A 115,343-nucleotide genomic window follows, 5' to 3' on the forward strand; every position below is an offset into this window, starting at 1 on the left:
GTGATGGACTCTGTCCTTTTTGATGTACGTAAAGCGACTGGAAAATCGGTTACTCGTAAACAACTTAAAAACCTTGAATACGTCAAACAATTCTCACAAAATAGCCGCGCTCGCATCAAGATCGAGGAAGTTATTGAAAATCAGTCGTATAAATTTCGAACATCTACCACAAAAAATGATTATGTCGTCCATTATCAAATTAAAGCGTTAGATGATAAAACCTGCGAAGTACGTTATACGGAACAAATGCAATCATATGGGATGCTACAAAAATTGAATGATATGATTTTAGGAACGATGTTGATGTATTTTAAAAAACGTCGCTTCAAAAAAATGTTAGTAATGATCGAAGAAACATACTAGTAAAAAACTAATTGTGGCAAGAAGCAGTTGATTCAGCTAAATAGTGATTTATTGAAATAACATTTTTATTTTGATAAAGTGACTATGGTTGGATCACTGAACTTGACACAATTTTTTATTGTTTTTGATGGAAGGGGTAACAAAAATGGCAAATGAAGTAAAAGAACTTGGTGTTGCTTATCAAGAAGCGATGTTTGAACTAGCAACCTATGCATTTAATGCGCAGGATACACCTGCAAGACGTGAACGATTCAAACTGATCGTTGAAAATTCATGGAATTATGGTTTTTTTGACGAGGAAGAGCAACTCACTAGCCAAGTAATGGCGACGCCTTTTTCTGTTGAATTTTATGGGCAACAGTATTTAATGGCAGGAATCGGTTATGTAGCATCTTATCCTGAAGCTAGGGGACAAGGCGGGATCAATCAAATCATGGAAAAAATCTTAAAAGATTGCCGTGAAAGAAAAGTAAGTCTTTCTTATCTTGCTCCATTTTCTTACCCATTTTATCGTCGTTACGGTTATGAGCAATTGTTTGATAAAATCAATTATCAATTGGATAGTCGAGATGTACCGAACGTGAAAAAGACGGCTGGCAAAATGAAACGAGTGACTTTTGAACAAGCAAAAGAAGTCATAGAAATGATTTATAAACAAATGCCAGCAAATCAACGTGGTGGATTAAGTAGAGAAGACTGGTGGTATACTTATAAGTTTAAGCAAAAGACAGATAATCATTATGCGCTGTATTACGATGAATCTGGTCAAGCAGCGGGATATGTGGTTTACAAGTTAACGGCACCAACATTTGTAGTAGTCGAATGGGGCTATTTGAGTCATGAAGCCTTTCAAGGATTAGTGAGGTTTGTTAGTTCCCATAGTGGGGCGTTTGCTTCTTTTGACTATGCTTGTGGTTATTCAGGTAGTGATCAAAATTATTTGCTTAAAAATCCTTTTGCACAAATGACGATCACGCCATATATGATGGGCAGAATTGTTGATCTTGAGTTGTTTTTGAAAGACTATCCTTTCAAAAAACAAGCGCTCACTTTTGCTTTAGAGGTAACAGAAGATCCTTACGCACAGTGGAATGAAGGGATCTTTGAGATCACTGTATCAAATGCAGGGGTGAAAATTGAAAAAGTAACAGAAACAAAATTACCAACCATCAGTGGCACCATTCAACGCATGACTCAATTATTAATGGGGTATCGTCAGATGGAAGACCTTGTTTTTTACAATCACATCCAATTGTCAACTGAAGCTCTATTAGAAATGGCGCCATGCTTTCCAAGTCAGCAACCTATTCTAAATGATTATTTTTAAAATGAACGTAAAATGTTTGTTGTTTAACACATATAACGCCCTCCAAGGTTTTCGACGAATTCTTGGAGGGCGTTATCGTATAAAAAGCTATTTTGAAATTTTTTCGATATCATTCTGAAAATCAGATTGCTTTTTTGCCACTGATTTATCTCATTTTTCTACAGCAAATCTTCTTTTTTAGTAAACTTGAATTTGCGACTTTCTTTTTTCTGAGGTTTTTCATCTTCATGCTGTTTAATGGCTTCTTTTGATAGTTGTTCTCGTTCTTGTTTAGAAGCATCAAAGCGTTCAGCATATACTTCTTCTTTTGGTTTGTCTTTCATAAATAAAACCTCCCTCATCACTTGTTAGATAACTCTATTTTATCACTCGTCAAAAGCTAGTGGAAACGTTTTGCTTAGGAAGAAAAATGATTTTTCTAAGAGAAGCTTGCATGTGCTTCTTAAACAAGCTAAAATAATACTATTGAGAACTTGTTCCTGTAGCTCAGTAGGATAGAGCAATCGCCTCCTAAGCGATAGGTCGCTGGTTCAATTCCAGTCAGGAACGTTAAAAACCTGTAACCGTTGTGGTTCAGGTTTTTTTGTTTATGTGGGACCAAGATAGTTTTCTACGCTACATTCGATTTTTCTGGTGAGTGAAAGACAGCTTTTCTAAATTTTTTTGATAAAGGAAAGGTAAACATACAAATAAGCAATAATAACTGGCTCAAAGTGATGATAGTTAAGCAAACTGTTTGGTATTTGACCAGTAAATAAAAATGGATGCCTAATTCGATAATATTAATCAAGATAAGGTACAAGTAGTATTGTTTCTTTATTTTACATTGATAAATACAGTAGAAACTGAACCGATAATCTAAACAAACCAAAAATAGCAAAATGAATTTGTGAATAGTCGTGAGCATATCATGTTGGTTAGCTAAACGATGAAAAAATAATAATACAGTCGGCAGAGGGATATAAAGTGTTAATAGTAAGACAAAAAAATAAACAATAAAAGGCATACTATCTCTCCATCATTTTTTCTAATTTTTAATAATGAATGTTGTTTTTGTCAATCTTATCAAAAAACAGAAAATGTATTAATAGAATTTCGTGATAGATAGTATAAATAATTTTTATAAAAAACTTGAACAACAGGATCAAAAAATCGCTTATTCGACCATCTTTCAGTGAGTAGCGGGGAAAAGTGTTGTCTGTAATAGAAATAATCATCACAAAAAAGAGAAGAAGTCTGTAGTACCCCCAAAAGTTAGACCAAAAATCTAACTTTTGGAGGTCGTTTAAGATTTCTCCTCTTTTTTTGTATCGTTTTATCAGATTAAGCCCAGTCACCATTTCTAAATACTGGAACAGTAGAACCGTCTTCACGGATACCGTCAATATTCATTTGGTCAGAACCAACCATAAAATCAACATGGGTTTGGCTGCGGTTAAGACCAGCTTGCGCAAGTTCTTCATCGGTCATTTCAGTACCACCTTCGACACTAAAGGCATACGCAGATCCTAGAGCTAAGTGATTCGACGCGTTTTCGTCAAATAGAGTATTGTAAAAGATAATACCCGATTGAGAAATTGGCGAAGGATCGGGAACGAGCGCTACTTCTCCTAATGAGCGTGCGCCTTCATCAGTGTTGAGCAAGGTTTCCAATACTTCTTGACCTTGTTCAGCAGAAAAATCAATGACTTTTCCAGCTTCAAAAGTAAACTTCATCCCTGAGATGATCGTACCTGCATAGCTCAAGGGTTTTGTACTAGAGATATAACCATCGATCCGTCGGTAATCAGGTGCAGTAAACACTTCTTCAGTAGGCATATTTGCCATGAATTTTTCTCCACGGGAGTTGTAACTTCCTGCGCCTTCCCAAAGATGATTTTTTGGTAGGCCAATGACGATATCTGTGCCAGGGGCAGTATAGTGCAGGGCAGTAAACTGTTCTTGATTTAATTCATCGGCTTTTTTTGCTAATTTTTCATCATGTTCTTTCCAAGCCTGTACAGGATCTTCTTCGTAAATACGAGTTGTTTTAAAAATTTGATCCCATAACGCATCCAGTTGTTCTTCTTCTGGTAAATCTGGGAAAACTTTAGCTGCCCATTGTTTACCAGCCGCAGCGACTACAGTCCAGCTTACTTTATTTGCTTGGGTCGCTTTTCTTAGATTCATCATTGCTTTGCCAGCGGCAGTTTGATACGTAGCGATTCGTTTTCCATCTACGCCACCAAAAGCATCTGGATCGGCAGATACAACACTGATTCGGCTAGCACCTTTAGCGATCCAATCATCAGTCTGATCAATTTTATATTGTGGAACAGTTTCAAGACGGTCTTGTGCAGCGTAAGAAAGAAATTCTTTTTGGATCACGTCGTCCGTCCATTGTACGATCACTTCAGCAGCACCTAAACGATAGGCTTCTTTGGTGATCAAGCGAGCTAATGGGGCTTGATCGACGTTGATTTGTAAAACAACTGTATGGTCTTTTTCGACGTTTACGCCGGTTTCAACAATTAATCGTGCATATTTTTCGAGGTTCTCATTAAAATTTTCTAACATAATCCATTTCCTCCTAATGTTTCATCCAATAGCTATTTGTATGATAACATTTAATTCTTTTAGAGACAATCTGCCAGAATCGTAAAATAAAAAAATGGATGTTCTTCTAAATGATGTCTAGAATTTATAAAATTGATTGTTTTTAAAGTAATTTTTTAAAAATAAAAAAACAAGTTGTGCATAACAAAATAATCATGTTACAATTAAATTAATCAATGGTGGAAGCGTTATAAATAATTTCAAGGAGATTAAAAAATTATGGCAAGAAAAAAGACGATCACAAAAGATCAGATTTTGGCAGCCGCTTTTGAAGTGGCTACCACAGAAGGATTTTCAAAATTTACGGCAAGGAATATTGCAAATAAAATGAATTGTTCGACTCAACCGATTTATCTTGAGTTCAAAAACATGGATGATCTGAAGCAAGCCTTATTTGCTCAGATTTACGAGTACTTGAAGCATGAAGTGTTCCCAGTTGTACATACAGGAAATACCATTATCGATTTAGCTGTAAACTATATTGATTTTGCCAATCGAGAGAAAAAATTATACAGTTCTCTGTACTTAGAAGAATATGGTGGGGGAAGGGAGATGCAAAACTTCTCTTATAATTATTTTGTCGAGACGGTCAAGAAAGATCCAGAGTATGCTGATCTATCTGCGGAACAAATTGAGTCTTTGCATAACACAATTTGGATCATCGCTACAGGATTAGCGGCACTGATGTCTTCAAGTATCATTCATCCGACCAAGGAACAAATTGAAAAAATGATCCAAGATAGCATCAATGCGACGCTAAATACGAAAGAAACGATCCAAGTGAATTAAACAAACTACTTGAAGTATTTCTCGAAAGTCTTTCTCAAACATACACATTGATTTTTTGAAATTAAAAAAGCTTCTAAAAACATGATAAAAAGAACGTGTGACGCTAACTCTCTCCAGCATCACACGTTCTTTTTATCAAATAATTGAAGTTTTGCCAAAAGTTCTCAGCTGTGAGCTGACTGCTTTGGCCTATAATTTTGAAACAAGCGCCTTAGCAAATGCTTCGAGTTTTTCGATGTCTTCTTCTTCAGCGTTTAAATCAACTTTAACATTTTCTGTTCCTTTGACTGCTCCTGTTTTCGCAAAGGCAGCATCGAAGTCATCTACGGACTTACAAAATTCATCATAAAAAGTGTCTCCAGAACCACAAACGCCATAGATTTTTCCAGACAAGTCAAGTTCTTGTAAATCTTCATATAAGTCTACGATCTCATCTGGTAAGTCACCATCATCGTATGTATAAGTTGCGACGACACAAATATCTGCATCCTCAAATTCATCTGCATCCACTTGAGTACACTCATTGATTTCAACATCAATATCTAAATTTTCAAAAGCTTCTGCTACGATATCAGCAATTTCTTCTGTATTGCCAGTCATACTTGCGTAAACGATTTTTGCTAAAGCCATGGGTTGCCTCCTACTTATTGATATATGATCCTCTAACATTTACAGATTATACCAAAACCTTTACTAAAAGAAAACAAGTCATGTGAAGAGAATCTGATTTGGCGAACGACCGGACACTATGGTAAAATGAGGAAGATTTGTAAAAAGGAGACGAAAATATGATTACATTGAAATCAGCACGAGAAATTGAAACAATGGCTGAGTCTGGCGCGTTGTTAGCGGATGTACATAAAAATCTGCGAGATTTTATCAAACCAGGCGTGACGAGTTGGGATATTGAAGTTTTTGTTCGTAACTATATTGAAAGCCATGGTGGGATTGCGGCTCAAATTGGATTTGAAGGCTATGAGTATGCGACTTGTATTAGCATCAATGACGAAATTTGTCATGGATTTCCACGTAAAAAACCGCTGAAAAATGGCGATTTAGTGAAAGTGGATATGTGTATCGATTTAAAAGGCGGCATTTCTGATTCTTGTTGGGCTTATGTAGTGGGAGAGTCAACACCGGAAATTGACCGCTTGATGGAAGTGACAAAAAAAGCTTTGTATCTAGGAATCGAACAAGCGCAAGTTGGGAACCGAATTGGCGACATTGGTCATGCTATCCAAACTTATGTTGAAAGTGAAAACTTAGCGGTTGTCCGTGACTTTATTGGTCATGGTGTGGGTCCAACGATCCATGAAGAACCTGCTGTCCCTCATTATGGTGAAGCAGGAAAAGGTCTACGGTTAAAAGAAGGGATGGTTATTACCATTGAGCCAATGGTTAATACTGGAACTTGGAAAATGAAAATGGATCCAAATGGCTGGACTGCTTATACAAGAGATGGTGGCTTGTCTTGCCAATATGAACATACACTGGCAATTACGAAAGATGGACCAAGAATCTTAACTTCTCAAGGTGAAGAAGGTACGTATTGAGAAGCTAGATCAATAAGGAGAATTTGATGAAATTATTAGGGAAAATAAAGCAAAACGAAAATTTAATGCGTTTTATTGCAACAACAAAAAAACGGATCACTGATTCAGAAATGGGTACCACGTCAGTTGTTGTGGCGTATTATTTATTATTGTCTTTATTTCCCCTAATTATTGCGTTTGGTAATATTTTGCCATTTCTAAAAATCGATCAAGAGACAGTATTGACTTATGTGCGGCAAATCATCCCTGAGACGGTCTATCAGTTTATCGGTCCTGCAATTCGAAATTTGTTAACACAAAGTTCCGGTGGCTTGTTGTCGTTATCTGCTTTAGCTGCTTTGTGGTCTGCCAGTCAAAGTATCAACGCTTTACAAATTGCCATGAATAAGGCTTATGGTGTAGAAAATAGAAAGAATTTTTTGATTGTCCGTTTCTTTTCATTAGTAGTGATTTTGCTTTTCATGATTGCGATTAGTGGAGTAACGATTTTTTTAGGACTGGGTCAAATGATACTTGAAGCGCTCCAACCGATTTTTAATTTTTCTGGCAATGTGATTATCCAGTTCCAAACTTTGAAATGGCCGATTACCTTAGTTGTCTTATTTATCATTATGTTTTTGATTTATGTGATAGTACCGAATGCGCAATTAAAACTAAAAGCAGTGATTCCGGGAACGATTTTTGCTACTGTCGGCTGGATGTTGCTATCTCAGGTGTTTGGAATCTACGCAAAATACTTTGCAACAAGAGTCAGTGGATACCAAATCATCGGGAGTTTCATCGTCTTGATGCTATGGCTCAATTTTGCTGCTACAATCATTATATTTGGCGGAATCATCAATGCTGTTGTGCAAGAATACATAACAGGTAACGAAATCAAGAAAAGACGAGTTTCTACAAATAAATGGTGGATTCGTTTCAAAAATAAATTTTCTCATAAAAAAAAATAGAACTGCGAGTTTTTATTGCTTGAGTGTTTTATAATAATTCTAGACTCTTAATTAAAGTAGGTGCCAATATGCTTGTTTCATTTAGTATGGTTGTCAAATTTTTTTTAACAATCTTGTTATCTTTAGTACTAACGCCCATATTTAAAATTATTTCTGTCCAAACCGGAATGGTGGATAAACCGAATGCGCGACGTATTAATGAAATACCTATGCCTTCAGCTGGGGGACTACCCATTTTTATTTCATTTGTCGTATCCACCTTATTGTTTTTTCGTGACATCATTCCCAAATTTTATATCATTCCTATTTTACTAGCTTCCTTAGTGATCATTCTAACGGGAGTACTGGATGATAAATACGAGTTGACGCCTAAACAAAAGTCCGTCGGGATCTTATTAGCAGCGTTGATCGTCTATTTTGTGGCAGATATTCACATTGATTCAGTAACATTGCCCTTTTTTGGTTATATCGAATTGGGTTGGCTGAGTTTTCCTGTGACCATTTTTTGGATTTTCGGTATCACTAATGCAATTAATTTGATTGATGGATTAGACGGCTTGGCAACCGGAATCTCGTTGATCGGGTTGATTACAATTGGTATTATCGGATATTTTTTCCTACATGCTTCTACAGTATACATACCAATCGTCATATTCTGTTTAGTGGCAAGCATTATTGGCTTTTTTCCTTATAATTTTTATCCTGCCAAAATTTACTTAGGAGACACTGGGGCATTGTTCTTAGGATTTATGATGGCTGTTCTTTCTCTACAAGGTCTGAAGAATGTAACATTTGTTTCTTCTATCTCATTATTGATTGTGATGGGCGTTCCAGTAACAGATACATTTTTTGCGATTATTCGCAGAAAAGCGAACCGTGTCTCTTTTTCTACAGCAGATAAAAAACACCTACATCATCGATTATTGAGTCTAGGTTTTACGCATAAAGGAGCAGTTTTGACCATTTATGCTATGGCATTGATGTTTTCATTTACTGCCATGATCATGAACTATACTGGGCGTCTCGGTTCGATTGTTTTGATCGTTTCGATGCTATTTGCGGCTATTTTATTGTTTGAGTTGATTGGATTAATCAACGAGAAGCATCAGTACATTCTTAAAACTTTACGTTTTTTAGGCAATAAAGAATATCGAACACAAGTCATACAGAAATATAAAAGGAAATGGACTAGACACTAATGAAAATAAATCAAAAACAACCGATTTTAATTAGCATCGTAACGGCTAATAGTCAAAAGATTTTTCAAACGTTAGATACGCTTCTAGCCAGCATAAATGACCAAGCCATGGTTGAGATCTTGATTTTCGATAATGCTTCGTCGATTGACTACCAAGAACGATTGAAAGAATATCTAAAGTATCCGTTTGTCAAAATCTATTTTAATCAGGAAAATAAAGGATTTGGTTATGGACATAACCATAATTTATTAACGAGTGACTTTTCTTATGCTGTGATCTTTAACCCAGATATTCTGGTGGATCAGCAGACAGTCGTTGACTTGGTCAAACTTTTGCAGGAACATCCAGAATGTGCCATGTTAGCACCTAAAATATTGAATGAAGATGGAACGACACAACATTTGATTCGCCAAAAATTAGATGTATTCGATTATGTATTGCGGTTTATTCCGGCTCGTTTTGTCAAGCAGTTGTTTGCTCAACGTTTAGCAAAATTCGAATGCCATGATTTGTCAGAAACAACCAATAGCTACGTGCGTATGATCTCTGGTAGTTTTATGGTCGTTGATGTCAATAAATTTAAAAAAGTCAACGGGTTTGACAATCGCTATTTTATGTATTTTGAAGATAATGATCTTTGCTTAACTTTTGAAAAAGCAGGAGAAAAACTCCTTTATACGCCGTTATATACGATTGTTCATTTATATGGAAAAGGCGCTCATCGCAATTTTAAACTTTTTCGTATCTTTTTACAGTCAATGGTGAAATTTTTCAATAAGTGGGGGTGGACTTTCTTTTGACCATACCCAAAATAGTAGTCGTTATCGTATTATACCAGCAGCGTTTTAGTCAATCGCCTTCTTTTGATCTGCTCATGAAAGCTGTCAAAGAGAAGAAAATTCAACTGGTTGTTTATGATAATAGTCCCGTTAAGCAATTGGAGCCATTATTAGAACAAGACAAAGATATAAGCTACTATCATGATCCATCAAATCCTGGTCTGGCTACGGCTTATAATTATGCGTTGAATCATGCGCAGCAGAATATTCGCTATTTCGTTACACTCGATCATGATAGTCAATTGACTGCAACGTATTTTGATACGCTATTAACGATTGATTGGACAGATGAATTGGTTGCAGCAGTTCCGTTGGTTTATGCTGGAAGCAACCAAATATCGCCTGTTTTTGCGGATCGCTATATCAATCGTCAAGTTGAAAAGGTTGATCGATCACAGCTCAGTCAAAGACGAATCATGGCGATTAATTCGGGCGCTGTTTTTTCTATCAAATTTTTAAAGGAAATTGGCGGTTTTAATTTAGATTTTCCCCTTGATTTCTTGGATCATTGGCTTTTTTGGACGATCTATCAGTTCAAAAAGACAGTTTTTATCTTACCTGAAAAAATGGAACATGATCTTTCAGTTCTTGATTATCAGAAAGTTTCTGTTACAAGGTATCAGTCGATACTGAAAGCTGAAAAAACTTTTTATCAAAATTATGATAAAGAAATGTTACCGCGTCATCGAAAACAATTATTGTTACGTACAGTAAAACAATTTTTAACAGTCAGAAATCGTAAAATATGGCGTTTGACATTACAATCATTTACTGAAAACTGAAGGGTGTGAATTTGTGCGATCAGTTTGTATGGCTACCTTTAATGGTGGCAGATATTTAAGAGAACAATTGGATAGTATTTTAAACCAACTGACACTTGAGGATGAATTGATTATTTCAGATGATGGATCGACAGATGAAACTTGTCAAATTATAAAGGAATACACGCAACTAGACAATCGAATCAAATTTGTTGAAGGACCAAGGAAAGGTGTCATTGCCAACTTCAACCATGCCATTCAACAATCTAAAGGTGACATCATTTTTTTAGCAGACCAAGATGATGTATGGCTACCTAATAAGGTGGCTAAGATTACCGCATATTTTGAAGAAAATCCGCAACAATTAGTAGTAGTGAGTGATCTAGTGATTGTGGATGGTCAACTCAATGAGATACACGCGTCGTATTTTTCCTATCGGCATTCCCGAACAGGCTGGCTCAATAATTTGATTCGGAGTAATTATATCGGTGCCGGTATGGCTTTTCGATCTTCATTAAAGAAAGAAATAGTACCAATTCCTTCTGAAGTACCAATGCATGATATGTGGATTGGAATGTTAGGTGGAACTCGTGTTGGGTTTATTAGAGAAACATTGACACTTTATCGTAGACATGATTTTAATGTGAGTGAAATCAAAACAAACACTAAACTAACCCAAAAAATTACCTGGCGGTTGAATCTGATCAAGGCGCTTGTGAAGAGAAAATGGTTTGGAATTAATAAAAGATAGTTAAATCGTTAATAATTCCATGACAAATAACAAGTTTGATGAGATAATAACAAGGTGAATTTTAAATTGAAAAGGAGAATTTATACTCATGAAGGGAATCATTCTTGCTGGGGGAAGTGGTACACGCTTATACCCTCTAACTAAGGCAACTTCAAAACAGTTGATGCCAGTCTACGATAAACCAATGATCTACTATCCAATGTCTACACTAATGCTAGCGGGTATCAAAGAAATCCTGATTATCTCTACTCCTCAAGATACACCAAGATTTAAAGAACTGTTTGGTAATGGGGCAGAGTTAGGATTACAAATTGAGTATGCAGTGCAAGAAAGTCCAGATGGGCTAGCACAGGCTTTTATTATCGGTGAAGAATTTATCGGTGATGATAGTGTGTGCTTAGTTTTAGGAGATAACATCTATTACGGTGGTGGCTTATCTAAAATGCTTCAACGCGCTGCTTCTAAAGATACTGGAGCAACAGTGTTTGGTTACCACGTTAATGATCCAGAACGTTTTGGTGTTGTAGAATTTGATGAAAAGATGCAGGCTCTGTCAATCGAAGAAAAACCTGCGCTACCAAAATCAAATTATGCAGTAACAGGGTTATATTTTTATGATAATGATGTTATTTCGATTGCGAAAAACATCAAACCTTCTGAACGTGGTGAATTAGAGATCACTGATGTAAACAAAGTCTATCTAGAAAAAGGAAAACTATCTGTTGAATTGATGGGTAGAGGTTTTGCTTGGTTAGACACTGGCACGCATGAATCTCTTCTAGAGGCATCCACATTTATTGAAACGATTGAAAAACGTCAAAATCTCAAGGTAGCTTGCTTAGAAGAAATCGCCTACCGAATGGGATATATCACTAAAGAGCAATTACTTACATTAGCTCAACCGTTGAAAAAAAATCAATATGGTCAATATCTTTTACAGTTGGCCAACAATTAAGGGAGTCTGAAGTAATGAAAGTAACTGATACTAATTTAACAGATGTGAAGATCATTGAAATGGATGTTTTTGGTGATCATCGTGGCTTTTTTACCGAAAGTTATTCCAAAGCAAAATTTGTTGAACATGGTTTAGATTTTGATTTTGTTCAAGATAATCATTCATTATCGGCAGAAGCTGGTGTTATCCGCGGACTGCATTTCCAAAAAGGAGAAGCAGCACAAACGAAATTGATTCGGGTAACTTCTGGTGCTGTTTTAGATGTAATTGTCGATATTCGTAAAGGAAGTCCAACCTATGGTAAATGGGAAGGCTTTATCTTATCTGAACACAACCATCGACAACTTTTGGTGCCTAAAGGTTATGCTCATGGATTTGTGACATTGACACCAAATGTCAATTTTCTTTACAAATGTGATAATTACTACAATGCACAAGCTGATGGTGGGATTGCCTTTGATGATCCAGACTTAGCGATTGATTGGCCTATCGATCTTTCCAAAGCGATTATGTCTGAAAAGGATCAGCATCATCCAACTTTAAAAGAGTTTGAAGCAGAAAATCCATTTGTTTATGGTGAAATTTAGGATTGCAAGGAGAATTTTTATATGAAAAATATCATTGTTACTGGTGGTGCCGGATTTATCGGCTCAAATTTCGTCCACTATGTGGTCAATCATCATCCAGAGGTTCATGTTACGGTGTTAGATAAATTGACTTATGCTGGGAATAAAGAGAACTTAGCAGGACTACCTAGTGACCGTGTAGAATTGGTCGTTGGTGATGTTGCGGATGCAGAATTAGTGGATCGTTTAGTCAAAGAAGCAGACGCCGTAGTCCACTATGCAGCAGAATCTCATAACGATAATTCGCTAAAAGATCCATTTCCTTTTGTCCAAACCAATATTATTGGTACGTACACCCTGTTAGAAGCTTGTCGTAAATACAATGTTCGTTACCATCATGTATCCACCGATGAAGTGTATGGGGATTTACCTTTACGTGAAGATTTACCAGGTCATGGAGAAGGCGAAGGGGAAAAATTTACAGCTGAAACACCTTATAATCCATCAAGTCCATATTCTTCAACTAAAGCGGGCTCTGATCTATTAGTGAAAGCTTGGGTTCGTTCATTTGGGTTGCAAGCAACGATCTCAAATTGTTCAAACAACTATGGACCATATCAACATATTGAAAAATTTATTCCTCGTCAAGTTACTAATATCTTAAGTGGTATACGTCCAAAACTATATGGTGAAGGAAAAAACGTTCGCGATTGGATCCATACGAATGATCATTCATCTGCGGTTTGGTTGATTTTGACTAAAGGAAAAATCGGTGAAACTTATTTGATCGGTGCCGATGGGGAAGAAGATAACAAAACAGTCATGGAATTGATTTTGGAACTTATGGGACAACCCAAAGATGCTTACGACCATGTCAACGATCGTGCAGGACATGATTTACGTTATGCAATTGATTCGACAAGGTTACGTGAGGAGCTAGGTTGGCAACCTGAATTTACCAACTTCCGTGATGGTTTAGCTGATACAATCAAATGGTATGAAGAACACCAAGATTGGTGGAAGAAAGAAAAAGAAGCTGTGGAAGCAGCCTATGCCAAAAATGGTCAATAAATGATGATAAGCCGGATTTAAGGAACTCTCAAAAAATTCGGGTAAAAAAGACACGCATGAAGTTGTAAAACGTGCAGAAAAAAATTAGTATAAAAATAGGAATTGTTTATTGGCAATTGTAAGGGGAGCTGTGACAGATGTTGCAGACCCCTTTTTAAAACAAAAAAGAGGAGAGATCAGAATGTTCTTATTAACCGGAGGAAATGGTCAACTTGGAACGGAATTACGCCATTTATTAGATGAAAAAGGAATGGCTTATGTGTCAACTGATGCTGCTGAGCTGGATATTACTGATGCAGAAAAAACAATGGAATATATTACAAACTTAAAGCCAGAAATTATTTTTCATTGTGCAGCGTATACAGCCGTTGATAAAGCAGAAGAAGAAGGCAAAGAATTAGATGAGAAGATTAACGTTGATGGAACTAAAAATGTGGCATTGGCTGCAAAAGCAGTGAATGCTAAATTAGTATATATCAGTACGGATTATGTCTTTGATGGCAAAAAGAAAGACCAAGAATACCGCGAAGACGATCCAACTAACCCATTGAATGAGTATGGTCGCACAAAATTACTAGGGGAACAAGCAGTTCAAGAAATCTTAGAAGACTATTATATTATCCGTACTTCATGGGTATTTGGTGTTTATGGACATAATTTTGTCTTTACAATGCAACGTTTAGCCGAAACGCATGATCGTTTAACTATTGTTAATGATCAATATGGTCGCCCAACTTGGACTCGAACACTTGCTGAATTTATGGTATATGTGATTGAAAAACAAGCACCTTATGGCGTATATCAGTTATCCAATGATAATAGCTGTTCATGGTATGAATTTGCCAAAGAAATCTTAAAAGATACGGATGTCGAAGTAGCACCAGTCACTTCAGCAGAGTATCCACAAAAAGCAGTTCGCCCACAATATTCTGTGATGAGTCTAAAGAAAGCAGAAGATCTAGGCTTTGTCATTCCGACATGGCAAGAAGCATTAGCAAAAATGTTGGAAGCAGCTGAAAGTTTGAAATAGCAAACTTGTTTTTCCGTAAAAAAAAGAACAAACTAGAAATTGGAGAATCGCATGGAAAAACAAACAAGACGCGCGCAACGAACAGCCGTGAAGCCTGAGCGCACAGATCATTCTGTTCTTGATGTCTTTCTAAAACTTCGTTACCTCATCGGATTGCTAGTCATTGTAGTTATTGTAACGTTTAATTTGAATGGTAGTTCATTGGGTGTATGGGATAAATATGTATCGCAACGAGATGACGGAAAGAAAACTGATGTCATCTTCGGGCAAAATAGGGAAGTTCGTTCAGATGAATGGCTCGTGCAAACACCTTTTTATCTTTCACAAGCTGAAAATGACTATCCTTTAGTAAATCCCGATTATTCCTTAAATGGACAAAATATGATCATTGCTTATAATTCTCCTGTTAAAGATATCACAGTTATTGGTAAACCATTCAATTGGGGATTCTTTTTCTTGGGAAGAGATCGTGGGCTTTCGTTTTATTGGGCAATGAAATTAGTGGTCATGGTTTTATTGGGGTATGAAGTTTTAATGATTTTGACAAAAAGAAAAAAAGCTTTATCACTCGTAGGCGCCTTTGCCTTAACTTTCTCACCAGCAGTCCAGTGGTGGTTCATGCAACACGTGGGAGATCTGATTTTCTTCACATTAGGACTAATGGTTGCTTTTTATCATTATTTTTACCAACATCAAAAAAAATGGGTACGAGCAATGATGATGAGTTTGATCGTCATATTTGGTCTAGGTTTTATCCTGGTGATTTATCCAGCCCATCAAGTTATGCTTGCTTATTTACTTGTCTTTTATTTTGTTGGGTTATTGCTCTATTATGGGAAGCGAATCACTTGGGATTGGTTTGATGCAGTACTGATCATTGGGGCAATATTATTTATAGGTGGCGTACTGATCCACTTTTGGTTAACCTCTAAAGATGCGTTACTGGCTTCTTTAAATACCTTATATCCAGGAAAACGAGTAAGTACAGGAGGAAAATGGCATTTAGGAGAGTTCTTTTATTTTCTGACAAACTGGAAAATTTCGTTTAAAGATATCAATTTTTCTAATAATTCTGAAGTTGCTCTGTTTTATCATTTCTTCCCGACCGTCTTTTTAGCAAGCCCATTTGTTTTATTTGGTAAAAAAAATAGTGAACAAAAACTGTTTGGACGGATTTTAATGCTCTTTTGTCTGTTTTCAATTTATTGGATTACTTTAGGATTACCAAAATGGCTCGCTGAACTCACTTTATTATCTTACGTGCCACCTTTTAGAGCAATCTTAACCTTTAGTTTTGCAGCTTGCCTCTTAACCATATGGTTTATTGCCTATATTTGGCAAGAAGATGTGATCCCAACATGGTATAAATTTTTCCTATTGTTGGCGAACGCGGGAATCTTTACGTATGCTTTGGTCAATTCCAAAATGACAAAATACTTTACCGAATTTGAGATCACCATGATCGTGATTGTTGGTACGTTAATCTTGGCATTTATTCTGTTCCGACGTTGTCGATTGTTCTATCTTTCGTTTATCGCTTTGATTGTAGCTTCAGGTTTCTTTGTGAACCCAGTTGTAGAAGGAACTGGTGCGATCTTTGAAAAGACTCTGGCAAAAGAGATAAAAGCAATTGATCAGGCAGATCCACAACAAGTATGGTTAACAGAAGATGAGCTGTATAACTTTACACCAACATTAGGCGTAAAAGCTTTTAATTCGGTACGCTTTTATCCAGACATGAAGGCATGGGCTAAAATTGATCCAGATAAAAAATATGAAAAATATTATAATCGATATGCCCACACACGTGCCTTTATTGCTAAAGAAAAAACTTCATTTGTTTTAGATCGTCCAGATATGTTTTCTGTGACCCTCAACTTTAAAGATGCTGAAAAGCTTGGAATCAAATACGTGGTCAGCAAACGCCCGTTAACTGATTATAATCAATTGTACCAAGCACAATTCACTCAACTATACGGTCCTGATAAAGATGGTTATATGATTTTTGAAGTAACCTATCCTGAAAACGATCCATCTACAGCCAATAATGCTGTGAATAATACGGATAACCAAGTAGATGAATGGTCGTATACAGGCGGTTGAGCAAGTAATTATTAGGTATTGAGTAATTGATATGGGAGTGTAAGGAAGTAAATTTCTTTACTGCTTCTTCTGAAATTGCTCAGTACCTATTTTTAGGTTCCATGTTTTTTCTTTTAAAAAGATTGGATGAAGCACTAAAAGTGAGTTTTTTATCAATTAATCTAAAAATAGCATTGCCGTTTGTTTTTAAAAAACAGTATAATAAAACAGTATGAAAGGAGGATGGAGATTATTCAGACGGTTATTGGAAAATTAATAAATAAAATGAGTGTTGGATTACTGATTCTATTTCTTTCTGCTATTTATTTTGTATGGACAGCAGGCCTAGGCAATGCTCAAGCGCTTTTTTTATATGACAACAGTGCGCAATTTGTTACGTTTGGCATTGTCATTTTATTTATTTTAAACGTATATAAAGGACGAAGAGCTGACTTTATTTTTTTAGCAGCGGCAATGCTTATTTATTTTCTGTTTGATCATTTCCGTGAAGTAAGAGCAAGTTCTATGAATGTAGATCTTTTGATCCCGCTAATCATAGTCTTTTGTTTGACGGTTAAATGGATTCAGTTTGATAAGTTAGATCGTTCGATTTTTATTTTAGTATGTTATGTCTTTCTTGGCATTACGTTATACCGCATTTTTACTGAAATAAAAATTCCTGATGGTGAAAGTATTTGGTTGCCTGATAATAAAGTTTCCGATATTTGGATCAACACGAATACGATTGGTAGTACTTTAATGACCCTCTCCCTACTGATCAGTGGGTTTGCCAGTTCATTTGAGCGCTGGTATGTTCGGGTATTCGTTGGATTTCCGAGTGTGATTGCTGGGATTATTGGTATCTGGGTCTGTCAATCAAAAGGTGCTTTAGTTGCGATGATCGTATTTGTTTTACTGGATATTTGGCCAAAACAATTGTTCAAAATAATACGAGCGCCATTTTTAGCCTACATGATTGTCACGATTTTTGCGTTGCCAGTTTCTTACTTAGCAGCTCATTCCGAGCATCTAAATCTCTTTACTGGTCGTGAAGAAATTTGGTTGAAATTCTATGAGACTATTTCAGAAAAAAGCGAACAAGTCTGGGTTGGAATGAAACCGTTCATTTTTCAACGTGGAAATCAATTTTTAGGAAATCACAATAGTTATAATTCATTTTTAAATCTATATGGATTGCTGGGTGTCATCATCGCAGGGGTACTAGTCTTAATCTATGTAGGCCGATTGACCTTAAAAGCAGATTTATCGAATGGACAAGTAACCTTTTTATGGGCATTCTTTGCAGTGATGATCCAATCCTTTATGGAAGATACTTTAACTTCTTTTCCGTGGGTACCTATCATCTATCTGTTATTGGGAATGGCAAGTCACCGGTATGATGATTTAAAAAACGTTGCAAACAAGCGGAAAATAGCAAATCAACAAACGAGGGGAACGACAGACGGATCTTTATCAAGAGTAGCACGCCGACATTAAATATTTAGATAAGAGCTAGTTGAAACAAGTTATTCTTGGGTCAGCTAGCTTTTTGCTTCATTGCAATTAAATTATTTCTTATGTAAAATAAAAATGTTAGCGTAAAGTTGCTTAATAGAAAATTAAGAAACTAAGAATATCACAGTCCGTGAGTAAAAGTGTGGTAAAATGGCACATGACTGTAATTAACAGAATTTGCTTGGAGGAACACAAATGTTTAAAGATCTGTTTTTATTTATGAAGGATATCTACCAGAATAGAAAGCTCTTGCTTCAGTTTTCAGTGAATGACTTTAAGTCTCGCTATGCGGGCTCTTTTTTGGGAATTTTATGGGCATTCATTAATCCTGTCTTTACCGTATTGATTTATTGGTTGGTCTTTGGTTTTGGATTAAAGGCAGCGATGACAGATGGAAAATATCCTTTTATTGTTTATTTGATTACGGGAATGATCCCATGGTTCTTTTTTTCTGACGCGTTTACATCAACGACGTTAGTTTTCAGAGAATACACTTATTTAGTAAAAAAAGTTGTATTTAATATCCGCATTTTACCAACTACAAAAATTTTATCGAATCTATATGCACATCTTTTCTTTATTTTCGTTGGTTTAGTGGTGGTTATTGGACATGGAATCTATCCAACCTGGATGACGCTCCAACTGATTTATTATTTATTCTGTATGTGTGCTTTTTTAACCGGCTTAACATGGTTGACAGCATCGATTCAACCATTTCTACCAGATATCGTGCAATTGATTACGATTTCTCTACAATTGATTATGTGGACATTGCCGATCCTGTGGAGTCCAAGTCAGTTCAATCCAGTGATCGTCCAAATCTTAAAACTAAACCCACTTTATTATGTCGTGCAAGGATATCGTGAGTCTTTCTTAGGACAAGCTTGGTTCTGGGAACACGGAATGTATACTCTCTATTTCTGGGTATTTACGCTAGCTATCTTCGTTATTGGATCTGCTGTGTTCCGTAGATTGAAACCACATTTTTCAGATGTGCTGTAAGGAGTATGAATATGACTGAATATGCGATTAAATTAAAAAACATTACAAAATCTTATAATATGTACGCAAAACCATCTGACCGGTTTCGTGAAGCATTGAATCCCTTTAAAAAATCTTATCATGACGTTTTTTATGCGTTGAAAAATATCAATGTGGAAATTAAAAAAGGGGAAATGATCGGCTTTGTCGGAGAAAATGGTTCAGGAAAATCTACCATGCTCAAAATCATTACTGGCGTTTTGACGCCCACATCTGGAACAATGGAGATTGAAGGAAAAATATCTGCACTATTAGAACTAGGTTCTGGGTTCAACCCCGAATATTCTGGCTATGACAATATTTATTTGAATGGCATGGTGTTAGGTTTTTCTCGTGAAGAAATCGATGGAATGGTCGGAGACATCATTGAATTTGCTGATATCGGCGAACATATTTACCAACCAGTAAAAACATATTCCAGTGGGATGTTTGTTCGTTTAGCCTTTGCGGTAGCTATTAATGTCAATCCAGATATCTTGATTGTCGATGAGGCTTTAGCTGTAGGGGACCTTGAGTTCCAGTTAAAATGTATGGAGAAATTTACTGAAATCAAGAACTCAGGTAAAACGATCTTATTCGTCTCCCATGACATCAGTTCGATCCGCCGTTTTTGTGATCGATCCTATTGGCTAAAAAATGGTGAAGTAGTTGAATATGGGGATACCATGGATGTCACAACAAACTATGAAAACTTTTTAAAGAAAAAATCAGTCAAAACAGTTGATCGAAATAAAAATCAAATGGAACGTTTTGCAGCGCCTGACATCGTTGATGTACTGAGTGCGGAATTATTGGATAAAGAAAAAAATCCTGTTGACGTGCTTGATCAAGGCGAAACACTGTATGTCAAAGTAACCTATGAAGTAAAAGATGATTCGATCAAGAATCCTGTTTTAGGGATTGCCTTACGGACCGTCGATAATTTTTACGTTTGTGGTTTAAATACACTGTTGGACGGCATCAAAATCCCTTGGAAAAAAGGCAAAAATGTTTTCTATTTAGAATATGAAAAACTAGGCCTGCTAGCTGGTGAATATTATTTTGATGTGGCAATTTTTGAAGAAAATGCCACCGTACCTTTAGTTTACAAAACAAAATATATGAACTTATTTGTTAATGGTTCATATATTGGGGAAGGAATCGTGGTCTTAGACCATAAATGGGAAGAAGGTTATCTAGCCGATGAAGTATGATTTTGAAATGGACTTAGATGAACAAAGTAGTGTAGGGAAAATTGCTGCCCAAATTAAACCAGGCAGCAAAGTCTTGGAATTTGGACCGGGAAACGGCCGATTGACCAAACATTTAATCGGAGCCAAAAATTGTCAAGTAAGTATCGTCGAATTAGATAAAGAATTATTCGATTTTGTCAGTGAATTTTCACAAGATGGTTTTTATGGAGATATTGAAAGTTTTGAGTGGGCAAACTATTATGCAGGGCAAACCTTTGATTATATCCTTTTTGCCGATGTTTTAGAACATTTAGTGAACCCAGCTGAAACATTAAAAAAAGTGAGAGAATTTCTCAATGAAGATGGAGAAATTTTAATCACATTTCCGAATTTAGTCCATAATTCTGTGCTGATCCATTTATTCAACAATGAGTTGCCATGGGCTTCTTATGGCTTATTAGATGAAACACATAATTCTTTTTACACACACGAAGGTTTTAAAAAAGTGTTTGAAAAAGCTGGTTTATCTATTAATATTGAGGATTACCTTTACTTAGCTGTCGGAGACACAGAATTAAATTCAACTTATGAAGAATTACCCGAAGCAGTTCGCTATGAGTTCAAAATGCGACCTTTCGGAGAAGTTTATCAATACTTCTTTTCTTTGAAAAAACACACTGAGAATAGTCACATCTCACAACCACAAAATTCGAATTATGTTCGAATGGTGGAAATGATCCAAAAGACTGCAAACAAAGAAGTCTCCCAAAAATATCCTTTCAACAATTATACGGGAGAAAACCAAACATTGACTTTTCCAATTGCCGGGGATGTCGAATCGGTCATTTTTAAATTTGCTGATCAACCAAGTTTTATCGAATTTAGCGGGGAGTTGGCGGGGAACAAAATTGATTTCATCCAATCTAATGCAGTAATCAAAACACAAAATGATTGCTATTTATTTGATGGTGAAGTAACGCCACAACTTACTCTATTTGATGTCGCAGGTCAAGAATTGACGATCCATTGTCATTATCGGTTTATCGGGGAATTGACACAAACCATGAAAGAACTACTTGAGGCAGTCAAACCTTTAGCGCAGATCGAGCAACGTCTAATGGCACAAATCACTTCGCTGAAAAAAGAAAATGAACAAGTGCGATTGACAAATGAAAAATTAGCTAACGAATTACAGATGACGACTGACCGTTATTGTAAACTGATAACTGAGGAAGAATTCGCAATTAAACCAAGAAACCGCAAGCTTCGATCGAAAGAAACAGCAAAGAAAATTCAAGCAAAGGCGATTTCTCTATGCGTGGATAGCAAGCATTGGGATCCAGAAACGAAAATTTTGACAATCAATGGTTGGGGAATTTCTAACGCACAACGTCAGCCGTTATCCTATAAGTTATCTGTGAACCAAGCACCATTTTTTCAAGCCTTGCAGTTTGAACGGCCAGAAGTAAATGAGGCGGAACAATTGCCAGCGGGAACAAAAGCTGGTTTTGAATTGCAAATAAGATGTGAACGAGAAAAATCTTTTTTAATTGAAGCTGTTGCTGAAAATGGCGAATCCTGGTTTATCGAGATATAAGAACGAACTTATTTTTAATAAAGGAGAACAAAAGCTCGTGCAAAAAAAAGAGATTGCTGTATTTATAGACCGAATTACTCGTGAAAGAGCAACTGGGGATTTATTGATTGTTGGCTGGGCGGTCGATGAGGTGACGAAAGAAATTCCAATCATCAAAGTCGATAAGGACAAAGTATCTGCCGAAGTCACCAATGTTGTTCGTTTGGATATCAATCATTTATACAATCTGGATGTGAAAACACCAAGTGGTTTCAACATCCGATTATCTGGAAGAATGAAAGGTAAAGCGATTTTAGATTTCCAAACAAAATCCCATCAAAATGGGATCGCGGTGAAATTGAATGGTCGTTATCCGTATGACGATGGCCTTGAAACAAACTGGGAAAAGAAAAAAAGATTGCTTCAAAAAGGATTCAATTATGCACGGACACACGGAGTGAAAAAAGCGATCCGACGTGTCAAGTTTGAAATGAAACCAGCTTCTGTGGATTATACCGAATGGATCAAACGTCATGAACAGTTTGATCTCCAAAAGCAACGTCAAGATGCTAAAGGATTTGAATATCGTCCATTAATCTCAGTACTTATGCCAGTCTACAATGTCGAAATCAAATGGCTGGAAAAATGTATTGATTCTGTTTTAAAACAAACGTATGATCACTGGGAACTATGTATCAGTGATGATGCATCAACTGATCCTAAAATCAGAAAATGTTTAGAAAAGTATCAAGCTAAAGATCAACGAATCAAAGTCGTTTTTAGAGAAAAAAATGGGCATATCAGTCTAGCGACCAATTCTGCTTTGGAAATGGCAACAGGGGAGTTCATGGCGTTGTTAGATAATGATGATGAACTACCGCCTTATGCGTTGTTTGAAGTCGCAAGCGTCTTGAATCAGCGTCCTGAACTTGATGTCATTTATAGCGATGAAGATAAGATCGATGCAGAAGGTCAGCGTTTTGATCCTCATTTTAAAGCGGATTGGTCACCAGATACTTTAATGGGAAATAATTATATTTCACATTTAGGGGTTTATCGTACCAGCTTAGTTAAAGGAATCGGTGGATTTAGAAAAGGATATGAAGGTTCTCAAGATTATGACTTGGTACTACGAATCACTGAGCAGATCCCAGCTGATCACATTTATCACATTGATAAAGTACTGTATCACTGGCGCACGATTCCGGGATCTACTGCCAGCAATGGTGAAGCGAAGAGCTATATTTATGATTCTGGAGTCAAGGCATTGACTGATGCACTCGATCGTAGAGGAATTAAAGGAAAAGTTCGTCCTGGACGAATCTCTGGTTTCTACGAGGTCAATTATGAAGTGCTGCAAGAAGACTTAGTTAGTGTCATTATTCCCACTAAAAACGGATATGATGACTTAAAACTATGTATCGACTCAATTATTGACAAAACAACCTATTCCAACTATGAGATCATTGTTGCTGATAACGGTAGTACCGATCCTAAGATGCAGGAACTATTTAAGGAATACCAGCAACGACTAAACGAACGTTTTATAGTGGAATTGATCGATATACCTTTCAATTATTCTAGGATCAACAATCTAGCGGCAGAAAAAGCAAGTGGCAAATATTTATTGTTCTTAAACAATGATACGGAAGTTATTGAGCCTGAGTGGATGACCAATATGGTTGCCTATGCGCAATTTGATCGAATTGGCTGTGTCGGTGCCAAACTTTACTATCCAGATGATACGACACAACATGCTGGTGTGTTAGTTGGTATTGGTGGCGTTGCTGGTCATGCGTTGAACAACTATGACCAAACACACTGTGGTTACTTTGGTCGGTTAGTCATCGATGTCAATTACTTAGCGGTAACAGCTGCTTGTATGATGGTCAAAGCCAGTGATTTTCATGCGGTCCATGGCTTTGATGAAACATTAGCAGTCGCTTTCAATGATGTGGATTTATGCCTGAAAATTTATGAGCTAGGTCGATATAACGTTTATGCCCATCAAGTTGAACTTTATCATTTTGAATCAAAATCAAGAGGCTATGAAGATACGCCTGAGAAGCAAAAACGTTTTGCAGGTGAGATAAAGAAAATGCAAGTGAAATGGCCAGGATATATCAACCATGATCCTTTTTATAACGATAATCTGACAAAAGAAGGAATTGGAGATTTTTCATTAAGACCAGATTAATTAAGAAATGAAAATAGAAACTATCATGCAATCAGTTAAGAAAGCATGGTAGTTTTTTTTTCGTAAAATGAGATATTAAAAGCAAGCGTTATAATTGTAGAGCAGTAGTTTTTTGTAATTCTGTTACAATTTGTTTATTCACTAGGCTTTTAAACCCTGCTATGGTAAGATAATAGGTGCATTATTTTGTGATTAGGAGTGTATATATGAATAAAAATGGGGAATGGAGTGCTGCAAGACGAATATTCATTATTTTAATGGATGTTTTGATGTACAATGTAGCCATATATAGCAGTTTCTTACTGAAATTTCATGGGGAAATACCCATGCGGAATTTTGAAACTTTTCAACATTCAGCAATCTTTATTTCTGTTATATTTATTGCCTTGAATATCTTATTGGGCGTATATGTTTTTTATAATCGAACGGTCAGCGATATCGTGTTTGTCACGGTTATTGGTCAAGTCTTAATGACATTGGGGATCATGGTCGTCACCTTTGCTGGACGCTGGTTTGCTTTCCCACGAGGCGTAATTTTACTGTCATTTGTGCTAGCGACCATTTTATTGAGTCTTTACAGAATATTAATCTATAAGTTGTACTTGAAAGTCAGTCGTGATAAGAAAGTCGTGATCGTTGGATCAGAAAAAGATGTGGCACCGGCCATACAAAATTTCAGTTCTAAAAAAAATAATAAGCATAAAGTAGAAGCGGTTGTCATCGATCACTACTATGAAAATGTGAAAAAAATGATTGATCAAATGGATATCGTCTATCTGGCTTCACATATTGAAGAAGCAGAAAAAGTAAAAATCTATCAACTAGTGACAAAAAATGAGAAGAAATTATTTCTCAATACGACATTTGAAAACTTAACGATGATCAATCCAAACATCATGAACTTTGAAGATGAAAGTATTATTGAAGCTTCAGGCTTCAGGATTCCACCAGAATATGAATTATTCAAGCGGTTGTTTGATATTATCGTTTCGTTGATTTTACTGATCATAGCCTCACCTTTCATGTTATTAACTGCTATTTTAGTAAAAGTTACTTCACCGGGTCCGGTTATTTATAAACAAATTCGGATCACTAAAAATCAAAAAGAATTTTCAATCTATAAATTTCGCTCGATGACTGCGACTGCAGAAGCCAAATCAGGACCTGTTTTGGCTAAGAGCAACGATGCTCGTGTCACTCCAGTGGGTAAATTTATCCGAGCAGTTCGTTTTGATGAATTACCACAAATCTTTAATGTATTAAAGGGAGACATGTCGATCGTTGGTCCTCGACCAGAACGTCCTTTCTTTGTTGATCAATTCAATGCGGAAAATCCTTATTACTATTTGAGACACAATGTACGTGCTGGGATAACGGGTTATGCGCAAGTTTATGGGAAATACGTATCAGATTACAACAGTAAATTACGGTTTGATTTACTTTACATCAAGAAATATTCTTTATTGCTCGATTTAAAAATATTATTACAAACCATTAAAATTCTTTTTGATAAGATGTCTTCTCAAGGCTTGGAAGAAGATGAGAATGTTCATTCATTGGCAGAGATTGCTTTTCCAAAAGAGAAAATCTTTCGCTAGTTGAGAGGTAGTGAAAAATGAGTAACCCAAAATTTAGTATCGTCATACCCATTTATAATGCTGAAAGCACGATTGCTCGTACGATCGCATCTTTAAAAGAATTTGATTTTACTGATTATGAAGTTTTGTTAATCAATGATGGTTCGACAGATCAAACGGAAGCAATCATTACGAGACTTATTGAGAACGACCCTAAATTTCGACTGATCACAACGGCTAATCAAGGGCCTGGTTTAGCAAGAAATGAAGGGATTATGCAAGCCCAAGGAACTTACATCTTATTTTTTGATGCGGATGATACGCCGAAAAAAGAAGTTTTATCTGATTATGACAAGCTTTTAGCTAAACATCCAGACACCGATTTGATCGTTAGTTCGTTTATCTTTCGAACGATGGACGGAGAACAGATTATTTCAGAAAAAGAAAATTTAGTGACGGAGCATCATTATCAAAGTCATGATAGTTTTATAAAAGACATGTATCGATTAATGAACGATCAGTTGATGTATGTAGTTTGGAATAAATGTTATCGAAGGGATATTTTAAAACAGAATCAGCTTCTTTTTAAAGGATACAATAGCTGTGAAGACCGTATTTTTAATTTGCATTATTATAAATATTGTCAAAATGTCCTGATGAACCCGAAAATTTCTTATATTTATGAATTTGAAGGTGGCAAAGGAATCACGAATCAGTACCGTCCCAATAAATTTAGTACCTTCAAAGAGTTCTACCAATTAGCAAATGAAGTGACGAATGAAGTCGATAAGCCAGGAATGGCAGCTCTCCATTTAAAAGGAACGACGTCGGTCATCTTTTCTATCTATGGCACTTCGACACGGACAGCAAAAGAAAAAAAAGCTGAAGCAAAGCGAATATTAACGGATCCAACTATTGTTGAGGCGAAAAAAATTGCGTGCACCGACTCTACAGTAAAAAAAGTAACGAAGCAATTGTATAACCTGCCTTGTTCATTCTTTTTAACTGCTGTACGCATCGGAAGTTTTGTTGAAATAAAGATGCCAGGATTGATGGCAACACTAAAACGAGTGTATTAAATAAGCGACCGAAATAGCAGGGTGATATCATTTGCTTTTCAATCGAAATAAAAAAGCAGTGACAGCTGTCATGGCTTTATTCTCACATTTATAAAAGTGTTAGGATAAAAGTTTCTTCTAACACACTATTTATTCGAGTTTGGGTCTTTAGGTTTTCCTTTTGACCCACACTCTTTTTTTGCAAATTTAGACAGATTCTATTTCGGATAAAAAAATAGTTATGATAAAATAAAAATAGAGGGAGCTGTAAGTATGTATAGTAATGATCCTGAATTAAGAAATGTCCAGCAGGTAGTGTTAGAAATCGCTCAATATTTTGTCGATTTTTGTAATAAACACGACCTACTTTGTTATTTTTGTGGCGGTGGCTGTATTGGCTCTATCCGTCATCAAGGTTTTATTCCTTGGGATGATGACTTGGATTTTTTTATGCCTAGACAAGATTATGAAAAAATAAAAGAACTATGGCCAAAATATGCTGATGTTGAACGCTATCCGCTATTGGTTGCTTCTGAGAATTACAATGATCATAATTCATTTATGACCATTCGAGATGCAAATACCACATTTGTCAAAACGTATCAAGAAGGAATGGCTATTCCTCATGGTATACCGATTGATATTTTTCCTTTGGACGGTGCGCCTGAAAAAAGTGCGCAACGGAAAATCCAAAAAATGTGGGCGCTCGTTTATGCATTGTTTTGTTCTCAGGTTGTGCCCGAAAAACATGGGGGAATGATGGCAACAGGTAGCAAGGTGCTTTTAAGTACGTTCTCTTCGCCCAAAATCCGCTATAAGATTTGGCGTTTTGCAGAAAAACAAATGAGTAAGTACTCATTCGGATCGACACCTTATGTCACAGAATTATGTGTCGGACCTAAATATATGGGAAATATTTACCATTTGGAAGATTTTAAATCAGCGATTGTTGTTCCCTTTGAAGAGACAAAAATGCCAATTCCTGTTGGGTATGACCGCTATTTGAAACAGGTCTTTGGTGACTACATGCAATTGCCCCCTGAAGAAGAACAACAGCCTCATCATGAAGCTGTTCTTGTTGATACTAAAAAAGCTTACAAAGTAAACGATACAGTATGAAGGAGAAAAGAGATGAAACGGATTTTTTCTGGTGTACTTTTATGTACATTATTATTAAATAGCTCTATTTCCAATACTTATGCAATTGAAAATATAGCTAAAACTTCTCAATCTAGTCAAGAACAGAAGGCTATGAATGAAGTGGGAACTGAAGAAAAGCAAATGAACGACTCGTCTGATTCAGCAACACTTACCACAACTAACGATACAAAACAATCGGATAGTTCGACAACTACGGAAACATCTACGGCTGAGACTTCTTCGACAGAATCCAGTATGACCAGCAGCTCGACAATCCCCACTCAAGAAAGTACCAGCACTTCGGGTTCCGAGACCGCCAATTCTACGAGTGATTCTACCCAGGACCAGACAGATGCCAATCAAGTTGATCCAAGAGAAGATGCTGAACTCGGGAAAAGAGGGACAAATCATAAAAAAGGTACTTATGCCATGCAACCGTCTGGAAATCAGTATGGGATTATGTCGAGAATGATGTATCCTGATAATGTATATGCAGATAATCCCAATTTACCAAGAAAAGACTTCATTGATGTCGCTAGTTGGAATGGGACAATCTCTGTTGCTGAGTATCAAAAAATTAAAAGTTACGGGGTAACGGGAGTAACCGTCAAGCTCACCGAAGGAACATCATATACTAACCCGTATGCGCAAAGCCAAATCAACAATGCTAAAGCTGCGGGGCTTAGTGTGTCTGCTTATCATTACAGCGTGTATACATCTGTTCAAACAGCTCAGGCAGAGGCAAAATATTTTGCACAAGCAGCGTCAAAATTAGGTTTGCCCAAAAATACGATCATGTTTGATGATGCAGAAGATCCCAACTTGATTTCCGAAGGACGTGATACACAAAAAAATGCTTTGGCTTTCAATCAACAACTAAAAAATCTTGGGTATTCTAATGCTGCACTATATCTTAGTAGAGGTTGGCTAGATAGTGGGTACATCAATCCTGCTCCCTTTAATAAAGAACGTATATGGGTCGCACAATATCCTTATACACCAACACAATCGATGCAGTGGAACAATGATTATGGTGCTTGGCAGTGGTCGTCTCAAATGTTTTTCCCAGGTTTGGCAAATTATCAATCTCGTCCTTTTGACATGTCGATGATTTACAGTTCCTTTTTTGGAAGACCAAATACAGGAACCGGACCTGATCTAAATAATTACTATACGACCAATCCTGGAAGAGTCATCCTCAAGAGTGATGATTGTTTTTACAATGATGTGAATTTTACCAGTCCTGGAATGACTGTTAAGAAAAATACTTTAGTTACTGTGAAGAGTATTCAAACAACTGCTAGTGGGATTCCGCGCTTATTTACAGATCACGGCTATTTAACAGCAAATAAATCATATGTTGTAGCGGCTCAAAGCAATATTGATTCTTATTTTACAACGAATCCTAAAAAAGTTCGTTTGAAGACCGATGATTATTTTTATGCAGATACAGCTTTTACCCAACGTTTGAATAAAGTCACGAAAGGTACAGTGGTGGAAGTAGAAAGCTTAGCTTACACGGACTCTGGTATTTTCCGTTTAAAAACAAAAAATGGCTATTTGACTGCGAATAAAAATTTGGTCGAACAGTATCGTGATATCTCTGATATGTACTATATGACAAATCCAGGACAAGTCATTGCTCAGACAAATGATCGTTTTTACCAAGATGTCGAGTTTACAAAACCAGGAGAATCAGTCTCAGCTGGTACGGTCATCAAAGTAACGGGAATTGAAAAAACAAAGAGTGGAATACCTCGATTAAAAACAAATAAAGGCTTTTATACAGCAAATAGAGATTACGTGATCGCAACTGTAGCATCAATTGATAATTACTATACGAAAAACCCTGTTCGAATCGTCATGAAAGCCAATGATACTTACTATCGAGACACAGACTTTCTCCATAAAGGAAAAGCAGTGACGAAAGGGTCGCTTGTATCTGTTACAGGTGTCGTATACCGTGAAGGTCAAGTACCGCGATTGCTTACGCCCGATGGCTATTTGACGGCTAATAAAGAGTATGTGCAAGAAGTGCCAGATAATATCTCAAACTATTATTATAGTAATCCAGGATATGTGGTCATGAAGACAAATGATACGTATTATCATGATGTCAATTTCAGTCAAAAAGGGGAGGCAGTCTCTAAAAATGAATTGATTGAAGTGCAAAATGTGGTATTTACAAGTGGTGGAATCCCACGGTTAAAAACGGCAAAAGGCTATTTGACAGCAAATAGAGGTTATGTAACACAATTAGTGAGTGACAGTGATAATTACTTTATCGAAAATCCAAGAAAAATTGTTATGTTGAGGGATGATCGCTATTATTCTGACATAGACTTTAAACAACCAAGTACCCCGATTTCGAAAGGTACGGTGATCGATGTCTTAGGTATCGAGTATACAGCTGGTGGAATCCCACGATTAAAAACCAATAAGGGATATGTTACAGCTAATAAAGGGTATGTTACAGCTGCTGCGAATGCAAATGATAATTATTTTGTGACGAATCCTAAAAGAGTTCAACTGTTGATGAATGATTACTACTATAAAGATCTCAGTTTTACGCAAAAAGGAGCTGCAATTAGCAAAGGAACGATCGTAGAGATCCAATCAATCGAATATACCCCATCAGGACTTCCACGATTAAAAACAGCTGATGGTTATGTGACTGCAAATAAAAAGTATGTTCAAAAAGTAAACTAAAAATAAATAAAACAACACATCAATCGAATGTTCTATCATTCTTTTGATGTGTTGTTTTTTTGTATAATACTTATATTTCACCGAGGCTCAGTGGAAAACATTGAAAGTTATTGGCAGTTGTGAGAAAATGTAAAAGGTTAAATATGGTTTTTATTGAACGGATAGTGAAATAATAGGCAAGTTTTCAATACCTATTTAGTATAAATACACATAAAAGAAAGGAATTTATCTAATATGATTACAGCTATAATTATTGCCGGTGGCGTTGGCAAACGAATGGGGCAGGATATACCAAAACAATTTATTAATATCGAGGGGAAGCCCATCATTATTTATACATTGGAGTCATTCCAACACCATCCACAGATTGATCGAATTCTTGTTGTATGTAAATCAGGTTGGGAAGAAACCATGTGGGCTTATATCAAAGAGTTCAATATCAGTAAAGTCCAATGGGTGATTACTGGCGGATCTAAAGGACAAGAATCAATCAATAACGGTGTACAATTTTTAAAAGATTATTCAGAGGATGATGACACAATTATCATTCATGACGGTATCCGTCCATTGGTGGATGAACTCGTCCTATCAGATGTGATTGTGAAATGTAAGGAATATGGAAATGGTGTGACTTCATTACCGTATAATGAACAGATTTTTATTAAGAAAACCGAAGAAACGACACAACAATATGTGGATCGTAATACGTTACGACGTGTTTCAACTCCACAAGCATACCAATATGGTAAACTACTTTCTGCTTATAATCGGGCGGTCAAAGAAAATATTGGAATGACAGACTCATCTTATACCAATACGATGATGGTGGACTTAGGTGAAACCTTGTATTTTGCGGCTGGTTCTGATAAAAATATCAAATTGACCACAACCGATGATTTAGAGCTTTTCAAAGCATATTTAAAAATGAAAGATTAGGTGAAGAGGATGTCTTTAATAAATAATCCACTATATAAAGATGATTTGCTGAAGGTAGTCGAACATACTCCTGATTTAAAAAGTTTGGATGGTCAATCTTTACTCATGATTGGTGCCTCAGGTATGATTGGTTCTTTTTTAGTCGATACGTTAATGTTAGCAAACCAGTATTTAGGGGTTAATATTAAAGTATATGCAATGGGAAGAAATCGTCAAAGATTGGAAGAACGATTCTCTCCGTATATCTCTGATCAAAATTTTGAGATCATCGAAGGAGACGTGACAGATCCGTTGCCTTTTTCTATTAAGGCTGACTATATCATCCACGGTGCAAGCAATACCCATCCAAAAGCTTATGCAACCGATCCAATTGGCACGATTATGACGAATCTTGCAGGTACAGAACAAGTATTGAAACATGCTGTAGCAACAGAACCGAAAAGAGTGCTTTTCCTTTCAACTGTAGAGATCTATGGCGAAAATCGTGGAGACGTTGAAAAGTTTTCGGAAGATTATTGTGGTTATATTGATTGCAATACTTTACGTGCCGGCTATCCGGAAGGTAAGAGAGTCAGTGAGTCCCTTTGTCAGGCATATATTGCGAAGCATCAATTAGATATTGTGATTCCAAGATTATGCCGTACATTTGGCCCAACGATGTTGTTATCTGACTCTAAGGCTTCTTCTCAATTTATCTTGAATGCAGTGCATGAAGAAGATATTGTATTAAAGAGTGAAGGAAACCAGTATTTTTCCTATATTTATGTAGGTGATGCTGTTTCAGCGATGCTTCATCTCCTTATTCACGGTCAGATTGGAGAAGCTTATAATATCTCTAATGACAGTTTTGATTTGCATCTAAAAGAGCTTGCTCAAAAACTTGCTGAAATTAGTGGGAAGCAAGTCATTTTTGAATTACCTGATGCAATTGAACAACAAGGCTTTTCTAAAGCAAATACGGCTATTTTAAATAATGAAAAAATTAAAGATACTGGCTGGTTCCCGATCTTTAGTCTAGAAGAATCACTGAAGCATACAGTACAGTTAGTTAAGGATGAAATACATGTGTGAAATTAGTATCATCGTACCTGTTTATAAAGTTGAAAAATATTTAAAAAAATGTGTAGATTCCATTCTCGCTCAGACTTTTTCCGATTTTGAACTGATTTTAGTGGATGACGGTTCACCTGATAATAGTGGACGTATTTGTGATGACTATGCAAAGAAGGATGCTCGTGTACGGGTCGTCCACAAACAAAATGGTGGATTGAGTAGTGCAAGAAACGCGGGAATCGAAGTAGCCAAAGGAAAATATTTGGGCTTTGTTGACAGTGACGACTATATCGCAGAAGATATGTATGAACTTTTATATAAAGCAATCATCAAAGAAGAGGCAGACTTATCGATCTGTGGTATTTATGATGTTTACGAGGGAAAAGATCCGATAATCAAACCCACAATCAAAAAAACAGTAACCGCTGAAGAAGCGTTATTATTAATTTTACAAGGAAATATCATCTCTGTTCATGCAGTGAACAAACTCTATAAGCGAGAACTGTTTTCAACTATCCGCTATCCAGAGGGAAAATATCATGAAGATTCTTTTATTATTGTAGATTTATTGAATCAATGCCACAAAGTAGCCATTGACTCTGAACAAAAGTACTATTATTATCATCGTCTTGGAAGTATCAATACAGAAAGTTTTTCAGAAAAACAATTTGAATTTATTGAAGCTTGGGAAAACAATGAAATAAAGCTCAAAGACCGAAGTCAAGAAATCAAAAAAGCAGCACATCAACGTGTTTGTTTTGCTAACTTTTTAGTTCTCGATAAGATTATAGTAGCAAACGTAACGGATCGTCCGGAAACAAAAGAAATCGTAAGTTATTTAAGACATAACTTTCGATTCATTATGGATAATGAGATTTTTACCAAGAGTCGTAAGTTTTCTACATTACTCTTAATGATTAGCTTACATTTATATAAGTTTCCAGTAGAATTTAGAAGGAAACATATAACTAAAACTAAAGATTAACCGTTACGGTGATTGATCTTTTATACTAATGGAGGATAAAATGTTTACTAAATTTTCAAAGCAATTCCATAGTATAGGACAAAAAATAGCATTGCCCTATATTGTTTTTTTTGAGCTTGTCTTAATCTGTCGGATGGTTAGTGTTTATTCCACACTACCACCAAAAATCGATTCCATCTTTTCGATGATTATCATGTTATTATCAGGAGTCATTTTCCTTAGCCACTTTTTACCAATGATTCTCGAAAAAAAGAAAATAAAAATTGAATATTGGTTAATTGTTTTTATAGTGATTCTAGCAATCAGTACATTGTTGAATCGAGAATATGCTTTCACGGAAAACATCAAACTGATTATTTGGCAATGTATCTTTTTCTTTTGTGTATTTGAAGTGGGAAGAGAAAATAACAAAAAACTATTTACTGTGTTTGAAACGATTCTTTTAGTTGTTTGGTCTGCACTTGTCCTATTTTCTCTTTATTTGTTTTTTGCTCGTGTAAGTTTTTCTACGCCAGTTAAATCATTGTATTATGGCATGCGAATCGGTTTTTTTGAAAATCGTCTTTATGGGATTTTTGTTGATCCAAACTATGCGACAACTATTTCATTGGTTTGTATTATTTTTGCCCTTAGAAAAGCTATTTTTAATCAAAAGCTATGGGTGAAAGTTCTTTCTATTTTTGTTATGTTTGTTCAATTTAGCTATATTTCTCTCTCAGGTTCAAGATCTGGTATGATCCAATTGGTAGTTGCGGCCTTTTTTGGTGTTTTCTTCTTTTACTTATTTTATCAGTCGAAAAAAAATCAATCGTTAGTATTGAAAGTAGTAGGAGCAACAGTCCTAGCTGCGATTAGTTCAGCCGTTGTTTTTGGTGGCGTATCATTGATGAAAACAGGTTACGTCAATGTAGCAAACCGTGTGGAAATCACAAGTCCTAAGGTCGTTGACTTTTTTGAAAAAGATTCAGAGAAAAAAATTCCTGACGAAAAATTGGTCACTACCGAAAGACCGGATGTTGTTGAAAATAAAGATATTTCTAACAGTCGTTTTGCTTTATGGAAAAGTGCAACTGAATTGATGCGACTTGAACCCATTTTCGGAACAACACCAAAAGGTTTTGTGGCAATTGCCAAAGCTAAAATCCCAGAGACTCATATTGCTAAAACGGGGCAAACACCTCACAGTGCCTTTTTCTATCTATTAGCAGCAACTGGTATCTCTGGAACAATTGTTTTTGTCCTGTTTTTACTATCAAAAATGTGGCAGTCTTTGCGGATACTATTTGCTACAAAGCAAAAAAATTATCTGGAATTTCTGATAGATAATCAAATTGTGTTGATCATCTTAGTCTCTAGTTTATTGATTACTGAAATTATACTAACTAGACGTTCTGCAACATTTATTTTCTGGTTGTATTTAGGAAAACTTCAATATGATTTCGATCAACAAAAACAATTGAACAGACTGGAAAAATAATTAAGGTAATAGGAAAAATCCTTGCAGAGAAACAAAGGATGCAAGGATATTTTCTATTATTGGTCAATTTGATGATCAAAGGCAAATAAATATTCCCGTTCGTTAGTAAAAAATTTAATTGGATATAGGAGACTTCTTATGAGAGAATTAACAATGGCAGAGGTACAAAAAAAAGCAGTTGATATTTTAGTTTATATTGATAAAATCTGTCGTGAAAACAACCTAAAATATACCATATTTTATGGAAGTCTGATTGGTGTTGAACGCCATCAAGGTTTTATCCCTTGGGATGATGATATTGATATCGTGATGCCCCGACCAGATTATGAAGAATTGCTTTTGATCTTAAAAAATGATACAAATTACAAGTTGTTGTCCTTTGAAACAAGAGAAAATTTTAGATATCCATTTGCAAAAGTGATTGACCCAAAAACTGTAGCTAAAACAAAGCAGTTTTTTAGTGGGGAAGAACCTGATTTAGGCGTTTTTGTTGATATTTTTCCTATTGACGGCATTCCAGATTCTGCTACAGAACGTCAAGCTCTAAGAGAGACAACAGAGAATTATCGTCTAAACTTAATGGACACTTTGGGATTAGCTTATGCTCGAAGCTTTGATTTTTTGAAAGCAGTCGTAAAATTAGTAGTGCGTTATCCTCATCATAAAAAATTATTGAAAATCGGAGATAATGTCTATTGGCAAAAAAAATATCAAGAAGCTGCTAAAAAAATCCGATTTGGAGATACGGACACATGTGGTTATTTAGAATGGATTCATATTGATTGGGGTGTTTTTCCAACGCAATGGTTTACTGAATATGAAGACGTCGAATTTGAAGGACACAAAGTAATGGCTATCAAAAATAGAGGAGATTTTCTTACATTGCGTTACGGAGATTACATGACAATGCCACCGGAAAATGAACGCGTGACACACCATCCGTATAACTTTTACGAAAAATAGCCTCTCGAAATGGTTACAAAAAGTAAGACGAAACAACAAAGTAGCATCTTTAATACTATATCTTAGAAGGAGTGAAGTAAATGCGTGAAAAACTGCAAACAACTGTTGTAATGGCTACATATAATGGCGAAAAAAATATTATAGAACAGCTCAATTCTTTGAAGAATCAATCTCAAAAAATTGATGAAGTTATCATAAAAGATGATTGTTCAACTGATCAGACAGTCAATATTGTACGAAGATTCATTGAAGAAAATCAGTTACAGGCTACCTGGCAATTGATTGTTAATGAAGAAAACGTTGGATGGCGAAAAAACTTTTTTAAACTGCTGGATTTAGCAAGTAAAGATGTTGTGTTTACTTGTGACCAAGATGATATTTGGCATGAAAAAAAGATTGAAGAAATGAGTCGTACTTTTGCGAATCAACAAGTTCAAGTTTTAGTATCAGATTATCATGAATTAGTAGAGCCAGGTGGTTTAGCCGAAGAGTTAAAACGGGTTGATACAGAAAAAATAGAGGGACAATCAGAAGAACGAGTGGTTTTTAATGAAAACAACTTATTCCTAAGACGTCCAGGCTGTGTCTATGCTATTCGCCAAAGCTTTATTGCGAATGTGATGCTTTATGCTTCAAGAATGGAGAATGCAGTCCATGATATGTCCATGTGGGGAAGTGCTGTTTTAAGCAATGGGTTATTTCTCTTAAGAAAACCGTTGATTGAATGGCGTAAACATGGTCAAAGCTCTTTTAAAAAAGAAATTGACCAAGCAAACAAAGTAACAGCCTACCAAAAAAGACTAAATACGTTACGGCGAAGATTGCAACGTGTACATGCAGCCAATAACTATTTAGCTAATTTAACTGATATAGATGATTTTGAGAAGAAACAAAAAATGCTCTTGTCAATGATTGATGAACTAGAAATGCGTATTGCTATATTAGAAAAGGAACAGTTATCAACAATTCTTGCTTCTTTCTTCCGCTATAAGCGTAAATTTTATTTTGGTACTGATATCTATCATCTTATAAAATATAAGTCAGGAAAGTGAGGTATCAGCATGAACCATAAAGCAAAAGCTGTCGCAAAAAATCTATATTATACCGTAGCAGCTAACTTTGCTACATTAGGTATTTCTGTCCTTTTAAATTTATTTGTTCCAAAATTATTAGGAGTGACTGAATATAGTTATTGGCAACTCTATGTCTTTTATTCTTCTTATGTAGGATTCTTACATTTTGGTTGGATTGATGGTATTTACTTGAAAATCGGTGGAGAAGAGTACAAAGACATTGATAAACGTTCTTTAGGATCGCAGTTTTGGTATTTAGCGATATTTGAATTTTTTGTTTCGATTTTCGTTATTTTATGGGCTTACTTCTTTATGCCTGGAGAATACCAAGCACTGATCTTGATTTTGACAGCTGTTGTTTCTGTAGTGACCATCGTTAAAACATTTATTCTCTATATTTTCCAATCAACAAATAGGATTAAAGAGTATGCCCAGTTATCAAGAAATGATCGCTATTTATATGTTGTCTTAATCGGTATATATTTTGCCACTGGTGGGCGGGAATTTTACTGGTTGATCATTATGGATATCATTTCAAAATTAGTGATTACAATTTGGGGAATGACCCGAATAAAAGATATGCTACAAGTTAAAATGATTGGTCTAAAAGAACTAGTACCTGAAATCTTAGATAACATTAATATTGGTAGCAAATTAATGTTGAGTAGTATTGCTAGTATGTTAATTATGGGTACGATCCGTTTCTTTGTTCAACAACAATGGTCAATCCAGACTTTTGGTAAATTATCTTTTACTTTAAGTATCTCTAATATGTTTTTGACCTTTATCAATGCGGTGGGGATCGTCATGTTCCCGCTTTTAAGAAGAACAAATCGAGATCGTCTTTCTTCTTTATTTCAAACACTAAGAGGTGTATTTGTTCCTTTGACGTATGCTATTTTGATTTTTTATATTCCAGCAAAAATCGTTTTAGGCATGTGGCTACCTGAATATGAAGTTAGTTTAAGATTCATGGGGATCTTATTTCCAATCGTTATCTATGAAGGAAGAATGTCCTTATTAATCAATACCTATTTGAAGACATTGCGTAAAGAAAAAACGATTCTAATGGTAAACGTCTTGACGTTGACCTTATCCTTACTTCTTTCTCTATTCGTCATTTTCATCATAGGGAATTTAAACTTAACTGTCGGATTAATACTTGCTAGTTTAGCATTCCGTTGTAATTTAGCTGAATTTTTCTTGTGTAGAGATATGAATATTAAAATTGGTGCTAAAATGTTTTTAGAAACCTGTCTAACTTTATTATTCATTTTTAGTAATCTTTGGTTTGATGGCACTTATATGAGTATGGTTGCCTATATTGTGATATATATCATTTATTTAGTGATTGTCCATCGTGGTTTTTTGAGCGACTTAAAAGATTTGCGATACTTAGTCAAAGATCATTAATATAAAGAAGACAGTGAGGGACTGTGACAAAAGACTTGTCACAGTCCCTTATTCTTGCAAAAGGTGATAGAGAAATACATCCTTGACCAACTTCTGCCAAGGCAATAACAAAGAAGCAGCGTTTAAATAAGAAAAATATTATCTACTATTAGAATATTTTATGCATGGCATGGTTTTCTTGTTAGACAGGAGATAACTATTGGAAAGGGAACATTTAGTCTATGATCGCTCTATTTAGGGCATATATATAAGATAGTATTCTCAGAATAAACGTGTTACACTAAACTTATCTTTTATGTAAATCAATAATTGGAGTGAAAATAGTGGAAAAAATATTGATTACCGGTGGGGCTGGTTTTATCGGTTCTACCTTAGCCAATCACTTAGGTAAAGAAAATGTAGTGATTGTTGTTGATGATTTATCAATGGGAAAAGTAGAAAATCTTGAGATGGATAGAAACATCACGTTCATCGAAGGTGATGTAGCGGATTCAGTATTGATGGAAGAAATCATCCGTGCCAATCAATTTGACTACATTTTCCATTTAGCGGCAGTTGCTAGTGTGGCAGATTCGGTTGCCCGGCCAGTAGAAACACATCGAGTTAATTTTGAAAGTGTGCTGATGCTGTTAGAATTGATCCGGAAATATCAACCAAACTTAAAACGAATCGTATTTAGTTCTTCAGCAGCAGTTTATGGGGATGAACCAACTTTACCAAAAAAAGAGGAATCCATTATTCGTCCATTAACCCCTTATGCAATCGATAAGTTTGCAGCTGAACAATATGTTTTGGATTACTGTCATTTATATGATGTTCCAGGAAGTGCAGTTCGTTTCTTCAATGTTTACGGACCAAACCAAAACCCAAATTCACCTTACAGTGGTGTGATTTCAATCTTAGTTGATCGTTATAAAAAACAATTAGCGGGAGAAAAAACGTCATTTACTTTATATGGAGACGGTAGCCAATCAAGAGACTTTGTCTATATCGATGATGTGATCCAAGCTTTACTTCTGGTAGCTAACAAAGAAGCGGCTTTAGGCGAACAATTTAATGTCGGAACGGGAAAAGCAACTACATTATTAACATTGATCCAGACGATTGATCAAATTTTAGAGACGGAATTAGCTTTAGAATATCAGCCAGAACGTTCAGGAGATATTCACGATTCATTAGCAGATATTTCTAAGATTCAGTCTATTGGTTATCTACCAAAATATGATGTATTAAGTGGTATGAAAAGCTATTTAAAAACTGAAATATAGTGAATAATAAGAGTCGACAGTTCTTATTCGTACACTTGAAAAGTGGATGGTACGAAATCTTAAACTTTGAGAAATAGAACTATGATAGTCGGATAAATACAGTCGCCATGCAAAAGTCAGATAACATTCTAACTTTTGCATGGCGATTTTTTTAATAAAAAAATTTTTGAACTATGACGTACTTAATTTTTGGGACGATAATCTTTTTCGTTTTCAGGATTAATTTTCTTCTAATATCTTGGACCCTTCAATTAAATTATAAATTCGATTTCGCAAGTCTAGAGCAGTTAATTTTATTTTTTTATCTGATTGGTCGTTACTTTCCATGACAACCGCATCTTTCAAATCACGTTTGAAAACAGCGACTGAATGGAAACGATTGATGTTTCCTTGTGCCAAAACATAATCATTACCACAATAGACACCACCACGATATGGGTGGCCAGTAGGACTGGGTTTCCATAATGTAAAAAGTAATTTCTGTGGGATCATTTTACCTGATAAAACTTTAGTGAAAAACGTATTTAAATCAAGCACCGACATACTGATATTTCCAGTCCCTAATTCATTATGGATCGCTGTTTGCGATTCAGTTAATGGCTTCCAGTAATCATCACGAGCAGACATCTGATAGGAAACGGCATGATGCGGAGAGTTTTTGACTTGATCATAAAAAGCGGTCTGTTTCAAATCCAAAGGTTTGATAATCTCATTCTCTACTAATTTTTCATAAGGTTGGTGAGTTAAGTTGATTAAAATACCCGCTAAAATTGTAAAGTTTAATGGTTCATAACGATAAGTATGGTAGTCAACTAATTTTAGATGTTGAACCGCAAATTGAACGACTTCTGTATCTGATAATGGGGTAGTAGGTTTAGCTGTAGGTTTCAACCCAGATCTCATATAAAGTAGATCTTCAATGGAAATCTTTTGACTATTCGGAATTTGAGGATAAAACTTAGCCAATTTCGTATTCAAAGAAAGGTGTCCTAATTCTACTTGTTTGAGAATTAACAGAGCTGTCATCGCTTTTTGAATCGAGCCAATTTGATAGTAAAGATAAGGGCTGTTTAACTGATCATTTTCTTTGTTCGCATAACCATAGCCACGCTCAAAAATCACATGATTATTTTTCTTTACATAAATTGAGCCAATGTAATCATGTTTAATTAACAGGTGGTTGATTTTTTCTGATAATTTTTTTTCTTCAGGTGTAAGCGATAATGTCTGTTTAGGTTTTAGTGAATCGGAATCATTTTTAGCTTGTTCTTTCGTATAAATAGTCCATCCTAAAATCATACCGGTGGAAAGTACGCTAATACTGAGCAATACTAGAATGATAGAGAAAAAAGGAAATGACCCTTTTTTTGCATGTTTGCCTTTTTTTATCATTGTGTCATAAGGTCCTTTCATTTTCGCTAATAGTTAAAATAACTATTGTATTTATTGATATTAATTTTAATCTGTTTTTATTTGATTTACTACTTACAATTTTGATAGAATATTTAAATAAATTAATTCACGTCAATCAAAATATCATGTATAATAGATGAAGTTACGAAGTTGATAGTAAGGAGGAGTTGTTTTGTCAGAAAACAAACAACGTCCAGAAGAGAAAAAAAACAGATCAGACCAATCTGCTGAAAAGAATGCAGTCATTAATCAGAGAAAAAATTTGCGAAAAAAAGAAGAAAAAATCGTTGGTAAAATCATTTTAGTGATCGTTTTGACGTTGCTAATCATTGGAGGCGTCCTTGGATTCACCATTTACCGCTATGTGGATAGCGGGTTGAAACCATTGGATCCTAAAAATGATCAACTTGTTCAAATTGAAATACCTAGCGGTTCATCAAATAAACAAATAGGTGAGATACTCGAACAAGATCAAGTGATTAAAAGCGGCATCGTGTTCAATTACTATACTAAATTTAAAAATATGACTGGCTTTCAAGCTGGATATTATCAAATGGCACCAAATATGACTTTGGATGAGATCGGAAAACAATTGCAAGAAGGTGGCACCTCAGAGCCAACTAAAGTAGCAGATGGCAAAGTCGTGATACCGGAAGGATACGACATTGAACAAATCGCTGCTAGAGTAGCGAAAGTCACTGGAAAAGATAAACAAGAATTTTTAGATTTGATGAAAGATGAAACGTTTTTCAATGAGCTTTATAAAAAATTCCCAGATTTATTGGACAGTGCGAGCAAAGCTCAAAATGTCAAATATCGCTTAGAAGGTTATTTGTTCCCGGCTACTTATGATTACTACAAAAAAATGTCGTTGAAAGATTTAGTCGTTCAGATGGTAAACAAGACAAATAGCGTGTTACAGCCTTATTTTACAACCATCAAACAAAAAAATATGACGGTTCAAGAAGTCCTGACGTTGGCCTCATTAGTTGAAAAAGAAGGGATAAAAGAAAACGATCGTAAAAACATCGCCCAAGTATTTTTCAACCGTATCAAGGCAGATATGCCTTTACAATCAGATATCTCTGTTTTATATGCCTTGGGAGAACACAAAGAAACGGTATCTTATAAAGATACGGCTGTCGACTCTCCATATAATCTATATACGAACACAGGCTATGGTCCTGGACCATTTGATAACCCTAGTGAAGCAGCTATCGAAGCCGTATTAGAGCCGACTCAAAATGATTACTACTATTTTGTGGCAGATATCAATAAAGGCGATGTTTATTTTGCAAAAACTTACGAAGAACATTTGGAATTAGTTGATAAATATGTCAATAATTCGTAGAATAGTATTTGTATCATCGACTATTTATTTAAAATAGAAAAACATTTACATTTTAGGAAAAGCGTGGTAATCTTTTTTGGATTATATTCCTCAAAAGATTACTTTTTGCGGTATTCCATAGATCAAGAAGGAGACGTTATACATGGTTGAGAAAGTTTACCCGATGACTCTAGAAGGCAAAGCCAAACTAGAAGAAGAATTAGAACAATTAAAAACAGTTAAACGCGGAGAAATCATTGAACGCATTAAAATCGCTCGTGGATTTGGTGATCTATCTGAAAACTCAGAGTATGAATCTGCTAAAGATGAACAAGCGTTTGTTGAAGGTCGAATCACAACAATCGAAAATATGATTCGTTTTGCTCAAATCATTGACAATGACGGTGTTGATGCAGATGAAGTATCAATTGGTAAGACAGTGACATTTATTGAATTACCGGATGGTGAAGAAGAAGAATACACAATCGTAGGAAGTGCAGAAGCTGATCCATTTTCTGGTAAAATTTCTAATGATTCACCAATTGCTCAAGCTTTGATTGGTAAATTAGTCAATGATGAAGTAACGATTGCTACCCCTGGTGGCGATATGTTAGTTAAAATCGTTAAAGTAGAGCAAGCATAAGAAATACTTGAACAAAAATGAAGTTGTGACATCTACAACTTTGAGCAATAAGCCGAAGAATCAGAAAATCGTTTCTCCGATTTTTGGGATTCTTCGGCTTATTTATTTTTCTAAGGAATGAGTGTCCAGAACCATTTGACTTAGGACAAACTTTACATCTCAAGTCCTATAGTATATTTCTAAAAAAATAGCTATGATAGAATGAGAATGTGCATGAAAGGAGAATAAAGATGAATAGTTCTTGGCGTTTTTTTATCGTAGTCGAGGCTTTATTATTACTATTTGCAGTTTGGCAAATTGTGAACAACGTAGAATTACTTCTTCTCGTATTGTTTGGTGCATTGAACATATATTTAGCATTAAGAAAATATCCACGATCTGGATTTCGAAATTTTCAATTGATTATAGGGAGTTTGATCGTTTTCTTTAGTTTAGTCAATAGCCCTGCACTATGGTTGATGGCAGTATTTGCGATCTTGTTTATCGGACTAAAAGGGGTTGAAATTTCTGGGATTGATCTAACAAAAAATACCTTTTGGCGAAAGAAACAGATGATCATGGTACAAACCGATCAATTAAAAACACATAATAATGAACGAAAAAAACAACAATTATTTGGAAATCAACGTATTGGTAATGATGTTTATGAATGGGATGACATCAATATTGCTTTAATTTCAGGGGATACGATCATTGATCTTGGCAATACATTGTTACCAAAGGATGATAATATCGTTATTGTGCGAAAAGGAATTGGCAGAACGAGAATTTTGGTACCTTTAGGGATTGCCATCAGTTTAGAGCATGCGACACTTGTTGGAAATGTTTTATTTGAAGAGGAACAATTTTCATTAAAAAATGAATCCATCAAAATTTATAGTAACGATTATGATGAAAACCCAAGACGGTTAAAAATCATCACGAATACATTACTTGGTGACGTTGAGGTGATACGTGTATGATGAGCAGATTATCAAAATTAATGATGGCAATCTATGCCTCAGCGGCTTCTTTTTTAATCATCTTGTTTTCGTTGTTCACTTATTTTTATGCAAGTAACCAAACGAATTGGTGGCGTGCCATTTTAAGTGCAAGACTATTGTATGTGCCGCTGATTTTTCATTTGTTTGCTATTGCCTTAGGTGTCGGATTAGTGTTTTTTTTGATAGTATCACTTATCCAAAAAGCAAAGTATGGTAAAATTGAAGAAAAATTAAGAGCATTATCTTCTGGTAATTATGAGTCTAGTCATTTGAATGAACCCATTCCCAGTGCAAATGATGATATTTATGTACAAGATATTGATAAAGAAATAACCAAAATAAAAGAAAAAATGATTGAAGTTTCTAGTGAACTACAAATTATCACTAGCAGACCCCAGTATGTGGATGGACAGACAAGAGAGGAAATCTTAGAACTAGAAAGGCATCGTTTAGCCCGGGAACTCCATGATTCTGTCTCACAACAATTATTTGCAGCGATGATGATGATGTCTGCTTTAACAGAACAAGCCGAAAAAACAGATAGTTCAGAAATATTTCGCAAACAATTACGTATGGTTGCTGATATCATCAATGCTTCTCAATCTGAAATGCGCGCGCTCCTACTTCATCTTCGCCCAGTGAATCTGGAGGAGAAGAGTTTGAAACAAGGAATTGAGCAATTATTAAAAGAACTACAAAATAAAATTCAAATTTCATTGAAATGGGAGATCGAAGACGTAAAATTGTCCAATTCGATTGAAGATCATCTTTTTCGTATCGTGCAAGAATTATTATCCAATACCTTACGTCACGCTAAAGCAAATGAATTAGAAGTTTATTTACACAAAATCAATAATAACTTATTGTTACGAGTGATTGATGATGGTACCGGGTTTAATATGAACGAAACGAAAACAGGTAGTTATGGATTAAATAATATTAGGGAACGGGTAGCAGGTATTGGTGGAACAGTTAAAATTATTAGTTTTAAAGGACAAGGCACCAGTATTGAGATCAAAGTTCCTTTGATCAAGGAGGCATAATTGAAAATGATACAAGTATTACTCGTAGATGATCATGAAATGGTTCGCTTAGGAGTTTCCTCTTATTTATCGATTCAAGAAGACATTCAAGTGATCGGTGAAGCAGAAAATGGTCGAGAAGGCTATGAAAAAGCAATGGAATTACGACCTGATGTGATTTTGATGGATCTTGTTATGGAAGAAATGGATGGGATTGAATCAACTAAAGCTATTTTAAAAGACTGGCCTGAAGCAAAAATAATTATTGTAACCAGCTTTATCGATGATGAAAAAGTTTATCCAGCCATTGAAGCAGGTGCAGCGGGATATCTATTAAAAACTTCTACCGCTCATGAAATTGCAGATGCGATCAGAGCAACTCAAAGAGGGGAACGAGTGTTAGAACCTGAAGTAACAACAAAAATGATGGAAAAAATAAGTAAGAGAAACGAGCCAATTCTTCATGAAGAATTGACAAAACGCGAAAATGAAATCCTGATGCTGATAGCAGAAGGAAAAAGCAATCAAGAGATTGCAGATGAATTATTTATTACTTTAAAAACAGTCAAAACCCATGTCTCAAATATATTAGCAAAATTAGAAGTAGAAGATCGAACGCAAGCAGCTATTTATGCTTTCAAACATGGACTAGTTAAATAAATTGTTTATTCTACAAAAGAAAGCTTACTTTCGTTTTTAGAAAGCCTTTGCTATACTTAAATAAAATAGGTAAGGGAGGAAGCAAGTGAAACAAAATTTTGCAATTGTCGGGCTTGGACGATTTGGTGGCAGTATTTGCCGAACCTTAGTTGAAGCAGGACAAGAAGTATTAGCTATTGATAGCAATGAAGATCGAGTCAATGAATATATGAATATCGCTACGCATGCAGTTGTAGCAAATGCACAAGATGAAATGACATTGCGTTCACTAGGAATCAGAAATTTTGATCATGTGATTATTGCAATCGGTGAAGATATCCAAGCAAGTATCCTCGTTACATTAATGGTCAAAGAGATGGGAGTTCCCAACATCTTAGCTAAAGCTCAAAATGAATATCATGCAAGAGTGTTAGAAAAAATCGGAGCAGATCGTGTGGTTCACCCGGAAAGAGATATGGGGATTCGTATTGCTCATAATCTTGTTTCAAAAAATATATTGGATTACTTAGAACTATCGGATCAATTTTCTCTTGCAGAAATTCGAGTTTCTAATCCCAAATTTTTTAATAAAACATTAGCGGAGCTGAATTTTAGGCAACGTTATGATCTAACAGTTGTAGCAATTCGACGCTTTGATCGTTCGGTCGTTGTTTCACCTTCAGCAGATGAATATGTCAGAGAAAATGATAATTTATTAGTAATTGGGGAAACCGAAGATGTAGATATATTAGACGATAAAATGAATCAATAAGGAGATGCAGGAATGAAATTATCAGTAACAGATAATGCACGTAAATGGTTCGAAGAGGAAGTAACCATCCCTGAAAATTATGGGATTCGTTTTTTTGGGAAAGTCTACGGCAAGACAGAAGTACATGATGGTTTTTCTATCGGAATGTCTGTCGAACAGCCTGAACGACCAATCAAAGAAGAAACCATTGACGGGATGCTGTTTTTTATTGAAGAAGCAGATGACTGGTTTTTCAAGGGGTATGATCTTGTTGTTGATTATGATGCATCTTTAAATGAGCCAACTTATCATTTCAAAGAACAATAAAACAAAGGAGCGTTTCTTTAGCTACCATTAGCTTGGAAAACTCCTTTTTTATATTTACCTCTTTTTTCATAAGACAGAGTCACAAAACACTTGATTACAATTAGTAATAGAAGGGATGCGTAACTAAGATGGCAGAAAAAATTATTTATTTAGATCGAGGATTTAGACAAGAATTTATTGATAAAATGACTGAATTAGCGCCTAATTATGTCATAAAAACTGAGCTTGAACCTACAGATTTGCTGAATGTTGAAATTAGTTTAGGGTGGAATCGTCAATACGAAAAAGAGCTATTAGCATCTCCAAAGTTAAAATGGGTACATTCGATCTCGGCAGGGGTAGACACTTTACCACTAACGGCATTTTCTGAAAAAGGGATCTTACTTTCAAATGGTAGTGGTATTCATAGTGAATCAATAGCTGAACACATCATGGGAGTGATTTTAGGCTATTCTCGAGGGCTGTTCCAAGCACAAAAAGCACAAGCAAAGAAAGAATGGTTAGGAACTCATGTCCATTATCAGCAATTAGAAAAACAAAAATTATTGATCATCGGAACGGGGCAAATCGGCAAGATGGTTGCTGAGAAAGCAGACAGCTTTTCTATGGTCAGTTATGGGGTGAATACTACCGGGCATCCAGTAGAAGGATTCAGTCAAACGTATTCCTTAAACGAAGTGGAAAAAGTAGTAGCTGATATGGATATCATTGTAAATATTTTGCCTCTGACAGAGCAGACTAAGGGCTTCTTTAATTATGAATTATTCAAAAAATTCGCTTCCCATGCGTTATTCATCAACGTTGGACGTGGGGCTTCTTTAAAAACAGCTGATTTAGTTCAGGCATTAAATGAAGAACAACTCGCCTTTGCAGCATTGGATGTTTTTGAAGAAGAACCATTACCTGAAAAAAGCCCATTGTGGGAAATGGATCAAGTATTGATTACGCCGCATATCGCTGGCTTAACCTCAGATTTTCAAAATAAGTTAATGACAATCTTTCTAGCCAATCTTAAAAGCTATGTCACAAATCAAGAGCTTAAGATAAATGAAGTGGCATTAAAAAAAGGATATTGATCCTTACTTAGAAAAATAGTTGACATTAAAAAACGACTTTCTTTGACTAGCGTTGCCGCCTAATCGAAGAAAGTCGTTTCCTATGTTTGACATTCGTGAACTACATCATTTGGCTTTTTGGCCAGCCTTTTACCGCCTGTGCAAAAATAAAAAGTCCTGCTATTGCGATAAAAGCACTTGTGTCAAAAGCCGGTAAGAAAATCATTAAGATCGTGGCTAAGACTGTTGGTAGGGTGATTGAATAGATCATCGTTTTTAAACAATCAAGAAAAGAAGCGCCAGTCAAACGTAAACGCGCATAAATATAAGCTGCAAAATTAGCTAAAAGTAAAGTAACGATCAAATTCAAAAAGCTTGGATAAATAGAAATTAAGAAAGTCACTATCTTGATCCAAAATGGAATTGTTGCTTCACTTAAGGTTGTACGCAATTGTTTTCCTGTTAGATTTTTTAAGGCATCATTTTTATAGTCAAGTTCAAGTGAGTTATTGTTTAGAAAAGTAGTACCGGTATTAGGCAAAGCTACGACGAGTTTATTTTTTAGTAGTCCAACACTAAGAAAATTTCCGACTAAGTCAGAAGTAATATCTTTTTCAGATCGTTTGCCTTCCGGATCAAAAGTAAAGATGATAGAATTTGTTTGATAGATGAAACCTTCATGATCTGCTGCATCAATTTTCCCGTTTTTTATGGAAAAATCTGGAATCTTGGTGGCAATTTTCTGACCATCTTGTTTTATGTTTTCTAGCACTTGAAACACTTGATAGGAAATAGGCAAAGCCATGATGATGCTAAGGACCAAAAGATAAAGAACCGATTTAGCAAACGGGGTTTTTCTAGCATTTTTGAGCTCTTTAAATTGCGTGAATGAGCTGATAATTAATTGTTTTGTTGTCATAGTTACTCCTTCTATACATAATGTCATCATTAGCAATTCTAGCGAAGTCTTAGAAGAAATACAAGGGGAAATACCAATTGGCAATCTTCCTTTAAGGTTCATGTGAGAACCTGCTTTTATAAAAAATAACGAGAATGTTAAAATTTGCTAGTTACAAAGATGAATTTAAGGAATAAAGATGAAAACCAGAGACAAATAAGGTATGATGAATAAGAATTGATTAGTAAGGTAGGATGAACGATGAATTTTTATTATCGAGTGAGACAATTTTTAGAAGAAAAAGGTTACTGGGAAATATTTATTTACCTATTTTTTGGTGGTTTAGCAACAGTCGTGAATATCGTTACTTTTGCAATTGCATTACAGATGCTCCATCTAAGTATGCCGATAGCAAATACTATTTCTTGGATTTGTTCTGTTTTATTTGCTTTTGTAACGAACAAATTATGGGTATTTCATTCCAAGTCACCTAATTTTTTCCATTTAGTTATTGAATTTAGTAAATTTTTGTTCTATCGGATTCTTTCTTATGGTATGGATATGGGTTCCATGTTGCTGCTGATTCAGGTGATGCACACAAATGATTATGTGGCTAAGATTATTACCCAAGTCATCGTGGTAGTCGCCAATTATGTCTTTAGTAAATTGTTTATTTTTAAAGGGACAACCATTATTGAGGAAGAACTTCCTGAAAAAGAGAAGTAAAATCCACAGTAGGCATAATTTTTGAAGAATTCCTTGCTCTTTGTTACTCTTTGTAGTGTAGACACTATGAACAAACACATTGAGGAGGAATTTTTTTATGACTTACACATTACCAGATTTACCATATGCATTCGATGCGTTAGAACCTTATATCGATGAAGAAACGATGCACTTGCATCATGACAAACACCATAATACTTATGTAACAAATTTAAATGCAGCGATTGAAAAACATCCAGAACTAGGTGGAAAAACAATCGAAGAACTACTTTCTGATATGGATGCTGTCCCTACAGATATCAAGACTGCTGTACGTAATAATGGTGGCGGACATGCAAACCATTCTTTCTTCTGGAAAATCATGGCACCAAATGCTGGTGGCGAACCAACTGGTGCAATTAAAGAAGCGATTGATGAAGCCTTTGGTGATTTTGCAACATTTAAGGAAGAATTTAAAAAAGCTGCAGCTGGCCGTTTTGGTTCAGGTTGGGCTTGGTTAGTGATGGAAAATGGTAAATTAGCGATCACTTCAACAGCCAATCAAGATTCACCATTAATGGAAGGCAAAACACCTATTTTAGGTTTAGATGTTTGGGAACATGCGTATTATTTGAAATATAAGAATGTACGACCTGATTACATTGAAGCTTTCTGGAACGTTGTGAACTGGGAAGAAGTAAACAATCAATTATCAACTGCCAAATAATCATTTTCAAGCCTAAAAAAAAGAATGAAAAATAAATTGAGCAAGTCTTGCGAGCGTTTTCTAAATTCGGTATAATATTTATGCAAGGTTTCTTGCAAGAACTTTTTTGGAGGCTATACATTTATGGAACATGGAACAGTTAAATGGTTCAACAATGAAAAAGGATTTGGGTTTATTACAGTAGACGGCGGAGACGATGTGTTCGTACATTTTTCAGCAATTCAAGGAGACGGCTTCAAGAGCTTAGAAGAAGGTCAAGAAGTTGAATTTGCAATTGTTGAAGGCGCACGTGGCCCTCAAGCTGCTGAAGTGACTAAATTATAATAACTTGTTGAAGAAAAGCCCGCTTAGCGGTCTATTCAAATAATAAAAAGAAGATGGCGTTTGCCATCTTTTTTTTATTTTATAAAAACCCAAGTTAGTTATTCGTTGACTAGTTTCTTGATTTTTTGGCTTAATAGATAAATCTGCTCACTAGACATATCAGTCGGAGCGACTAAACACGGGATTGTTTCTTCATAGGTCAGGATCTTTAACGGCATATCGGTTGTTCGAATGATTAAGTCTGGCTCAAACAAAAGATCATTTGTAAAAACCACATTTAAGTAAACTCGTAATTGTTCTTGTAACATACTCATATAACTCAGTTCAATACTTAATGGCAAGTCACTTTCGTACTTTATCTTTATTTCTTTATCAAAGTATGTTGGAGAAGTAATGATCATAAATGCTTCGATCAAATGACAGGATTGTACCCAATACAGCTCTTGTTGCTGTTTTTGGAATTGGGAAGCTAATTGATTGATTTCTCGATTGAATGCTGGGTAATTTTCTTCTACAAAGACTGATAAGTCATATTTAATGGTGGAAAATCGGTGGAACAACAGCCCGCTCATCCCGTTGGCAAAGATCGTACTATTTAGTAATTTTTTCTTTACATTGATTTGTGTAGATTTAAACCCAATTTCATAAATATAGCTATAGAAACTATTTTGAAATTGTTTGATCGCTGTGGCTTTTTTTAGATGGAATTTCATGGCTCGTTCTAAGTGATCGTCTTTTAAATAAAAAGCTGGGCGTGCTTGTAACCAAAGAAATAAAAATTGGACTTCCAAAAGATCGAGCTTGGCTTTCACGCTCATTCGTTTAAGGAAATGGGTAATCTCTTCAAAGCTATCCCAAATCTCTTCTGTAAAATCAGGAAGTTCTCTCTGATTCATCTGATTTCCTTGTGCTGATCGGACGAAAGTGATAGCAATAATAAAGCACCATTCAATCATTTTCAGTTTATTTGGTTTTTGTTTTGTCAGCTGAAAAGCATACTCAATCCCTGCAAAGGTTTCATGAAAATCAACGGTTGGAAAGGGCCAAACGACCCCTTGATAGTATTGCCACAAAAATAAATAAATAAGATAACGGACTTGTGGTTCGCTACCTTTGAGATACACGAAGCCTTTTGAAGTCTTTAATTGTAATTGATAGGTAGTAAGTAACTGATTGATTCGAGTAAGATGTCTTCTTAAGGAGGGAATACTAATCTTTTGCTCTGTGGCAAAGGAAACCAGATCAACTCTAGGTTGAAGACAAAGGTCTTTTAACAATTGAAAGATGGCGGAATGTTCCAAGATTTTTAGTAGTAATAGTTGATACTCACTGATCGTTCCAGAAAAAGTGAAGCCTTTTGTACTTTTTGTGATGTGATCGTCAGATAAAACCTTAAGATAGTCACATTGATGAAGCACAGAACGTTTGTCACAATGAGCTGTTTTCGATAATTCCTCTAACGTACAAGTAACTTGTGAGCGATATAAGTTGTCCAAGATCGTTAATTGGACTTGGATATTCCTTTCTAACATGACAGAGAAATTCATTTATTTTTCCCTCCTATATTTTTATACTCGAAATTTTCCGAATGACAAATTATTAAATTTTGTCATTTTTTTTTACGAAAAATGAGAAAAAAATTTATTATAATCATTTTTTATAAAAATTAGCCAAAAAAATAAGTGAAAAATACGTTATTTTAATTTGGGCTGTTAGTTTTTTTCATGAATGGATATATAGAGAAATTCCTTAATGACATTATAATTTATCCAAGCATAAAAACGAAATGTTATGCAATATTTTTACATATTTGCTACAGTTCCTTTTTATTTTTAAAATAATAAAGTTATTTTAAAAAGATTAAAACTTAATAATATATTTTTAATTTAACGATTGCTAAAATCTTTGTAACTTAAGTTAACTGAAGTTTTTTCAGAAAGATATCTTTTTGACAAAAAGAAAGGAGGCCAGTTCCTAGCGGAAATAATTGTTGTTAGTGATTGATTAAGTGGGGGATAAAGCATAAGTAAATAATGGAAGCATCTAAGGGGGAAAAAAATGAAAAAGGATTATAAAAAAAGTATGGATCAAAAAGCTAGAGCTAAACGTCGATCCAAAAAATACTTATTAGTAGGAACGTCTATTGCTGCAGGGATGCTGTTGGGGACAGCACCTATTTCAATTGCTACACCGTTGTTTACTGTGGGTTCACAACAAGTATATGCTGACTTGATTAGTGGCCAGTTGTTCAATAATCTAACGACGTCTAATACCAGTGGAACAACAGAAAGTGCACCTTTTCCATTGGCTGGAACGACTCGTAATGTTGATTTTGTTATTTCAGCTAATAATGGGATTGATCTAAATGTTCTAAATGGCTCGAGACGAGCAGTTTTAGCAATCCCAACTGAAATGCAAGGTTTAGTTAATCCAAATGGGACGGGTACTTTCCAAACAGATATTTTGTTACCAGGAGAAGAACTACAACCACTATTGTCGATTGTAGATGGGGCGGTAACTACCCTAGTGTCTGCTGTTGAAAACATTGTTAACCTTAACCCGTTGGCATCAGTCAATTTAGATGAAGTGTATGCTCAACTAGCATTATTAGAGAACCTTAGTACATTGACGTCAGCTGAAGTAGCATTGAATCTTCAAATGCAAGGGGACGAATATATCTATGGTGAATTAGATGGCTCATTAGAAACAGTTATTCGAGAAGGGCTGACTGAAATTTTAGATGGAATCAATGATGCTGTCCAAGCAATCCAAGCGACACCGAATGCAGGAAGCGGTGCTCTTGGTACGATAGCAGCAGGTACGATCAATACAGCGTTATCCGCAACGATTAAACCAGCATTTAATCTTACTTTTGCTACTGCAACAGGTTTAGTTGGTGTGGGGTCATCATTGATTGGAACATTAGCTGATGCGAGCGTATTAGGTGAAACGACGGTCACGATTCCGACATTGATTCAAGATCCTAATTATAGTGATTTAGCGGCAGCCGGAGTAGATATGTCTGTTCCTTATGAAGCTGGCTTCGTTGGAAATATTGTAAAAGCAGATGTTTTATCTATCGATATCGCCTCTAGCTCTGATGGCTATTCGCCAGTTTTTTATCAAGCTGCTGAAGTAACACCACCATATAATGTTGTTGTTACAGGGAACTCAACTGATGGTTATGAAGTAACTGGGATGGCAGATCCTAATGCAACAGTTCGTATTTATGATCAAGAGAATAATTTGATTGCAGAAGGACAGGCTGATGAAAATGGAAACTTTACGATTCCAATTGCAGCCACAGATGTGTCACCTTTAGAAGACATCCAATTAATCGCGTATGATGAAAATGACAATCCAAGTTTACCAGCTGCTGCTGTGATCCCAGACGATGAAGAAGCCGACGCCGACGCCGATGCTGACGCCGATGCGGATGCTGACGCCGATGCCGATGCGGATGCCGACGCTGATGCAGATGCTGACGCTGATGCCGATGCAGATGCTGACGCTGATGCCGATGCGGATGCTGACGCCGATGCGGATGCTGACGCCGATGCAGATGCCGATGCAGATGCTGACGCTGATGCAGATGCCGACGCTGATGCTGACGCCGATGCCGATGCAGATGCTGATGCTGACGCCGACGCCGACGCTGATGCGGATGCTGACGCCGATGCGGATGCTGACGCTGATGCTGACGCCGATGCGGATGCCGACGCTGATGCGGATGCCGACGCTGATGCTGACGCTGATGCGGATGCTGACGCCGATGCGGATGCCGACGCTGATGCGGATGCCGACGCTGATGCTGACGCTGATGCGGATGCTGACGCCGATGCGGATGCCGACGCTGATGCCGATGCGGATGCCGATGCGGATGCCGACGCTGATGCGGATGCCGACGCTGATGCGGATGCCGACGCTGATGCCGATGCCGACGCTGACGCCGATGCTGATGCTGATGCGGATGCAGATGCCGACGCTGATGCTGATGCTGATGCGGATGCTGATGCGGATGCGGATGCGGATGCGGATGCCGACGCTGATGCCGATGCGGATGCCGATGCGGATGCCGATGCTGACGCCGATGCAGATGCCGATGCAGATGCCGATGCCGATGCCGATGCTGATGCCGACGCTGACGCCGATGCTGACGCCGATGCCGATGCTGACGCTGACGCCGATGCTGACGCTGATGCTGATGCCGATGCCGATGCGGATGCCGATGCGGATGCTGACGCCGATGCCGATGCGGATGCTGACGCCGATGCGGATGCTGACGCTGATGCCGATGCGGATGCAGATGCGGATGCCGATGCTGACGCCGATGCAGATGCCGATGCAGATGCCGATGCTGACGCCGATGCCGATGCTGACGCTGACGCCGATGCTGACGCTGATGCTGATGCCGATGCCGATGCGGATGCAGATGCGGATGCTGACGTCGATGCCGATGCGGATGCTGACGCCGATGCAGATGCCGACGCTGATGCGGATGCCGGCGTGGGAAGTGCAGGAAATGGTACAGATACGGATCAGAACGGCGACCCAGGAATGGTGCCGATCAACACTTCTGGTGGATCAGGTTCAAATCCACCACAATTACCTTTGCACTATGGTGGGACAAGTCATACAAAACCATTGAATTACCATGACGGCTCAACACTAAAAATGTATCCTAAAACCTCTGATACGGTAAGTTCATCTGTTTCTTGGTTAGGTGGATTAGTATCATTGATTTCGGGAATGGGTATTTGGAAAATGAAAAGAAATAAAAAGAATAACTAATAATTAACGGAGAGGTTATAACTATAGAAATAGATTTAAAAATCATAATGGATGTAGTTATAACCTCTTTATTCTTGATAGGGGTGAGTCTATGCCAGTTCAAACAGATAAAAATGATTTAGCAACCATCCAAGAAGTACTTGAAAAAGTAGTCATTCATACGGAGAAAAAATTATTAATCGTATCCGTAGGAGATTTTAGTAAGCGTGGTAAGACTTATGAATTTTACGGAAACAATCTAAAAACAATTTGGAATAATTTTCTAACAGCTTATCGAACCTATCATTTTGAGACAGAAACGTATCTGAGGTTGGATGTAGTGACGAAAGAAGAGCAAGTTGATTTTCAACAAGTCAAAGAACGGTTAAACAAAATAAAAAGGAATAATTACATCGATTTTAATTTGCGAATAGATGGAATCAGAAAAAGAAGTTTTTTAAAAGAAGAATTAGTAGCAAATGCAATCATTAAACCAAGTAAAGCACATATAGTTGGAAAAAATCATCCTGAGTTACACATTGATTCCCAAAATTACCGTGGCTATGTTAAGCGTAAATATGGACGTGAAGAAAGTGATTTAAGCTACTTAGAGCGTTCAAAGTGTTATTTTTTTGAAACAGCCTCCTTCTATTTTGAAAATGGTGAAGTATTCCCTTTGAAAGATTATGGCAATGGCAATCAAGTCAGAGAAGTGACTACAGAAAATCTTGATGATATTACGGAATTAGTGATTGAACAAGGAACGAATTATTTAACCAAACAGTTGACTCCTACTGGTAAATTCATTTATGGCTATTATCCTTGCTATGATCAGTTACTAAAAGGGTATAATTCGGTTCGCCATTTTTCATCTTTGTACGCATTAGCTGAATCGGCAGAATATTTATCCGACCAGGAATTGATGCAACGAGTCAAAGAAGGATTACTATGGGGATTGGAAAATCTTACTTCTGAAGTCAATGGTCAGCTGTTGATTAAAGATTACTTGAATAAAGAAGTAGAGTATAAGTTAGGAGCCCAGGCGACAGCAATCTTGGCTTTAGCAAAATATTCAGAAGTGACTAAAGAGACCATCTTTCATAGTTCCCTTAGTCGTTTAATCACGACTGTTTCAGAAAAATTTATCACTCCAGATGATCAGACGATCCATGTGTTGAATGCCGAATTAATGACAAAAGAGCGTTTTAGAATTATTTATTATGATGGTGAAATTCTGTTTTCCCTCTTAAGAGCACATGCGATTTTAAAACAAATTGAGATTTTTGAGATTTGTGAAGGATTGATGGAACAATTTGTCGCAAATAATTATCAAAAATACCATGACCACTGGTTAAGTTATGCAACGAATGAGATGCTTAAATATCAAGAAAAAGATACTTACTATGAATTTGGTATTAAGAATGCAATGGTCAACATCAACTTTATCGATCAACGAGATACAGCTTATCCAACCATGCTTGAGTTACTAGTAGCAGCCTCAAAAATGATCAGCAAATTAGAAAGAAGTCCTTTAAAAGATAAGCTTTTTCCGATAGAGAAAGAATTTTTTGAAACGAAAGCACGAATCAATACGGTAATGAAAAAAAGAGTGTTACATGAAATCACAACAGGAGTCATGTTTCCAGAGTTTGCACAGTTTTTCAAACAACCGCAAGTGATCAAATATGGTTTTTTTGCGCGTCATGATCGTTTCCGTATGAGAATAGATGATGCAGAGCATTTTCTATCTGGTTTGATCAATTACTTATGCCTTTAAAAAGAGAAGAGGAGTGAAGATAATGGTTGGTTATATTCGATTTGCTGCTTTAGCATTGATTGGTCTTTCCTATTTAGGGTTTCGGCTGAAAAAGAAAAAAGACCATCAATCAGAAACTTTAGAAAATGATTGGAGTCAGTATCAAAAAAATGAAGAGGGGTTGTATCCTTGGGAAGAAGACCAAGATGACTCGCCACAGAGAATTGAAAAAACAGCAACAAGGTATGTGAATCAAGCAAGACCAAGACGAGGAAAATGGTAGAGAGAATCTAGAACAAAGTAGGTGTAAAAGAATGTGGAAGATCCAAGAATTATTGGCTGATATCGATGGTGCGTATTTACAAAAGTACGACCATCTTGATCAAATAATTGACAACTTTGAGTACTTTTCTGGACATTTAAACAAAAGAACCAATTATAATACCACAGCATTTGTTTGTTTGACACCAGAAAGAAGAAGTTACATCAATCGAAAGACAGTGGCTTGGCGAGATGGGAACGAGCAAATCAAAGGAAGGGAAAATGAGTTTGGTTTAATCATTACTGAAATCCCCATTGATGACCCAGCTGTTAGAACGCCTCAATTTATTGTTAAAAATAGTTGGGAATTTTTACTACAAATTTCAGAGAAAATCCGAAGCAATTATGTACAACCAATTGTAGCGATCACTGGTTCGGCAGGAAAAACATCCACACGAATGATGATTTCACATTTATTCCCAAATGAAAAAGTGTTAGAAAATCGTGGGAACCACAATGTTCGTTTTGCGATTCCTCTATACCTAAGCAAGCTAGTAAGTGAGCCAGATATGTTGAACTTAGAAGTCTCTGTCAATGCGTTGAACTCTTATGACACTGGATCAATGTCTAATTTAGTGCAACCAGAGATTGCGATTGTAACCTCAATTGGAGAAGCACACCTTAGTTCATTAAAAGATACTATCGGAGTGGCACGACATAAGGCAAAAATTTTTGAAGGACTGAAGCAAGATGGCACTGCAATCATCAATACAGATATTGGTGAGGAAGAACTAGCGATTCTAATGACAGCAGCCAAAAAAAGAACAGCAGAGATTCTCACGTACTCTTTGTATGATCAAACAAAGGATGTCTTCTTAATTGAAACGAGACAAGAAAGAGAGTATTGTGAAATTTTATTTTCTTTTTTAGGACAAGAATTTTCGATGAACTTGTCAGTTGCTTCTGCAGGTATGATTTCTAATGCTTTTGCTGCTTTATTGACAGTCTGGAAAATAAAAGGCGACATTCGATCGTATCTGCCAGCATTTACTACATTTAAGCCATTGTCTAAGATTCTCGATAAAACGAATTATGCTTCCTTGAATGGAACGAATTTCACATTTATTGACGACACCCATAATGCTTCTTTGCCTGCGATGGAAAATGCTATCGATTATTTTGATGAAGTTCGAACCTTTTATCAAGGAAAAAGTATTTTGGTACTTGGACAGATTGCTGACTTAGGAAGTACTGCACAAGTAATCCATGAATCACTGAAAGATTCGATGGAACATTGTGGAGCAGATCATATCTTAGGTTATGGTGAGCATTTTAAAAAGATTTTTGAGGAAGAACAAATACAAGATCAACGATTCAAATGGTTCGCTACTTTACAAGAGTTAAGTGATTATCTAGAGGAATTACTAATCGAAGACAGTCTAATTTTAGCGAAGGGGTCTGTAACAGGGAGTGATTTTCATGATATAGATCGTTACATCCGTAAAATCGCTAATAAAAAACAGTTAAAAGCTGTATAAAATAGGTGGTATCAATTTGTAAAAAAGAGACAATGTCTGCTGAATGGCATCGTTTCTTTTTTTGCAAATAAAACGACAGATCCAAGATGACCATTGTAATTAAGAAAGAGAACGAGTAAGAGGCATTTCAGTGCTTAAAAATAAAAGCGTTTTGAAATACTTAGATTCAAGCTTTTCTCTGTAATGATGCTATGGTATGATAATTAAGAATTCAAAAAATTACATATTAATTAGTTTTTTATTCACGACTATTTTTTTAAAGTTTTATTATGATTAAATAGGTAGTTTGCTGATTTATTAGTTGTATGAGAAAATATTTTAAGAAAATGTGAGATAGAGGTGCATTATGAAGCGGTGGCAAAAAGTCGTAATAGCTTTACTGGGAATTCTCGTTGTTTTTATTGGCGGAGTCTCAGCTTATGGAATTAAACTCATGGGTGAAGCAAACCAAACAGTCAATCAAATATCTAAGGGATCGAATCGTCAGTCAACAAAGCGTAAAGATAAAGTGAGTATTGACGACAAAGAACCTTTTTCTGTCCTGTTGTTAGGACTGGATACTGGCGGATTAGGTAGAACCGAACAAGGAAGATCGGATACAATGATGGTGGTAACGGTGAATCCCCAACAAAAAAAATCAACGATCGTCAGCTTAGACCGTGATATCTATACCAATATCGTTGGTCATGGTACTGTTGATAAGTTGAATCACGCCTATGCTTTTGGAGGCGTTGAAATGGCCATGGACTCAATCGAACAGTTACTCGATATCCCCATTGACCATTATGTAACCATTAATTTAGATGGAATGGAAGATTTGATCAATGCTGTCGGAGGTGTGGAAGTCAATAATAAAATTGATTTTACATTAGATGGTGTTCATGTTCCTGTAGGTAAACAAGTATTAGATGGTAAGAAAGGCCTTGCTTATTCGCGGATGCGTCACGAAGATCCTAAGGGGGATATCGGACGTCAAGCACGACAGCGTGAAGTCGTTACCAAAATTGTTAATAAAGTATTGAGTTTAGATGGTGTCAGCAATTATCGGAAAATTTTAAAAGCGGTCGAAAAAAATGTCACAACTGACCTAGATTGGGATGATATGCTAGATGTAGCAACCAATTACACACCAGCATTTGAAACGATCAAACAAGATCAATTGCAAGGTAAAGATGCAACCATTGATAGTATTTACTATCAAATTTTAGGTGAAAATGATTTATTAAGTATCCAAAACGAATTGAAAAAACAATTAAACATCAAACCAAGTAAGACATTACCTAATTTAAAAAATGACAATGCTTCTATCATGTTCTACAATGACTCGCAATCCGCTGAAGATTCGAACGAGACTGCGACAAGTGAGAATAATTCAACTTATTCAGGAAATTCGCAAACAACAAATCAGTACAACGAGTATAATCAAGAATACAATCAAAGCGCCGATCAAAATTATGATCAGTACGGCAATCAGAACTACAATCAGAATTACAACCAAAACAATGAACAAACTTACCAACAAGAAAATAATGAACAAGGATATAATTATGGAAATGGGTATTAAGTAAAAAAAGCATTCGCAACAGTCATAACCGACTGTGCGGATGCTTTTTTTTACTAGTTTAAAAATAAAATAGAATAGTTGAGAAGCGTAGCAAATAATACCCAGAGATAATATGGTACCAGTAACCACATCACTAAGCGATAGTGATTCCATAGTTGATAAAGCAGTATGGAGAGAAGGACCACTAATAAAGTAATATCTAGTGCAGCAATCAAGGTGTTTTGCAAGTTGAAAAACAAAGCAGACCAGATAAAATTACATACAAATTGAATAACAAATAATGTAATTAATTTTTGTTTGACCCTTTTGTTTTTCATTACCAATAGTAAATATAACGAAATTCCCATTAAAATATATAGCACTGTCCACATAGGACCAAAGATCCAACTAGGTGGTGCAAAAGGAGGTAGCTCAAGTGAATAATAATAACTACCTGGATTACCACTTAGTATCCCCGATAAGAAACCTAAAATCACTATGCCAACAGTACAAACCCAAAAACGATAATCTTTCAGTATAGCCATATTGTTTTAACTCCTTTCTATAATTCTAGTTTACCATGAACGTTTTAAACATACTTGAATTTGATTTGGAAGGTTATACTTTTGGTTTAGTTATTTTAAACCAGTTATTATATTAGAATATTAACCCCTATCTCTTATTGGATAATGAAAATCATTGCCATTGTAATGTTGTAACTCCGAACATTATTAAAGAAAATAGTCAATTAGATTAAATAACGTTAATTGTCAAATTTATTGTTATTTTTGATGTTATTTATCTGATAAGATAATATATGTAATCGATTACAAAATAGATGATAATAGCACTGATCACGAGAGGAGAAGAAGATATGGGAAATAAAAGAATCAAAAAAATGTTAGCGGGAGCAGCTCTTTGTAGTCTGATGATTGCGCCATTATTATTGAATATGGAAGAGGCGTTTGCGACAGAACAAAGTACGAACAAGCAAGCTGGTTTTGGCGTTGGTCAAGGAATCAAATGGGCGGATCAAGTAGTAGCACCATTTGTCGATATGACGGCATATGTTTCAGGCAGCAATCTATCAAATAACGGAGCGCTTAATTTAGCTGCAGTGGCAAAAAGCACTGGACAAAAATTCTTCAATTTAGGATTCATGCAATCAAGAGGTATTAAAAATGGTAAGATCGACTGGGCCTGGGGTGGATTTGGAGGCTTAAGCGAAAGTGATAGCGATCAATGGCAATATGAAGGAATCAAAAAATCCATTCGCGAATTAAGAGAAGTTGGTGGCGATGTTGCTGTATCATTTGGTGGTCTAAATTCTGGCGCATTTTGGGAAACAACACAAGATTCAACCATTTTAGCAAATGCTTATAAAGAAATTATTGATGGTTATGGATTAACTCGTGTTGATTTCGACGTAGAAGCTGGGGCAATGAATTATGCGCATAATTTAGCTAATGCTAAAGCGATTAAAAAAGTCCAAGATGAAACAGGTGTTAGTGTGACCCTTACATTACCAGTGATGGACTTTGGATTGGTATCTACAGGTTTATCTGTCTTGCAAGCCTATCTTGAGGCAGGTGTTGATCTAACTACCGTTAATATCATGACGATGTGTTACGGTAGCGTTGTTCCCGATTATGCGCAAGGTTCACTAGATGCAGTGGACAATACGAAAAAACAATTACAAGATTACTACAAACGTTATGCGAACAAAACGTTAACTGATGCTCAAGTTTATGCTAAATTAGGAACAACCCCTTCCGTTGGATTTGAAGGAGACACACATCCATACTTTACAACTGATATGTTCAATAAAATCGTCCAACATGCAAAATCAAGAAAACTCGGGATGGTTTCTTATTGGTCAATGAACCGTGATGCCATGGTCGATGGTGGTCAAGGTCAAGTCAAAAATCAATATGAGTTCTTAACTGTTGCCCAACAATTCACTGATGGAACGACTGGTGGAGAAAATGACCCAGTAGAAACGCTAACTAAACCATCAATTCCGGTAAATTTAACTAGTAGTAATGTTACGCAAAATTCAGTGACTTTAAACTGGACTAATAATGCTTCAAAAGAAAAAGTCACTCATTATGAAGTTTATCGAAACAATATCCGCATCGCTACAAGTGCAACGAATACATTTAAAGATCAAAATTTACAAGCAAATACAACCTACAGCTATAAAGTTAAAGCAGTTAACGCTGTAGGGACCTCTGACTTTAGCCAAGCAATCTCAGTGAAAACCACAAGTGAAAGTACGCAAGGTGATACTTGGGTTATCGGAAAATCATATAAAATAGGCGATATCGTTACCTATAAGGGACATCGTTATCGTTGTATTCAACCACATCCAGCTACTGAGGGATGGGAACCAGATATTACAGAAGCTTTATGGGTAAGAATCTATTAAAAGTTATAAAAGCATAATGTTTGATTCTTTTATTAAAAGCGCTTACAATGAACCTATCAATGAATGGGAGGTTCATCATGAAAAAGGTTAATATCTTAATGTTTGTTGGCGTTGTTATGTTAGGTTTGTTTGGATTTGGTGCATCTGGCTATGCTCATGGCTATATTACCTCACCTGGAAGTCGTGCTTATTTCGGAACTGCAGCAGCTGGTAATTTGAACCAAAATGTTGGACGAGCAGAGTGGGAGCCACAAAGTATTGAAGCACCAAAAAATACCTTTATCGATGGGAAAATAGCAAGTGCTGGGGTTACTGGATTTGAGCCACTAGATGAGCAAACAGCAACTAGATGGCATAAAAATATCATCAATACTGGCAACTTGAATATTACTTGGTTTTTAACTGCGCAGCATAGTACAAGTACATGGGATTACTATATCACTAAAACTGGTTGGAATCCTAATGCACCATTGAAAATCAGTGATTTTGAATTGATATCAAAAATTGATGACAAAGGTGCAAGACCGCCACAAACTGTCAAACAAACAATCAATATTCCAAAAGATCGTAAAGGCTATCACGTGATCTTGGCTGTATGGAATATTAGTGATACAACCAATGCTTTTTATCAAGTAATTGATGCGAATATTCAATAATAAAGCATAAGAATCTTTTGGGTTCAATTTCAGCGAATCTGTGCTAGAAATACCAATTATTCAAAGACAAGTGTAGGAGACTGAAGCAAAACTTGCTTCAGTCTCTTTATTTCTAAAAATGTGTAAATGGTGTTCAACCATCAGCTCCTCGAAATAAGCCTGAATTTTTCAAAACATGAGAAGCTGTTTCAAAAAATTCTTTCTTATTGTCATCAGAGCTACCCGATGTTTTCACGACCTCTGATTCACGGTGTTCAAAGAGCTGACCTTCGGCGATAAGTCAAAAAATCTCAAAACATGGAGAGCTGTTTCGAGATTTTCATCCTTAACGCTCATGTCAATACACTCTTTTCACGACCTCTTGCTAAACGGTGTTCAAGAAGCAACTCCTCAACAATAAGCGATGATTTTCTAAAATATGAGGAGCTATTTTAAAAAATCCTCTCTTATTCGCTCGGAGCTGATCGCTTCTTTCACGACCTCTGATTCACGGCGTTCAAAGAGCTGACCTTCGGCGATAAGTCAAAAAATCTCAAAACATGGGGGGCTGTTTCGAGATTTTCATCTTTAAATTTGAGAAGCAGTTTTCGGAAATTCGTTCTAAATTATTGATGCTAAACATTGTTGTTTCAACCTTCTTTTGTTCATGAGTGAATGATTTTGGTTAAGGAAAGGTTTAATGTATGATAGAGCTACAACAATGCTTCATTAAATGGAGTATTGGTAGTTTTTAGTAGGGGGAAAAGTATGATGAGATTTTTTAAGAAGAATACGCAAGATACAAGCGATGAAACTAATCATGTTGCACCACTTGCTAAAGAAACACTTGACCAGCAAGAGTTCGACTCTTTCTTTGCTGAAGTGTTAAAAAAAATGCCACAAAAATCAGCTAGAGTGATCCTTAATGCTTATGACCAATCGAAAATCGTAGCAGAAAAAATCCTTGCAAAAAATCAAGCAAAATTTGATCATGTATTTAAAGATTTCTTAAAAGGAGTCGATGAAACGACACGCAAAAAAAGTCATAGGATCATTCACGCGGCTTCGTTAACAGCTGCAATCATCGGTTGCTCTCCGATCCCTTTTTCAGATGCGTTTTTATTAGTTCCAGTTCAATTGACTATGATGGCTCGGCTACATAAACTTTTTGGACAACCTTGGTCAGAAAGTTTAGGGAAAAGCGTTTCTAAAGAACTTGTAGTAGTCAGTTTAGGAAGAAGTACTGTCGGAAATATTGTCAAATTTGTACCAGCAGTTGGAACTGTTACAGGGGCAGCGATCAATGCCACTGTTGCAAGTGCCATCACCGAATCACTAGGGTGGACCACCGTAAAGATGCTGAATGATGGGGAAGATATATTTGAACAAGTCATGTCATTCAAAGGACAATCCCAGACATTGTTTCGTGCATTAAAAAGTATCAAAAAGTAAATATTTAGTGGATAAATTGAATTAGTTAGAGTTAAAAAAGTGGACAATCATGAACTATTGCATAACAAAAACATCCAAAACACAGCTCTGTGTTTTGGATGTTTTTTATTTACTTAGGTTGGGTTAAGTCAGACGAGCAGAAAAAGTACCGAAAAAAGTTTAGCTAGTTTTTGCTGGTAACACTTGATCTTCTAGTCAATTTTACAACGACTTCACATCGAGCCGTTTGGGGAAACATATCCACTGACTGCAAATATTCCACTTTGAATTTCTTACTTAATTGTCCCAGATCTCGTGCTAAGGTTGAGACGTTGCAGGAAATATATACTAATTTCGTTGGCGGATAGTTGAGGATCGATTGAATCAACTGGGGATCAAGCCCTGTACGAGGGGGATCGACAATGATCCCATCTGGTTCAAATCCTTCTTCAAGCCATTTTGGTAATAATTCTTCAGCAGTTCCAACTTCATAATGGGTATTAGTATACCCTAAACGTTGAGCGTTTTTACGTGCATCATCAATAGCCTGAGGAATCACATCCATTCCACGGATTTCTTTCGCTTGTTTTGCTACACTTAAACCAATCGTTCCCACACCACAGTAAGCATCTACGATCGTTTCATTTGGTTGGATCGCGAGTGCTTTGATTCCTTCATTATAAAGGACTTCTGTTTGTTGCGGATTCAACTGGAAAAAAGCTCGTGGTGAGAGATCAAAAGTAACTTCATTGAGATGTTCTTCAATAGCATCTTTTCCCCAAAGGTGGATTGTTTCATCGCCCATTACGAGAGAAGTTTTAGCAGGTTGAACATTTTGCATGATTGAAACAACCTCTGGCAATTGTTGGTTAATGTCACGGATGATTGCATTTTTTTGTGGAAATTTTTGACTGCGAGTAATAAAGACAACTTGTAATTCACCCGTTTTTATTCCAACACGTACCATGATCGTCCGAAAAATGCCGCTGTTGCTCCGTTCATCATAGATAGGAAGGTCATACTTATTCAATAACTCGACGACCGTATTCATCACTTTCTGTGTCTGTGGTTCTTGAACTAAGCAATCGATTAATGGCACAAGTTCATGGGAATTTGCTTGATATAGCCCAGCTTCGATTTGTTGTGTTTTCTTATTTTTTCTTAATTGGAATTGTGCTTTGTTTCGGTAATGCCATGGTTCTTCCATGCCAATCGTTGGACGTAATTCGTAAGAACGAAAGCCAGCCGGTTTGAATTTTTCTAGCGCTTGCATAAGCAAATCTTTTTTGAAATCAAGTTGTGCCTGATATGCTAAATGTTGAAGCTGACAGCCACCACATTCATAATACACTGGACAAGGCGCCACCACTCGATCCTTGCTTTGCTTTTTGACTTTGATTAACTGAGCTTCCGCATAGCGAGGTGTTGCTTTCGTGATCTTGACAAGAACTTCTTCTTTGGGCAGTGCATAAGGGACAAAGATGATCAAACGTTTGAAATAACCGATCCCTTCACCGTTGATACCCAGTCGTTTGATTTTTAAAGGGATGGTTTGGCCGTTTTTGACAATGGTTTCTGTCATAAGTATCTTCCTTTTTTCTAATAGTGTGGTTTTATTCTAACATATTATTAATAGCGATGGGGATTTTCTATGTTATGATAAGAATATACGTTCGAGGAGGTAACTCAATGATAACAGTTACTAGGATCAGTAAAGGCAAAGGTCCGTTTTATCAAGTCGAATTATCTGAAGGAGATTCTTTGAAGGTTTCAGAAGATATCTTGGTGCGTTACCGCTTGTTAAAGGGACAAGAATTAACAGAAGAAACAATTGAGGAAATCAAGAAAAGTAGTGGGTTTGACTTTGGTCTCCAACAAGCGCTCAATTATCTAAGTTATCAATTGCGTTCGGAAAAAGAAATTAGAACTTATTTGAAAGAAAAAGAGATTGAACTAGCTGACCGTAACAAGATCGTGGATCGTTTAAAGGAATTAGATTTGATCAATGACCTCGTCTATGGTGAAAGCTACGTGCGGACAAATGTACGACTAAGTGACAAAGGACCAAAAAAAATAGCTCAGCAATTACAACAAAAAGGTTTGAAACCGGAAATCATCGAGCAGGCGCTGTTGCAATATCCAGAAGAAGAACAAATAGCGATAGCATCGCAAACGGCAGAAAAATTATTCAATAAAAATCATGGGAAAAGTCATAAAGAACTTTTTAGAAAAATTCAACAAAACTTGATGACAAAGGGATTCACCCAAGAGGCGATCCAACAAGCCATCGCCCATTTACCACAAGAAACGGATGAAGACGCTGAATATGAAGCATTAGTTTCACAAGGGGACAAGTTATGGCGTAAAAATGAGAGATTTGAACCGAAAAAACGTAATTTAAAAATCAAACAAAGCTTATATCAAAAAGGATTTGATTTAGAAATGATCCAACGATTTATCGTAGAAAAGGAAGAAGCAAGTGAATAAAGAATGGGAAAAATGGACGGAAGAGGAAATCGCACAGTTTCAAACGCAATTTGTTGGCTGGTACGAAAAAGAAAAACGCAATCTACCTTGGCGCTATGATCGTGATCCTTATCGTATCTGGATTTCTGAAATCATGCTTCAACAAACCCGTGTAGATACGGTAATTGCTTATTTTTATCGCTTTATGGAATGGTTTCCGACGATTGAAGCGTTAGCTGCGGCACCAGAAGAAAAACTTTTAAAGGCTTGGGAAGGATTGGGGTATTATTCTCGCGTTCGAAATATCCAAGCTGCTGCCCAACAGATCATGACAGAATTTGATGGACGTATGCCGCAAACACCAGAAGAAATCAGTTCATTGAAAGGGATTGGCCCTTATACTACAGGCGCTATTTCAAGTATTGCTTTTGGTTTGCCAGAACCAGCAATCGACGGGAATGTCATGAGAGTCGTGAGTCGCTTATTTTGTATTGAAGCTGACATCGCCAAAGCTTCTAGTCGGAAAATTTTTGATGAGGCGATGCGTAGGATCATTGATGAGAAGCATCCTGGTGAGTTTAACCAAGCAATGATGGATCTAGGATCGGCCATTTGTACACCTACTTCACCTAATTGTGAATCATGTCCGATCCAATCATTTTGCTTAGCTTACAAAAAAAATGAGCAAACCTCGTTTCCAGTAAAAACAAAGAAAGCCAAACCGAAAGATGTCTATTATGTGTGTGTAGCGATTCAAAATGAGGCGGGAGCCTATTATTTTGAGGAACGACATACGCAAAGGTTATTAGCAAACATGTGGACGTTCCCGATGGTCGAAGTCACAAAAGAGAAATACGAATGGTTGCAGGCTGAATGGGCTCAATCTCATGAACCAAGCCTATTCGATCAAGAAAAAGTTGCAGAAGAAGAAACGGAGCTACCCTTTCATTTTAAAGAACAATTGATTTGGCAAAAGCGGCATTTGGGAGAGGTAACGCATATCTTTAGCCATTTGAAATGGCACGTATTACTATTTTACGGTCGAATACCTTCTCAATCAAATGACAAATTTCCTAAAACTGAAATAACACAATGGTTATTACCAGAAGACTTCGATAACGTGGCTTTTCCAAAAGTACAGGTAAAATTAAACGAACAATTAGAGAAAAATCGAAACAATAGTAATCCTTTCTAGGCAAAGCTCTTTTTTATTGATATAATAATTACGATGTCGGTGTAATGAACACCCAAACACAAAGCATGAGATGCTGCGTAAGGAAGGGTTGCTATGGGAGTCCCAAAAGAAGGTGAGTTTGTAACGATCCAAAGTTACAAACATGACGGCAAATTGCATCGAACGTGGCGTGATACCATGGTATTAAAAACAAGTGAGCATTCGATGATCGGTGTCAATGATCATACTCTAGTTACAGAGTCTGATGGACGTCGTTGGGTGACTCGAGAACCAGCAATTGTGTATTTTCACAAAAAGTACTGGTTCAATGTAATAGCAATGATTCGAGAAAAGGGGGTTTCCTATTATTGTAATCTAGCTTCACCTTTTTTGCTGGACGATGAGGCATTGAAGTATATTGATTATGATTTAGATATCAAAGTTTTTCCTGATGGAGAGAAACGATTACTAGATGTCGATGAATATGAGATGCATAGCCAAATGATGAATTATCCGAATGATATCGACTTCATCCTAAAAGAAAACGTGAAGATCTTGGTTGACTGGATCAATAATGGTGAGGGCCCTTTCTCCGAAGGCTATATTGATATTTGGTATAACCGTTACAAGCAATTGTCGCGCAAGTAAACAAAAAAAAGCAGTAAGCGCAAAAGTTTTGCGCTTACTGCTTTTTTGCTATGGGTTCTTCAACATAGACACTGATGATGGAAGAAAAAGGACAAGGGATGATCCTTGCTTTGATAGCCTGTCAATAATTAAAAGACTTTTTTCATTGCGATATGAGCAATACCAGCATCTTCAAATGGTTCTCCATAAGCAGTGAATCCTAATTTTTTATAGAAATTCTCAGCTGTTGCTTGGGCGCCTAGCAAAATCGTATTATATCCTTGACTTTTGGCGAAAGCTTCAGCTTCAGCTACTAAAATTTGACCTAATCCTTGATGACGATAATCTGCAAGAATCGCCATTCGTTGTAACTTCATTTTTCCATTTTCTAATGGTAATAGCCGAACAGTCCCACAAGGTAGATTTTGGTCTGAATAAAGAACAAAGTGGATGCAATGTGCTTCATTTTGATCAATTTCTCTAGTTATAGGAACGCCTTGTTCTTTGACAAAAACTTGGTTTCTAATACGAACGGCATCAAGATAAATATCACTTAATGTATCTTTTGTTTGAACGACTTTCATCCGAAACCCACCTTTCATTCGTTTAGTATACTGTAAAGAAAATAAAATGAAAAGTGGATAAAAAAACAAATAGCAGTAAGAATAAAAGAAATTTTCACACAAATAATATATACTAGTAAAAAAGACGAAAGGAGGAAGTATATTGTTTGAAAAATTGAAACAATCAAAATTGATGTTTTGGTCTTGCGAATTACTCATTATCGCCACGTTGATCTTGGTTTCTTCAAAAATCAATTTTATCTTTCAACCAATTGGAACGTTTTTCTCAACATTATTCGCGCCAGTCTTGATTGCTGGATTTTTGTATTATTTGTTGAATCCTATTGTCAAACTATTGATGAAGATCAAAATCAAACGCATTTGGGCGGTAGCAATCGTATTACTTTTGCTTGTCGCAGCGATCATCTGGATTTTGCTCAGCGTGATTCCTAGCTTGATCCAACAAATTTCATCCATCGCATCGAATATTCCTGACTTTATTAGTCGTGTAGAGACTTGGTTAAATAATATGGCCCAACTACCGATCTTCAAAGAAGTAGATATCAATCATTATTTGAATCAATTAGATATTTCTTATGCTAAGATTATCCAACAGTTCCTCAGCGGGATTTCAAACAGCTTAGGATCGCTTGTCGGTACGATCGCTTCTGCTACAATCGTGATCATCACAGCTCCATTTATTTTGTTTTATATGTTGAAAGATGGAGAAAAAATGGTTCCGACAGTCAAGAAATTCTTTCCTGAAAAGAGAAGAGATCAAATTGTTGAATTACTTGGTCAATTGAACAAAACATTAGCTAACTACATTAGTGGTCAAGCGATTGAATGTCTTTTTGTCGGAACATTTACTTTTTTGGGGTATCTGATTCTAGGGGTCAATTATGCCTTTTTATTTGGCGTCATCGCTGGTTTGACTAATTTGATTCCTTATCTAGGTCCTTACCTAGGCTTAGCTCCAGCATTTTTAGTGACAGTATTCAATGATCCTGTTAAAGCACTGCTTTGTTGTGTCGTTGTCTTGATCGTTCAACAATTGGATGGAAATGTGATTTATCCAAATGTCATCGGAAAATCATTAAAAATCCATCCGCTAACGATCATCATTGTGTTATTAGTAGCAGGAAACATTGCTGGTTTGATCGGGATTTTCTTAGGTGTACCGTTTTATGCCATTTGTAAGACGATTATTTCTTATGTCATCAAAATTGTTAAAGAAGACCAGCAAAATGAAAAAAAGAAAAAAATTGCAACGACATTGGAATAACGTATCAGCAATTCCGACTAATTGCTTCATAGTTGTTTTTATTGCAAAGAAAAATTCTTTGTGATAACATTTTAGCGTGGCTATCTTTATAGTCACGCTTTTTTTCTATCGTAAACAAAAAAATTAAAAAATATAAGGAGAGAATGCGATTATGAATGCTGACCCTGAGAGTCAGTCGCTGTTAGCGCAAATTTTATTACTGATCATTTTAACTTTGATCAATGCTTTTTTAGCTGCTTCCGAGATTGCTGTTGTTTCGATCAACAAAAATCGAGTCGAGCAAAAAGCGGAAGAAGGAGATGTTAAATCTCAAAAGCTTTTAAAAATATTGCAGAACCCAAATAACTTTCTGTCAACGATCCAGGTAGGAATCACGTTAGTCAATATCCTATCCGGTGCTTCGTTAGCCAATACATTATCAGAAAAATTAGCACCATTATTAGGTGGTAGTGTAGCAGCAAGAAATATTGCCAATATTATTGTTTTAGCTATTTTGACCTACGTATCGATTGTTTTTGGTGAATTGTATCCTAAACGAATCGCCTTGAACAAATCAGAAGAAGTAGCCAACTTTACTTCAGGAATCATCCGTCTGATCGGTGTGGTTGCCAAACCTTTCGTCTGGTTATTATCTGCATCGACTAGTTTACTAGCTCGTGTCACACCAATGACTTTTGATGATGAAGATTCAAAAATGACGAGAGATGAAATGCGGTATATGTTGGAAACTGAAGGTGTACTTGATAATGAAGAGTTAGAAATGCTGCAAGGTGTTTTTTCTTTAGATACCAAAGTAGCTAGGGAAGTAATGGTTCCTCGAACAGATGCTTTTATGATCGATATCAATGACTCCGTTGAAGAGAATGTCAATGAAGTTTTATCAGAAAATTATTCAAGGATTCCGGTCTATAATGAAGACAAAGACAAAGTTGTTGGGATTCTTCATACGAAAAACTTATTGAAAGCTGCTCATAAATTTGGCTTTGAACATTTAAATATTCAAAAAATCATGCAAGAACCTTTATTTGTACCAGAGACAATATTCATTGATGATCTCTTGTACGAAATGAAAAAAACTCAAAACCAGATGGCTATTTTACTGGATGAATATGGTGGAGTCGTTGGTTTAGCAACTTTAGAAGATTTACTAGAAGAAATCGTCGGTGAAATTGATGATGAATCAGATGAAGTCGAAAAATTATATGAAAAGGTTGCTGAACATGAATACGTGATCCAAGGACGAATGTTGATCGATGAGTTCAACGAAGTATTTGACAGTAACTTACACATGAGCGATGTTGACACGATGGCAGGCTATTTAATCACTGCTTTGGGCATGATCCCTGATGAGGGAGAAAAATTATCGTTTGATGTAGACAACATTACCTTGACTTCTGAAGAAATGGAAGGTTCTAGAATTTTAAAAATTCGCGTGGTGTTCCATGATCCTAAAGAAGAAATTGTGGAACCAGATGAGGACCGTCGTTTATTTTATAAAGATTTTGATGAAAATGAGCCGAGAAGATAAGATATGTTTCATCCTTGCACAGAAGAGATTTTGTGCAAGGATGTTTTTTTCTTTTTTTCAAAGTTGATACGTAAATCAGTGTGGTTCCCTAAGTTGAGGGGTAGTCAGAAGCAAGAGAGGCAGAGCTTTACCCTTTTGTAAAGATTACTAAAACATACAATAAGATCCTATGCTCCCAGTTAACTTATACATAATATAACCAGTATATTTAAATGTTTTGTTGGTTGACAATAAATTTTTGCTAGAGTATTATGAAAACGCAAACACAAGTTTCATGTGACTAGGTTATACTAGGCATGGAAAACACGTACGGAGTCTTCCGTCGTTTTTTCATGCCTATTTTTTTATATGTTTAAGTGAATCAGTGAGGAGGTGGGGAAAATGTAAAGTAGTGTTTTTAGTAGAAAGACAGATTTTAAATATTTTACGAATAAGCAGATATGAGCGATTCTTCCAATGATTTATCTCAATTGAAACTAAAAAACTAAGAACAAATATTAGGTAGTTCTCTCAAGTAAAAGTAGTATGTACAAAAGTTGCAAAGAATGGATAAAAAATTGATGATCATTCATTTTGCCTCACGACTTAAAATTTTTTATCGACTATTCTATTTAACTAAAGGAGGAATTTTTTAATGAAGAAGGCAATCATTTTTGCTTTAACAGGATTGGCGCTTGTTGTTACATCTTTTTACAGTCCAATCGTTTGTGCTGAAGATACTGAAGATTTTTTGTTTCAAAAGAATGTTACCTACTCAGGAGTAGAAGGTGGGAAACAAGGAGATAATTGGAAATATCCGCAATTTGTAGGTGAAAAAGCGGTTGATGGGGATGTATCGACGAGATGGTCAGCGGATAAAACAGATAATCAGTGGCTGACTGTTGATATTGGAGAAGAAAAAACAATTGGTCAGGTGGTTTTACACTTTCATGCGGAGAGTCCAGAATATGAGGTATTAGTTTCTAACGACAATCAAAATTATCAATCCATCTATAAGGAGGAGCGTGGAAGTGGCGGGAAAGAAGCAAAAAAATATATTGAAGTAGCGAATGTAACAGCTCGATATATTAAATACCAACAACTAAAAATGTGGAAGCACACGAATGGTCAATATTATGGTTCGAGCATTATTTCAATGGAAGCTTATCGTCAAGCACGTTTACCTGATGGGATAAAGTTTTCGATTGATTCAGCCGAAATCAGCGAGAAAAGATCTAAACAATTAACTTACATATTAACACCAACAGGCGTCCAAGTTCCTGAAAAACAAATTGAGTGGAGCAGTAGTGATCCTAGTATTGTCAATGTAGACAGTCAAGGAAGAATGAAAGCACTCAAAACCGGAGAAGCAAAGGTGACTGTGAGAATCAAAAATACGGATTTAAGTGATACGATTCCAGTTACGGTTATTCAAGAAAAAGCAGAGTATCGTGAAATGCGTGAGAAATGGAAAGCACGCTTGCTAGGATCTAAAGAAGATCATGAAGAATTTGATCAGGATTCGGACGTAAAAAAATATCGAGCGAGAATAGCCAAAGATAGTTTAGAATTATGGCAAACACTTAATAAGTCAGAAAATAGAACTTATTTGTGGGAGAAAAAAAGTTCAGACACATTATCAGCAGACTATACCACTCAATTTACCAACATCAAAAAATTGACATTAGGTTATTATGATCCTTCGAGTTCATTACATAAGAATCAAGAGGTTTTTACGCAAATTTTGAAAGCAATTGATTTTATGATTGAAACCAAAAACTACAATGGAACTTACTGGAGTGGAAATTGGTGGGATTGGCAAATTGGATCAGCACAGCCATTAACAGATACACTGATTTTATTACATGATGATTTAATCGAAAAAGATGATGCAATCTTAACTAAATTTGTTGAACCTTTAAACCACTATGCGCAAGATCCTAAAGTTCAATGGCCTAGCTATACGGCTACAGGAGCGAACTTAACAGATATATCTATTACCGTCTTAGGAACAGCCATTTTATTAGAAAATGATTCCCGAGTAGAGGCAGTTCAAAGCGCTGTTCCATCCGTTTTAAAAATGGTGACAGGAGGAGATGGCTTATATTCAGACGGCTCATTGATCCAACATAGTCATTTCCCATATAACGGAAGTTATGGAAATGAATTGCTGAAAGGCTTTGGACGGGTTCAAACGATTTTGCAAGGGACACATTGGGAAATCAAAGATGACAATATAAATAACTTGTTTCAAGTAACCGATAAAGGTTATTTACAATTGATGGTAAATGGAAAAATGCCCTCAATGGTATCAGGACGAAGTATTTCTAGAGCTCCTGGGACGAATCCCTTTACCTCTGAATTTGAATCTGGAAAGGAAACGATAGCCAATCTTACATTAGTAGCGAAATTTTCGCCAGAAATTTTACGCAAGAAAATTGATTCGTCTATTAAAGCATGGCTTGAGCATAGTAGTTATTTTTATGATTTTTTTGAAAACCCAAGAGACTTTGAAGCGTTGATTGATCTTAAGAAAATCATGAATGAGCCTTCGATAACTAGTAAAGAAGAACGAAATCTCGTGAATGTTTATGGTTCAATGGATCGGGTGTTTCAAAAAAACGAGAGTTATAGTCTCGGAATAAGTATGTACTCTAGTCGTATTGGAAATTATGAATTTGGAAATACTGAAAATAAAAAAGGATGGCATACGGCTGATGGGATGGTTTATCTTTATAACGGTGACCTCGCTCAATTTGATGAAGGTTATTGGGTCACTATTGATTCTTATCGCTTACCAGGTACCACTATAGACACAAAAGTGTTAGCAGAAGGTGCTTCTACTGGTAAAAAGAGTCCTCAGTCTTGAGTGGGAGGATCGAATAATGGCAAAGTAGCTGCAGTCGGAATGTTTTTAGATAAGAAAAATGAAAATATGGATTTGGTAGCAAAGAAATCATGGTTTTTGTTAGAAGATAAATTGATTAATTTAGGCAGTGGAATCAGCGGAACAACGAATGCGACAATTGAGACGATCCTTGATAATCGAATGATGGATTCAAGTAACATGCAAATTATCCAAAAGAAAACAGCTGATTCTACTTGGATCAATCTTACTTCGACAAATCCACTCAATAATTTAGGTTACATTTTTCCAAATACCATGTCGAACGTTGACGTTCAAAAAGAAATTCGATCTGGCAAATATTTGGATATCAACGAATATTTTGTCAATGATCAATCATATACAAAAGAATTTGTAAAAATCATCAAAAATCATGGAAGTAACGCTCAAAATGATACTTATGAGTATTTGACTGTTGCTGGAAAGACAGCAGAAGAAATGGCAGAAATGGCGCAACATAAAAGCTATAATGTGTTAGCAAACACACCAGAAATCCAAGCAATTGAGACAAAAGACTATCTCATGTTGAATGCTTGGAGTGGAAATCAACAGGCAGCTTTTGTTCACGTATCTGAACCTGCATCCATTATTGCAGAAAAATTGAGTAATGATACTTATCGACTGTCAATTGCGAATCCTGTTCAAAATAATAAGGTGATTGAATTTTCGATTGAGAAAGAGATCATTGAGGTTATCGAAAAAGAGTCCGAAATTACCATGGATTCAGGAGCATTTCTATTTGATAGCAAAGGGTTAAAAGGAAGTTCGAGATCAATTACTATCAAAGTTCCTTCAGAAGTAGATAAAACAGCATTAGAAAAAATAGTCGAAGAAAATCAAAACCGAAACGAAAGCGACTATACAAAAGAAAGTTGGAAAGTCTTCACTAAGGCAATGGAATTAGCCCAAGTGGTATTAACAGATCCAAGAGCAACGCAAAGCGAAGTAGATGAAGCAGTTCAAGCAGTGAGAAAAGCCATCGAGCAACTGCAAGAAGTAACTAAAGTAGACAAAACAGCATTAAAAAAATTGGTCGAAGAAAACCAAAACCGAGTTGCAAGTGGTTATACGGCAGAAAGTTGGCAAGTGTTCCGCAAAGCGCTGGAAGCAGCGCAAGCAGTGTTAGCTGATTCAAATACTACGCAAGCTGAAGTAGACGAAGCAATCCAAGCAGTGAGAAAAGCCATCGAGCAACTGCAAGAAGTAACTAAAGTAGACAAAACAGCATTAAAAAAATTGGTCGAAGAAAACCAAAACCGAGTTGCAAGTGGTTATACGGCAGAAAGTTGGCAAGTGTTCCGCAAAGCGCTGGAAGCAGCGCAAGCAGTGTTAACTGATCCAAATACTACGCAAGCCGAAGTCGAACTAGTGATGAACGATTTGGTGCAGGCCATCGAACAATTAGAGAATAAAGAAACTGCATCATCCTCTGAGGAAGATAAAAACATCAATAATAAAGCAGAGCAAGGTAAAAATACACAAGAGGACAACAATGAAATAGGTAAATCTTCTATTAGTGAAGAGACTGGCAAGGAAGGTTTATTACCAAAAACAGGTGAAAAAAATAACCAAGTTATTCAAAAATTAGGATATACAATTTTATTAGTGGTATTCGTTAGCTTGTTCCTATTGAAAGGTCGAAAGGAATCTAAGAGGAGTCAAAATAAATTAGGCAAGTAATCTGATGAAAAAAACAAGATAAAATAAATAATCATTTGTCTGTAGATGATTGAAATAGACAGTTGAACTTGGAACAAAAGCCTGTTCCAAGTTCAACTTTTTTCGTTTAATCTGTTTTCAGTTGTTATAGTAGCAGGAAAAGCTTTATTTTCTCTTATTGAAAAAGTCGTTTATATGATATTCAACAGAGAAAGAGAGAAGACTCATAACAAGTGTTTATTTTTTGATAGTTTCCATGATATACTTGGTAAGTTGAGATAGCTAGTTCGATCATTCCTCGAACAGGATGACGAATAAGATGATAATGATGTAACAGAAATGGAGTAAAACATGAATAACCCTAACTTAAAACAACAAGTAGATAACCGACGCACGTTTGCGATTATTTCCCATCCGGATGCTGGTAAAACAACGATTACTGAACAATTACTTTTATTTGGTGGCGCAATACGTCAGGCAGGAACTGTCAAAGGGAAAAAGACTGGTAACTTTGCAAAATCTGACTGGATGGAAATTGAGAAGCAACGTGGAATCTCAGTTACCAGTTCTGTGATGCAGTTTGATTATCATGGTAAAAGAGTCAATATCTTAGATACCCCAGGGCATGAAGATTTTTCTGAAGATACGTATCGGACATTGATGGCTGTCGATAGTGCGGTTATGGTCATCGATAGTGCCAAAGGGATTGAAGCTCAAACAAAAAAATTATTCCAAGTCGTTAAAAAAAGAGGAATCCCTATTTTTACCTTTATCAATAAGTTAGATCGAGATGGTCGTGAACCATTAGAACTTTTAGAAGAATTGGAAGAGTTGCTCGATATCGAGTCTTATCCAATGAATTGGCCGATTGGTATGGGGAAAGGCTTAGAAGGACTCTATGATATCCACCATAATCGTATTGAGTTTTATCGTCCAGAAAACTATAATGATGAGCGCCTTGTTGCCTTGGATGAAGAAGGATTGCTGCCAGAAGGCCATCCTTTGACGGAAAATTCATTGTATGAACAAGTTCTTGAAGAAGTAGAATTGTTGAAAGAAGCAGGAGATTCTTTTAATGAAGAAAAAATTGCTCGGGGAGATCAGACACCGGTCTTCTTTGGTTCAGCGTTAACAAATTTTGGTGTGCAAACATTTTTAGAAACCTTCGTGGAATTAGCCCCTTCACCTTACGGACATCAAACACAATCAGGACAAGAAGTTAGTCCTTATGAAGAAGAATTTTCAGGTTTTGTCTTTAAGATCCAAGCCAATATGAATCCAGCTCACCGAGATCGGATTGCTTTTGTGCGAATCTGTTCTGGAACTTTTGAACGTGGGATGGATGTTCAATTAGAACGAACAGGTAAAAAATTGAAGTTAAGTAATGTGACGCAGTTTATGGCTGACTCAAGAGAGAATGTCGAGAATGCTGTAGCAGGGGATATTATCGGGGTCTATGATACAGGAAATTATCAAATTGGCGATACTCTTTATGAAGGAAAATTGAAGGTGGCGTATGAAGAGTTACCATCCTTTACTCCGGAATTATTTATGAAAGTCACTGCTAAAAATGTGATGAAACAAAAATCATTCCATAAAGGTATCTATCAGTTAGTCCAAGAAGGTGCGATCCAACTCTATAAAACTTATTTGACGGAAGAATACATCATTGGCGCAGTTGGACAACTTCAATTTGAAGTATTCCAATACCGGATGCTAAATGAATACAATGCAGAAGTGATCATGTCGCCTATGGGGCATAAAATTGCCCGTTGGATCGAGCCCGAAGATTTAGATGAGAAGATGAGTTCTAGTCGTAATATCTTGGCACGTGACCGTTTTGATCAGCCATTATTCTTGTTCGAAAACCAATTTGCTGAACGTTGGTTTGCTGACAAGTACCCAAATGTCAAATTAAAAAGTTTAATGTAAAGCGCTCATCACATGGTGGTGCTTTGGGAGTACTATGAAAATAGCCGGGAGAGAATAACTAAATAATCCGGAGGAATTTAATGATGATTAAAGTAATGTCGATCTTTGGAACACGTCCAGAAGCAATAAAAATGGCACCTTTGATCAAAGCGCTGGAAAAAGATGAGCGCTTTGAATCAATCGTGACGGTTACAGGCCAGCACCGTGAAATGTTAGACCAAGTGTTAGAAGTGTTTGAAATTACTCCTGATCACGATCTAGATGTGATGAGTGTCAATCAAACACTCACCGCTATTACAACGAAAGTTCTTTTATCATTAGAACCAATCTTACAAGCAGAACAGCCTGATATCGTCTTAGTTCATGGAGATACGACCACAACATTTGCTGCAGCGACCGCAGCATTTTATCAACAAATTAAAGTCGGACATGTCGAAGCAGGATTACGAACTTGGAACAAATGGTCACCGTTTCCTGAAGAAATCAATCGGCAAGCCACAGATGTTTTAGCGGATCTCTACTTTGCGCCAACCAATGAAAGTGCTGATAATCTTAGAAGAGAGCACCACGATGAAGCAAACATCTTCGTTACTGGCAATACGGCGATCGATGCGATGAGGTACACGATCGTGGCGGATCAAAAAAGCGATCATCTTTCGAGCAGCTCCACTAAACAATTATTAGTAACAATGCATCGACGTGAGAACCTAGGCGAGCCAATGGCGAACGTTTTTCAAGCATTAGGAAGGATTGCTGAAGAATTTTCTGATGTATCCATTATTTTTCCGATGCATAAAAATCCTAAAGTACGAGAATTAGCTGATACTATTTTAGGACAATATGAGAATGTTCAGCTGATCGAACCATTAGATGTCATTGATTTTCACAATTGTGCAGCCAAAAGTTATCTTATATTAACTGATTCAGGCGGAGTTCAAGAAGAGGCACCTTCTTTAGGTGTTCCGGTTCTTGTCTTACGTGATACCACTGAACGACCGGAAGGTGTAAAAGCCGGAACTTTAAAACTCGTTGGTACAGACGAAGAGACAGTTTATGACGAGACAAAACAATTGTTAACTGATGTAAAGGCTTATGAAAAGATGGCACAAGCAAAAAATCCTTATGGAGATGGTTACGCAAGTCAACGAATCTTAGAGGCTATCGCAGCCTCATTTCATTGATTACAGGTTACCAAAAAAGCAAAAAAAACTTTCCAACAATTTTGGTGGAAAGTTTTTTTTATTTTAAAGAAAAAATTGGTAAATTCTTTGAAATAAAATGAATTAAAATAAAGATGTGTACATATAAAAAGAAAAAAGGGGGAGTTGGATGGAAACACTGGAGCAACGAAAACAACGTAAAGCAAGAAAAAAGTTAGAAATGCAGCGTTTATGCAGGCTGTTAGATGTTGAAGGTTGGGAGCATAATGAATCGATCGTTAACGAAGTAAGAGCAATCGTTCGGCTAGGAAAAACACCAAAAAAAGAAACCAATCAATCTTAGAAGATCCAGCTCTATAAATGAGCTGGATCAAGGATAAAATCAAACATTATCCTTCAATCCTTCTAAAAAAGGTTTCTTTTTTTTTGTTTATTTGTAATCATCACATTGCAACCTCAGTGTGGGGATGATGTTTCGGAATCGAGATTTCAACTAAGTCATCTAATTCAATTACTTGGATTTCGTTTTCTTGATATAGGGCGTCATGGATTTTATTGAGGAAGTACGTTTTGACTTCTTCAATTTCTTTGGGTTGTATTTTTCGTTTTTCATTAATCAGTAAAATCTCGTTATGTTCCGGTGCTTCAGTGTAAACAATCATTGTATTGCCTGCAGTGTAAACCTTCACCATATGAGCATCTGTATTTTCCAATTGGTTTAAAACCAAACGTGAATGACTATTCGTTACATTGACAAATTTCATGGCGCTCACCTCTTTTATGTAGATTTTAGATACAACTTAATTTCATTATAATTTTTTTCTAATGAAAAGAACAGTATTTTGCTTTTTGTCAAAAAACAATCAAAAATCCGCTTTGAGCAATGAAGCACCCGTGAGAAAAGCTGTCGCTTTTTCATGGGTGCTTCATTTTTTATCAGTCGCAAAGCGAAGTTTTTGTCAGATGTTTAGTTTGTTGGCTCGTTTGTCGTTTCTTTGACTAAACGTTCTGGTTTAGAAGTGATCACAATTTTTTCTTCTTTATCCAATTTTGCTTTTAGTTCATGGATTGAAGGATGGTCTAAATAAAATTCAGCAATTCCATCTTCGATTTGTTCTTGGATCGTTCGACGAAGAGGGCGTGCGCCCATTGCTGGGTCATAGCCTAAGTCAACAAGTTTTTCTTTGACATTTGTCGGCACTTCGATATGCAGTTGTTGTGCTGCTAACATTTCATTGACTTCATCTAGCATCAAGGTAACGATGGTCATTAAGTTTTCTTTTGATAGCGCACTAAATTCGATGATTCCATCGAAACGGTTCAAGAATTCAGGTGTGAAGTAATTGTTTAGTTGGTTTAAAACAGAACGAGTAACCCCTTCACGAGCTGCTCCAAAACCGACATTTGCTTCGACTTTACCTGTACCAGCATTACTTGTCATAATGATGATCGTATCTTTAAAGCTTACTGTCCGACCTTGTGCGTCAGTCAAACGGCCATCATCCAAAATTTGGAGGAACATGTGTAACACATCAGGATGTGCTTTTTCCACTTCATCCAATAAAATCAAGCTATAAGGATTACGACGTACTTTTTCAGTAAGTTGACCTGCCTCTTCATAGCCCACATAGCCAGGAGGAGAACCAATCAATTTAGATACACTGTGTTTTTCCATGTATTCAGACATATCAAAACGAATCATTGAATCTTCGGAACCGAATAATTCAAATGCCAGTTGCTTGGCTAATTCAGTTTTGCCGACACCAGTTGGACCTACGAATAAAAATGATCCGATAGGGCGGTTTTTCTTGTTTAAGCCAACCCGATTACGACGAATAGCTTTTGCCACACGATCTACGGCATCGTCTTGTCCAATCACATGTGCTTTTAGATCAGTCGCAAGATTCTTCAATTGTGTTTGCTCTTTTTCTTTTAGATCGCCAACGGGGATTCCCGTACGTTCTTCCACAATTTTTTCCATATCTTTTTCTGTGATAACAGGCGTTTCTTCATCTGTTAATTGACGTTCTTTCATCTTTTCTAATTTACTGATTTGGTCACGATAATAAGCGGCTTTCTCAAAGTCTTCTTCTTTAGAAGCTTGGATTTTTTGTTCCTGTGCTTCTTCAAGTTTTTTATCAATGGTTTTAGGATCAACGATTTGAATCGTTAAGTTTTTCTTTGAGCCAGTTTCATCAAGCAAGTCAATCGCTTTATCTGGTAAGAAACGATCTTGAACATAACGATTTGAGAGAATAGCTGCAGCTTCGATTGCTTCATCGGTATATTTGACGTGATGGTAGTCTTCGTAGCGTTTTTGCAATCCTTTTAAGATACTGATTGTTTCCTCAACAGAAGGTTCAACGACCCGAACCGGTTGCATCCGTCTTTCTAAAGCTGCATCTTTCTCGATGATGCGGTATTCATTTAATGTAGTGGCACCAACCATTTGTAGTTCGCCACGAGCTAGAGCTGGTTTTAAAATATTTCCCGCATCCATGTTCCCATCACCGGCAGAACCAGCACCGACAATTTCATGGACTTCATCAATGAATAATATGACATTTTCAGCCTGCTTAATTTCTTCGATCAATTTTTGCATCCGTTCTTCAAATTGTCCACGGATACCAGTTCCTTGAACCAAAGAAACCACATCTAAACGAATCACTTCTTTATCCATTAATTTTTGCGGCACATCGCCATCTACGATTTTTTGTGCAAGTCCTTCAACTACGGCAGTTTTACCAACACCAGGCTCACCGATTAATACCGGATTGTTTTTTGTTCGACGGTTTAAAATCTCGATCACACGTTTGATTTCATCATCACGGCCGATCACAGGATCAATGTCACCTTGACGAGCTTGTTCGGTGATGTTGATTCCGTATTCTCCTAAAAGACCTTCGGAATTTCCTTGTTGCGGTGGTTGACCACCGTTAAAGTTGTTGTTACCACCGAATTGGGTTGGAGGAGTTTGTTCATAGTTTCCTTGCTGTTGCATTTGGCGGGACATGGAGCGGAATAAGTCGTCCAAGCTGCCAAAACCAAAAGGATCATTTTGAGCCATACTAGTCAGACCTCCATTTTGTTGATTTTTAATTTTTTGATAGCAACTTTGACAGTAATCAAGTTGCGTTCTCTGTCCGTTTACTGTTGCATATAAGTGGATCGTTGCTTCATTTTTCCCACAATTTTGACAAAGCATAAATGATTCACGTCCTTTCACATGATTCACATGTTTCCATTCTATTTTACAACGCGTGACTACGAAGGTAAAAGAATAACCCTCATTTACTCAAAAGTTGAAAAGGTAAAAAAATGTTATTGACCATTATTGACCTTTGGCTATAATTATACTAAATTTTAGGGCGCGTGCAAGTATTTAGTTTTTCAAAATAAACGAAGAAATGAATAAGTCGTTCTTCGATAAAGATGATAAATAGAAGGAGATATTTCGCTTGGCAGAGTCTAGTTTTGTTTGCTTCTTTACTGAGGGATCAGTAAAGAAAATCAAAGCAACTAAAAAAAGAAGTGAGGTAGAATGAATACGGTTGTTATCCTATGTATTCATATTTTTAAAAGTAGTGCTAATTATTTTCCACACTTTTAGTTGAATTTAAATGAAAACTGTTGTATCTATCGGGAAAAAATGGTAATCTTTACAAATGAAAGGGTACTACTTATTAGTGTTCTTAGTAAACTGCTAAAAAAGAAAACCCTCACATAAAAACAACACTCACTTAAAGGAGACCGATTAATATGGAAAAGAAAGAATTTCACGTAGTAGCAGAAACTGGAATCCACGCACGTCCAGCTACATTATTAGTACAAACAGCAAGCAAATTTAACTCTGATGTAAACTTAGAGTATAAAGGTAAATCAGTAAACTTGAAATCTATCATGGGCGTTATGTCTTTAGGTGTGGGTCAAGGTTCTGACGTTACAATCACAGCTGAAGGTGCTGACGAAGCAGACGCAATGGCAGCTATCGTTGATACAATGAAGAAAGAAGGATTATCTGAATAATGGTTGAAATGCTAAAAGGGATTGCCGCTAGTGACGGCGTTGCCGTTGCAAAAGCTTACCTGCTAGTTCAACCGGATTTAACATTCAGTAAGACAACAGTAGAAGATACAGCAGCTGAAGCATCTCGTTTAGATGATGCTTTAGCAAAATCTACTGAAGAATTGCAACAAATTCGTGAAAAAGCAGCGCAAAGCTTAGGTGAAGCAGAAGCGCAAGTATTTGACGCACACTTGATGGTTCTGTCTGATCCAGAAATGGTTGGTCAAATTAAACAAAACATTAATGATAACAGCGTAAACGCTGAATCAGCATTAAAAGAAGTAACTGATATGTATATCAGTATGTTCGAAGCTATGGAAGACAACGCTTATATGCAAGAACGTGCGGCTGATATCCGCGACGTTGCGAAACGTATTTTAGCGCATTTACTAGGTGTGACATTACCAAATCCATCAATGATTAACGAAGAAGTAGTTGTTGTTGCTCATGATTTGACACCAAGTGATACTGCTCAATTAGATCGTAATTTTGTTAAAGCGTTTGTAACTGACATCGGCGGACGTACTTCACACTCAGCGATCATGGCACGTTCTTTAGAAATCCCAGCGATCGTAGGTACAAAAGAAATCACTGCTAAAGTCAAAGAAGGCGACATGTTAGCTGTTAACGGGATTGAAGGCGATGTAATCGTTGATCCTACAGCTGAACAAAAAGCTGAATTTGAAAAAATCGGTGCTGAATACGCTGCTCAAAAAGCAGAATGGGAAAAATTAAAAAATGCTGAAACTGTTACTGCTGATGGCAAACATTTTGAATTAGCAGCAAATATTGGTACACCAAAAGATTTAGTTGGTGTTCATAATAACGGCGGGGAAGCGGTTGGTCTTTACCGTACAGAATTCTTGTACATGGATTCTCCTGATTTCCCAACTGAAGATGACCAATATGAAGCATATAAAGCAGTTCTTGAAGGTATGGAAGGTAAACCGGTTGTCGTGCGTACGATGGATATCGGTGGCGATAAAGAATTACCTTACTTACAATTGCCTCATGAAATGAACCCATTCTTAGGCTATCGTGCATTACGAATCAGCTTGTCAGAACAAGGTGACGAAATGTTCCGTACGCAAATGCGCGCATTATTACGTGCATCTGTTCATGGAAACTTACGTATCATGTTCCCAATGGTAGCGACTCTTAAAGAATTCCGTGCTGCAAAAGCAATCTTTGAAGACGAAAAACAAAAATTATTGAATGAAGGCGTGGAAGTATCTGATACGATCCAAGTCGGCATCATGATCGAAATTCCAGCAGCAGCTGTCTTAGCTGACAAGTTTGCTAAGGAAGTTGACTTCTTCTCAGTAGGAACGAATGACTTGATCCAATACACTATGGCAGCTGACCGTATGAACGAACGTGTTTCATACTTGTATCAACCTTACAACCCATCAATCCTACGTTTGATTAAAAACGTGATCGATGCAGCGCATGCTGAAGGTAAATGGGCTGGTATGTGTGGCGAAATGGCTGGGGATCAAACCGCAGTTCCGCTACTTGTAGGTATGGGATTAGATGAATTCTCAATGAGTGCAACATCAATCTTGAAAACACGTAGTTTAATGAAACGTTTAGATACAACGAAGATGGCTGAACTTGCTGATCGTGCTTTGAAAGAATGTGACACGATGGAAGAAGTCGTTGAACTTGTAAATGAATACGTAAAATAATAATACGAGTAAAAGCTGGTACAGCGATAGTAGCTGTATCAGCTTTTTACAATGGGATTTTTACATATAGGTAAAAATAAGGAATGAAAAATAGAGTTATTTTAAAATAGGGCTTAAGTTTGAGTGACAGGTTCAGCGCTATGTTATACTATATAAATGAAGGAGGACGTAAGGTGAAGGTATTATTATATTTTGAAAGTGAAAAAATACTTGCGAAATCTGGTATTGGACGAGCGCTTGACCACCAAAAACGTGCTCTAAAAGAAATGGGGATTCCCTACACGCTAGATAGTAAAGATGACTATGATATCTTACACATCAATACATATGGTATCAATAGTCACAATATGGTCAATAAAGCAAGAAAAGACGGCAAGAAGATCGTCTATCATGCTCACTCAACAGAGGAAGATTTTCGTAACTCATTTATTGGCTCTAATCAATTATCGCCATTAGTAAAAAAATATTTAGTGGGATTATATCAAAAGGCGGATTATCTCATCACACCTACGCCATATTCTAAAAGATTACTGGAAAGTTACGGCATAGATTTACCGATCCAATCGATATCAAATGGGATTGATCTAAAAAAATATCAACCAGATCCAATCAAAGAACAAAAATTTCGCGACTATTTCAAATTATCACCAGATCAGAAAGTGATTATCTGTGTTGGCCTTTTTTTTGCTCGTAAAGGGATCATTGATTTTGTAGAAATTGCAAAAAAACTTCCAGAATATACATTTATTTGGTTTGGACATGTACCTATGTATTCGATCCCAAAAAATATCCGACAGATTGTGAAAGAAGAACACCCAGATAATGTGATCTTTCCAGGATATATTCGGGGAGAAATTATTGAGGGTGCATACTCAGGCGCTGACCTTTTTTTCTTCCCATCTTATGAAGAAACAGAAGGAATTGTAGTATTAGAGGCACTAGCAAGTAAGCAAAATGTTCTTGTACGAGACATTCCAGTCTATGATGGCTGGTTAGAAGATAAAAAAAATTGTTACATGGGTCGCTCTAATGAAGAATTTACCGTATTGATCAAAAAGATCGTGGAAGAAGAAGTTCCTAGTCTAGTGGCAGCTGGATATCAGACTGCCCAAGCACGAAGTATTGAGAAAATTGGTGAGCAACTGAAACTGGTGTATACACAAGTGTTAGAAGAAGCAGATTCTTCCATAAATGAAAGACAAAATAATAAAGGGTAGTTTGGAGGCAAAAAATCATGAAAATTGGCTTTTTTACCGATACCTATTTTCCGCAGGTAAGCGGAGTTGCTACATCGATCAAAACCTTAAAAAATGAACTAGAAAAACATGGACATGAAGTCTATATTTTTACGACAACCGATCCAAATGCTGATAAAATAGAAAAAGATGTCATTCGTATGCCGAGTGTTCCATTCGTTTCCTTTAAAGATCGACGAATAGTGGTACGAGGTATGTGGTACGCTTATTTAGTAGCGAAGGAACTTGAATTAGAACTGATTCATACTCATACAGAATTTGGTGCAGGGATTTTAGGTAAAATGGTTGCTAAAAAGCTGAAAATACCATTGATCCATACGTATCATACGATGTATGAAGATTATCTACACTATATTGCTAAAGGCAAAGTGATACGTCAATCTCATGTCAGATATCTCTCCCGCTTATTTGTTAACCATACAACAGGGGTTGTCTGTCCCAGTGAACGAGTAATTGATACATTAAGAAGTTATGGTGTTGTCGCACCACTTCGAGTGATTCCTACAGGGATCGATATTGAGAAATTTAAAAGGGAAGGAATCACGCAAAAAGCTATCAAAGAAATCAGAGGATCGCTGAATATCAAAGATGATGAGTTAATGATCTTATCTTTAAGTCGTATCTCTTATGAAAAAAATATTCAAGCATTGGTCCAGGGGTTTCCCCAAGTTCTAAAAGCGTATCCCAATGCACGAATGGTGATCGTTGGCAAAGGGCCTTACCTTGAAGAGTTGCAAGAGCTAATCAACGAACTAGCATTGGATGAATTTGTCCAATTTACTGGAGAAGTCGATAACGAAGATGTGGCATTGTATTATAAAGCAGCTGATTACTTTGTTAGTGCCTCAACTTCAGAAACACAAGGTTTAACTTATACGGAAGCAATGGCTTCAGGGACACCTTGCGTAATTGAGGGAAATGCTTATCTTAATCGTTTGTTTGATCATCCCTCCCTTGGGAAAACATTTGAAACCGATGAGGATTTCGCACCAGCACTTATTGATTATATAAAAAGTGAAGTCCCTCGTGACCAAAAAGTATTGGAATCAAAATTATATGATATTTCCTCTACGCACTTTGGCGAAGCGATGATTGAATTTTATGAAGATATGATTATCTATCATGAAAAAGAAATGCAACGAAAAGAAGAAGAGGCATCCATCGAAAGAATAAAAATCAAATTAAATTCATTTAAACGATAAATTTAGGTATTTATCCTAAAAAAATCTTTGTTTCTGGCGTATACTTAGCATAGAGACAAAGATTTTTTGATTTTAGGAGGTCACGAATATGAAATTAGGTTTTATCGGGACAGGAGTCATGGGACGCGCAATCACTGAGCATCTTATGAACGCAGGACATGAAGTAACTGTTTATAATCGAACAAAAGCAAAAACGGATGAGCTAGTCAAAAAGGGAGCCATTTGGGCTGAAACACCTAAAGATGTCACTAAAAATAGTGAGATCATCTTTTCGATGGTTGGTTATCCCCAAGATGTAGAAGAAATTTACTATGGCGAAAATGGGATCTTTGCAACGGATGTCCAAGATCGAATTTTGGTTGATCTAACAACTAGTACCCCAACACTTGCAGAAGAAATTGCAAAAACAGCCACAGAAAAAGGCGCAGCTGCTTTAGATGCACCAGTTTCAGGTGGAGATCTGGGTGCGAAGAATGCCACTTTGACAATCATGGTTGGTGGTGAAAAAAGTGTCTATGAAAAAGTTTTACCTTTGTTTCAAGTGATGGGATCTACTTTTACTTTACATGGGACAGCAGGAAAAGGACAACATGCGAAAATGGCAAATCAAATCATGATTGCAGGGACTATGACAGGCATGACAGAGTTACTTGCTTATGCTTCAAAAGCAGGACTTGACTTTGAAAAAGTCATTGAAACAGTCTCAGGAGGCAGTGCTGCAAACTGGTCATTAAGTAATTATGCTCCTCGTATTTTAAAAGAGGATTATACGCCAGGATTTTTTGTTAAACATTTTATTAAAGATTTGAAAATTGCGTTAGATGAAGCAGATAAAATGGCATTGAAGTTACCAGCGACAACGCAAGCTTTAAAATTATATGAACAATTAGCAGATCAGGGATTTGAAAATGACGGTACTCAAGCATTGATTAAGCTTTGGTGGCCTGAAGGAAAGAACCCAGAAAAAAAATCTTAAAAAACTCGCTTTTTTTGGAGAAAATCAATGCAAGTCGTCTGTGCTTTTGTTACAATATAACAGAAATAAGAAAAGGAGGACCTCCGATGGCACATTCACAATTAGTTGCAATCATTAAACGACTGGAGGCAATGGTCGAATCAGCAGATAATGAACTGCAAGTCCGTCGTTTTGAAAAAGAGGGCGTTGAAAAATGTACAGTTACTTATGACAAAGCAACTGAAACATTTGAATTAACTGAAACAGATTCACATCAACAATATGAATTTGACAATATCGATATCGTTGCAATGGAAATTTATGACTTGATCCAATAAAAGATCATGAAAGAAGCGTTCAGCTCTGAGCAACCAAGAGAGGATTTTTTAGAAAATCTTCTCTTGGTGCTTTAGAGCTGCTTTTTTTATGGCTTAATGGATCAGGCTTCGTTCGTAAGAAGTCTTCTTGAAGTGACCAGGATGGGCGTGTTCTATCCACAAGCGTTCGTATCAGCAAGAGACTGCTCCGATGAATAGAAGAAAAAGTGTGACGCCTATTTTTCCTTAGATTTTTTTCGGCTAGTGAGAAGATTAGGGGAATAATTGGTTAAATGGATAAAACAACGAAAAGAAACCGTGAACTGTAGACCAATGTTTGGTAGTTCAAGGTTTCTTTTTATTTTACAATTCATTTTGGGCGAGAATTTTTTTATGGTAACTCATTAGTATAAGGACGGGGTCAATTTCTTCTTTTTGCAACTGTCGCTTCAAGGACAAACCAGCTTTTGCATTTTCATAATAAAAATAAGGAGATTCATCATTAGACGTAATGGCCGTTTCAGCCAGTTGACCGTAACAAATTAAATAATGTTTTTGTTTCGTTTCGTCCGCTGCCAGAGGTAAATGGAAAGTGATTTTAGGCGTCCTTAGAAATAGTTTCTGCGCCTGTATTCTTTTAATGAAAGCTGTGGATAACTCAATATCTTGTTGGATTTGGGCAGCTTTTTCAAAATTCAATTGTTCGATAAAATGATTTTGCCTTTTCTTCAAGTAAGTGATTAGTTTTTTATTGCGCCCTTGCAACAGATTTTGAATCTCTTTTTTCTTTTGTTCAAATGACAACTGATTCATTTCCGGTAATTGTGTATTTAAAGCTAAAAGGCTGATTTCAGACAGCCACGGCATCTGATAGGTTTCTTCAATGATGCGTAAAATAGCCGGCATTTTTTTGTAAAGTCGAAAGGGACCGTAAGTACGGGCAAGTGGCATATCCGAAAGGGAAAAACCATTATTTGTAATATGTAAATAATTATAGTTACTAAAATAGTTCATTTGACGGTTGTAAAAAGGGCGGTAGTACTGGATTAATTGACATTCTAACAATAGTGCATCTAATTCAGTATCCACGACGACAAAATCAAAGTCAGCGATATGATGAATCAATCGGCGAACTTTTTTTGAATGTTGTTTACTATGACGAAAATAACTACTTACACGATTTTTTAATTGTTTCGCTTTTCCCACGTAAATCACAGTTCCGGTATGATCTTTCATCAAGTATACCCCAGGAAGCAAGGGGAGTTTTTTTACTTTTTCTTTCAACGTTCTTTCTCCTTTTTTATCAAAAAATACTATATCAAATTTACGGCAAAGGAACAACCTTTTCGTTTGCTGAGTATTAAGTAAAAATAGTTTGATAATCAAAATATTTATTTGAGAAATATTTTTAATGTTTAAATGGGTGATTGTTGATTTAATAGGATTTTAAAATGAATTTTTTCTTAGAAAAAGTTCATAATCGAAAAAAATGAGCTTTTTAGGTTGCATTTTGAAAAAAGTTAAGATATAGTTTGAACATCAAATGATTTGATAATCAAACTAATTAGTGGATGGTGGAACATGGAACCAGATTTGAAAACAGTAAATGATTATCTTGTTAGTGTCTTCAATGATATTTTGACAATCGAAGAATCTGAATTAAAAAAATCTCAGTTCAAAGATTTGTCAATTACAGAGATGCATACGATCGAGGCAATCGGTATGTACAAGAAAAAAACGACTTCAGAAGTAGCCAAAGAACTGTCGATTACTGTTGGGACCTTGACCACTGCTATCAATAAGTTAGTAAAGAAAGACTATGTTGAACGCATTCGAAGTGAAGATGATCGACGAGTGGTGAAATTAGGACTGACAAAAAAAGGCAAACTTTTATATCGTGTCCATCAGCACTTTCATCGTGAAATGGTCAAAAATATCTTGGATGGCATGGCTACCGACGAACAGCAAGCTTTACTGGCTGCATTGAAAAACTTGCATGATTTTTTGCGAGATTACAAGTGAGGATTTTTAATGGAACAATTTGGAACGATCACAGCAACAGCTAGCGTCCTTCCCGAAAAAATCATTACCAATGATGATCTTTCCAAAATGATGGACACTTCAGATGAATGGATTTCATCGCGAACAGGTATCAAACAAAGGCGTTGCGTCACAGATCAAGAAACTTCTGATCTTTGCTATTTAGTAGCAGAAAAGCTCATCAAAAAAAAGAACATCGATCCGACAGAACTTGACTTCATTCTTGTAGCAACCATGTCTCCTGATTTTACGACACCCTCTGTGGCTGTCCAGGTTCAAGGTAAACTTGGTGCAACAAATGCAATTGCATTTGATCTTAGTGCAGCATGTTCAGGCTTTGTTTATGCTTTAAGCATGGCAGAGAAAATGATTCGGTGCGGTTCAAATAAAGGATTAGTGATTGGTGGCGAGACATTATCCAAATTAATCGATTGGTCTGATCGTTCAACGGCTGTCCTGTTTGGTGATGGTGCTGGTGGTGTGTTACTTGAAGCTGGTACAGAGCAGAAAATAATTGCAGAACATCTGGAAGCAGATGGCACTCGAGGATCGTCACTCACAGCTGGCTATCATTCGAACGGATCACCGGTGTATGTAAAGGATGCAAAAGGCTCTTTTTATTTATCAATGATAGGAAGAGATATCTTTGATTTTGCTGTAAGAGACGTTGCAAAAAACATTAAAGACATCACTCAAAATGTGTCAGTTGATTATCTGCTTTTACATCAAGCAAATCTTAGAATCATTGAGAAAATTGCACGCAAGGTAAAAATACCGCAAGAAAAATTCTTAACCAATATGGATAAATACGGAAATACCTCTGCTGCAAGTATTCCAATCCTATTAGATGAAGCGGTAGCTAGTGGGCAAATCACTTTAGGAAAAAAACAAAAAGTAGTATTTACAGGTTACGGTGGAGGTTTAACATGGGGAAGTATCCTCATGGAACTGTAAGCTGATAAAACATAAAATTGTAAACAATATCGGAGGAATATATAGTATGGTATTCGAAAAAATTCAAGAAATTATTGCAGAAGAGTTAGGAAAAGAAACAGAAGAAATCAAATTAACAACAAACATCCAAGAAGACTTAGAAGCTGATAGCTTGGATTTATTCCAAATCATTAATGAAATCGAAGACGAATTTGACGTGAAAATCGAAACAGAAGACGGCATCAAAACAGTTCAAGATTTAGTAACTTATGTTGAAAAACAAACTGCATAATCATTAAGATTAGGTTGGGGGCTGGGACATTTTCCTTAAATAGGAGTGTCTTGGTCCTTTTTAATAAATCAAGACATGAGCATATATCCTAAAAATATTGGAGAAAATACATGAAGACAGCATTTTTATTTAGCGGACAAGGCGCTCAGTATCCAGGCATGGGACAAGATCTCTATCAAGAAACTATCGTCAAAGAAACGTTTAATGAAGCAAGTGATATTCTAGGCTATGATATGGCGGAATTGTGTTTTTCAGAAAATGAACGACTCAATCAAACCGCTTATACGCAACCAGCAATCTTAACGGTCAGCATTGCTTTTTATCGTTTGTTGAAAGAAAGAGGGATTACACCTCAAGCTGCTCTAGGATTAAGTTTAGGCGAATATTCCGCTTTAGTAGCTAGTGGAGCTTTGTCATTTAGTGAAGCAGTCGCTTTAGTGGCAAAACGAGGGGCTTATATGACTGAGGCTGCACCACTTGGTAGTGGGAAAATGGTAGCTGTTATGAATGCACCTGTAGAAGTGATTGAAGAAAGCTGTTTGGAAGCTCAACGATTAGGAATTGTTTCGCCAGCAAATTATAATACACCCCAACAAATCGTAATTGGCGGTGAAGAACAAGCAGTGGATGAAGCAGTAAGAATCATGCAAGAAAAAGGCATTAAACGAATGATTCCACTTAATGTGAGTGGTCCGTTTCATACAGCAATCTTAGCGCCAGCAGCAAAAAAATTAGCCGTTGAGCTAAAAACGATCACTTTTAATGAGCCAGCAATTCCTGTCATCAGTAATACGACAACTGAAATCATGAACAAAGATCGGATACCGACTCTGCTTGAACAACAAGTAATGAAGCCGGTACATTTTTATGAAAGCATCCATCAATTAAAAGAACTTGGTGTGGAACGTGTGATCGAAGTTGGTCCAGGTAAAGTATTAAGTGGCTTTATGAAGAAAATCGATAAAACGATTCCGGTTTTAAGAGTAGAAAATCAACAAACTTTAGAAGAAACAATGACAAGTATCGGAGGCATGTTATGGAGCTAACAGGAAAAAACGTATTTATAACAGGTAGCACAAGAGGAATTGGTGCTGCTGTGGCGCTAGCTTTTGCAAAAGCAGGCGCAAACATCGTTTTAAATGGACGAAAAGCAATTCCAGAAGAAAAAATCAATGAGATCAAAGCTCAAGGTGTGAACTGCATCGGTGTTTCTGGCGATATCTCAGATTATGAAAAAGCTGGTTTGATGGTAGAAGAAGCAGAAAAACAATTAGGATCAATCGATATTCTAATCAATAATGCAGGGATTACGAACGATAAATTATTGATGCGCATGTCAGCAGAAGATTTTAAAGCTTGTTTAGATATCAACCTAACAGGAACATTCAATATGACACAACACGTTTTAAAGAAAATGATGAAAAAACGTGAAGGTGCAATTATCAACTTGTCAAGTGTTTCAGGATTGATTGGTAACGTCGGACAAGCAAATTATGCAGCAAGCAAAGCAGGTGTCGTTGGTTTTACAAAATCTGTTGCTCGTGAGGCGGCTGCACGCGGTGTTACATGTAATGCCATTGCTCCTGGTTTTATCGCTACGGATATGACCGAAGTGTTATCTGATAAAGTCAAAGAGCAAGTAGTAAAACAAATTCCAATGCAACGTTTTGGTAGCGTGGAAGATGTTGCGAATGCTGCGATTTTCTTAGCAGAGAGTCCTTATATCACAGGACAGGTCATCAATGTTGATGGCGGTCTCGTGATGCACGGATAAAAAGGAGGAAAACAATAATGAATCGAGTAGTAATTACAGGCTATGGTGTCACTTCACCAATCGGTAATGATGCTGAAAGCTTTTTAGATAGTTTGCAAAAAGGAACGAATGGGATTGCTCCCATTACTAAATTTGACGCCACAGAAACTGGAATCACACTAGCAGGTGAAGTCAAAGATTTCCCATACGATAAATATTTTGTAAAAAAAGACAGCAAACGGATGGACATGTTCTCGATTTATGGGATCTATGCAGCACTAGAAGCATTAGGGATGAGCGGTCTAGATAAAGAGAAAATCGATCAAGATCGTTTTGGTGTCATTGTTGGTTCCGGTATCGGCGGATTGCCAACGATCGAAAACCAAGTGATCCGGTTACACGAAAAAGGCGCGCAACGTGTCTCACCAATGTTTGTTCCAATGGCTATTGCAAATATGGCTGCCGGCAACATTGCACTACGTGTAGGTGCTAAAGGGATTTGTACAGCAATCGTTACTGCTTGTGCGAGTGGAACGAATGCTATTGGTGAAGCTTACCGCAATATCAAACATGGTTATTCAGATGTCATTCTAGCTGGTGGGGCAGAAGCAACAATTTGTGAAATGGGAATTGCTGGCTTTGCTGCACTAACAGCTCTATCGAATGCTGAAGACCCTACTCGTGGTTCGATTCCTTTTGATGAAGAACGTAACGGTTTTGTGATGGGCGAAGGAGCGGGTATCTTAGTGATCGAATCTTTAGAACATGCTCAAGCTCGTGGTGCAAAAATCTATGGAGAAATCGTTGGTTACGGCGCTAACTGTGATGCGTTCCATATGACTGCTCCTACACCAGATGGTTCAGGCGCTGCCAAAGCAATGAAATTAGCCATGGATGAAGCGGGTATTAAGCCAGAAGATGTTGGCTATATCAATGCCCATGGGACAAGTACACCCGCTAATGATCAAGCAGAAGCAAAAGCGATCCAACTGGCATTAGGTGATTCATTCAAAGAAACATATGTCAGCAGTACGAAATCCATGACTGGACACTTATTAGGTGCAGCTGGAGGGATTGAAGCGTTAGCTACTTTAATGGCGCTGGAACATCAATTTATTCCACCAAACATCAATGTCCAAAAACAAGATCCGGAAATTGACTTGAACGTTGTCATCAATGAAAGCAAACCAGCGCAATTGACTTATGCAATGAGCAATTCGTTAGGCTTTGGTGGTCACAATGCGGTCTTGTGTATGAAACGCTGGGAGGAATAATCTTGAATATCAATGAGATCAAGGAATTAGTCAGTCAATTCGATCAATCTACTTTAACTGAATTTGATTTAAGAGAAGGTCAATTTGAATTATATATGAATAAAAATGAATCTAGTCGTGGAATGGGAACAATGGCTCCAATGCCAGTAGCTACAGAAGCGCCTAGAGATACGGTAGTACCTCAAACACCAATCCAACAAACGCCAGTTAGTGAAGCACCTCAAGCATCTGTCGAAGCATCACAAGAAAGTTTCGAAGGTGTCGAGGTAAAATCACCGATTGTTGGAATCGTCTACTTACAACCTGCCCCTGATAAACCACAATTTAAGTCAGTGGGAGATAGTGTCAAAAAAGGTGAAGTGATTTGTATCATTGAAGCAATGAAATTGATGAATGAAATCACAAGCGAAGTCGATGGGAAAATCGTTGAGATTCTTGTTGAAAATGAAGCGGTTGTTGAATACGATCAACCACTATTTAGAATTCAACCAAATTAAGCAAAAGAGGAAAGAGGAGCAATATGAACATTCAAGAAATTAAAGAAATCATACCACATCGTTATCCGCTATTGCTGATTGATCGTGTCGAAGAAATGGTGGAAGGCGAACGAATCATTGCAAAGAAAAATGTGACGATCAACGAACCCTTTTTCCAAGGTCACTTTCCAGAAGAACCTGTGATGCCAGGTGTTTTGATCGTTGAAGCGATGGCACAAGCAGGAGCAGTTGCGTTATTATCCTTGGAACAATTTAAAGGAAAGACTGCTTATTTTGGTGGTTTAGACAAAGCAAAATTCCGTCGAAAAGTCACTCCAGGGGATACACTGTATCTTGAAGTAGAAATTACGAAAATCAAATCTTCTGCTGGTATTGGTAAAGGAATTGCAAAAGTGGATGGCAAAAAAGTTGCTGAAGCTGAATTAACTTTTATGATTGGATAGGTGAGTTATGTTTTCAAAAGTTTTGATAGCTAATCGTGGCGAAATCGCCGTACGAATTATTCGCGCTTGTCGTGAGCTTGGTATTCAGACTGTTGCTGTTTACTCACAAGCAGATGCTGACGCATTGCATACTCAATTGGCAGATGAAGCAATTTGTATTGGTCCTGCAAAAGCGACGGACTCCTATTTGAATGTCCAAGCAGTTTTGAGTGCAGCCATTGTGACCAAAGCAGAAGCGATTCACCCAGGTTTTGGGTTCTTATCTGAAAATAGCCGTTTTGCTTCTATGTGTGAAGAATGTAATATTGCTTTTATTGGTCCAAAGAGTCGAACGATCGATGCGATGGGGAATAAAATCAATGCACGTCGCTTGATGCAAGAAGCCAATGTACCTGTTATTCCAGGAAGTGATGGCGTATTATCAACAGTTGAAGAAGCACTAACAGTAGCGGATAAGATTGGTTATCCGGTCATGCTTAAAGCTGCCGCTGGCGGTGGCGGAAAAGGGATTCGTAAAGTTTTATCAAAAGAAGAATTACCGCAACATTTTTCTTCTGCGCAGCAAGAAGCAGCAGCGGCTTTTGGAAATGATGAAATGTATTTAGAAAAAATCATTTATCCAGCAAGACATATTGAAGTACAGATCCTTGGTGATCATTATGGGCATGTCCTTCATTTAGGCGAACGAGATTGTTCTCTTCAACGAAATAATCAAAAAGTATTAGAAGAATCCCCTTCAGTGGTCATCTCTCAGAATAAAAGAGATGAATTAGGAGCTGCGGCAGTTCGTGCAGCCAAAGCGGTTAATTATGAAAATGCTGGAACGATTGAATTTTTAATGGATGAAGCGGGAGAATTTTATTTCATGGAAATGAATACGCGGATCCAAGTCGAACATCCGGTAACGGAGATGGTTACAAACATTGACTTGGTAAAAAAACAAATTGAAATTGCTGCGGGACAACCGTTGGAAATCAAACAAGAAGATGTGCGATTCTCTGGTCACGCCATTGAGTGTCGAATCAATGCAGAAAACCCAGCTTTTCATTTTGCACCATCACCAGGAACAATCAAAAACCTTTTGTTGCCAGCAGGGGGCATGGGCGTTCGAGTTGATAGTGCCGTTTATTCCGGCTATACGATTCCACCTTATTATGATTCAATGATCGCTAAGGTGATCGTTCATGCAGATACTCGCTTTGAGGCATTGATGAAAATGCAACGAGCGTTAAGCGAAGTGGTCACCGATGGAGTGATCACGAACGCGGAGTTCCAAATGGATTTAATCAGTCATCCAGCAGTCATCGCAGGGGACTATAGTACCGCCTTTTTACAAGAAGATTTTTTACCGAACTGGACACCTGAAACAGAGATAGGAGAAGAGTAGATGGCTTTATTCAAAAAGAAAAAATACATTCGAATTAATCCTAATCGAGCAGAACAACCAACGAATGCGCCGTCTATTCCAGATAATATGTGGGCTAAATGCCCTAATTGTAAACACATCATTTATACAAAAGATATTGGTGATGAGAAGGTTTGCCCTCATTGTAGTTATAACTTTCGTATTGGTGCTTGGCAACGATTAGCATTGATCATCGATGAAAAAAGTTTAGAAGAATGGGACACGGACTTAGTAACGAAAGATCCCTTGAACTTCCCTGATTATCAAGAAAAGATCCAAACTATGCAAGAAAAAACAGGATTGCATGAAGCGGTATTGACAGGAAAAGCAACGATTCACGGTCTGCCATTTGCGATTGGTGTCATGGATTCTAATTTCATCATGGGCAGTATGGGAACCGTTGTAGGTGAGAAAATAACCCGTTTGTTTGAACGGGCTGAAAAAGCTGGCTTACCCGTTGTCTTGTTCACTGCTTCTGGAGGAGCCAGAATGCAAGAAGGTATTTTTTCTTTGATGCAGATGGCAAAAATCTCAGCAGCCGTCAAACGTCATAGCAATGCCGGTTTGTTTTATCTAACAGTATTGACCGATCCAACTACAGGCGGCGTAACAGCGAGTTTTGCAATGGAAGGCGACGTGATCCTGGCTGAACCCCAAAGCTTGATTGGTTTTGCCGGTAGACGAGTGATCGAACAAACGATCAAACAAGAATTACCGGAAGATTTCCAAAAAGCAGAATTTCTACTTACCCATGGATTTGTTGATCAAATCGTTCCTAGAAAAGAACTAAAAGAAACGATCCATCATTTGTTGGAAATGCATACGCAGAAAGGTTGGATAAATCATGGATAAAACAGCACATGAGATCGTTCAACTGGCGCGTGAAAAGGATCGTTGGACGAGTCTTGATTTTTTTGAAGATATCTTTGAGGGGTTTCAAGAATTTCATGGCGATCGTTTATTTGGAGACGACGAAGCAGTCGTTGGTGGGGTTGCCAAATTAGATGGAAAACCTGTCACAGTTATTGGGATCCAAAAAGGACGAGACCTTCAAGAAAATATTCGCAGAAATTTTGGTTCGCCTCATCCAGAAGGCTATCGTAAAGCACTTCGTCTGATGAAACAGGCAGAAAAATTCCATCGTCCTATTATCACACTGATTAATACTGCTGGTGCCTATTGTGGTGTCGGTGCAGAAGAACGTGGTGAAGGAGAAGCGATTGCCAGAAACCTATTAGAGATGTCTGATCTAAAAGTACCGATCATTGCAATCATCATCGGTGAAGGTGGAAGCGGAGGAGCATTGGCTCTTGGCTTAGCTGATGAAGTTTGGATGCTTGAACAGACGATTTATGCTGTCTTATCTCCTGAAGGTTTTGCATCGATTTTGTGGAAAGATGGTAGTCGAGCAGCTGAAGCGGCTGAATTAATGAAAGTTGCGGCAGCTGAATTATTAGAATTAGATGTCATCGATCGTGTGATACCGGAAACAGTAAATGGGCAAGCTTTAAGTAAAGAAAAAGTCAGTCGAATGTTACAAAAATCATTGATTGAAAAATTGACCGAACTATGTCAAACTTCCACTGAAGAGTTGCTTGAACGACGTTATCAAAGATTCCGTAAATTTTAAACAGTTATAAAGAATAAAACAAACAGTTATGCACCAAATTGAATGAATAAAGCAATCGACCTACCCACCGTTTCCTGTTAGATGACAGGAGTAGCTTTGGAGGTCGATTGCTTTTTGAGTTTTTCGACTCTTTGTCATTAAGGACTGATGAATGGTGTGAAATCAAATCTGGGTCAGAATGAATCTCATTCTGTCTCAGATTTTTTTGTTAGTTCACGTTGATAGTTTTTTTATTAACCTGTCTGCTTTTTAAAAAAACATTGGAATACAAGGATTGGAGATTATCCTCTATCATTCATCAGAGATTTTATAAATGGGAATGCGATAATCGCTCTGTTGAATATAATCATGTGTCTACCATTTGGTTGGCATGAATATGGGCTCTATAATTTTTCAAGGAGACTGGGACAGAACTTGTCTCAGTCTCATCTAGTATCTCTAAAAAACAAATAAACATGAGACAAAAGCAGCGTCTTCGGAAAATCTGCTGAAATTTACCAAAAATTTGAGAAGCACCAAGTAGGTAACAATCAACAGCAAAAAACTAGTTTTTGTGTTTCTTGTCAATTTTTGGGAATCTCTTCTTATTTCTTGATGCTAACTACTTTTGTCTCCACTTCCTTTTTTGATATATTTAAATCTTTCTCCTGTCTAAAAGGTTGCAGGTTATTCTGCCACTTATGAACCTTTACATAAATCGTAACATGTAGATGAAAAATTTTTTCAATGATAAGTAGTAGAGAAAGCTTGATTGATTTCCTCAATCAATGAAAAAAATACATACAACAAAACAGTTATGGTAAACGATCAAGATTCAAGAATATTAATTAGTTATATTGAGCGTTTACTCTTGATTAGAACAAGTAAAATAAAAGCTACAGGGGAGATGATCCATACGATTTTGTCAGCTTCGGTAACAAAATGGACATTGGAAAGAGATATCAATTGAAAACAGAGAAAACACCTAAAGCTGATGAAGTGGTATTGACGAGAAAGTAATGATCAAAAATAAGAGAAAAAAAGGAGTAAATATGAGTAAGAAAAAATTAACAGCAAAACGTAAAAAACAGCTATTAACGATGTTTGCGGTGGCTGGGGTCATGGGAAATACCGGGATCGCACCAACGATGGCATTAGCGGATACTTTGACACCAACAGCTGAAACTGCTACTGAACAAACACAGGCGAATGAAGCAAAAGAAGTCATCGATCAAACGATACAAAACGTCACAGAGCCGTTAGTAAACCCAACGGATTCAACCACTACAACTAGTGATTCATTAGCAACAACTGATGAAGCAACGGATGAAACAACGGATGACACCCAAGACCAAGCAACAGAACAAGAACAAGCAACAGCAGCGACTGCCGAAAGTGAAGGGGATGCAACTAATCCAACAGCTGAAGCGCCAAAAGTAGCGCAAAAAGCGAACGTGGCAGCAGCTTCTAAGATAACAGGCACGTGGGGTACCAGTCCGTATACTTTTGATGAAAATACAGGGGTATTGACGATCGGAGCAGGTGAGTTAAGTGGCTATAAAGAATCACCATGGAACAGTAAAAAAGTAGATGCTAAAGCAATCAAGAAAATTGTCTTGTCTGGAAAAGTAGTTGCTCCGGAAGATTCTAGACGCCTATTTTCTTATTCGTACCTTATAAATGTAACTGAAATCGAAGGATTGAGTCAACTGGATACCAGTAACGTAACAAATATGGAGTATATGTTTCACGGTATGCGCAGCGTAACAAGTCTAGATGTAAGTGGTTTTGATACCAGTAACGTAACAAATATGGATGCTATGTTTTACAGTATGAGCAACGTAACAAGTCTAGATGTAAGTGGCTTCGATACCAGTAAAGTAACAGAAATGGCGTTTATGTTTGACAGTATGAGTAGATTAACAAGTCTAGATTTAAATAGCTTTGATACCAGTAAAGTAACAGTTATGGATTCTATGTTTTTCGGTATGCAAAGTTTAACCAGTCTAGATATAAGTGGCTTTGATACCAGTAACGTAGCATATATGGGTGATATGTTTCGCCGTATGAGCAGTTTAACTAGTCTAGATTTAAGCAACTTTGACACTAGCAAAGTGACAGATATGGGTGGTATGTTTGCTGATACTCCACTTAAGAAATTAATTCTAGGAGATACCTTTAAATTTGTAGAATCAGGCTCCGAAAATGCAAAACTTACTTCTGCCTGGAAGCGAGCAGATGGTAAAGGGAAGGTTTATACAGCAGCAGATTTCATGAATAACTATGGCACCGGTGACTTGACTGCTGGCACGTACGTTTCTGCTACAGGTTGGTGGGGTACCAGTCCGTATAATTTTGATGAAAACACAGGGACATTGACGATCGAAGCAGGTGAGTTAAGTGGCTATGAAAAATCACCATGGAACAGCGGAACAGTGGATTATGAAGCAATCAAAAAAATTGTCTTGTCTGGGAAAGTAGTGGCTCCAAAATATTCTGGCTATTTGTTTAGTTCAACTTACACTGGTAAGCAACTTAAGAATGTAACTGAAATCGAAGGGTTGAGTCAACTAGATACCAGTAACGTAACAGATATGCGTTGTATGTTTTCCGATATGCGTAGCGTAATAAATCTAGATGTAAGTGGGTTTGATACTAGTAACGTAACATCTATGAATTATATGTTCAAAAATATGAGTAACATAACAAGCCTAGATGTAAGTGGGTTTGATACCAGTAATGTAACAGGTATGTATACGATGTTTCAAGGTTTAAGTCGCGTAACAAGTCTAGATTTAAGCAACTTTGACACCCACAAAGTGACAGATATGCGTGAGATGTTTGTTGATACTCCACTTAAGAAATTAATTCTAGGAGATACCTTTAAATTTGTAGAATCAGGCTCCGAAAATGCAAAACTTACTTCTGCCTGGAAGCGAGAAGATGGCACAGGGAAGGTTTATACAGCAGAAGATTTCATGAAAAACTATGGCACCGGTGATCTGACTGCTGGCACGTATGTTTCCGTTGAAACAGGCACGTGGGGCACTAGTCCGTATATGTTTGATGAAAATACAGGGGTATTGACGATCGAAGCAGGTGAATTAAGTGGCTCTGAAGAATCACCTTGGAACAGCGACAAAGTAGATAGTGAAGCCATCAAGAAAATTGTCTTGGCTGGAAAAGTAGTGGCACCAGAAGATTCTAGCAACCTATTTTCTTATTCGTACCTTAAAAATGTAACTGAAATCGATGGGCTGAGTCAGCTGGATACCAGTAACGTAACAGATATGCGTGAAATGTTTCGTGGTATGAACAGCATAACAAGTTTAGATTTAAGTGGGTTTGATACCAGTAACGTGACAAATATGAAGTGGATGTTTGGCGGAGGACTAAGGAGCGTAACAAGTTTAGATTTAAGTGGGTTTGATACCAGTAATGTAACAGATATGTATGCTATGTTTTACGATATGAGTAACTTAACAAGTCTAGATTTAAGCAACTTTGACACCAGCAAAGTAACAGATATGAGTTATATGTTTGAAGGTATGAGTAGCGTAACAAGTTTAGATTTAAGTGGGTTTGATACCAGCAAAGTAACAGATATGAGTGATATGTTTCTTATAGTTCCGCTTAAGAAATTAATTCTAGGTGATCACTTTAAGGCGATTGGAGACACTAAGTTATCAGCACCGAAAGCATTGAACGATGGAGATCAGCTGACAGGAAATTGGATTCGTGAAGATGGTCAGTCCAAAGGCTATTCACCTGCTGACTTTATGACAAATTACGGCACTGGGGATTTAACGGCAGGAACTTATGTGGCAGAACTAGTGAAAAGTGAGTTGAAACCACAAGAATATCATGTAGGAGATGTCAATATTACTGGAACTTACACAGGGGATATGTCTCTCGGCCGATTAACCGTTAATGGCAAAGTTGTTAGCTGGGGCGGTAGCTTCAAAGATGGTCAGTTCAGCTATTATGTCGGTGTTGGCAAATTAAAAGTCGGCGACAAAGTCGTATTAGATGGCTACAACAAAGAGAAGGAATTGATAGATTCAAAAGAGATTGAAGTGATTTCCGAATCTTCAGGATCAATTGATCAGGTGGACACTTATAAGCTAGGTGATTCAACCATTACTGGAACTTACACGGGGGATATCCATAAAGGAAAACTAGTAGTGAACGGAGAAGTCGTTAGCTGGGGCGGAACCTATAAAGATGGTAAGTTTAGCTATTATGTGAACTCTCAAATCATCAAAGCAGGGGATCAAGCAACGATTCAAGGCTATGATAAATTCGATACACCACTAGGTGATCCACAACCGGTAACTATAGGAGAACAACTGGGTCAATTAACAGAAGCCCATCGTGTGGGAATCAGTACAGTGATCGAAGGAAGCTACACCGGCGATGTTTACCAAGGAATCTTGTTGGTCAATGGCGAAAAAGTTAGTCAAGGCGGCAGCTTCAAAGATGGCAAGTTCAGTTATTATGTAGGAAACCTTAAAGTATCAGAAGACGATCAGGTAGTCTTGATGGGTGCCAACAATCGAGGACAACAAATTCCAGGATCAGAGATTGATGTCACTATTCAAACACCAACAGCTGAAATCAACGAATTGACTTATAAACTTGGCACACAAACGATCAAAGGAGCCTATGGTTCTGATACTCAAGTTCACCAAGGACACTTGTTTGTCAATGGTAAACTGATCAGTAAAGGTGGGAGCTTTAAGGATGGGGCAATCAGTTATTATGTGAAGCCAGATCTAATCAAAGCTGATGATCAAGTAACAATGAATTTCTATGATGGCAGTGGCAACTTATTGGCTGAAAACCAAACAGTTTCTGTAAACTAAGGAAAAATAAATTCATGTAAGTCTAAAAACTGGGGCATTGATTAGAAAAAATCTGATCAATGTCTCAGTTTTCTTGATTTAAGATACGCTCAAAATTAAAATAGGTTGAGCTAAATGATGAATACCGGAATGTGTACAGAGGTTTATATTTAGTAAAATAAGATCTGTTTAGAAATCATACGATGATTCTAAGATTATTTAGAATTAATCAGTCGCATAATTAGTTGGTCAAACAAACTGATTGAGAATTACTTAGAATAGGAAACTTAGTTGAGCACAGAAGGGGTTGAAACAAACATGTTTAGTATCAATTAATTCCGACTAATTTTCCGAAGATGCTGCTTTTGTCTCCGTTTCTTTTCTTTGGATAAGTGCAAGGTTCTACTAGCATTCCAATAGTGTGAATGAATTTTGCGCAAACAATCCAACTGCAGACTAGAATACACTCAGAGTGAACGGCGGTTATAACGGACTAGATTCCCGCTGTTTTTGTATCAAGATAAGGATTCTAATGTGAGTGTAGATAGGATCTAGAAGACAATAATCTAACTGATTTTAATCCTATTATCAGTAGAACAATGAAAAATACTAGTAATCAGACATGGAATTTGATTCCCAGATCTAATTGAACTCTGATAAATATTATTTGCACATAAAGAGTGTTTCGCATCAAGAAGTAGAATTTCCAAAATTTTCTTCTTGAATGTTTGATGACTTTTGTCTTCTTGCGGGAGATTAACTAACCTTATCTGTGGTTACACCTGTAAAAGAGCTAAGGATGATTTTTTCGTTCTTGGCTCTTTTTCATTTTATTGAAAACCATTCTAAAATAATTATTCTTTTATTTTATTTATATACAATATATATACCTTAAAATACATATTTTTAAATAAATATACAAAAAATGCTTTTTTTTTGAAAGTTTCATGCTATAATTACTTCACTTAATACAAAAGTTTTAACGTAGGAGGAAAATGACATGAAAAAATTCTTTGGGATGTTAACGGTACTGTTTGCACTAGCGACTTTAGGTGCATGTGGCAGCAGCAATACGACTGCTCAAGGTCAGGAAAAGGATCAGTTAGCAGCGATTAAAAAAAGCGGGGTACTAAAAGTAGCTACGTCGGCTGATTACGCGCCGTTTGAGTTTCATACGATGGTTGACGGGAAAGATAAAATCGTAGGATCTGATATTGACTTAGCTAAAGCAATCGCGAAAGAACTAGGAGTAAAAGCTGAAGTATCAGATATGAATTTCAATACCGTTTTAGCTTCCTTAAAAGAAGGGAAAGCAGATCTTGCTATTTCTGCGATTTCTGCCACAGATGAAAGAAAACAACAATTTGACTTCACAGACAATTATTACAACCCACCACAAGTGGTAATCATCAACAAAAAAAATAAAGAAATTTACCGCAATGCGAATGACCTAAAAGATAAAAATGTAGGTGCTCAAAAGGGATCAATTCAAGAGGAATTAGTTAAGACGCAACTGAAAGGTGCGAAGCTTGTGACAATCGACAAAGTTCCCAACATGATCGTTGAAGTTAACCAAGGCTCATTAGCTGCGACAGTCGTTGAAAAAACGATCGCCGAATCATATATCGCCCAAAATCCTGATCTGATGATCGCTGATATTTCACTTGAGCCAGCTCCTGATGAAGCCTTTGCTATTGCGTTACCTAAAGAAAGCAGTCAACTACAAAAAGAATTAAACCAAATTATCAAAAAGTTGAATGATGAAGGGAAAATTGAAGAATTTATTCAACAAAATAACGAATTAGCTGAAAAAACAGCGGCAGAATAGAGGTCAGGCAGAGTGGATTTTTCTTTTTTAGATAAATATTTCCCTTATTTTTTATCAGGTACAGGAATAACAATCATGATTTCGATCGTCACAGTGATCTTGGGAACGGGTATCGGTTTACTTATGGCGTTACTAAAATTGTCCAAAAAGAAACCGTTGAATGTTTTAGCTAATGTCTATATCGAAGTGTTACGAGGAACACCGATGCTTCTACAAATCATGATCGGCTTTTTATTGCTTCAAGGATTTTTTCCTTCAAAAGATCTAGAAGTAGGTGTTTTAACTGTTGATCTTGGCCGCCTGCTTCCAGGAATGATCGTGTTATCATTAAATTCCGGTGCCTATGTGGCAGAGATCATCCGTGGGGGGATCCTGGCAGTGAACAACGGTCAAACAGAAGCCTCCTATTCATTAGGGTTGCGTCCAGCTCAAACGATGCGTTACGTGATTTTACCACAAGCATTAAGAAATATTTTGCCTCCTTTAGGCAATGAATTTATTACGTTGATCAAAGATTCTTCCCTGTTGACTGCGATCGGAATCAATGAACTGATGGGAGCGGCGCAAATCGTCATATCCAATTCGTATGTTCCATTAGAGCCTTATTTTATAGCAGCAGCCGTTTATTTCATCATGACGTTTGCTACTTCTCGGTTACTAAATCGCTGGGAGAAAAGATTAGGTAAAGGATACCAAGGATGAAGGGTGAAAATAAATGGCCAAATCATTGATTAAAATTACACATTTAAATAAAAAATTCGGTGAACAGGAAGTACTGAAAGACGTTTCCGCTGAAATTTATCCAGGAGAAGTCGTGGTACTTTTAGGACCATCAGGCTCGGGAAAAAGCACTTTACTAAGATGCATCAACTTATTAGAGATACCAACTTCTGGTGAAATCAAGTTTGAAGGAATGACAATTACCGACAAGCAAAATGATATTTTTAAAACAAGAGAAAAAATGGGAATGGTTTTCCAACAGTTTAATCTATTCCCTAATATGACGGTTTTAGAAAACATCACTTTGTCACCAATCAAAGTCAAAAAGCAATCAAAAGAAGAAGCAACAAAGATTGCTAGAGATCTGCTAAAGAAAGTAGGACTGCTAGAAAAAGCCGATACTTATCCTCAGTCTTTATCTGGGGGGCAACAACAACGGGTCGCCATTGCGAGAGCTTTAGCCATGCAACCCGACGTCATGCTATTTGATGAGCCGACTTCAGCTCTTGATCCGGAGATGGTCGGAGAAGTGTTAGAAATCATGTTGCAATTAGCTCGTGAAGGGATGACTATGATCATTGTGACTCACGAAATAGGCTTTGCAAAAGAAGTCAGTGATCGAGTTCTATTTATGGATGGAGGAACCATTCTTGAAGAAGGTACACCGACGGCTATTTTTGAACAAACCAGTCATCCACGAACAGTCGCATTTTTATCCAAAATATTATAAAAGTCAGTAACATCCAAAGAATAAAAAATCGAATGAAAACTCTCGAAACAGTTTCTCGTGTTTGGAGAGTTTTTATTTTATCAGTGTAGTCAAACGGATGATTTCTTCTCTTTTAAAAGTGTTTGGTAACTTCGGTCTGTTCATCATTTCAGGTTAATAGTTGTTTATTCAGAAGGATTCAGGTGTAGAGGTAGTTTTTTTGGAAAGAATGAAGTATAATATAGGGCTGAGGAGTACATTTCGTGCTCCTTCATTTTTTGCAGATGAGGAGACAAAATGTTTTCAAAATATAAACCAACATGGATGGTCGATGCCATCTACAAGATAACCCCTGCACAATTAAAAAACTTAGGGATTAAAGCAGTTTTGACTGACTTGGACAATACGTTGATCGCTTGGAACAATCCTGATGGAACAGAGGAATTACTCGACTGGATCTTAGAAATGAGAAATGCTGGTATTCCAGTAGTGGTTGTTTCAAACAATAGCTCTGAACGAGTAGCACGAGCGATCGATAAATTTGAATTGACGTATGTTGCTCGGGCATTAAAACCTTTAGCCGTAGGAATGAATCGAGCAAAAAAAATGTTGAATCTTTCAGATGATGAAATTGTGATGATCGGTGACCAAATCATGACAGATATCCGAGCAGCTAATCGTTCGGGTATCAGAAGTATCTTGGTTAAACCAATCATTGAAACGGATAGTTGGAAAACACGATTCAATCGTTTTTGGGAACGCAAAATCATGGCCTATTTATTAGCACACAATCCTGATATGGGCTGGCGAGGTGGAATTGAATGAACGAAGAACTACAGTGTATTGGGTGTGGAGCAACGATCCAAACCGACCATCCTAATGAATTAGGGTATACACCAAAAGCAGCATTAGAAAAAGGACTAGAATCAGGTGAGGTCTATTGCCAACGTTGTTTCCGGTTAAGACATTATAATGAGATCCAAGATGTTTCACTGACAGATGATGATTTTTTGCGCCTGCTGAATGAACTAGGACAAGAAGATGCCTTGATCGTCAATGTTGTCGATATCTTTGATTTTAATGGTTCTTTGATTCCAGGACTACACCGATTTGTAGGTAATAACCCGGTGCTCTTGGTCGGAAACAAAGTGGATATTTTACCTAAATCACTGAAGAAACCAAAAATGATCCAATGGATGAAAGAGCGTGCACATGAAGCTGGATTGCGTCCGGTTGAAGTATTATTGACAAGCGCAAAAAAAGCGAATGAAATGGAAAATCTACTCAAAAAAATCGAAGAGTATCGTGAAGGTCGTGACGTCTATATCGTTGGTGTGACAAATGTCGGTAAATCGACATTGATCAATCAAATCATCAAGAACACAGCAGGTGTCAAAGATGTGATTACGACTTCTCAATTTCCAGGGACAACTTTAGATAAGATCGAGATTCCTTTAGATGATGGGCACTTCTTGATTGATACTCCTGGGATTATCCATCGACATCAAATGGCGCATTATCTTGGGAAAAAAGATTTAAGAATCATTGCACCAACGAAAGAAATCAAGCCTAAAGGATACCAATTGAATGAAGGACAGACACTCTTTCTCGGCGGTTTAGCAAGGTTTGATTTTATCAGTGGGCAACGCGGTTCATTTATTGCTTATGTTTCAAATGATGTCACTATTCATCGAACGAAATTAGCAAAAGCCGATGAATTTTATGTGAAACACGTCGGTGGATTATTACAACCACCTCGTCCCGATGAAGTAAATGAATTTCCCGAATTGGTTCGTTTTGAATTTTCGGTAAAAGAAAAAACAGATATCGTATTTGCTGGCTTAGGATGGATCACAGTGACACAACCGGCAGTCGTAGCAGGTTGGGCGCCAAAAGGTGTGAATGTGATGAAACGAAAGGCCTTGATTTAAGGAAGAAGGAAGAATATGACTTTAAGAGGAAAACAAAAAAGATTTTTACGAAGCCAGGCACACCACTTACAACCGATTTTTCAAATTGGTAAAGGTGGAATCAATTCTGCCATGATGGTTCAGATTGAAGAAGCGCTGGAAAAACGTGAGTTAATCAAAGTAACGTTATTACAAAATACCGATGAGATTCCTGAAGAGGTAGCTGGTATTTTAGAAGAAACAGTCAGATGTCAAGTTGTTCAAATCATTGGACGAGTTCTTGTATTATACAAACCCTCTTCAAAGGAAAAATATCAACGTATCTCTAAAGAAGTAAACGCAATTTAAGGAGTGGTTAATATGAAATCGCAAGCGGAAGCTTTTGTCGAATCTCAAGTATTTCCTCAAGAGATGCCTCAAATTTTTGAAAAACGCAAACAGGTGGGGATTTTAGGTGGTACTTTTAATCCAGTTCACCTGGCACACTTAGTTATGGCAGAACAGGCAGGAAAAAATTTAGGGTTGGATGAGGTCTATTTAATGCCTTCTTATCAACCTCCACATGTGGATGAAAAAACGACAATCGCTGCCAATCATCGCTTAAACATGCTTGAACTTGCGATAGCAGATAATCCTTTTTTAGCTATTGAACCGATCGAGTTATCTCGAAAAGGCAAAAGCTATACTTATGATACGATGAAAGCTCTGACACAAAACAACCCTAATACCGATTACTATTTTATTATCGGTGGCGACATGGTAGAATATCTACCAAAATGGTATAAAATCGATGAACTAGTGACAATGGTCAATTTTGTTGGTATTCGTCGAGCAGGTTACTCAACCGAAACGCCTTACCCAGTGATTTGGGTCGATGTGCCAACCATTGATATCAGCTCAACTAAAATACGGCAGAAGATCCAGCAAGGTTGTTCCGTTCGTTATCTAGTACCTGATAAGGTCATTGAGTATATCGAGAAAGAAGGGCTATATCAAGATGGACTATAGTAATAAATACACAACTTACTCAAGAGAAGAGTTGATGCAAAAAGTCCAAATGCGAATGAGTGAACGACGTTTCAAGCATGTTCTTGGGGTGGAAGAGACGGCGATTGCCCTTGCCGGCAAATACGGCTGTTCATTAGAAAAAGCTAGTATTGCTGCTTTGACACATGATTATGCGAAAGAACGGCCTGATGATGAATTTATTTTAGTTATCAAGCGAGATGGCTATGACCCAGCGCTTCTTCATTATGGAAATGCGATTTGGCATGGTTTAGTTGGCGCCTCTTTTGTTGAAAGAGAGCTTGGTATCACAGATGAAGAGATCCTTCATGCCATTCGAGTTCATACCACTGGTGCGGCTGAAATGTCTTTATTAGATAAAATCATCTATGTAGCAGATTATATTGAACCTGGTCGCTCGTTTCCTGGAGTCCAAGATGCGCGTGAAATAGCGTTGCTTGATTTAGACGAAGCGGTAGCTTTTGAGACAAAGCACACATTAGCTCACTTGATTGAACAAGAACAACAGATTTATCCAAAAACAATTGAAACATATAATCATTGGGTAGCTAAAAAATAATCTCTACCCATTAGGAGGAAATTACTATAAATAGCAAAGAACAACTACAAATTGCAGTGCAAGCTGCCGATTCAAAACGTGCAGAAGATATCGTTGCTTTAGATGTGAGAGAAGTATCTTTACTAGCAGATTACTTCATGATTTGTTCGGCAAACAGTGAACGACAACTAAATGCAATTACAGAAGAAATCATTGAAAAAGAAGAAGAAAACAATTACGAAGTAAAACGTATCGAAGGAAAAGAAGGCGGAAAATGGATTCTGATCGACTTAGGAGATCTGATCATCCATGTTTTCCATGCGCCAGAAAGAAGTTTCTATAATTTAGAAAAATTATGGTCAGATGCACCACTTGTTGACCTAAATGAATGGATCGATTAATATGGCTTACGAAACATTTGCTTTCGTTTATGATGAGGTAATGGATGAAACCTTATATCAACAATGGTTAGATTTCTCAAAACGACACTTACCAAGTGAAACATGTAATATTTTAGAATTAGCTTGCGGAACAGGTGCTCTAGCTGTTGCCTTTGCTAAAGCTGGGTACCATGTCACAGGGTTAGATCTTTCAGAAGAGATGTTGATGATTGCTAGCCAACGTGCGTTTGAAGAGGAAACACCAATCCAATTTGTTGAAGGAAACATGCTTGATCTGTCAGAAATTGGTCAATACCAAGCAATCACATGTTTCTCAGATTCTTTGTGCTATATGAAGAATGAACAAGAAGTGCAGCAAGTATTTGACGAAGTGTATCAAGCGTTGGAAGAAAATGGACGTTTTATATTCGATGTTCATTCTATCTATCAAATCGACACGGTGTTTCCCGAATATAGTTACCATTATCAAAATGATCAGTTTGCCTTTTTATGGGATAGTTACCCAGGTAAGGAAAAGCACAGTATTGAACATTTCTTGACTTTCTTTGTGGAAGATCCCGAAGAAGCAGGTAAGTTTATTCGAGAAGACGAACTGCATCAAGAACAAACTTATTCTTTGGATAATTATTTAAGAATGTTAGAAAATAGTGGTTTTTCTAAGGTAGAAGCATTTGGTGATTTCACCGACGAACAACCAAAGGAAGATACAAAACGTCTCTTTTTTGTGGCATATAAGGAATAGGACACGAAAAAAGTCTTTTGTTAAATACGAAACATTACCTTATCGCGAGGTGTAATCGCAAAAAAAAACTGTCGTGAATCGCGTTGTTTCAGATAGTATTATAATAGTATAAAAGTAACGAATAATGGCCAAGACGAGTAAATCATCAACAAAGTCTGCGCCAAATAGTGACGTTTTTCTGCTAAAAAATGAAAAAAATACTTTAGAAATATCTTGATGAAAAATAAGCTGAAGCGTCATTTGAAAAGCAGGAGAAACGATTTTTCGATTTCTCCTGCTTATTTTTTTACAGTTAAAAACCAAATTGATCATTTTAGGATTGACCGAAAGTATGAACTGTTTGTTTTATTCCTATTAAGAAATGGAGGAAATGCGATGAAAATTTGTGGCATTATTGTTGAATATAATCCTTTCCATAATGGGCATCGCTACCATGCGGAAATGGCTCGTGAACAAACGGGCGCAGATATCGTGATAGCAGTGATGAGTGGGAATTTTTTACAGCGTGGTGAGCCTGCAATTATCGACAAATGGTCCAGAGCAACTGCTGCCCTCCAAAACGGAGTGGATTTGGTCATTGAACTACCGATAGAATGGTCTGTGCAATCAGCAGATTACTTTGCCAAAGGAGCTGTGCGATTATTACAGATGCTCGGCTGTACACATCTTTGTTTTGGTACAGAAGAAGAGTCAACATTTAATTACGAAGCTTTTGGGAAATTTGTACAGCAAAACCAATTAAGGATTGACCGTGAATTTCAACGTTTGCCTGATCAAGGAATGAGCTATCCGCAGAAGATGACAGCAGTGTTCAACACACTTTATCCAGAAATCGCTCTCGATTTTTCTTCTCCTAATCACATTTTAGGGTTAAGCTATGCGAAAGAAAATGCTCAGTATGCCCAGCCAATGAAATTAGTACCGATTACCAGAAAAAGTGCTGGTTATCACGATGAAGAATGGAGCAGTTCCTCCATCGCAAGTGCGACCGCTATTCGCAAAGCGCTCAGTGAACAACGCTCCGTAACGAATTTTATACCTGCTGCCACCGCAGCGATGATCGAAGCAGGTTCGCAACAAACATGGGCGAATTACTGGCCCTTGTTACGTTATCGTTTGCTTTCTACGGAGCTAGCCAATTTGAAAACTATCTATCAGATGACGGAAGGACTTGAAGTGAGAATGCAATCGGCTGCGAAGAAAGCCAGTTCTTTCGAGGAATTTGTCACTTTAGTCAAGACGAAAAGATATACTTGGACGAGAATCCAACGTTTAGCTTGTTACGTATTATTGAACATCCATCATGAGGAAATCCATGACCAACAAGACAAATGTTACTTGAATATTTTAGGATTTACCAAGGCAGGACAACAGTTTTTAAAAGAAAAGAAAGAGATACCCTTGATCTCAAAAATCGGCAAAAAAGAAGCAGAATTGGCACACCTTTTGGTTCGGAGTGATCAAATCTATCAACTCGGTGGGGCGATACCTGAACAAAATTTTGGAAGAAGACCTTATGTTTCGAAATAAACCTGGTTGGTGGGAACAAAGTGAAATGACTAATCTGAATGAAAGTTTAGTTCAATATTTTGAATATGTCGCTTTGTAAAAAATTCTTTGTCTAGCTTGTTGAGTAGCTATTCCAAAAGACGACTATAATCGATCATACAAGGAAACACCTCCCTAAAAAATGACTAGATTTAGAAAAAATACTTCACAGAATCCAGATTCACAAGTATAATGGAACAGGACGTTTTTGTGCTTAACCACTATCAGAAATGAACGATCAAAATTAGAAAGCGAAGTGAGAATATGGGACGTAAATGGGCAAACATCGTAGCGAAAAAAACCGCAAAAGATGCAAATAATAGCCGAGTTTATGCAAAATTCGGGATTGAAATCTATGCAGCAGCAAAATCAGGTGATCCAGACCCACACGCTAACCAAAAACTACGTTTCGTCATTGAACGCGCGAAAACTTATAATGTACCTAAACATATTATTGACCGTGCAATTGAAAAAGCAAAAGGTGCGGGAGATGAAACTTATTCTGAATTACGTTATGAGGGATTCGGACCAAATGGCTCAATGGTCATCGTTGATACCTTAACAAACAACGTGAACCGTACAGCTGCTGATGTACGTGCTGCTTTTGGTAAAAACGGCGGAAATATGGGTGTTTCTGGAGCTGTTTCTTACATGTTCGACAATACAGCGATTTTTGGTTTTGCCGGCGAAGATGCAGATGAGATCCTTGAATATTTGATGGATAAAGAGATTGATGTACGTGATGTCATGGAAGAAGATGGACAAATCATCGTTTATGGTGAAGTTGCTGATTTCCATAGTATCCAAGAAGCATTGAAAGAAAAAGGAATCACTGATTTTTCAATTGCTGAGATCCAAATGATTCCTCAAAATGAAGTGACACTTTCACCAGAAGACCAAGAAACAT

General features: G+C 36.8%; 102 protein-coding genes, 1 tRNA gene and 2 pseudogenes (2 of these 105 running past the window's edge). 92 read left to right on the top strand and 13 right to left on the bottom strand.

Translation table 11 applies throughout. From position 1 onward, the window contains the following. Both IGJ18_RS04210 and IGJ18_RS04215 read left to right on the top strand, forming a co-directional pair. Window positions 1-363: the 3' portion of a DUF3284 domain-containing protein gene (locus tag IGJ18_RS04210; protein ID WP_010719758.1), read on the top strand. 51 nt of this gene lie to the left of the window's left edge; 363 of the gene's 414 nt are visible here — the last part of the coding sequence; its start codon lies beyond the left edge, outside the window; its stop codon occupies window positions 361-363. Window positions 364-508: 145 nt separating this feature from the next. Then, window positions 509-1,690, top strand: coding sequence for a GNAT family N-acetyltransferase (locus tag IGJ18_RS04215; RefSeq protein WP_438842935.1), 1,182 nt, complete (start codon window positions 509-511; stop codon window positions 1,688-1,690). A 158-nt stretch (window positions 1,691-1,848) separates the two neighbouring features. Here the strand turns inward: IGJ18_RS04215 and IGJ18_RS04220 are convergent, their stop codons facing one another. After that, the gene (locus IGJ18_RS04220; protein ID WP_010719756.1) at window positions 1,849-2,013 is read right to left on the bottom strand and encodes a hypothetical protein; all 165 of its coding nucleotides are present in this window, start codon (window positions 2,011-2,013) and stop codon (window positions 1,849-1,851) included. 152 nt (window positions 2,014-2,165) lie between these two features. Here IGJ18_RS04220 and IGJ18_RS04225 point away from each other — a divergent pair. Continuing rightward, window positions 2,166-2,239: transfer RNA gene (locus tag IGJ18_RS04225), tRNA-Arg, on the top strand. 61 nt (window positions 2,240-2,300) lie between these two features. Here the strand turns inward: IGJ18_RS04225 and IGJ18_RS04230 are convergent. Next, the gene (locus tag IGJ18_RS04230) at window positions 2,301-2,696 is read right to left on the bottom strand and encodes a hypothetical protein (protein ID WP_081128588.1); all 396 of its coding nucleotides are present in this window, start codon (window positions 2,694-2,696) and stop codon (window positions 2,301-2,303) included. A 317-nt stretch (window positions 2,697-3,013) separates the two neighbouring features. After that, the gene (locus IGJ18_RS04235; RefSeq protein ID WP_010719754.1) at window positions 3,014-4,246 is read right to left on the bottom strand and encodes an aminopeptidase; all 1,233 of its coding nucleotides are present in this window, start codon (window positions 4,244-4,246) and stop codon (window positions 3,014-3,016) included. A 258-nt stretch (window positions 4,247-4,504) separates the two neighbouring features. On the opposite strand from IGJ18_RS04235, the gene IGJ18_RS04240 reads away from it, so the two are divergent. Then, window positions 4,505-5,074 (top strand): TetR/AcrR family transcriptional regulator, encoded by a 570-nt coding sequence (locus IGJ18_RS04240; protein ID WP_010738183.1) that lies wholly within the window; start codon window positions 4,505-4,507, stop codon window positions 5,072-5,074. 189 nt (window positions 5,075-5,263) lie between these two features. On the opposite strand, the gene IGJ18_RS04245 is transcribed toward IGJ18_RS04240, so the two are convergent. After that, a complete protein-coding gene (locus IGJ18_RS04245) occupies window positions 5,264-5,704 on the bottom strand; it encodes a flavodoxin (RefSeq protein WP_010719752.1) in 441 nt (146 codons plus the stop codon). A 158-nt stretch (window positions 5,705-5,862) separates the two neighbouring features. On the opposite strand from IGJ18_RS04245, the gene map reads away from it, so the two are divergent. The 28 genes from map to IGJ18_RS04385 all read left to right on the top strand — a co-directional run bounded on the left by map (window position 5,863) and on the right by IGJ18_RS04385 (window position 39,984). Beyond that, the gene (gene map / locus IGJ18_RS04250; protein WP_010719751.1) at window positions 5,863-6,627 is read left to right on the top strand and encodes a type I methionyl aminopeptidase; all 765 of its coding nucleotides are present in this window, start codon (window positions 5,863-5,865) and stop codon (window positions 6,625-6,627) included. A 26-nt stretch (window positions 6,628-6,653) separates the two neighbouring features. Next, the gene (locus IGJ18_RS04255; RefSeq protein WP_010719750.1) at window positions 6,654-7,577 is read left to right on the top strand and encodes a YihY/virulence factor BrkB family protein; all 924 of its coding nucleotides are present in this window, start codon (window positions 6,654-6,656) and stop codon (window positions 7,575-7,577) included. 68 nt (window positions 7,578-7,645) lie between these two features. After that, the gene (locus IGJ18_RS04260) at window positions 7,646-8,776 is read left to right on the top strand and encodes a glycosyltransferase family 4 protein (RefSeq protein ID WP_010719749.1); all 1,131 of its coding nucleotides are present in this window, start codon (window positions 7,646-7,648) and stop codon (window positions 8,774-8,776) included. Next, the gene (locus tag IGJ18_RS04265) at window positions 8,776-9,576 is read left to right on the top strand and encodes a glycosyltransferase (protein ID WP_010719748.1); all 801 of its coding nucleotides are present in this window, start codon (window positions 8,776-8,778) and stop codon (window positions 9,574-9,576) included. Before IGJ18_RS04260 ends, IGJ18_RS04265 begins: the two co-directional genes overlap by 1 nt. Next, window positions 9,573-10,397 carry a glycosyltransferase gene (locus tag IGJ18_RS04270; protein WP_010738182.1) on the top strand — a complete coding sequence of 275 codons (825 nt, stop codon included), beginning with the start codon at window positions 9,573-9,575 and terminating at the stop codon, window positions 10,395-10,397. The genes IGJ18_RS04265 and IGJ18_RS04270 overlap by 4 nt, the downstream gene beginning before the upstream one ends. Window positions 10,398-10,410: 13 nt before the next feature. Beyond that, complete coding sequence (locus tag IGJ18_RS04275) at window positions 10,411-11,127, top strand: glycosyltransferase family 2 protein (protein WP_010719746.1); 717 nt, start codon at window positions 10,411-10,413, stop codon at window positions 11,125-11,127. 88 nt (window positions 11,128-11,215) lie between these two features. After that, the gene (gene rfbA, locus IGJ18_RS04280; RefSeq protein ID WP_010738180.1) at window positions 11,216-12,082 is read left to right on the top strand and encodes a glucose-1-phosphate thymidylyltransferase RfbA; all 867 of its coding nucleotides are present in this window, start codon (window positions 11,216-11,218) and stop codon (window positions 12,080-12,082) included. Window positions 12,083-12,096: 14 nt separating this feature from the next. Next, window positions 12,097-12,669, top strand: coding sequence for a dTDP-4-dehydrorhamnose 3,5-epimerase (rfbC, locus tag IGJ18_RS04285; protein WP_010719744.1), 573 nt, complete (start codon window positions 12,097-12,099; stop codon window positions 12,667-12,669). A 21-nt stretch (window positions 12,670-12,690) separates the two neighbouring features. Next, window positions 12,691-13,719 carry a dTDP-glucose 4,6-dehydratase gene (gene rfbB, locus IGJ18_RS04290; RefSeq protein WP_010719743.1) on the top strand — a complete coding sequence of 343 codons (1,029 nt, stop codon included), beginning with the start codon at window positions 12,691-12,693 and terminating at the stop codon, window positions 13,717-13,719. A gap of 181 nt (window positions 13,720-13,900) precedes the next feature. After that, window positions 13,901-14,749, top strand: coding sequence for a dTDP-4-dehydrorhamnose reductase (gene rfbD, locus IGJ18_RS04295; protein ID WP_053766096.1), 849 nt, complete (start codon window positions 13,901-13,903; stop codon window positions 14,747-14,749). A gap of 51 nt (window positions 14,750-14,800) precedes the next feature. After that, entirely contained in the window at window positions 14,801-16,852 is a 2,052-nt protein-coding gene (locus IGJ18_RS04300) for a DUF7657 domain-containing protein (protein WP_081115122.1), read from the top strand. Between the two features lie 222 nt (window positions 16,853-17,074). Next, window positions 17,075-18,328, top strand: coding sequence for an EpaQ family protein (locus tag IGJ18_RS04305; RefSeq protein WP_438842936.1), 1,254 nt, complete (start codon window positions 17,075-17,077; stop codon window positions 18,326-18,328). Window positions 18,329-18,541: 213 nt separating this feature from the next. Further along, window positions 18,542-19,348, top strand: a complete 807-nt coding sequence (locus IGJ18_RS04310) for an ABC transporter permease (RefSeq protein WP_063626787.1) — start codon at window positions 18,542-18,544, stop codon at window positions 19,346-19,348. A gap of 11 nt (window positions 19,349-19,359) precedes the next feature. Continuing rightward, the gene (locus tag IGJ18_RS04315) at window positions 19,360-20,580 is read left to right on the top strand and encodes an ABC transporter ATP-binding protein (protein WP_010719738.1); all 1,221 of its coding nucleotides are present in this window, start codon (window positions 19,360-19,362) and stop codon (window positions 20,578-20,580) included. Beyond that, window positions 20,570-22,156, top strand: coding sequence for a class I SAM-dependent methyltransferase (locus tag IGJ18_RS04320; RefSeq protein WP_438842937.1), 1,587 nt, complete (start codon window positions 20,570-20,572; stop codon window positions 22,154-22,156). The genes IGJ18_RS04315 and IGJ18_RS04320 overlap by 11 nt, the downstream gene beginning before the upstream one ends. A gap of 37 nt (window positions 22,157-22,193) precedes the next feature. Beyond that, on the top strand, window positions 22,194-24,332 hold the full coding sequence (locus tag IGJ18_RS04325) for a glycosyltransferase family 2 protein (RefSeq protein ID WP_438842938.1): 2,139 nt from the start codon (window positions 22,194-22,196) through the stop codon (window positions 24,330-24,332). Between the two features lie 206 nt (window positions 24,333-24,538). Then, window positions 24,539-25,930: a sugar transferase gene (locus IGJ18_RS04330; protein WP_010738174.1), complete on the top strand. Its 1,392-nt coding sequence runs from the start codon at window positions 24,539-24,541 to the stop codon at window positions 25,928-25,930. Window positions 25,931-25,947: 17 nt separating this feature from the next. Next, window positions 25,948-26,988, top strand: coding sequence for a glycosyltransferase family 2 protein (locus IGJ18_RS04335; RefSeq protein ID WP_161651853.1), 1,041 nt, complete (start codon window positions 25,948-25,950; stop codon window positions 26,986-26,988). A gap of 252 nt (window positions 26,989-27,240) precedes the next feature. After that, window positions 27,241-28,086: a LicD family protein gene (locus tag IGJ18_RS04340; RefSeq protein ID WP_010719733.1), complete on the top strand. Its 846-nt coding sequence runs from the start codon at window positions 27,241-27,243 to the stop codon at window positions 28,084-28,086. Window positions 28,087-28,098: 12 nt separating this feature from the next. Further along, window positions 28,099-30,816, top strand: coding sequence for a DUF5776 domain-containing protein (locus tag IGJ18_RS04345; protein WP_438842939.1), 2,718 nt, complete (start codon window positions 28,099-28,101; stop codon window positions 30,814-30,816). 234 nt (window positions 30,817-31,050) lie between these two features. Next, a complete protein-coding gene (locus tag IGJ18_RS04350; RefSeq protein WP_010719731.1) occupies window positions 31,051-31,752 on the top strand; it encodes an IspD/TarI family cytidylyltransferase in 702 nt (233 codons plus the stop codon). Between the two features lie 9 nt (window positions 31,753-31,761). Then, window positions 31,762-32,823: an NAD-dependent epimerase/dehydratase family protein gene (locus tag IGJ18_RS04355; protein ID WP_010719730.1), complete on the top strand. Its 1,062-nt coding sequence runs from the start codon at window positions 31,762-31,764 to the stop codon at window positions 32,821-32,823. Continuing rightward, entirely contained in the window at window positions 32,816-33,790 is a 975-nt protein-coding gene (locus IGJ18_RS04360) for a glycosyltransferase family 2 protein (protein WP_438842940.1), read from the top strand. The genes IGJ18_RS04355 and IGJ18_RS04360 overlap by 8 nt, the downstream gene beginning before the upstream one ends. A gap of 40 nt (window positions 33,791-33,830) precedes the next feature. Continuing rightward, a complete protein-coding gene (locus tag IGJ18_RS04365) occupies window positions 33,831-35,267 on the top strand; it encodes an O-antigen ligase family protein (protein WP_010738170.1) in 1,437 nt (478 codons plus the stop codon). Between the two features lie 138 nt (window positions 35,268-35,405). Then, window positions 35,406-36,230 carry a LicD family protein gene (locus IGJ18_RS04370; protein WP_034698873.1) on the top strand — a complete coding sequence of 275 codons (825 nt, stop codon included), beginning with the start codon at window positions 35,406-35,408 and terminating at the stop codon, window positions 36,228-36,230. A gap of 80 nt (window positions 36,231-36,310) precedes the next feature. After that, window positions 36,311-37,282: a glycosyltransferase gene (locus IGJ18_RS04375; protein ID WP_010738168.1), complete on the top strand. Its 972-nt coding sequence runs from the start codon at window positions 36,311-36,313 to the stop codon at window positions 37,280-37,282. A 9-nt stretch (window positions 37,283-37,291) separates the two neighbouring features. Then, complete coding sequence (locus IGJ18_RS04380; RefSeq protein ID WP_010738167.1) at window positions 37,292-38,716, top strand: lipopolysaccharide biosynthesis protein; 1,425 nt, start codon at window positions 37,292-37,294, stop codon at window positions 38,714-38,716. Between the two features lie 323 nt (window positions 38,717-39,039). Then, entirely contained in the window at window positions 39,040-39,984 is a 945-nt protein-coding gene (locus IGJ18_RS04385; protein WP_034698875.1) for an NAD-dependent epimerase/dehydratase family protein, read from the top strand. A 219-nt stretch (window positions 39,985-40,203) separates the two neighbouring features. Here IGJ18_RS04385 and IGJ18_RS04390 read toward each other — a convergent pair whose 3' ends face one another. Continuing rightward, window positions 40,204-41,373 carry a serine hydrolase domain-containing protein gene (locus IGJ18_RS04390; RefSeq protein WP_438843450.1) on the bottom strand — a complete coding sequence of 390 codons (1,170 nt, stop codon included), beginning with the start codon at window positions 41,371-41,373 and terminating at the stop codon, window positions 40,204-40,206. Between the two features lie 196 nt (window positions 41,374-41,569). Between IGJ18_RS04390 and mltG the strand changes: the two genes are divergently transcribed. From mltG to IGJ18_RS04430, 8 genes are all read left to right on the top strand, one after another. Then, complete coding sequence (gene mltG, locus IGJ18_RS04395) at window positions 41,570-42,748, top strand: endolytic transglycosylase MltG (RefSeq protein ID WP_438842941.1); 1,179 nt, start codon at window positions 41,570-41,572, stop codon at window positions 42,746-42,748. Window positions 42,749-42,890: 142 nt separating this feature from the next. Continuing rightward, the gene (gene greA / locus IGJ18_RS04400; RefSeq protein ID WP_010719721.1) at window positions 42,891-43,370 is read left to right on the top strand and encodes a transcription elongation factor GreA; all 480 of its coding nucleotides are present in this window, start codon (window positions 42,891-42,893) and stop codon (window positions 43,368-43,370) included. Between the two features lie 230 nt (window positions 43,371-43,600). Continuing rightward, window positions 43,601-44,332, top strand: coding sequence for a cell wall-active antibiotics response protein LiaF (liaF, locus tag IGJ18_RS04405; RefSeq protein WP_010719720.1), 732 nt, complete (start codon window positions 43,601-43,603; stop codon window positions 44,330-44,332). Further along, window positions 44,329-45,396 carry a two-component system sensor histidine kinase LiaS gene (gene liaS, locus IGJ18_RS04410; RefSeq protein ID WP_368020076.1) on the top strand — a complete coding sequence of 356 codons (1,068 nt, stop codon included), beginning with the start codon at window positions 44,329-44,331 and terminating at the stop codon, window positions 45,394-45,396. The genes liaF and liaS overlap by 4 nt, the downstream gene beginning before the upstream one ends. 6 nt (window positions 45,397-45,402) lie before the next feature. After that, a complete protein-coding gene (locus IGJ18_RS04415) occupies window positions 45,403-46,035 on the top strand; it encodes a response regulator transcription factor (protein WP_010719718.1) in 633 nt (210 codons plus the stop codon). Window positions 46,036-46,120: 85 nt separating this feature from the next. Then, window positions 46,121-46,786 (top strand): potassium channel family protein, encoded by a 666-nt coding sequence (locus IGJ18_RS04420; protein ID WP_010719717.1) that lies wholly within the window; start codon window positions 46,121-46,123, stop codon window positions 46,784-46,786. A gap of 12 nt (window positions 46,787-46,798) precedes the next feature. Next, window positions 46,799-47,092: a HesB/YadR/YfhF family protein gene (locus IGJ18_RS04425; protein ID WP_010719716.1), complete on the top strand. Its 294-nt coding sequence runs from the start codon at window positions 46,799-46,801 to the stop codon at window positions 47,090-47,092. Window positions 47,093-47,220: 128 nt separating this feature from the next. Next, window positions 47,221-48,168: a phosphoglycerate dehydrogenase gene (locus IGJ18_RS04430; RefSeq protein ID WP_411245027.1), complete on the top strand. Its 948-nt coding sequence runs from the start codon at window positions 47,221-47,223 to the stop codon at window positions 48,166-48,168. A gap of 100 nt (window positions 48,169-48,268) precedes the next feature. Here IGJ18_RS04430 and IGJ18_RS04435 read toward each other — a convergent pair whose 3' ends face one another. Then, a complete protein-coding gene (locus IGJ18_RS04435) occupies window positions 48,269-49,066 on the bottom strand; it encodes a DUF1189 domain-containing protein (protein ID WP_025480226.1) in 798 nt (265 codons plus the stop codon). Window positions 49,067-49,306: 240 nt separating this feature from the next. On the opposite strand from IGJ18_RS04435, the gene IGJ18_RS04440 reads away from it, so the two are divergent. The 3 genes from IGJ18_RS04440 (at window position 49,307) to IGJ18_RS04450 (ending at window position 50,801) form a co-directional block, all read left to right on the top strand. Then, on the top strand, window positions 49,307-49,771 hold the full coding sequence (locus IGJ18_RS04440) for a GtrA family protein (RefSeq protein ID WP_010719713.1): 465 nt from the start codon (window positions 49,307-49,309) through the stop codon (window positions 49,769-49,771). A gap of 97 nt (window positions 49,772-49,868) precedes the next feature. Beyond that, window positions 49,869-50,477 (top strand): superoxide dismutase, encoded by a 609-nt coding sequence (locus IGJ18_RS04445; RefSeq protein ID WP_438842942.1) that lies wholly within the window; start codon window positions 49,869-49,871, stop codon window positions 50,475-50,477. Window positions 50,478-50,600: 123 nt separating this feature from the next. Beyond that, entirely contained in the window at window positions 50,601-50,801 is a 201-nt protein-coding gene (locus IGJ18_RS04450) for a cold-shock protein (RefSeq protein WP_010719711.1), read from the top strand. Window positions 50,802-50,899: 98 nt separating this feature from the next. Here the strand turns inward: IGJ18_RS04450 and IGJ18_RS04455 are convergent, their stop codons facing one another. Then, complete coding sequence (locus IGJ18_RS04455; RefSeq protein ID WP_034698884.1) at window positions 50,900-52,348, bottom strand: helix-turn-helix domain-containing protein; 1,449 nt, start codon at window positions 52,346-52,348, stop codon at window positions 50,900-50,902. A 511-nt stretch (window positions 52,349-52,859) separates the two neighbouring features. Here IGJ18_RS04455 and IGJ18_RS04460 point away from each other — a divergent pair. The 5 genes from IGJ18_RS04460 (at window position 52,860) to IGJ18_RS04480 (ending at window position 60,690) form a co-directional block, all read left to right on the top strand. Next, window positions 52,860-55,592, top strand: coding sequence for an adhesive domain-containing protein (locus IGJ18_RS04460; RefSeq protein WP_438842943.1), 2,733 nt, complete (start codon window positions 52,860-52,862; stop codon window positions 55,590-55,592). A 91-nt stretch (window positions 55,593-55,683) separates the two neighbouring features. Continuing rightward, complete coding sequence (locus IGJ18_RS04465) at window positions 55,684-57,348, top strand: hypothetical protein (RefSeq protein WP_081204215.1); 1,665 nt, start codon at window positions 55,684-55,686, stop codon at window positions 57,346-57,348. 22 nt (window positions 57,349-57,370) lie between these two features. Further along, entirely contained in the window at window positions 57,371-57,610 is a 240-nt protein-coding gene (locus IGJ18_RS04470; protein WP_034698894.1) for a hypothetical protein, read from the top strand. A gap of 31 nt (window positions 57,611-57,641) precedes the next feature. Then, window positions 57,642-59,126: a Mur ligase family protein gene (locus IGJ18_RS04475; RefSeq protein ID WP_438842944.1), complete on the top strand. Its 1,485-nt coding sequence runs from the start codon at window positions 57,642-57,644 to the stop codon at window positions 59,124-59,126. 346 nt (window positions 59,127-59,472) lie between these two features. Then, window positions 59,473-60,690, top strand: a complete 1,218-nt coding sequence (locus IGJ18_RS04480) for an LCP family glycopolymer transferase (RefSeq protein ID WP_010738153.1) — start codon at window positions 59,473-59,475, stop codon at window positions 60,688-60,690. 53 nt (window positions 60,691-60,743) lie between these two features. Here the strand turns inward: IGJ18_RS04480 and IGJ18_RS04485 are convergent, their stop codons facing one another. After that, window positions 60,744-61,214, bottom strand: coding sequence for a TspO/MBR family protein (locus IGJ18_RS04485; RefSeq protein WP_053765637.1), 471 nt, complete (start codon window positions 61,212-61,214; stop codon window positions 60,744-60,746). A gap of 329 nt (window positions 61,215-61,543) precedes the next feature. Here IGJ18_RS04485 and IGJ18_RS04490 point away from each other — a divergent pair, with 329 nt between their 5' ends. The 3 genes from IGJ18_RS04490 (at window position 61,544) to IGJ18_RS04500 (ending at window position 65,184) form a co-directional block, all read left to right on the top strand. Continuing rightward, window positions 61,544-63,097, top strand: coding sequence for a carbohydrate-binding protein (locus IGJ18_RS04490; protein WP_438842945.1), 1,554 nt, complete (start codon window positions 61,544-61,546; stop codon window positions 63,095-63,097). Window positions 63,098-63,174: 77 nt separating this feature from the next. Continuing rightward, entirely contained in the window at window positions 63,175-63,753 is a 579-nt protein-coding gene (locus tag IGJ18_RS04495) for a lytic polysaccharide monooxygenase auxiliary activity family 9 protein (protein WP_010719701.1), read from the top strand. Between the two features lie 750 nt (window positions 63,754-64,503). Beyond that, complete coding sequence (locus IGJ18_RS04500; RefSeq protein ID WP_034698910.1) at window positions 64,504-65,184, top strand: YcjF family protein; 681 nt, start codon at window positions 64,504-64,506, stop codon at window positions 65,182-65,184. 163 nt (window positions 65,185-65,347) lie between these two features. Here IGJ18_RS04500 and rlmD read toward each other — a convergent pair whose 3' ends face one another. Continuing rightward, window positions 65,348-66,745 (bottom strand): 23S rRNA (uracil(1939)-C(5))-methyltransferase RlmD, encoded by a 1,398-nt coding sequence (gene rlmD / locus IGJ18_RS04505; protein WP_010719699.1) that lies wholly within the window; start codon window positions 66,743-66,745, stop codon window positions 65,348-65,350. A gap of 107 nt (window positions 66,746-66,852) precedes the next feature. On the opposite strand from rlmD, the gene recX reads away from it, so the two are divergent. The 3 genes from recX to ntdP all read left to right on the top strand — a co-directional run bounded on the left by recX (window position 66,853) and on the right by ntdP (window position 69,451). After that, the gene (gene recX, locus IGJ18_RS04510) at window positions 66,853-67,650 is read left to right on the top strand and encodes a recombination regulator RecX (protein WP_010738148.1); all 798 of its coding nucleotides are present in this window, start codon (window positions 66,853-66,855) and stop codon (window positions 67,648-67,650) included. After that, entirely contained in the window at window positions 67,643-68,824 is a 1,182-nt protein-coding gene (gene mutY, locus IGJ18_RS04515; RefSeq protein WP_438842946.1) for an A/G-specific adenine glycosylase, read from the top strand. Before recX ends, mutY begins: the two co-directional genes overlap by 8 nt. A 93-nt stretch (window positions 68,825-68,917) precedes the next feature. Then, the gene (ntdP, locus tag IGJ18_RS04520) at window positions 68,918-69,451 is read left to right on the top strand and encodes a nucleoside tri-diphosphate phosphatase (RefSeq protein ID WP_010719696.1); all 534 of its coding nucleotides are present in this window, start codon (window positions 68,918-68,920) and stop codon (window positions 69,449-69,451) included. Window positions 69,452-69,579: 128 nt separating this feature from the next. Here ntdP and IGJ18_RS04525 read toward each other — a convergent pair whose 3' ends face one another. Continuing rightward, on the bottom strand, window positions 69,580-70,014 hold the full coding sequence (locus IGJ18_RS04525) for a GNAT family N-acetyltransferase (RefSeq protein WP_010719695.1): 435 nt from the start codon (window positions 70,012-70,014) through the stop codon (window positions 69,580-69,582). Between the two features lie 142 nt (window positions 70,015-70,156). Here IGJ18_RS04525 and IGJ18_RS04530 point away from each other — a divergent pair, with 142 nt between their 5' ends. The 7 genes and pseudogenes from IGJ18_RS04530 (at window position 70,157) to IGJ18_RS04560 (ending at window position 80,784) form a co-directional block, all read left to right on the top strand. Beyond that, window positions 70,157-71,278, top strand: coding sequence for an AI-2E family transporter (locus IGJ18_RS04530; protein WP_010719694.1), 1,122 nt, complete (start codon window positions 70,157-70,159; stop codon window positions 71,276-71,278). A 151-nt stretch (window positions 71,279-71,429) separates the two neighbouring features. Next, entirely contained in the window at window positions 71,430-72,806 is a 1,377-nt protein-coding gene (locus IGJ18_RS04535) for a hemolysin family protein (protein WP_010738146.1), read from the top strand. Between the two features lie 634 nt (window positions 72,807-73,440). Further along, a pseudogene (locus IGJ18_RS04540) lies at window positions 73,441-77,145 on the top strand (polysaccharide lyase family 8 super-sandwich domain-containing protein); the annotation flags it as partial. 99 nt (window positions 77,146-77,244) lie between these two features. Further along, window positions 77,245-77,370: pseudogene (locus IGJ18_RS04545) on the top strand (hypothetical protein); the annotation flags it as partial. 330 nt (window positions 77,371-77,700) lie between these two features. Then, the gene (locus IGJ18_RS04550; RefSeq protein WP_010738143.1) at window positions 77,701-79,281 is read left to right on the top strand and encodes a peptide chain release factor 3; all 1,581 of its coding nucleotides are present in this window, start codon (window positions 77,701-77,703) and stop codon (window positions 79,279-79,281) included. 80 nt (window positions 79,282-79,361) lie between these two features. Then, window positions 79,362-80,462, top strand: a complete 1,101-nt coding sequence (gene wecB / locus IGJ18_RS04555; RefSeq protein ID WP_010738142.1) for a non-hydrolyzing UDP-N-acetylglucosamine 2-epimerase — start codon at window positions 79,362-79,364, stop codon at window positions 80,460-80,462. A gap of 148 nt (window positions 80,463-80,610) precedes the next feature. Then, on the top strand, window positions 80,611-80,784 hold the full coding sequence (locus IGJ18_RS04560; RefSeq protein WP_010719688.1) for a hypothetical protein: 174 nt from the start codon (window positions 80,611-80,613) through the stop codon (window positions 80,782-80,784). 100 nt (window positions 80,785-80,884) lie between these two features. Here IGJ18_RS04560 and IGJ18_RS04565 read toward each other — a convergent pair whose 3' ends face one another. Together IGJ18_RS04565 and IGJ18_RS04570 are read right to left on the bottom strand one after the other, a co-directional pair. Then, window positions 80,885-81,205 carry a DUF1827 family protein gene (locus IGJ18_RS04565; protein ID WP_010719687.1) on the bottom strand — a complete coding sequence of 107 codons (321 nt, stop codon included), beginning with the start codon at window positions 81,203-81,205 and terminating at the stop codon, window positions 80,885-80,887. Between the two features lie 203 nt (window positions 81,206-81,408). Next, window positions 81,409-83,646 carry an ATP-dependent Clp protease ATP-binding subunit gene (locus IGJ18_RS04570; protein ID WP_034700562.1) on the bottom strand — a complete coding sequence of 746 codons (2,238 nt, stop codon included), beginning with the start codon at window positions 83,644-83,646 and terminating at the stop codon, window positions 81,409-81,411. A 554-nt stretch (window positions 83,647-84,200) separates the two neighbouring features. Between IGJ18_RS04570 and IGJ18_RS04575 the strand changes: the two genes are divergently transcribed. The 6 genes from IGJ18_RS04575 (at window position 84,201) to IGJ18_RS04600 (ending at window position 89,945) form a co-directional block, all read left to right on the top strand. Continuing rightward, the gene (locus IGJ18_RS04575) at window positions 84,201-84,467 is read left to right on the top strand and encodes a phosphocarrier protein HPr (protein WP_010719685.1); all 267 of its coding nucleotides are present in this window, start codon (window positions 84,201-84,203) and stop codon (window positions 84,465-84,467) included. After that, entirely contained in the window at window positions 84,467-86,194 is a 1,728-nt protein-coding gene (gene ptsP, locus IGJ18_RS04580) for a phosphoenolpyruvate--protein phosphotransferase (protein WP_010719684.1), read from the top strand. The genes IGJ18_RS04575 and ptsP overlap by 1 nt, the downstream gene beginning before the upstream one ends. 173 nt (window positions 86,195-86,367) lie before the next feature. After that, the gene (locus tag IGJ18_RS04585) at window positions 86,368-87,411 is read left to right on the top strand and encodes a glycosyltransferase (protein WP_014834761.1); all 1,044 of its coding nucleotides are present in this window, start codon (window positions 86,368-86,370) and stop codon (window positions 87,409-87,411) included. A gap of 17 nt (window positions 87,412-87,428) precedes the next feature. Then, the gene (locus IGJ18_RS04590; protein ID WP_010719682.1) at window positions 87,429-88,652 is read left to right on the top strand and encodes a glycosyltransferase family 4 protein; all 1,224 of its coding nucleotides are present in this window, start codon (window positions 87,429-87,431) and stop codon (window positions 88,650-88,652) included. Window positions 88,653-88,740: 88 nt separating this feature from the next. Continuing rightward, a complete protein-coding gene (locus tag IGJ18_RS04595) occupies window positions 88,741-89,628 on the top strand; it encodes an NAD(P)-dependent oxidoreductase (protein WP_438842947.1) in 888 nt (295 codons plus the stop codon). 86 nt (window positions 89,629-89,714) lie between these two features. Continuing rightward, window positions 89,715-89,945: a YkuJ family protein gene (locus IGJ18_RS04600; RefSeq protein ID WP_010719680.1), complete on the top strand. Its 231-nt coding sequence runs from the start codon at window positions 89,715-89,717 to the stop codon at window positions 89,943-89,945. A 342-nt stretch (window positions 89,946-90,287) separates the two neighbouring features. Here the strand turns inward: IGJ18_RS04600 and IGJ18_RS04605 are convergent, their stop codons facing one another. Beyond that, window positions 90,288-91,160 carry a GIY-YIG nuclease family protein gene (locus tag IGJ18_RS04605; protein WP_088766128.1) on the bottom strand — a complete coding sequence of 291 codons (873 nt, stop codon included), beginning with the start codon at window positions 91,158-91,160 and terminating at the stop codon, window positions 90,288-90,290. Between the two features lie 345 nt (window positions 91,161-91,505). Here IGJ18_RS04605 and fabT point away from each other — a divergent pair, with 345 nt between their 5' ends. The 25 genes from fabT to IGJ18_RS04730 all read left to right on the top strand — a co-directional run. Further along, entirely contained in the window at window positions 91,506-91,946 is a 441-nt protein-coding gene (fabT, locus tag IGJ18_RS04610; RefSeq protein WP_010719678.1) for a fatty acid biosynthesis transcriptional regulator FabT, read from the top strand. A 9-nt stretch (window positions 91,947-91,955) separates the two neighbouring features. Further along, a complete protein-coding gene (locus IGJ18_RS04615) occupies window positions 91,956-92,918 on the top strand; it encodes a beta-ketoacyl-ACP synthase III (protein WP_010738138.1) in 963 nt (320 codons plus the stop codon). A gap of 46 nt (window positions 92,919-92,964) precedes the next feature. Further along, the gene (locus IGJ18_RS04620) at window positions 92,965-93,189 is read left to right on the top strand and encodes an acyl carrier protein (protein ID WP_005876288.1); all 225 of its coding nucleotides are present in this window, start codon (window positions 92,965-92,967) and stop codon (window positions 93,187-93,189) included. 110 nt (window positions 93,190-93,299) lie between these two features. Next, complete coding sequence (gene fabD / locus IGJ18_RS04625; protein ID WP_010719676.1) at window positions 93,300-94,235, top strand: ACP S-malonyltransferase; 936 nt, start codon at window positions 93,300-93,302, stop codon at window positions 94,233-94,235. After that, window positions 94,226-94,963, top strand: a complete 738-nt coding sequence (gene fabG / locus IGJ18_RS04630; protein ID WP_010719675.1) for a 3-oxoacyl-[acyl-carrier-protein] reductase — start codon at window positions 94,226-94,228, stop codon at window positions 94,961-94,963. The genes fabD and fabG overlap by 10 nt, the downstream gene beginning before the upstream one ends. A gap of 17 nt (window positions 94,964-94,980) precedes the next feature. Continuing rightward, entirely contained in the window at window positions 94,981-96,216 is a 1,236-nt protein-coding gene (fabF, locus tag IGJ18_RS04635; RefSeq protein ID WP_010719674.1) for a beta-ketoacyl-ACP synthase II, read from the top strand. Between the two features lie 2 nt (window positions 96,217-96,218). Beyond that, entirely contained in the window at window positions 96,219-96,713 is a 495-nt protein-coding gene (gene accB / locus IGJ18_RS04640) for an acetyl-CoA carboxylase biotin carboxyl carrier protein (RefSeq protein WP_010738136.1), read from the top strand. Between the two features lie 23 nt (window positions 96,714-96,736). Continuing rightward, window positions 96,737-97,156: a 3-hydroxyacyl-ACP dehydratase FabZ gene (gene fabZ / locus IGJ18_RS04645; protein ID WP_010719672.1), complete on the top strand. Its 420-nt coding sequence runs from the start codon at window positions 96,737-96,739 to the stop codon at window positions 97,154-97,156. Window positions 97,157-97,163: 7 nt separating this feature from the next. Further along, window positions 97,164-98,543, top strand: a complete 1,380-nt coding sequence (locus IGJ18_RS04650; RefSeq protein ID WP_094940947.1) for an acetyl-CoA carboxylase biotin carboxylase subunit — start codon at window positions 97,164-97,166, stop codon at window positions 98,541-98,543. Then, window positions 98,544-99,413: an acetyl-CoA carboxylase, carboxyltransferase subunit beta gene (gene accD, locus IGJ18_RS04655; RefSeq protein ID WP_010719670.1), complete on the top strand. Its 870-nt coding sequence runs from the start codon at window positions 98,544-98,546 to the stop codon at window positions 99,411-99,413. Further along, window positions 99,406-100,191, top strand: a complete 786-nt coding sequence (locus tag IGJ18_RS04660) for an acetyl-CoA carboxylase carboxyl transferase subunit alpha (RefSeq protein ID WP_010738133.1) — start codon at window positions 99,406-99,408, stop codon at window positions 100,189-100,191. Before accD ends, IGJ18_RS04660 begins: the two co-directional genes overlap by 8 nt. A gap of 796 nt (window positions 100,192-100,987) precedes the next feature. After that, the gene (locus IGJ18_RS04665) at window positions 100,988-101,140 is read left to right on the top strand and encodes a hypothetical protein (RefSeq protein WP_161299245.1); all 153 of its coding nucleotides are present in this window, start codon (window positions 100,988-100,990) and stop codon (window positions 101,138-101,140) included. Window positions 101,141-101,222: 82 nt separating this feature from the next. Continuing rightward, entirely contained in the window at window positions 101,223-105,035 is a 3,813-nt protein-coding gene (locus tag IGJ18_RS04670; RefSeq protein ID WP_438842948.1) for a BspA family leucine-rich repeat surface protein, read from the top strand. A 979-nt stretch (window positions 105,036-106,014) separates the two neighbouring features. Next, a complete protein-coding gene (locus tag IGJ18_RS04675) occupies window positions 106,015-106,842 on the top strand; it encodes a transporter substrate-binding domain-containing protein (protein WP_010719665.1) in 828 nt (275 codons plus the stop codon). A gap of 12 nt (window positions 106,843-106,854) precedes the next feature. Then, window positions 106,855-107,544 carry an amino acid ABC transporter permease gene (locus IGJ18_RS04680; protein WP_094940885.1) on the top strand — a complete coding sequence of 230 codons (690 nt, stop codon included), beginning with the start codon at window positions 106,855-106,857 and terminating at the stop codon, window positions 107,542-107,544. Window positions 107,545-107,557: 13 nt separating this feature from the next. Continuing rightward, window positions 107,558-108,292 carry an amino acid ABC transporter ATP-binding protein gene (locus IGJ18_RS04685; RefSeq protein WP_010738129.1) on the top strand — a complete coding sequence of 245 codons (735 nt, stop codon included), beginning with the start codon at window positions 107,558-107,560 and terminating at the stop codon, window positions 108,290-108,292. 276 nt (window positions 108,293-108,568) lie between these two features. Continuing rightward, the gene (locus IGJ18_RS04690) at window positions 108,569-109,096 is read left to right on the top strand and encodes a YqeG family HAD IIIA-type phosphatase (protein WP_010719662.1); all 528 of its coding nucleotides are present in this window, start codon (window positions 108,569-108,571) and stop codon (window positions 109,094-109,096) included. Further along, window positions 109,093-110,202, top strand: coding sequence for a ribosome biogenesis GTPase YqeH (yqeH, locus tag IGJ18_RS04695; protein WP_010738128.1), 1,110 nt, complete (start codon window positions 109,093-109,095; stop codon window positions 110,200-110,202). The genes IGJ18_RS04690 and yqeH overlap by 4 nt, the downstream gene beginning before the upstream one ends. A gap of 15 nt (window positions 110,203-110,217) precedes the next feature. Further along, window positions 110,218-110,529 carry a ribosome assembly RNA-binding protein YhbY gene (gene yhbY, locus IGJ18_RS04700; RefSeq protein ID WP_010719660.1) on the top strand — a complete coding sequence of 104 codons (312 nt, stop codon included), beginning with the start codon at window positions 110,218-110,220 and terminating at the stop codon, window positions 110,527-110,529. A gap of 12 nt (window positions 110,530-110,541) precedes the next feature. Beyond that, on the top strand, window positions 110,542-111,189 hold the full coding sequence (locus IGJ18_RS04705; protein ID WP_010738127.1) for a nicotinate-nucleotide adenylyltransferase: 648 nt from the start codon (window positions 110,542-110,544) through the stop codon (window positions 111,187-111,189). After that, complete coding sequence (yqeK, locus tag IGJ18_RS04710; protein ID WP_010719658.1) at window positions 111,179-111,766, top strand: bis(5'-nucleosyl)-tetraphosphatase (symmetrical) YqeK; 588 nt, start codon at window positions 111,179-111,181, stop codon at window positions 111,764-111,766. The genes IGJ18_RS04705 and yqeK overlap by 11 nt, the downstream gene beginning before the upstream one ends. A 56-nt stretch (window positions 111,767-111,822) precedes the next feature. Continuing rightward, window positions 111,823-112,146 carry a ribosome silencing factor gene (gene rsfS / locus IGJ18_RS04715; protein WP_010719657.1) on the top strand — a complete coding sequence of 108 codons (324 nt, stop codon included), beginning with the start codon at window positions 111,823-111,825 and terminating at the stop codon, window positions 112,144-112,146. Between the two features lies 1 nt (window position 112,147). After that, a complete protein-coding gene (locus tag IGJ18_RS04720; RefSeq protein ID WP_010719656.1) occupies window positions 112,148-112,888 on the top strand; it encodes a class I SAM-dependent DNA methyltransferase in 741 nt (246 codons plus the stop codon). Window positions 112,889-113,263: 375 nt separating this feature from the next. Beyond that, window positions 113,264-114,418 carry a nucleotidyltransferase gene (locus tag IGJ18_RS04725; RefSeq protein WP_438842949.1) on the top strand — a complete coding sequence of 385 codons (1,155 nt, stop codon included), beginning with the start codon at window positions 113,264-113,266 and terminating at the stop codon, window positions 114,416-114,418. Between the two features lie 282 nt (window positions 114,419-114,700). Further along, window positions 114,701-115,343, top strand: the 5' portion of a protein-coding gene (locus IGJ18_RS04730; RefSeq protein ID WP_063626840.1) for a YebC/PmpR family DNA-binding transcriptional regulator. Its footprint extends 77 nt past the window's final position; only the first 643 of its 720 coding nucleotides appear in the window; its start codon is at window positions 114,701-114,703; the stop codon falls past the right edge of the window.

This window comes from Enterococcus sp. AZ078 (genome assembly GCF_051714985.1).
GTDB lineage: Bacteria > Bacillota > Bacilli > Lactobacillales > Enterococcaceae > Enterococcus_B > Enterococcus_B hirae.

Bases quoted from the DNA above. Each gene is read 5' to 3' on its own strand.
- IGJ18_RS04215 (WP_438842935.1), top strand. From the start codon at position 509: ATGGCAAATGAAGTAAAAGAACTTGGTGTTGCTTATCAAGAAGCGATG.
- IGJ18_RS04220 (WP_010719756.1), bottom strand. From the start codon at position 2,013: ATGAAAGACAAACCAAAAGAAGAAGTATATGCTGAACGCTTTGATGCT.
- IGJ18_RS04230 (WP_081128588.1), bottom strand. From the start codon at position 2,696: ATGCCTTTTATTGTTTATTTTTTTGTCTTACTATTAACACTTTATATC.
- IGJ18_RS04235 (WP_010719754.1), bottom strand. From the start codon at position 4,246: ATGTTAGAAAATTTTAATGAGAACCTCGAAAAATATGCACGATTAATT.
- IGJ18_RS04240 (WP_010738183.1), top strand. From the start codon at position 4,505: ATGGCAAGAAAAAAGACGATCACAAAAGATCAGATTTTGGCAGCCGCT.
- IGJ18_RS04245 (WP_010719752.1), bottom strand. From the start codon at position 5,704: ATGGCTTTAGCAAAAATCGTTTACGCAAGTATGACTGGCAATACAGAA.
- map (WP_010719751.1), top strand. From the start codon at position 5,863: ATGATTACATTGAAATCAGCACGAGAAATTGAAACAATGGCTGAGTCT.
- IGJ18_RS04255 (WP_010719750.1), top strand. From the start codon at position 6,654: ATGAAATTATTAGGGAAAATAAAGCAAAACGAAAATTTAATGCGTTTT.
- IGJ18_RS04260 (WP_010719749.1), top strand. From the start codon at position 7,646: ATGCTTGTTTCATTTAGTATGGTTGTCAAATTTTTTTTAACAATCTTG.
- IGJ18_RS04265 (WP_010719748.1), top strand. From the start codon at position 8,776: ATGAAAATAAATCAAAAACAACCGATTTTAATTAGCATCGTAACGGCT.
- rfbA (WP_010738180.1), top strand. From the start codon at position 11,216: ATGAAGGGAATCATTCTTGCTGGGGGAAGTGGTACACGCTTATACCCT.
- rfbC (WP_010719744.1), top strand. From the start codon at position 12,097: ATGAAAGTAACTGATACTAATTTAACAGATGTGAAGATCATTGAAATG.
- rfbB (WP_010719743.1), top strand. From the start codon at position 12,691: ATGAAAAATATCATTGTTACTGGTGGTGCCGGATTTATCGGCTCAAAT.
- rfbD (WP_053766096.1), top strand. From the start codon at position 13,901: ATGTTCTTATTAACCGGAGGAAATGGTCAACTTGGAACGGAATTACGC.
- IGJ18_RS04300 (WP_081115122.1), top strand. From the start codon at position 14,801: ATGGAAAAACAAACAAGACGCGCGCAACGAACAGCCGTGAAGCCTGAG.
- IGJ18_RS04305 (WP_438842936.1), top strand. From the start codon at position 17,075: ATGGAGATTATTCAGACGGTTATTGGAAAATTAATAAATAAAATGAGT.
- IGJ18_RS04310 (WP_063626787.1), top strand. From the start codon at position 18,542: ATGTTTAAAGATCTGTTTTTATTTATGAAGGATATCTACCAGAATAGA.
- IGJ18_RS04315 (WP_010719738.1), top strand. From the start codon at position 19,360: ATGACTGAATATGCGATTAAATTAAAAAACATTACAAAATCTTATAAT.
- IGJ18_RS04320 (WP_438842937.1), top strand. From the start codon at position 20,570: ATGAAGTATGATTTTGAAATGGACTTAGATGAACAAAGTAGTGTAGGG.
- IGJ18_RS04330 (WP_010738174.1), top strand. From the start codon at position 24,539: ATGAATAAAAATGGGGAATGGAGTGCTGCAAGACGAATATTCATTATT.
- IGJ18_RS04335 (WP_161651853.1), top strand. From the start codon at position 25,948: ATGAGTAACCCAAAATTTAGTATCGTCATACCCATTTATAATGCTGAA.
- IGJ18_RS04340 (WP_010719733.1), top strand. From the start codon at position 27,241: ATGTATAGTAATGATCCTGAATTAAGAAATGTCCAGCAGGTAGTGTTA.
- IGJ18_RS04345 (WP_438842939.1), top strand. From the start codon at position 28,099: ATGAAACGGATTTTTTCTGGTGTACTTTTATGTACATTATTATTAAAT.
- IGJ18_RS04350 (WP_010719731.1), top strand. From the start codon at position 31,051: ATGATTACAGCTATAATTATTGCCGGTGGCGTTGGCAAACGAATGGGG.
- IGJ18_RS04355 (WP_010719730.1), top strand. From the start codon at position 31,762: ATGTCTTTAATAAATAATCCACTATATAAAGATGATTTGCTGAAGGTA.
- IGJ18_RS04360 (WP_438842940.1), top strand. From the start codon at position 32,816: ATGTGTGAAATTAGTATCATCGTACCTGTTTATAAAGTTGAAAAATAT.
- IGJ18_RS04365 (WP_010738170.1), top strand. From the start codon at position 33,831: ATGTTTACTAAATTTTCAAAGCAATTCCATAGTATAGGACAAAAAATA.
- IGJ18_RS04370 (WP_034698873.1), top strand. From the start codon at position 35,406: ATGAGAGAATTAACAATGGCAGAGGTACAAAAAAAAGCAGTTGATATT.
- IGJ18_RS04375 (WP_010738168.1), top strand. From the start codon at position 36,311: ATGCGTGAAAAACTGCAAACAACTGTTGTAATGGCTACATATAATGGC.
- IGJ18_RS04380 (WP_010738167.1), top strand. From the start codon at position 37,292: ATGAACCATAAAGCAAAAGCTGTCGCAAAAAATCTATATTATACCGTA.
- greA (WP_010719721.1), top strand. From the start codon at position 42,891: ATGGTTGAGAAAGTTTACCCGATGACTCTAGAAGGCAAAGCCAAACTA.
- liaF (WP_010719720.1), top strand. From the start codon at position 43,601: ATGAATAGTTCTTGGCGTTTTTTTATCGTAGTCGAGGCTTTATTATTA.
- liaS (WP_368020076.1), top strand. From the start codon at position 44,329: ATGATGAGCAGATTATCAAAATTAATGATGGCAATCTATGCCTCAGCG.
- IGJ18_RS04415 (WP_010719718.1), top strand. From the start codon at position 45,403: ATGATACAAGTATTACTCGTAGATGATCATGAAATGGTTCGCTTAGGA.
- IGJ18_RS04425 (WP_010719716.1), top strand. From the start codon at position 46,799: ATGAAATTATCAGTAACAGATAATGCACGTAAATGGTTCGAAGAGGAA.
- IGJ18_RS04430 (WP_411245027.1), top strand. From the start codon at position 47,221: ATGGCAGAAAAAATTATTTATTTAGATCGAGGATTTAGACAAGAATTT.
- IGJ18_RS04435 (WP_025480226.1), bottom strand. From the start codon at position 49,066: ATGACAACAAAACAATTAATTATCAGCTCATTCACGCAATTTAAAGAG.
- IGJ18_RS04440 (WP_010719713.1), top strand. From the start codon at position 49,307: ATGAATTTTTATTATCGAGTGAGACAATTTTTAGAAGAAAAAGGTTAC.
- IGJ18_RS04445 (WP_438842942.1), top strand. From the start codon at position 49,869: ATGACTTACACATTACCAGATTTACCATATGCATTCGATGCGTTAGAA.
- IGJ18_RS04450 (WP_010719711.1), top strand. From the start codon at position 50,601: ATGGAACATGGAACAGTTAAATGGTTCAACAATGAAAAAGGATTTGGG.
- IGJ18_RS04455 (WP_034698884.1), bottom strand. From the start codon at position 52,348: ATGAATTTCTCTGTCATGTTAGAAAGGAATATCCAAGTCCAATTAACG.
- IGJ18_RS04460 (WP_438842943.1), top strand. From the start codon at position 52,860: ATGAAAAAGGATTATAAAAAAAGTATGGATCAAAAAGCTAGAGCTAAA.
- IGJ18_RS04465 (WP_081204215.1), top strand. From the start codon at position 55,684: ATGCCAGTTCAAACAGATAAAAATGATTTAGCAACCATCCAAGAAGTA.
- IGJ18_RS04470 (WP_034698894.1), top strand. From the start codon at position 57,371: ATGGTTGGTTATATTCGATTTGCTGCTTTAGCATTGATTGGTCTTTCC.
- IGJ18_RS04475 (WP_438842944.1), top strand. From the start codon at position 57,642: ATGTGGAAGATCCAAGAATTATTGGCTGATATCGATGGTGCGTATTTA.
- IGJ18_RS04480 (WP_010738153.1), top strand. From the start codon at position 59,473: ATGAAGCGGTGGCAAAAAGTCGTAATAGCTTTACTGGGAATTCTCGTT.
- IGJ18_RS04485 (WP_053765637.1), bottom strand. From the start codon at position 61,214: ATGGCTATACTGAAAGATTATCGTTTTTGGGTTTGTACTGTTGGCATA.
- IGJ18_RS04490 (WP_438842945.1), top strand. From the start codon at position 61,544: ATGGGAAATAAAAGAATCAAAAAAATGTTAGCGGGAGCAGCTCTTTGT.
- IGJ18_RS04495 (WP_010719701.1), top strand. From the start codon at position 63,175: ATGAAAAAGGTTAATATCTTAATGTTTGTTGGCGTTGTTATGTTAGGT.
- IGJ18_RS04500 (WP_034698910.1), top strand. From the start codon at position 64,504: ATGAGATTTTTTAAGAAGAATACGCAAGATACAAGCGATGAAACTAAT.
- rlmD (WP_010719699.1), bottom strand. From the start codon at position 66,745: ATGACAGAAACCATTGTCAAAAACGGCCAAACCATCCCTTTAAAAATC.
- recX (WP_010738148.1), top strand. From the start codon at position 66,853: ATGATAACAGTTACTAGGATCAGTAAAGGCAAAGGTCCGTTTTATCAA.
- ntdP (WP_010719696.1), top strand. From the start codon at position 68,918: ATGGGAGTCCCAAAAGAAGGTGAGTTTGTAACGATCCAAAGTTACAAA.
- IGJ18_RS04525 (WP_010719695.1), bottom strand. From the start codon at position 70,014: ATGAAAGTCGTTCAAACAAAAGATACATTAAGTGATATTTATCTTGAT.
- IGJ18_RS04535 (WP_010738146.1), top strand. From the start codon at position 71,430: ATGAATGCTGACCCTGAGAGTCAGTCGCTGTTAGCGCAAATTTTATTA.
- IGJ18_RS04550 (WP_010738143.1), top strand. From the start codon at position 77,701: ATGAATAACCCTAACTTAAAACAACAAGTAGATAACCGACGCACGTTT.
- wecB (WP_010738142.1), top strand. From the start codon at position 79,362: ATGATGATTAAAGTAATGTCGATCTTTGGAACACGTCCAGAAGCAATA.
- IGJ18_RS04560 (WP_010719688.1), top strand. From the start codon at position 80,611: ATGGAAACACTGGAGCAACGAAAACAACGTAAAGCAAGAAAAAAGTTA.
- IGJ18_RS04565 (WP_010719687.1), bottom strand. From the start codon at position 81,205: ATGAAATTTGTCAATGTAACGAATAGTCATTCACGTTTGGTTTTAAAC.
- IGJ18_RS04570 (WP_034700562.1), bottom strand. From the start codon at position 83,646: ATGCTTTGTCAAAATTGTGGGAAAAATGAAGCAACGATCCACTTATAT.
- IGJ18_RS04575 (WP_010719685.1), top strand. From the start codon at position 84,201: ATGGAAAAGAAAGAATTTCACGTAGTAGCAGAAACTGGAATCCACGCA.
- ptsP (WP_010719684.1), top strand. From the start codon at position 84,467: ATGGTTGAAATGCTAAAAGGGATTGCCGCTAGTGACGGCGTTGCCGTT.
- IGJ18_RS04590 (WP_010719682.1), top strand. From the start codon at position 87,429: ATGAAAATTGGCTTTTTTACCGATACCTATTTTCCGCAGGTAAGCGGA.
- IGJ18_RS04595 (WP_438842947.1), top strand. From the start codon at position 88,741: ATGAAATTAGGTTTTATCGGGACAGGAGTCATGGGACGCGCAATCACT.
- IGJ18_RS04600 (WP_010719680.1), top strand. From the start codon at position 89,715: ATGGCACATTCACAATTAGTTGCAATCATTAAACGACTGGAGGCAATG.
- IGJ18_RS04605 (WP_088766128.1), bottom strand. From the start codon at position 91,160: ATGAAAGATCATACCGGAACTGTGATTTACGTGGGAAAAGCGAAACAA.
- fabT (WP_010719678.1), top strand. From the start codon at position 91,506: ATGGAACCAGATTTGAAAACAGTAAATGATTATCTTGTTAGTGTCTTC.
- IGJ18_RS04615 (WP_010738138.1), top strand. From the start codon at position 91,956: ATGGAACAATTTGGAACGATCACAGCAACAGCTAGCGTCCTTCCCGAA.
- IGJ18_RS04620 (WP_005876288.1), top strand. From the start codon at position 92,965: ATGGTATTCGAAAAAATTCAAGAAATTATTGCAGAAGAGTTAGGAAAA.
- fabD (WP_010719676.1), top strand. From the start codon at position 93,300: ATGAAGACAGCATTTTTATTTAGCGGACAAGGCGCTCAGTATCCAGGC.
- fabG (WP_010719675.1), top strand. From the start codon at position 94,226: ATGGAGCTAACAGGAAAAAACGTATTTATAACAGGTAGCACAAGAGGA.
- fabF (WP_010719674.1), top strand. From the start codon at position 94,981: ATGAATCGAGTAGTAATTACAGGCTATGGTGTCACTTCACCAATCGGT.
- fabZ (WP_010719672.1), top strand. From the start codon at position 96,737: ATGAACATTCAAGAAATTAAAGAAATCATACCACATCGTTATCCGCTA.
- IGJ18_RS04650 (WP_094940947.1), top strand. From the start codon at position 97,164: ATGTTTTCAAAAGTTTTGATAGCTAATCGTGGCGAAATCGCCGTACGA.
- accD (WP_010719670.1), top strand. From the start codon at position 98,544: ATGGCTTTATTCAAAAAGAAAAAATACATTCGAATTAATCCTAATCGA.
- IGJ18_RS04660 (WP_010738133.1), top strand. From the start codon at position 99,406: ATGGATAAAACAGCACATGAGATCGTTCAACTGGCGCGTGAAAAGGAT.
- IGJ18_RS04665 (WP_161299245.1), top strand. From the start codon at position 100,988: ATGGTAAACGATCAAGATTCAAGAATATTAATTAGTTATATTGAGCGT.
- IGJ18_RS04670 (WP_438842948.1), top strand. From the start codon at position 101,223: ATGAGTAAGAAAAAATTAACAGCAAAACGTAAAAAACAGCTATTAACG.
- IGJ18_RS04675 (WP_010719665.1), top strand. From the start codon at position 106,015: ATGAAAAAATTCTTTGGGATGTTAACGGTACTGTTTGCACTAGCGACT.
- IGJ18_RS04685 (WP_010738129.1), top strand. From the start codon at position 107,558: ATGGCCAAATCATTGATTAAAATTACACATTTAAATAAAAAATTCGGT.
- IGJ18_RS04690 (WP_010719662.1), top strand. From the start codon at position 108,569: ATGTTTTCAAAATATAAACCAACATGGATGGTCGATGCCATCTACAAG.
- yqeH (WP_010738128.1), top strand. From the start codon at position 109,093: ATGAACGAAGAACTACAGTGTATTGGGTGTGGAGCAACGATCCAAACC.
- yhbY (WP_010719660.1), top strand. From the start codon at position 110,218: ATGACTTTAAGAGGAAAACAAAAAAGATTTTTACGAAGCCAGGCACAC.
- IGJ18_RS04705 (WP_010738127.1), top strand. From the start codon at position 110,542: ATGAAATCGCAAGCGGAAGCTTTTGTCGAATCTCAAGTATTTCCTCAA.
- yqeK (WP_010719658.1), top strand. From the start codon at position 111,179: ATGGACTATAGTAATAAATACACAACTTACTCAAGAGAAGAGTTGATG.
- IGJ18_RS04720 (WP_010719656.1), top strand. From the start codon at position 112,148: ATGGCTTACGAAACATTTGCTTTCGTTTATGATGAGGTAATGGATGAA.
- IGJ18_RS04725 (WP_438842949.1), top strand. From the start codon at position 113,264: ATGAAAATTTGTGGCATTATTGTTGAATATAATCCTTTCCATAATGGG.